109 protein-coding genes, 1 tRNA gene and 3 pseudogenes (2 of these 113 cut by a window edge) are annotated in these 114,867 nt (G+C 72.3%); 80 read left to right on the top strand and 33 right to left on the bottom strand.

Annotated elements, in window-relative coordinates:
• The 15 genes from ER308_RS06395 to secA all read left to right on the top strand — a co-directional run.
• Positions 1–300, top strand: partial view of a phosphohexomutase domain-containing protein gene (locus tag ER308_RS06395; protein ID WP_131154202.1) — the end only. The gene continues 1,056 nt to the left of window position 1, outside the view; only the last 300 of its 1,356 coding nucleotides appear in the window; the start codon falls outside the window, past its left edge; its stop codon occupies positions 298–300.
• A gap of 3 nt (positions 301–303) precedes the next feature.
• Positions 304–492 (top strand): Trm112 family protein, encoded by a 189-nt coding sequence (locus tag ER308_RS06390; RefSeq protein ID WP_131154201.1) that lies wholly within the window; start codon positions 304–306, stop codon positions 490–492.
• A 71-nt stretch (positions 493–563) separates the two neighbouring features.
• Positions 564–1,382 (top strand): purine-nucleoside phosphorylase, encoded by an 819-nt coding sequence (locus ER308_RS06385; RefSeq protein WP_131154200.1) that lies wholly within the window; start codon positions 564–566, stop codon positions 1,380–1,382.
• Positions 1,379–1,678: a phosphoribosyl-ATP diphosphatase gene (gene hisE / locus ER308_RS06380; protein WP_131154199.1), complete on the top strand. Its 300-nt coding sequence runs from the start codon at positions 1,379–1,381 to the stop codon at positions 1,676–1,678. The genes ER308_RS06385 and hisE overlap by 4 nt, the downstream gene beginning before the upstream one ends.
• A 14-nt stretch (positions 1,679–1,692) precedes the next feature.
• Positions 1,693–2,541 carry an ATP phosphoribosyltransferase gene (gene hisG / locus ER308_RS06375; RefSeq protein WP_131154198.1) on the top strand — a complete coding sequence of 283 codons (849 nt, stop codon included), beginning with the start codon at positions 1,693–1,695 and terminating at the stop codon, positions 2,539–2,541.
• Between the two features lie 292 nt (positions 2,542–2,833).
• Complete coding sequence (gene mtnA / locus ER308_RS06370; RefSeq protein ID WP_131154197.1) at positions 2,834–3,913, top strand: S-methyl-5-thioribose-1-phosphate isomerase; 1,080 nt, start codon at positions 2,834–2,836, stop codon at positions 3,911–3,913.
• A gap of 39 nt (positions 3,914–3,952) precedes the next feature.
• Entirely contained in the window at positions 3,953–4,651 is a 699-nt protein-coding gene (locus ER308_RS06365) for a ComF family protein (protein WP_131154196.1), read from the top strand.
• A 231-nt stretch (positions 4,652–4,882) separates the two neighbouring features.
• Positions 4,883–5,557 (top strand): sigma-70 family RNA polymerase sigma factor, encoded by a 675-nt coding sequence (locus ER308_RS06360; RefSeq protein WP_205745942.1) that lies wholly within the window; start codon positions 4,883–4,885, stop codon positions 5,555–5,557.
• Positions 5,554–5,817, top strand: coding sequence for an anti-sigma factor family protein (locus ER308_RS06355; RefSeq protein WP_205745941.1), 264 nt, complete (start codon positions 5,554–5,556; stop codon positions 5,815–5,817). The genes ER308_RS06360 and ER308_RS06355 overlap by 4 nt, the downstream gene beginning before the upstream one ends.
• Positions 5,814–7,025: a methyltransferase domain-containing protein gene (locus ER308_RS06350; protein WP_131154194.1), complete on the top strand. Its 1,212-nt coding sequence runs from the start codon at positions 5,814–5,816 to the stop codon at positions 7,023–7,025. Before ER308_RS06355 ends, ER308_RS06350 begins: the two co-directional genes overlap by 4 nt.
• Positions 7,026–7,134: 109 nt before the next feature.
• Entirely contained in the window at positions 7,135–7,914 is a 780-nt protein-coding gene (locus ER308_RS06345; RefSeq protein WP_272483563.1) for a methyltransferase domain-containing protein, read from the top strand.
• Between the two features lie 16 nt (positions 7,915–7,930).
• Entirely contained in the window at positions 7,931–8,293 is a 363-nt protein-coding gene (locus ER308_RS06340) for a DsrE family protein (RefSeq protein ID WP_131154192.1), read from the top strand.
• 376 nt (positions 8,294–8,669) lie between these two features.
• A complete protein-coding gene (gene hpf / locus ER308_RS06335; protein WP_131154191.1) occupies positions 8,670–9,308 on the top strand; it encodes a ribosome hibernation-promoting factor, HPF/YfiA family in 639 nt (212 codons plus the stop codon).
• A 257-nt stretch (positions 9,309–9,565) separates the two neighbouring features.
• Positions 9,566–10,267 (top strand): response regulator, encoded by a 702-nt coding sequence (locus ER308_RS06330; protein WP_131154190.1) that lies wholly within the window; start codon positions 9,566–9,568, stop codon positions 10,265–10,267.
• 206 nt (positions 10,268–10,473) lie between these two features.
• Positions 10,474–13,431, top strand: a complete 2,958-nt coding sequence (gene secA / locus ER308_RS06325) for a preprotein translocase subunit SecA (RefSeq protein ID WP_131154189.1) — start codon at positions 10,474–10,476, stop codon at positions 13,429–13,431.
• Positions 13,432–13,504: 73 nt separating this feature from the next.
• Here the strand turns inward: secA and ER308_RS06320 are convergent, their stop codons facing one another.
• From ER308_RS06320 to ER308_RS06310, 3 genes are all read right to left on the bottom strand, one after another.
• Entirely contained in the window at positions 13,505–14,485 is a 981-nt protein-coding gene (locus tag ER308_RS06320) for an NUDIX domain-containing protein (RefSeq protein ID WP_131154188.1), read from the bottom strand.
• 144 nt (positions 14,486–14,629) lie between these two features.
• Complete coding sequence (locus tag ER308_RS06315) at positions 14,630–14,989, bottom strand: Rv3235 family protein (protein ID WP_131154187.1); 360 nt, start codon at positions 14,987–14,989, stop codon at positions 14,630–14,632.
• 172 nt (positions 14,990–15,161) lie between these two features.
• Positions 15,162–16,196 (bottom strand): hypothetical protein, encoded by a 1,035-nt coding sequence (locus ER308_RS06310; RefSeq protein WP_131154186.1) that lies wholly within the window; start codon positions 16,194–16,196, stop codon positions 15,162–15,164.
• Positions 16,197–16,561: 365 nt separating this feature from the next.
• Between ER308_RS06310 and ER308_RS06305 the strand changes: the two genes are divergently transcribed.
• Both ER308_RS06305 and rsrA read left to right on the top strand, forming a co-directional pair.
• Entirely contained in the window at positions 16,562–17,218 is a 657-nt protein-coding gene (locus tag ER308_RS06305; RefSeq protein WP_420826246.1) for a sigma-70 family RNA polymerase sigma factor, read from the top strand.
• Positions 17,219–17,223: 5 nt separating this feature from the next.
• Complete coding sequence (gene rsrA, locus ER308_RS06300; RefSeq protein WP_131154184.1) at positions 17,224–17,463, top strand: mycothiol system anti-sigma-R factor; 240 nt, start codon at positions 17,224–17,226, stop codon at positions 17,461–17,463.
• Between the two features lie 99 nt (positions 17,464–17,562).
• On the opposite strand, the gene ER308_RS06295 is transcribed toward rsrA, so the two are convergent.
• Together ER308_RS06295 and ER308_RS21420 are read right to left on the bottom strand one after the other, a co-directional pair.
• Positions 17,563–18,126, bottom strand: a complete 564-nt coding sequence (locus ER308_RS06295) for a DUF5317 domain-containing protein (RefSeq protein ID WP_131154183.1) — start codon at positions 18,124–18,126, stop codon at positions 17,563–17,565.
• Between the two features lie 142 nt (positions 18,127–18,268).
• Positions 18,269–19,387, bottom strand: coding sequence for a DUF6183 family protein (locus ER308_RS21420; protein ID WP_165491861.1), 1,119 nt, complete (start codon positions 19,385–19,387; stop codon positions 18,269–18,271).
• A gap of 114 nt (positions 19,388–19,501) precedes the next feature.
• Between ER308_RS21420 and ER308_RS21415 the strand changes: the two genes are divergently transcribed.
• On the top strand, positions 19,502–19,771 hold the full coding sequence (locus ER308_RS21415) for a sigma factor-like helix-turn-helix DNA-binding protein (protein WP_165491860.1): 270 nt from the start codon (positions 19,502–19,504) through the stop codon (positions 19,769–19,771).
• A 32-nt stretch (positions 19,772–19,803) separates the two neighbouring features.
• Positions 19,804–21,270, top strand: a complete 1,467-nt coding sequence (locus tag ER308_RS06280; protein WP_131154180.1) for a sensor histidine kinase — start codon at positions 19,804–19,806, stop codon at positions 21,268–21,270.
• An 82-nt stretch (positions 21,271–21,352) separates the two neighbouring features.
• On the opposite strand, the gene ER308_RS06275 is transcribed toward ER308_RS06280, so the two are convergent.
• Positions 21,353–21,604: a WhiB family transcriptional regulator gene (locus ER308_RS06275; protein ID WP_131154179.1), complete on the bottom strand. Its 252-nt coding sequence runs from the start codon at positions 21,602–21,604 to the stop codon at positions 21,353–21,355.
• A gap of 555 nt (positions 21,605–22,159) precedes the next feature.
• Between ER308_RS06275 and ER308_RS06270 the strand changes: the two genes are divergently transcribed.
• On the top strand, positions 22,160–22,888 hold the full coding sequence (locus ER308_RS06270; RefSeq protein WP_131154178.1) for a glycerophosphodiester phosphodiesterase: 729 nt from the start codon (positions 22,160–22,162) through the stop codon (positions 22,886–22,888).
• Here ER308_RS06270 and ER308_RS06265 read toward each other — a convergent pair.
• The 4 genes from ER308_RS06265 to ER308_RS06250 all read right to left on the bottom strand — a co-directional run bounded on the left by ER308_RS06265 (position 22,885) and on the right by ER308_RS06250 (position 27,353).
• Entirely contained in the window at positions 22,885–23,799 is a 915-nt protein-coding gene (locus ER308_RS06265) for a diacylglycerol/lipid kinase family protein (RefSeq protein WP_165491859.1), read from the bottom strand. The genes ER308_RS06270 and ER308_RS06265 overlap by 4 nt on opposite strands.
• A 115-nt stretch (positions 23,800–23,914) precedes the next feature.
• Complete coding sequence (locus ER308_RS06260; protein ID WP_131154176.1) at positions 23,915–26,047, bottom strand: transglycosylase domain-containing protein; 2,133 nt, start codon at positions 26,045–26,047, stop codon at positions 23,915–23,917.
• Positions 26,048–26,098: 51 nt separating this feature from the next.
• The gene (locus tag ER308_RS06255; protein WP_131154175.1) at positions 26,099–26,866 is read right to left on the bottom strand and encodes an RNA polymerase sigma factor SigF; all 768 of its coding nucleotides are present in this window, start codon (positions 26,864–26,866) and stop codon (positions 26,099–26,101) included.
• Between the two features lie 55 nt (positions 26,867–26,921).
• On the bottom strand, positions 26,922–27,353 hold the full coding sequence (locus ER308_RS06250; RefSeq protein WP_131154174.1) for an ATP-binding protein: 432 nt from the start codon (positions 27,351–27,353) through the stop codon (positions 26,922–26,924).
• Between the two features lie 265 nt (positions 27,354–27,618).
• On the opposite strand from ER308_RS06250, the gene ER308_RS22010 reads away from it, so the two are divergent.
• Together ER308_RS22010 and ER308_RS06235 are read left to right on the top strand one after the other, a co-directional pair.
• Positions 27,619–32,763: an Lhr family helicase gene (locus ER308_RS22010; protein WP_205745940.1), complete on the top strand. Its 5,145-nt coding sequence runs from the start codon at positions 27,619–27,621 to the stop codon at positions 32,761–32,763.
• A 1,447-nt stretch (positions 32,764–34,210) separates the two neighbouring features.
• Entirely contained in the window at positions 34,211–35,110 is a 900-nt protein-coding gene (locus tag ER308_RS06235) for an Fpg/Nei family DNA glycosylase (RefSeq protein WP_131154173.1), read from the top strand.
• Positions 35,111–35,294: 184 nt separating this feature from the next.
• On the opposite strand, the gene ER308_RS06230 is transcribed toward ER308_RS06235, so the two are convergent.
• Entirely contained in the window at positions 35,295–35,501 is a 207-nt protein-coding gene (locus tag ER308_RS06230; protein ID WP_131154172.1) for a cold-shock protein, read from the bottom strand.
• A gap of 302 nt (positions 35,502–35,803) precedes the next feature.
• Between ER308_RS06230 and ER308_RS06225 the strand changes: the two genes are divergently transcribed.
• From ER308_RS06225 to ER308_RS06200, 6 genes are all read left to right on the top strand, one after another.
• The gene (locus ER308_RS06225; RefSeq protein ID WP_131154171.1) at positions 35,804–37,606 is read left to right on the top strand and encodes an N-acetylglutaminylglutamine amidotransferase; all 1,803 of its coding nucleotides are present in this window, start codon (positions 35,804–35,806) and stop codon (positions 37,604–37,606) included.
• Positions 37,607–37,786: 180 nt separating this feature from the next.
• On the top strand, positions 37,787–39,487 hold the full coding sequence (gene ngg / locus ER308_RS06220) for an N-acetylglutaminylglutamine synthetase (protein WP_420826245.1): 1,701 nt from the start codon (positions 37,787–37,789) through the stop codon (positions 39,485–39,487).
• 185 nt (positions 39,488–39,672) lie between these two features.
• Complete coding sequence (locus tag ER308_RS06215; protein ID WP_131156929.1) at positions 39,673–40,791, top strand: osmoprotectant NAGGN system M42 family peptidase; 1,119 nt, start codon at positions 39,673–39,675, stop codon at positions 40,789–40,791.
• Between the two features lie 135 nt (positions 40,792–40,926).
• Positions 40,927–41,793: a hypothetical protein gene (locus tag ER308_RS06210; RefSeq protein ID WP_205745937.1), complete on the top strand. Its 867-nt coding sequence runs from the start codon at positions 40,927–40,929 to the stop codon at positions 41,791–41,793.
• Between the two features lie 311 nt (positions 41,794–42,104).
• Complete coding sequence (locus tag ER308_RS06205; protein WP_131154168.1) at positions 42,105–43,253, top strand: sensor histidine kinase; 1,149 nt, start codon at positions 42,105–42,107, stop codon at positions 43,251–43,253.
• Between the two features lie 6 nt (positions 43,254–43,259).
• Positions 43,260–43,886 carry a response regulator gene (locus ER308_RS06200; protein WP_131154167.1) on the top strand — a complete coding sequence of 209 codons (627 nt, stop codon included), beginning with the start codon at positions 43,260–43,262 and terminating at the stop codon, positions 43,884–43,886.
• 123 nt (positions 43,887–44,009) lie between these two features.
• Here ER308_RS06200 and ER308_RS06195 read toward each other — a convergent pair whose 3' ends face one another.
• The 4 genes and pseudogenes from ER308_RS06195 to ER308_RS22005 all read right to left on the bottom strand — a co-directional run.
• Positions 44,010–45,053: a hypothetical protein gene (locus tag ER308_RS06195; RefSeq protein ID WP_131154166.1), complete on the bottom strand. Its 1,044-nt coding sequence runs from the start codon at positions 45,051–45,053 to the stop codon at positions 44,010–44,012.
• Positions 45,054–45,225: 172 nt separating this feature from the next.
• Positions 45,226–46,191: a DMT family transporter gene (locus ER308_RS06190; protein WP_205745936.1), complete on the bottom strand. Its 966-nt coding sequence runs from the start codon at positions 46,189–46,191 to the stop codon at positions 45,226–45,228.
• Positions 46,192–46,341: 150 nt separating this feature from the next.
• Positions 46,342–46,414, bottom strand: a tRNA-Arg gene (locus tag ER308_RS06185).
• Positions 46,415–46,689: 275 nt separating this feature from the next.
• Positions 46,690–46,827: pseudogene (locus ER308_RS22005) on the bottom strand (IS3 family transposase); the annotation flags it as partial.
• Here ER308_RS22005 and ER308_RS06180 point away from each other — a divergent pair.
• From ER308_RS06180 to ER308_RS23130, 6 genes and pseudogenes are all read left to right on the top strand, one after another.
• Positions 46,819–47,217 (top strand): transposase, encoded by a 399-nt coding sequence (locus tag ER308_RS06180; RefSeq protein WP_276319889.1) that lies wholly within the window; start codon positions 46,819–46,821, stop codon positions 47,215–47,217. The pseudogene ER308_RS22005 and the gene ER308_RS06180 sit on opposite strands and share 9 nt — an antisense overlap.
• 55 nt (positions 47,218–47,272) lie before the next feature.
• The gene (locus tag ER308_RS21400) at positions 47,273–47,449 is read left to right on the top strand and encodes a hypothetical protein (RefSeq protein WP_205745934.1); all 177 of its coding nucleotides are present in this window, start codon (positions 47,273–47,275) and stop codon (positions 47,447–47,449) included.
• A 234-nt stretch (positions 47,450–47,683) separates the two neighbouring features.
• Complete coding sequence (locus ER308_RS06175; protein WP_165491856.1) at positions 47,684–48,382, top strand: GAF and ANTAR domain-containing protein; 699 nt, start codon at positions 47,684–47,686, stop codon at positions 48,380–48,382.
• Between the two features lie 1,055 nt (positions 48,383–49,437).
• Complete coding sequence (locus ER308_RS06170) at positions 49,438–49,992, top strand: hemerythrin domain-containing protein (protein WP_131154162.1); 555 nt, start codon at positions 49,438–49,440, stop codon at positions 49,990–49,992.
• Positions 49,993–50,042: 50 nt separating this feature from the next.
• Positions 50,043–50,915 (top strand): annotated as a pseudogene (locus ER308_RS23135) (flavin monoamine oxidase family protein); the annotation flags it as partial.
• A 104-nt stretch (positions 50,916–51,019) separates the two neighbouring features.
• The gene (locus ER308_RS23130) at positions 51,020–51,142 is read left to right on the top strand and encodes an FAD-dependent oxidoreductase (protein WP_205745933.1); all 123 of its coding nucleotides are present in this window, start codon (positions 51,020–51,022) and stop codon (positions 51,140–51,142) included.
• Between the two features lie 47 nt (positions 51,143–51,189).
• Here the strand turns inward: ER308_RS23130 and ER308_RS06160 are convergent, their stop codons facing one another.
• Positions 51,190–51,876 carry a DUF1028 domain-containing protein gene (locus ER308_RS06160; RefSeq protein ID WP_131154161.1) on the bottom strand — a complete coding sequence of 229 codons (687 nt, stop codon included), beginning with the start codon at positions 51,874–51,876 and terminating at the stop codon, positions 51,190–51,192.
• A gap of 202 nt (positions 51,877–52,078) precedes the next feature.
• Here ER308_RS06160 and ER308_RS06155 point away from each other — a divergent pair, with 202 nt between their 5' ends.
• A complete protein-coding gene (locus ER308_RS06155) occupies positions 52,079–52,696 on the top strand; it encodes a transposase (RefSeq protein ID WP_131154160.1) in 618 nt (205 codons plus the stop codon).
• A gap of 125 nt (positions 52,697–52,821) precedes the next feature.
• Complete coding sequence (locus ER308_RS23125) at positions 52,822–53,127, top strand: hypothetical protein (RefSeq protein WP_420826212.1); 306 nt, start codon at positions 52,822–52,824, stop codon at positions 53,125–53,127.
• On the opposite strand, the gene ER308_RS06145 is transcribed toward ER308_RS23125, so the two are convergent.
• The gene (locus ER308_RS06145) at positions 53,124–53,492 is read right to left on the bottom strand and encodes an HNH endonuclease (protein WP_338029786.1); all 369 of its coding nucleotides are present in this window, start codon (positions 53,490–53,492) and stop codon (positions 53,124–53,126) included. The genes ER308_RS23125 and ER308_RS06145 overlap by 4 nt on opposite strands.
• Positions 53,493–53,809: 317 nt before the next feature.
• Positions 53,810–54,406: pseudogene (locus ER308_RS23355) on the bottom strand (nitrilase-related carbon-nitrogen hydrolase); the annotation flags it as partial.
• A gap of 189 nt (positions 54,407–54,595) precedes the next feature.
• Between ER308_RS23355 and ER308_RS06135 the strand changes: the two are divergent.
• Both ER308_RS06135 and ER308_RS06130 read left to right on the top strand, forming a co-directional pair.
• On the top strand, positions 54,596–55,015 hold the full coding sequence (locus ER308_RS06135; protein WP_131154157.1) for a YciI family protein: 420 nt from the start codon (positions 54,596–54,598) through the stop codon (positions 55,013–55,015).
• The gene (locus ER308_RS06130; RefSeq protein ID WP_205745932.1) at positions 54,988–56,295 is read left to right on the top strand and encodes an RNA polymerase sigma factor; all 1,308 of its coding nucleotides are present in this window, start codon (positions 54,988–54,990) and stop codon (positions 56,293–56,295) included. Before ER308_RS06135 ends, ER308_RS06130 begins: the two co-directional genes overlap by 28 nt.
• 10 nt (positions 56,296–56,305) lie before the next feature.
• On the opposite strand, the gene ER308_RS06125 is transcribed toward ER308_RS06130, so the two are convergent.
• The 3 genes from ER308_RS06125 to ER308_RS06115 form a co-directional block, all read right to left on the bottom strand.
• Positions 56,306–59,677 (bottom strand): cell wall-binding repeat-containing protein, encoded by a 3,372-nt coding sequence (locus tag ER308_RS06125; RefSeq protein ID WP_165491855.1) that lies wholly within the window; start codon positions 59,675–59,677, stop codon positions 56,306–56,308.
• A gap of 357 nt (positions 59,678–60,034) precedes the next feature.
• Entirely contained in the window at positions 60,035–60,745 is a 711-nt protein-coding gene (locus ER308_RS06120) for a hypothetical protein (protein WP_205745931.1), read from the bottom strand.
• A gap of 131 nt (positions 60,746–60,876) precedes the next feature.
• Entirely contained in the window at positions 60,877–61,539 is a 663-nt protein-coding gene (locus ER308_RS06115; RefSeq protein WP_131154155.1) for a helix-turn-helix transcriptional regulator, read from the bottom strand.
• A 93-nt stretch (positions 61,540–61,632) separates the two neighbouring features.
• On the opposite strand from ER308_RS06115, the gene ER308_RS06110 reads away from it, so the two are divergent.
• The 10 genes from ER308_RS06110 (at position 61,633) to ER308_RS06060 (ending at position 73,393) form a co-directional block, all read left to right on the top strand.
• The gene (locus ER308_RS06110) at positions 61,633–62,070 is read left to right on the top strand and encodes a hypothetical protein (protein ID WP_131154154.1); all 438 of its coding nucleotides are present in this window, start codon (positions 61,633–61,635) and stop codon (positions 62,068–62,070) included.
• Positions 62,071–62,190: 120 nt separating this feature from the next.
• Positions 62,191–64,233 (top strand): cell wall-binding repeat-containing protein, encoded by a 2,043-nt coding sequence (locus ER308_RS06105; RefSeq protein WP_131154153.1) that lies wholly within the window; start codon positions 62,191–62,193, stop codon positions 64,231–64,233.
• A 167-nt stretch (positions 64,234–64,400) separates the two neighbouring features.
• A complete protein-coding gene (locus tag ER308_RS06100) occupies positions 64,401–65,297 on the top strand; it encodes a MurR/RpiR family transcriptional regulator (RefSeq protein WP_131154152.1) in 897 nt (298 codons plus the stop codon).
• Positions 65,294–66,253: an N-acetylmuramic acid 6-phosphate etherase gene (locus ER308_RS06095; RefSeq protein ID WP_131154151.1), complete on the top strand. Its 960-nt coding sequence runs from the start codon at positions 65,294–65,296 to the stop codon at positions 66,251–66,253. The genes ER308_RS06100 and ER308_RS06095 overlap by 4 nt, the downstream gene beginning before the upstream one ends.
• 144 nt (positions 66,254–66,397) lie before the next feature.
• Entirely contained in the window at positions 66,398–68,074 is a 1,677-nt protein-coding gene (locus ER308_RS06085; RefSeq protein WP_205745930.1) for an ABC transporter substrate-binding protein, read from the top strand.
• A gap of 62 nt (positions 68,075–68,136) precedes the next feature.
• Positions 68,137–69,105, top strand: a complete 969-nt coding sequence (locus ER308_RS06080) for an ABC transporter permease (RefSeq protein WP_131154148.1) — start codon at positions 68,137–68,139, stop codon at positions 69,103–69,105.
• A gap of 16 nt (positions 69,106–69,121) precedes the next feature.
• Positions 69,122–70,027: an ABC transporter permease gene (locus ER308_RS06075; RefSeq protein ID WP_131154147.1), complete on the top strand. Its 906-nt coding sequence runs from the start codon at positions 69,122–69,124 to the stop codon at positions 70,025–70,027.
• Positions 70,024–71,121: an ABC transporter ATP-binding protein gene (locus ER308_RS06070; RefSeq protein ID WP_131154146.1), complete on the top strand. Its 1,098-nt coding sequence runs from the start codon at positions 70,024–70,026 to the stop codon at positions 71,119–71,121. The genes ER308_RS06075 and ER308_RS06070 overlap by 4 nt, the downstream gene beginning before the upstream one ends.
• Positions 71,121–72,119 carry an ABC transporter ATP-binding protein gene (locus ER308_RS06065; RefSeq protein ID WP_131154145.1) on the top strand — a complete coding sequence of 333 codons (999 nt, stop codon included), beginning with the start codon at positions 71,121–71,123 and terminating at the stop codon, positions 72,117–72,119. The genes ER308_RS06070 and ER308_RS06065 overlap by 1 nt, the downstream gene beginning before the upstream one ends.
• Positions 72,116–73,393: an anhydro-N-acetylmuramic acid kinase gene (locus ER308_RS06060; protein ID WP_131154144.1), complete on the top strand. Its 1,278-nt coding sequence runs from the start codon at positions 72,116–72,118 to the stop codon at positions 73,391–73,393. The genes ER308_RS06065 and ER308_RS06060 overlap by 4 nt, the downstream gene beginning before the upstream one ends.
• Before the next feature lie 31 nt (positions 73,394–73,424).
• Here ER308_RS06060 and ER308_RS06055 read toward each other — a convergent pair whose 3' ends face one another.
• The 4 genes from ER308_RS06055 to ER308_RS06040 all read right to left on the bottom strand — a co-directional run bounded on the left by ER308_RS06055 (position 73,425) and on the right by ER308_RS06040 (position 77,734).
• Complete coding sequence (locus ER308_RS06055; protein WP_131154143.1) at positions 73,425–74,594, bottom strand: serine hydrolase domain-containing protein; 1,170 nt, start codon at positions 74,592–74,594, stop codon at positions 73,425–73,427.
• Positions 74,595–74,657: 63 nt separating this feature from the next.
• Positions 74,658–75,998: a hypothetical protein gene (locus tag ER308_RS06050; RefSeq protein ID WP_131154142.1), complete on the bottom strand. Its 1,341-nt coding sequence runs from the start codon at positions 75,996–75,998 to the stop codon at positions 74,658–74,660.
• Positions 75,999–76,071: 73 nt separating this feature from the next.
• On the bottom strand, positions 76,072–76,530 hold the full coding sequence (locus ER308_RS06045; protein ID WP_131154141.1) for a hypothetical protein: 459 nt from the start codon (positions 76,528–76,530) through the stop codon (positions 76,072–76,074).
• 223 nt (positions 76,531–76,753) lie between these two features.
• On the bottom strand, positions 76,754–77,734 hold the full coding sequence (locus ER308_RS06040) for an NAD(P)/FAD-dependent oxidoreductase (protein ID WP_131154140.1): 981 nt from the start codon (positions 77,732–77,734) through the stop codon (positions 76,754–76,756).
• Between the two features lie 251 nt (positions 77,735–77,985).
• On the opposite strand from ER308_RS06040, the gene ER308_RS21995 reads away from it, so the two are divergent.
• The 7 genes from ER308_RS21995 to thrB all read left to right on the top strand — a co-directional run bounded on the left by ER308_RS21995 (position 77,986) and on the right by thrB (position 85,947).
• Entirely contained in the window at positions 77,986–78,363 is a 378-nt protein-coding gene (locus ER308_RS21995; RefSeq protein WP_205745929.1) for a response regulator transcription factor, read from the top strand.
• Entirely contained in the window at positions 78,360–79,967 is a 1,608-nt protein-coding gene (gene argS, locus ER308_RS06030) for an arginine--tRNA ligase (RefSeq protein WP_131154138.1), read from the top strand. Before ER308_RS21995 ends, argS begins: the two co-directional genes overlap by 4 nt.
• Positions 79,964–81,343 (top strand): diaminopimelate decarboxylase, encoded by a 1,380-nt coding sequence (gene lysA / locus ER308_RS06025; protein ID WP_165491854.1) that lies wholly within the window; start codon positions 79,964–79,966, stop codon positions 81,341–81,343. The genes argS and lysA overlap by 4 nt, the downstream gene beginning before the upstream one ends.
• 10 nt (positions 81,344–81,353) lie before the next feature.
• Entirely contained in the window at positions 81,354–82,637 is a 1,284-nt protein-coding gene (locus ER308_RS06020; protein WP_131154136.1) for a homoserine dehydrogenase, read from the top strand.
• 81 nt (positions 82,638–82,718) lie between these two features.
• Positions 82,719–83,762 (top strand): SIS domain-containing protein, encoded by a 1,044-nt coding sequence (locus tag ER308_RS06015; RefSeq protein ID WP_131154135.1) that lies wholly within the window; start codon positions 82,719–82,721, stop codon positions 83,760–83,762.
• A 64-nt stretch (positions 83,763–83,826) separates the two neighbouring features.
• Positions 83,827–84,990 carry a threonine synthase gene (gene thrC, locus ER308_RS06010; protein ID WP_420826244.1) on the top strand — a complete coding sequence of 388 codons (1,164 nt, stop codon included), beginning with the start codon at positions 83,827–83,829 and terminating at the stop codon, positions 84,988–84,990.
• A 51-nt stretch (positions 84,991–85,041) separates the two neighbouring features.
• The gene (gene thrB, locus ER308_RS06005) at positions 85,042–85,947 is read left to right on the top strand and encodes a homoserine kinase (protein ID WP_131154133.1); all 906 of its coding nucleotides are present in this window, start codon (positions 85,042–85,044) and stop codon (positions 85,945–85,947) included.
• Between the two features lie 125 nt (positions 85,948–86,072).
• Here the strand turns inward: thrB and ER308_RS06000 are convergent, their stop codons facing one another.
• The 3 genes from ER308_RS06000 to ER308_RS05990 all read right to left on the bottom strand — a co-directional run bounded on the left by ER308_RS06000 (position 86,073) and on the right by ER308_RS05990 (position 88,556).
• Positions 86,073–86,594, bottom strand: a complete 522-nt coding sequence (locus ER308_RS06000) for a hypothetical protein (RefSeq protein WP_131154132.1) — start codon at positions 86,592–86,594, stop codon at positions 86,073–86,075.
• A gap of 119 nt (positions 86,595–86,713) precedes the next feature.
• Positions 86,714–88,081: a hypothetical protein gene (locus tag ER308_RS05995; RefSeq protein WP_131154131.1), complete on the bottom strand. Its 1,368-nt coding sequence runs from the start codon at positions 88,079–88,081 to the stop codon at positions 86,714–86,716.
• Positions 88,071–88,556, bottom strand: a complete 486-nt coding sequence (locus tag ER308_RS05990) for a thioredoxin domain-containing protein (protein ID WP_131154130.1) — start codon at positions 88,554–88,556, stop codon at positions 88,071–88,073. The genes ER308_RS05995 and ER308_RS05990 overlap by 11 nt, the downstream gene beginning before the upstream one ends.
• 242 nt (positions 88,557–88,798) lie before the next feature.
• Between ER308_RS05990 and ER308_RS05985 the strand changes: the two genes are divergently transcribed.
• Positions 88,799–90,034 (top strand): IS110 family RNA-guided transposase, encoded by a 1,236-nt coding sequence (locus tag ER308_RS05985; RefSeq protein WP_131154129.1) that lies wholly within the window; start codon positions 88,799–88,801, stop codon positions 90,032–90,034.
• Positions 90,035–90,045: 11 nt separating this feature from the next.
• Here ER308_RS05985 and ER308_RS05980 read toward each other — a convergent pair whose 3' ends face one another.
• The 3 genes from ER308_RS05980 to ER308_RS05970 form a co-directional block, all read right to left on the bottom strand.
• Positions 90,046–90,666 (bottom strand): MauE/DoxX family redox-associated membrane protein, encoded by a 621-nt coding sequence (locus tag ER308_RS05980; RefSeq protein WP_131154128.1) that lies wholly within the window; start codon positions 90,664–90,666, stop codon positions 90,046–90,048.
• Positions 90,659–91,927 carry a cell wall-binding repeat-containing protein gene (locus tag ER308_RS05975; protein ID WP_131154127.1) on the bottom strand — a complete coding sequence of 423 codons (1,269 nt, stop codon included), beginning with the start codon at positions 91,925–91,927 and terminating at the stop codon, positions 90,659–90,661. The genes ER308_RS05980 and ER308_RS05975 overlap by 8 nt, the downstream gene beginning before the upstream one ends.
• A gap of 116 nt (positions 91,928–92,043) precedes the next feature.
• Complete coding sequence (locus tag ER308_RS05970) at positions 92,044–92,796, bottom strand: hypothetical protein (RefSeq protein WP_131154126.1); 753 nt, start codon at positions 92,794–92,796, stop codon at positions 92,044–92,046.
• Between the two features lie 408 nt (positions 92,797–93,204).
• Here ER308_RS05970 and rho point away from each other — a divergent pair, with 408 nt between their 5' ends.
• From rho to ER308_RS05855, 23 genes are all read left to right on the top strand, one after another.
• On the top strand, positions 93,205–95,091 hold the full coding sequence (gene rho, locus ER308_RS05965; RefSeq protein WP_131154125.1) for a transcription termination factor Rho: 1,887 nt from the start codon (positions 93,205–93,207) through the stop codon (positions 95,089–95,091).
• Between the two features lie 46 nt (positions 95,092–95,137).
• On the top strand, positions 95,138–95,407 hold the full coding sequence (rpmE, locus tag ER308_RS05960; protein WP_420826210.1) for a 50S ribosomal protein L31: 270 nt from the start codon (positions 95,138–95,140) through the stop codon (positions 95,405–95,407).
• A 42-nt stretch (positions 95,408–95,449) separates the two neighbouring features.
• Positions 95,450–96,637 carry a DUF1385 domain-containing protein gene (locus ER308_RS05955; RefSeq protein WP_131154124.1) on the top strand — a complete coding sequence of 396 codons (1,188 nt, stop codon included), beginning with the start codon at positions 95,450–95,452 and terminating at the stop codon, positions 96,635–96,637.
• A 43-nt stretch (positions 96,638–96,680) separates the two neighbouring features.
• Positions 96,681–97,787 carry a peptide chain release factor 1 gene (gene prfA, locus ER308_RS05950; protein ID WP_240731993.1) on the top strand — a complete coding sequence of 369 codons (1,107 nt, stop codon included), beginning with the start codon at positions 96,681–96,683 and terminating at the stop codon, positions 97,785–97,787.
• The gene (gene prmC / locus ER308_RS05945) at positions 97,784–98,659 is read left to right on the top strand and encodes a peptide chain release factor N(5)-glutamine methyltransferase (protein ID WP_131154123.1); all 876 of its coding nucleotides are present in this window, start codon (positions 97,784–97,786) and stop codon (positions 98,657–98,659) included. The genes prfA and prmC overlap by 4 nt, the downstream gene beginning before the upstream one ends.
• Entirely contained in the window at positions 98,656–99,480 is an 825-nt protein-coding gene (locus tag ER308_RS05940) for an L-threonylcarbamoyladenylate synthase (RefSeq protein ID WP_131154122.1), read from the top strand. The genes prmC and ER308_RS05940 overlap by 4 nt, the downstream gene beginning before the upstream one ends.
• Entirely contained in the window at positions 99,477–99,932 is a 456-nt protein-coding gene (rpiB, locus tag ER308_RS05935) for a ribose 5-phosphate isomerase B (protein ID WP_131154121.1), read from the top strand. The genes ER308_RS05940 and rpiB overlap by 4 nt, the downstream gene beginning before the upstream one ends.
• Positions 99,929–101,200 carry a serine hydroxymethyltransferase gene (locus ER308_RS05930; RefSeq protein ID WP_131154120.1) on the top strand — a complete coding sequence of 424 codons (1,272 nt, stop codon included), beginning with the start codon at positions 99,929–99,931 and terminating at the stop codon, positions 101,198–101,200. The genes rpiB and ER308_RS05930 overlap by 4 nt, the downstream gene beginning before the upstream one ends.
• A gap of 198 nt (positions 101,201–101,398) precedes the next feature.
• Positions 101,399–101,833, top strand: a complete 435-nt coding sequence (locus ER308_RS05925; protein WP_205745928.1) for an AtpZ/AtpI family protein — start codon at positions 101,399–101,401, stop codon at positions 101,831–101,833.
• A gap of 195 nt (positions 101,834–102,028) precedes the next feature.
• Entirely contained in the window at positions 102,029–102,559 is a 531-nt protein-coding gene (locus ER308_RS05920) for a hypothetical protein (protein ID WP_131154119.1), read from the top strand.
• Positions 102,556–103,380: a F0F1 ATP synthase subunit A gene (gene atpB / locus ER308_RS05915; protein WP_131154118.1), complete on the top strand. Its 825-nt coding sequence runs from the start codon at positions 102,556–102,558 to the stop codon at positions 103,378–103,380. Before ER308_RS05920 ends, atpB begins: the two co-directional genes overlap by 4 nt.
• 67 nt (positions 103,381–103,447) lie before the next feature.
• Positions 103,448–103,645 (top strand): ATP synthase F0 subunit C, encoded by a 198-nt coding sequence (gene atpE / locus ER308_RS05910; protein WP_131154117.1) that lies wholly within the window; start codon positions 103,448–103,450, stop codon positions 103,643–103,645.
• A gap of 36 nt (positions 103,646–103,681) precedes the next feature.
• The gene (atpF, locus tag ER308_RS05905) at positions 103,682–104,218 is read left to right on the top strand and encodes a F0F1 ATP synthase subunit B (RefSeq protein ID WP_131154116.1); all 537 of its coding nucleotides are present in this window, start codon (positions 103,682–103,684) and stop codon (positions 104,216–104,218) included.
• A 60-nt stretch (positions 104,219–104,278) separates the two neighbouring features.
• A complete protein-coding gene (gene atpH, locus ER308_RS05900) occupies positions 104,279–104,815 on the top strand; it encodes an ATP synthase F1 subunit delta (protein ID WP_131154115.1) in 537 nt (178 codons plus the stop codon).
• Between the two features lie 100 nt (positions 104,816–104,915).
• Positions 104,916–106,571 (top strand): F0F1 ATP synthase subunit alpha, encoded by a 1,656-nt coding sequence (gene atpA, locus ER308_RS05895; protein WP_131154114.1) that lies wholly within the window; start codon positions 104,916–104,918, stop codon positions 106,569–106,571.
• Positions 106,572–106,643: 72 nt separating this feature from the next.
• Positions 106,644–107,534, top strand: coding sequence for a F0F1 ATP synthase subunit gamma (locus ER308_RS05890; protein ID WP_131154113.1), 891 nt, complete (start codon positions 106,644–106,646; stop codon positions 107,532–107,534).
• A 22-nt stretch (positions 107,535–107,556) separates the two neighbouring features.
• A complete protein-coding gene (gene atpD / locus ER308_RS05885) occupies positions 107,557–109,002 on the top strand; it encodes a F0F1 ATP synthase subunit beta (protein ID WP_131154112.1) in 1,446 nt (481 codons plus the stop codon).
• Positions 109,003–109,004: 2 nt separating this feature from the next.
• Positions 109,005–109,412: an ATP synthase F1 subunit epsilon gene (gene atpC / locus ER308_RS05880; protein WP_131154111.1), complete on the top strand. Its 408-nt coding sequence runs from the start codon at positions 109,005–109,007 to the stop codon at positions 109,410–109,412.
• Between the two features lie 120 nt (positions 109,413–109,532).
• Entirely contained in the window at positions 109,533–110,819 is a 1,287-nt protein-coding gene (gene murA / locus ER308_RS05875; RefSeq protein ID WP_131154110.1) for a UDP-N-acetylglucosamine 1-carboxyvinyltransferase, read from the top strand.
• A 22-nt stretch (positions 110,820–110,841) separates the two neighbouring features.
• Positions 110,842–111,666 carry a CPBP family intramembrane glutamic endopeptidase gene (locus tag ER308_RS05870; protein WP_165491853.1) on the top strand — a complete coding sequence of 275 codons (825 nt, stop codon included), beginning with the start codon at positions 110,842–110,844 and terminating at the stop codon, positions 111,664–111,666.
• A gap of 157 nt (positions 111,667–111,823) precedes the next feature.
• Positions 111,824–112,132: a hypothetical protein gene (locus ER308_RS05865; RefSeq protein ID WP_205745927.1), complete on the top strand. Its 309-nt coding sequence runs from the start codon at positions 111,824–111,826 to the stop codon at positions 112,130–112,132.
• Between the two features lie 27 nt (positions 112,133–112,159).
• Positions 112,160–113,026, top strand: a complete 867-nt coding sequence (locus ER308_RS05860) for a peptidylprolyl isomerase (RefSeq protein ID WP_131154108.1) — start codon at positions 112,160–112,162, stop codon at positions 113,024–113,026.
• Positions 113,027–113,103: 77 nt separating this feature from the next.
• On the top strand, positions 113,104–113,688 hold the full coding sequence (locus ER308_RS05855) for a peptidylprolyl isomerase (RefSeq protein ID WP_131154107.1): 585 nt from the start codon (positions 113,104–113,106) through the stop codon (positions 113,686–113,688).
• A gap of 184 nt (positions 113,689–113,872) precedes the next feature.
• On the opposite strand, the gene ER308_RS05850 is transcribed toward ER308_RS05855, so the two are convergent.
• Complete coding sequence (locus ER308_RS05850; RefSeq protein WP_205745926.1) at positions 113,873–114,292, bottom strand: hypothetical protein; 420 nt, start codon at positions 114,290–114,292, stop codon at positions 113,873–113,875.
• On the bottom strand, positions 114,289–114,726 hold the full coding sequence (mce, locus tag ER308_RS05845; RefSeq protein WP_240731991.1) for a methylmalonyl-CoA epimerase: 438 nt from the start codon (positions 114,724–114,726) through the stop codon (positions 114,289–114,291). The genes ER308_RS05850 and mce overlap by 4 nt, the downstream gene beginning before the upstream one ends.
• Between mce and ER308_RS05840 the strand changes: the two genes are divergently transcribed.
• Positions 114,703–114,867 carry the 5' portion of a hypothetical protein gene (locus ER308_RS05840; protein WP_131154106.1) on the top strand. It continues 15 nt past the right edge of the window, so the window shows 165 of its 180 coding nt (coding positions 1–165); its start codon is at positions 114,703–114,705; the stop codon falls past the right edge of the window. The two genes, mce and ER308_RS05840, sit on opposite strands and share 24 nt — an antisense overlap.

The following is a 114,867-nucleotide window of genomic DNA, read 5'->3' as shown; positions in this document are numbered from 1 at the left end:
CCGATGTCGGTCCTCGCCGCGCCCTACGACCTTTATGCTTCCAGCGGGGAGGTGAGCGTCGCCGTCGACGACCCCGACGCGGCACTCGCGCAGGCCGCCGCGCTGCTCGGCCCCGACGGGCACGTCGACCGTACCGACGGGTTCACCGTCGATGCGGGCACCTGGTGGCTGAACCTGCGCCTCTCCAACACCGAGTCGCTGGTGCGGCTCAACGTCGAGGCGGCGGACGCCGCCCGGATGGAGGACGCGCGCGACCGGGCACTGGCCGTGCTCGCGCCGTTCGAGACCACGAGGAGGTAGGCCATGCCCGCCGTGTCGCGTGACCTCGTCGAGTTGCTCGTCTGCCCGGCCTGCCGGGGCGCGATCGAGTACAAGGAACGGCGCGACCTCATCATCTGCACGGCCTGCGACCGCCGCTATCCGGTCCGCGACGGCATCCCCGTCATGCTGGTCGAGGAAGCCACGCAGCCGTCCGGGGGCGGTACGTCCTAGGCTCGACGCGTCCGTCCCCTGCGGGCGGGCCTGCGCCCTCACGTCCCCTTCCCGGCACAGGAGATACCACCGTGACCGACCCCGCTGACCGCATCGCCGCACACCTCGACGGCCGCGAGCCGCGCGTGCTGCTGACGCTCGGCTCCGGCCTGGGCGGACTGGCCGACGAGGTCGCCGACCCCGTCGTCATGCCGTTCGCCGACGTGGGCCTGCCCGACACGACGGTGCCCGGGCACGCGGGCCGGCTCCTCGCGGGCACCCTGCGCGGAGTCCCCGTCCTGTGCCAGCAGGGGCGCGTGCACCTCTACGAGGGTCGCGACGTCGCGGAGGTCGTCGCGGTGGTCGAGGCCGCGGCCGCGCTGGGAGTTCACACGTTCGTCCCGACCAATGCGGCGGGTGGGATCGCGTCCGGCACGCCGGCCGACCCGGACCCGGGCGACCTGATGCTGATCACCGACCACTTGAATCTCACCGGCCGCAACCCGCTGATCGGGCAGACGGCGCCGCACTTCCTCGACATGAGCTCGGCCTACGACCCGGAGCTCCGCGCGGCGGCGCACGGGGCGGCCGACGAGGTCGGGGAGACGCTGCGCGAGGGGGTGTACGCGGGACTGGTCGGCCCGAGCTTCGAGACACCGGCGGAGATCGCCTACCTGCGGACCATCGGGGCGCACGCCGTCGGCATGTCCACCGTGTGCGAGGTGATCGCCGCGCGGGCGGCGGGGCTGCGCGTCGCGGGCTTCAGCCTGCTCACCAACGTGCACCAGCCCGGGGGAACCCCGACCGACCACGAGGAGGTCATCGACGTGGGTGGGCAGGCCGGCCCGCGCCTCGCCCGGATCCTCGGGGCGCTGGTGCCGCGGCTCGCCGAGAGCGAGGCACGGGCGTGAGCCTGTCGCTGGCAGAGCTCGAGGAGGTGCTCCGGGAGCGTCGGCGGGAGGCCCCACCCGGCTCGTACTCCGCGACGTTGCTCTCCGACCCGGAGCGGGTGTCGCGCAAGCTCCTCGAGGAGTCGTTCGAACTCGGCGTCGAACTGATGCGCCCGGAGGTCGACCGCGAGCGGGTCGCGAGCGAGGCCGCCGACGTCCTGTTCCATACCCTGGCCGGGCTCGTCGGCGCGGGCGTGCCGCTCGACGCCGTCCTCGAGGAGCTGGCCGAGCGTCGGGGCCGCCCCCGACCCGAGTGAGGACCAACCCGCCAATGACGACCACACCAACCCGCATCGCGCTGCCGAGCAAGGGCCGGCTGCGTGACGACGTGCTCGCCGTTCTCGAGACCGCCGGCTACGGCACCGGTGCGATCAAGGGCGGCGGTGCCATGGCCGGCGACGGCGAGCTCGAGTTCCTCGAGATGCGCCCCCGGGACGCGGGCGCCGCGCTCGCTGCCGGCCAGCTCGCCGGCGCGTTCATCTCGACCGACATCGCGATGGAGCACGGCCTCGAGGATCTGCCCACACGTCCGCTGGGGTTCAGCCGCAGCGACCTGGTGGTCGCCAGCCGCGACGACGACGGGCGTTACGATGCCGGCGACCTCGACGGGGCCGTGATCGCGACGCACCTTCCCAACGTCACCCGCACGTTTTTCGCGGGCAAGGGCCTGGACGTCACGATCGTCGAGATGGGCGGCTCGCTCGAGGGCTTCTGCGCCGCCGGCCTCGCCGACGCGATCGTGGATCTTCGCGAGACCGGTCGCAGCCTGCGGGCGAACCGGCTGCGCGTGCTCGAGCAGATCCGCCCTTGCGAGGCGGTGTTCACGCGCAGGCACGAGGCCGCCCAGCTCGCCGATCTCGAGCTGCGGATGGAGGCGGTGCTGTCCGCCCGCCAGCACCGCTACGTGATGTTGCACGTGCGCGAGGAACGCCTGGACGCGCTCCGCGAGCTCTTCCCCGGGCTCGAGAGCCCCACGGTGCTGCCGCTCGCCGCCCGCACGGACCTCGTCGCGGTGCACTTCGTCGTGGGAGCGGACGAGCTGTGGCGGCGCCTGTCCGACCTCCGGCAGCTCGGCGCCACCGGCATCGTCGCCCTGGAACCACAGGCGCTGCTGGACTGAGTCCGGGCCCGGCGGCGATCCCATCGTCGGGCTGCCGCTCGAATCGAACGCGCTTCGCCGGGCGACGCCCACGCGGCGAGCGGGTTCGTGCGGACAGTGCACGGCGAGGCGGTGCGTCGGAACGGTTGCCCGCGCCCGCGCGGGTAACCGTACGGCCCCTAAGTGCCGTCAACGCGCGCATCCTTGGCGTGGTGCGGTTACTCGCGCGGGCGCGGGCAACCGCACCACGGGAGCTCGCAAAGGGGCGGCGGTCGAGGTTGCCGGCCAGTGCTCCACGACCGATGCTGGCGCCATGACCACCCCACGTGAGCCCGGCGCCGGACACGACGGCGCGCCGGATCAGACCGACGACCTCTTCGCCGTGGCGTGGGTCGACGACCCTCCCGCCGTGCGGCTGCTCGACCAGACCCGCCTGCCGGGCGAGGTGCACGTCATCGACTGTCGGGATCTCGCGACCCTGGCCGAGGCCATCCGGTCGCTGCGGGTGCGGGGAGCGCCCGCGCTTGGCGTGGCCGGCGCCTACGGGGTCGTGCTCGGTGCGCTCACGGGCTGGTCGCCGGGGCAGGCCGCGGCCGAGTTGGCTGCCCAGCGGCCGACCGCCGTGAACCTCGGCTGGGCGGCCGAGCGCATCGCGGCCCGGGGGAACGATCCGCGCGAGCTCCTCGCCGCCGCGCGCGAGCTCGACGAGGCGAACGCCGTCGCGTGCCGCGCCATGGGGCGCCATGGCGCGGACCTGATCGGCGAGCTCGCGGCCACACCCGCCCGGGTCCTGACCCACTGCAACACCGGGATGCTCGCGTGCCAGGGCATCGGGACCGCGTTCGGGGTGGCGCGGACCCTGCACGAGGACGGTCGGCTGAGCCATCTGTGGGTCGACGAGACGCGCCCGCTGCTGCAGGGCGCCCGGCTGACCGCCTACGAGGCCGCAGCGCTCGACATGCCCCACGCCGTGCTCGCGGACGCTGCCGCGGGATCGCTCCTCGGGCGCGCCCACGTGGACGCGATCGTCGTCGGCTCGGACCGGATCGCCGCCAACGGCGACGTGGCGAACAAGATCGGCACCTACCCCCTCGCGGTCCTCGCGGCGCGGCACGGCGTCCCGTTCCTGGTGGTGGCACCCGTCTCGACCATCGATCCCGCGACGCCCGACGGGGCCGCCATCCCGATCGAGGAGCGGGCTCCCGACGAGGTGCGCCGAGTGTTGGGCCAGGTCGACCTCACACCAGCCGGGAGCGATGCCGCGAACCCGGCCTTCGACGTGACGCCCGCGGAGCTCGTGACCGCGATCGTCACCGAGCGCGGTGTGATCCGTGACCCCGACACCGACGCGGTGGCCGCGCACCTCGCCCCGTCCACAGCGGCCCGGGATTGATCGGTCCGACGGCCGCGGCGCCCGCGGCATGCTGGCGGCATGGTCCGCGCGGTCGTCGACCTGCTGCTCCCGCTCTCCTGCGCGGCGTGCGGCGCTCCCACGCGTGACGGCCTCTGTGCCGACTGCGGCGCCGAGCTCCCCGAGCTCGCCCTCGACGACGGGGCGGCGGTCGACCTCGCTCCCGGCGTGCGCGCGGTCGGCGCCTACGCCTACGCCGGTCCGGTGGCGGCGTCGATCAAGCACGTGAAGACGCCCGGCCGTCACGGAGCCGCACCCGCGCTCGGCAGGCTCCTGCGCTACGAGCTCGCGCTCCCACCCTCGCGGCGGGCTCCCTGGGCGGTCACGTGGGTGCCGTCGACCCGGCGGCGCCGCGCGGCGAGGGGTGCCGAGATCCCGCGCCTGCTCGCTGGCCCGGGCGCCCGCCGCCTCCTGCGGCGCATCCGGGACGCGCCCGACCAGACCACCCAGGATCGAGCCGGGCGGCTCTCCGGCCCTGTCGGTGCGTTCCGGGCGATCGGACCCGTGCCCCCGCGGGTCCTCCTCGTCGACGACGTCCGGACGACCGGCGCCACGGCGACCGCAGCCGCCGGGGCGCTGCGGGCAGCGGGAGCACGCCGGGTTCTCGTCGCCACCCTCGCCGTGGCCGAATCGCCCGGTGCGCGCGACGCCCCGGGCGCCGCGGACCGCACCGAGCCCGCCCCAACCGACCGGCCGAGAAACCGCCTGGGAACAGGATGAGTTCACGGGTCGAGGTGGGCACCGTGCAATGTGGCGTCGGAATCGAACGTCCTTATCCATGGCCCGGCGTGTGCGGTCCGGTTCCGCTCACCAGGCGGTGGACAGACGCGCCGCGTCGGGTGACGATGACGTCGCTGCCGCTCGACGGCACACCGGCTCACACGGGCGTCCACGACCGGCCCGCGCGGGCCGATGGTCGTCGACCACGGACGGGGGAGGTCGGGAGCGTTCGTGCTGGAGACCGAGGACCGCACGGCGTTGCAGCTCCTCGCCCGCGAGGAGCTGCCGGGCCTTTACGCGCTCGCGCGGCGACTGGCCGGGGCCGACGCGGAGGACCTCGTCCAGGAGGCGCTGCTGCGGGCTTGCCGGTCCTACGGCTCGCTGCGCGATCGTCAGGCCGCGACCAAGTGGCTGCGTGTCATCCTCACCAACGTCTGGCGCGACAGGCTCCGCAAGGGCTATCGGGATCCGGGGGAGGTGTTGGTCGACGAGGAGGAGGGCTTCTCGCTCTACCGGACACTCATCGAGGAGGATCCGGCGCCCTACTCCGACACCCTGCACATCGACTTCCTCGGTGCGTTCAGCGAGGAGGACGTGCACCTCGTACTGCAGCGCCTGCCGGCCAAGTATCGAGGCCCGCTGGTCCTGCGCTACGTCGAGGGCTTCGCCACCGCCGAGATCGCCGAGATGCTGGAGCTTCCGCTCGGGACGGTGCTCTCCCAGCTGCACCGTGGGCGCCACCGGTTCGAACGCGAGATGTGGAGCTATGCCGAGGAGTCCGGGTTGTTGAGTGAGCTGACCGCGGCCGGCTCGGGGACCGCGAGCGCCCCCGCATCCGGCAGCGGCCCCCCGCGGGGACCTGAAGGGACCAACGCGGCGGGGGGAGCGAGGGGAGTGGGCCCGTGACGACACCGATCGGCTGCCAGGACGCCGTGGCGCAGCTCTGGGACTTCCTCGACCAGGGCCTCGACGGTGTGGACCGGGAGCAGCTCGAGGCGCATCTCGCGTTCTGCCGTCGCTGCTGCGGGGAGCTCGAGTTCGCGCGCGAACTGCGCCGGCTCTTGGCCAGCAGAACCGAGAGCCACCTGCCGCCCGATGTCCACGAGCGGCTGGATGCCCTCATCGACGGGTTCGCCGAATCGCAGGGGAGGGGTACCGAGCCATGAGCGATCTCATGTTCCAGGACGAGATCCGCGACGTGGTGCGGTCGACCTATCGGGAGCTGCGGACCGGCGCCGGGCGGGCAGTGGCCGAGCGGTTCTACGCTGCCGACCAGCTCGACGCCTTGCCCGGGGCCGCGATCGAATGGGCCCTCGGGGTCGGCAACCCCGTGCGGAGCGCCGATCCCGTTGCTGGCGAGCGCGTGCTGGACGTCGGCTGTGGCGGAGGGATCGACAGCCTGCTCGCCGCTCGTCGGGTGGGACCCACCGGTCGCGTGCTGGGCGTGGACGCGCTGCCCGAGATGGTCGAGCGCGCCCACCGGCTGGCCGGCGACGCGGGGGTCGCCGATCGTTGCACGTTCCTGGTCGGCGAGATGGAGGCGCTGCCCCTGCCATCGACGTCCGTGGACGTCGTCATCTCGAACGGGGTGCTGAACCTCTCGCCACGCAAGAGCCGCGCGATCGCCGAGATCGCCCGGGTGCTCCGCCCCGGCGGACGTCTCGTGGTCGCCGACCTCATCGTCGAAGGCGAGCTCCCGCCCGAGGTCCTCGCCAGCGGGGCCGCCTGGGCCGGATGCATCGCCGGTGCCCTCTCCGAGCAGGTGCTCAGCAAGAAGCTGCGCCGTGCCGGCCTGGCGGGGGTGGCCGTGAGCGAGCACACGCCGTTCGGGATCGACGAGGTTGCCGCCTACCCGCTGTTTCCCCCCGAAGTGGTCGATCTCATGCGGCGTCTCATCCCCACCTCCGCGCAGGAGCGGGTCGCCCAGGGGGTGATCGTACGGGCCGAACGGCCCAGCGACCCGGCGGTGCCCGCTGGTCCGCAGCCCCGTGGAGCGCAGCGCGTCGACGGCGCGAGCAGCGGTGCCGCCTCACCCGCGAGCTTCGCGACGACCCGTCGGCCGCTCGACGCGATCCACCCCGACTCGGTCGAGGCTCCCGGAGTGACCGTGCGCCACCTGAAACGCGTCGAGGACGACGACGTGGAGCTCAAGGTCCTCGACGTGGCGGTGGGCGAGTCGACGCCCTTCCACACCCATCCCCAGGCGCACGAGGCGGTCATGGTCAGCGGCCAGGGCCGACTCCGCCTGAGCGACGACGAGGAGCCCCTGCAACCCGGCGACGTGTTCACCGTCGCCCCCACCGACCCGCACGCAGTCGAGAACACCGGCTCGGAGCCGCTGCGCTTCGTCTGCATGGACTGCCTCCTGCCCTGACCGACTCGGACCGGCCGGGTCGGGCCCTTCCCGCGCTCCGATGCAATGTGTCGGCCGCGGCTGTCGTCCTGACGGGTGACGCGACCACGACCAGGGAGGGGTTGGTGAGATGAGTAGCCATGTGCCGGTGGACGTCGACCGGCTACGCAGCGAGATCACCCTGAAGTACAAGGAGGTGGCCGAGGAACCCGAGGCCGAGCACCACTTCCACACCGGACGGCCGGCGATGGACCACCTCGGCTACCGAGCTGATCTCGTCGATGGCCTGCCCGTCGATGCTGTCGATGCGTTCGCAGGAGTCGCGAACGTCTTCCACTGGGGCCTGCCCGCTCGGGGGGAGCGGGTCGTCGACGTCGGCTCCGGGGCCGGCGCCGACGCTCTGATCGCCGCTCGAGCGGTGGGCGCGGAGGGCGAGGTGGTCGGGGTCGACATGAACGACGCCATGCTCGTCCGTGCTCGAAGTGCCGCCGCCGAGCAGCAACTCGACCACGTGACGTTCCACGAGGGCGTCATCGAGGACATGCCGCTGCCCGACGGCTGGGCGGACGTCGTCATCTCGAACGGCGTCATGAACCTCGTGCCGGACAAGGCCGCCGGCTACGGGGAGCTCTTCCGAGTCCTGCGTCCCGGTGGGCGCCTCCAGATCAGCGACATCTGCCTGGAACAGCCGGTCCCCGACGAAGCCAGAGCCGACGTCGACCTCTGGACCGCTTGAATCGCCGGTGCCCTGCCGTGCGCAGGGTGGCAGGCGGTCATCGAGCAGGCCGGGTTCGTCGACGTCGAGTTCGGCCCGGCCACGGACACGTTCGCTGGTGCCAGCGGCGAGGAGAAGGCGCGGGCGTTCGGCACCTTCGGGTACCCGATACGCGCCCGCAAACCCGAGCAGTGACGACAAGGAGGCCGGAATGTCGGACAAGAGCGTGATCAGCCTCACCACCGGACTCGAGGACGCCGAGACCGTCACCGTGGCGTTCCTCGTCGCGGTGGGCGCCGCCGAGTCGGGACGGCCGCCCCTGATGTTCCTGACCAAGGAGGCGGTGCGGCTCGCGCAGGAGGGGGTGGCGGTCGGCGTCGCCTGCGACGGCTGTCCGCCCTTGCCGGACCTGATGAAGCGGTACGCCGATGCGGGCGGTCAGTACTACGTGTGCCCCGTCTGCTTCAACGCTCGTCAGCTCGACAAGGGTGACCTGCTGCCCAACGCCGAGATCCAGGGAACCGTGCCGCTCTGGGAATGGATCGGCGACGGCGCCACGACCTTCAGCTACTGACACCGACACGCGGCGCGTGGACACCGCCGATCAGGGGTAGGATGCGAGCCCGTCGCCCTACCGCGAGGTGGATGTGACCGCACCACCGGATGGCTGCACCCTCCCGAGGCCTCCGGTCGACATGCGCACCGTGTGGCCGCGATCCATTCGCATCCCACTGCCCGGCCCCCGGCTGCCCCGCGAACGCGGCCACTCCTGGCCGTCGCGGACGGCCGTTGGTGCCACGCCGGCCCGATCATCGATCCCCCGCCCCCACGGGCCGACGGGATCGACGGGCACGGCGGCGAGGAGCGGGTCGACGGCGCCGGCGGTGTCGGCGCGTCGTCGAAAGGGCACCGAGTGGCACTCGATGCGCAGCCGACGATAGGGGAGCGGCATGGACGTGATCGTCAAGACGAAGGACTGCGACGTCTCCGAGCGGCTCAAGGACGATGCGGTGGCCCGGGTCCAGCACGCCACGCGGTTCTTCGATCGTCTGCTGGGCATCGAGATGCTGTTCAGCGAGGAGCAGAACCCGCGCATTCCGGAGCCGGCGGTCGTCGAGATCACGGCACGAACCAAGGGCCACCACATCCGCGCGCGAGGGGCGGGGGCCGATCACCGCGGGGCCGTCGAAGCCGCCGTCGGTCGATTCGAGCGCCAGTTGCGCAAGTACAAGGCGCGTCTCGTGGACCGGCGGCGCAAAGCGGGCAACGCAGAACCGTCCTCCACCGAGATGCTGCCTCCCCAACTCGTCGAGGCGGCGAACGGCGACGGCCCTGCGGAGGCCGGCCCCTCACCCGAGTCTGTGGCTGCCGAGGTCGAGCCGAGTCCGCGCATCGTTCGCCACAAGCAGTTCGAGATCGGACCGATGCTGCCGGAGGAGGCGGCGCTGCAGTTGGAGTTGCTCGGCCACGACTTCTTCTTCTTCACCAACTCCGCCACGGGCCGGGAGAACGTCCTCTACCGTCGGCGCGACGGCGACCTCGGGCTGATCGAGCCGGCTGAGCAGGCCGCGCCCGAAGCGCAGGCGTAGCGCACGCCCGGGGACACGGTCGGTCACCCGGTCGATGACTGAAGTCGGCGCGCGAACCTGCCGATACCTCCCACGGGGTGGCCCGAAAGGGTGATGCTCCCGTAGCCCATCGGGTCCCGGTGGTCGCGCGGCGCATCCCCTGCGGGGCTAGACTCCGTGACTGTCCGCGGTGTTGCTCGGGGAGCCCCCGGCCGAGGGACGCTGTGGACGCGTGACGTGCCGGTCACCGACGAGCAGCTCACGACGTGAGGGCAACCATGAGCGAGGCCTCTGCCAACGAATCGTCCGACGCCGAGGACGGCATGCTCGGCGTCCTGATCGCGGACGACCATTCCCTGTTCCGACGGGGTCTCGAGATGGTGCTGTCGAGCGAACCCGACATCGACGTGCTCGCCGAGGCCGGTGACGGCGACGAGGCGGTGCGGCTTGCGACCTCCCACCAGCCCGACCTTGTCCTGATGGACGTGCGCATGCCGACGGTGTCGGGCATCGAGGCGACGCGCGAGATCAAGCAGGCGATCCCGCAGGCGAAGATCCTGATGCTCACGATCAGTGACGAGGAGGAGGATCTCTACGAGGCGATCAAAGCGGGGGCGAGCGGCTACCTGCTGAAGGAGATCTCGATCGACGAGGTCGCCGACGCCGTCCGTGCGGTGCACGCCGGCCAGTCGCTGATCACGCCGTCGATGGCCTCGAAGCTCCTCGACGAGTTCGCCTCGATGGCGAAGAAGGGCGAGGAGAAGGAGCAGGTCCCCGCCCCCAAGCTCACCGAGCGGGAGATGGAGGTCCTCTCCCTCGTCGCGCAGGGGCTGGGCAACCGTGAGATCGCCCGCGAACTGTTCATCAGCGAGAACACGGTCAAGAACCACGTGCGCAACATCCTCGAGAAGCTGCACCTGCACTCGCGGATGGAGGCCGTGGTCTACGCGGTGCGTGAGAAGCTCCTCGACATCAAGTAGCCAGCCCGCGGCTCCGGTCGGGACTGCTGCGCGCTCGGAACGCGCAGCACGCCGGAGATGGGACGCGGCTGGGACCGTGGGTCCGGCTACGCACCTCGCCCGGTGCCCATCGGGGAGGCGGCCCGTCCGGGGAGGCACGCGACCGCGGGACGCAGCACCCCGCCGCCGACCTACACTGAAGGGCGGATCCCGTTTCTGGAGGCGTCGTGCTCGAGAAAATTCTGCGGTTGGGCGAAGGTCGCCGGGTCAAACAGCTCGAGGGTCGCGTCGCCGACGTGAGCGAGCTCGAGGACGCGGTGCGCGAACTCGACGACGACGAACTGCGTGCGAAGACCGACGAGTTCCGCACTCGCTACGAGGAGGGCGCGGAGCTCGACGATCTCCTGCCGGAAGCGTTCGCGGTCGTGCGCGAGGCCGCCTGGCGGGTCCTCGAGCAGCGCCCGTTCGATGTCCAGGTCCTCGGCGCCATCGCCCTGCACGAGGGCGACGTCGCCGAGATGAAGACCGGCGAGGGCAAGACCCTCACGTCGACCATGCCGGTCTACCTGAACGCGCTGTCGGGCGAGAGCGTTCACGTCGTCACGGTCAACCCCTACCTGGCCGCCCGCGACGCCGAGTGGATGGGTCGGATCTACACCTTCCTCGGCCTCGAGACCGGCCTGGTCTTCAGCGGGCAGAAGAAGGCCGACAAGCGACGTGCGTACGCCTGCGACATCACCTACGGGACGAACAACGAGTTCGGCTTCGATTTCCTGCGGGACCGCATGGTCCAGCGCCCCGAGCAGAAGGTCCAGCGTGGCCACGGGTTCGCGATCGTCGACGAGGCGGACTCGATCCTGATCGACGAGGCGCGGACCCCGCTGATCATCTCCGGTCCCGCCGACCAGCACAGCGAGTGGTACGAGGTCTTCGCCAAGCGCGTCGCCCCCAAGCTCGAACGCGACCGTCACTACGAGGTGGACGAGGCCAAGCGCACCGTCTCGATCACCGACGAGGGCGTCAGCCGGGTCGAGGAGATCCTGGGCGTCGAGAACCTGTACGAGTCGGTGAACACCCCCCTCATCCACCACCTCAACAACGCCGTGAAGGCCAAGGAGCTGTTCCGCCGCGACCAGGAGTACGTCGTCACCGACGGCGAGGTCCACATCGTCGACGAGTTCACCGGTCGCGTGCTCACCGGGCGGCGGTACTCCGAGGGCCTGCACCAGGCGATCGAGGCGAAGGAGGGCGTCGAGATCAAGGCGGAGAACCAGACGCTCGCCTCGATCACGCTGCAGAACTACTTCCGCAACTACTCGACGCTCGCGGGCATGACCGGGACCGCCAAGACCGAGGAGGGCGAGTTCGCCCACATCTACAACTGCGGCGTCGTGCAGGTCCCCACGAACGAGCCGATGATCCGCGTGGACCAGCCCGACTTCATCTACAAGACCTCGGAGGCGAAGTTCACGGCCGCGGCCGACGACATCGCCGAGCGTCACGAGCGCGGCCAGCCGGTGCTCGTCGGGACGACCTCGATCGAGAAGTCGGAGCAGATCTCGGAGCTCATGGCCCAGCGCGGGATCCCGCACGAGATCCTCAACGCGAAGAACCACTTCAAGGAAGCCGAGATCATCGCACAGGCCGGCCGCATCGGCGCGGTCACCGTGGCGACGAACATGGCCGGTCGCGGCGTAGACATCATGCTCGGCGGCAACCCCGAGTTCCTCGCCGACGAGGAGGCCCGACGCCAGCTCGGCGGGGGCCCCGAGGACGAGGAGATCGACGGCGACGACTTCCAGCGGGTGTACGAGGAGCAGCTCGAGCGCTTCGCCGCGGAGACGAAGGCCGAGGGCGAGAAGGTCAAGGAGCTCGGCGGCCTCTACGTGCTCGGTACCGAGCGTCACGAGTCGCGTCGCATCGACAACCAGTTGCGCGGTCGCTCCGGCCGGCAGGGCGATCCCGGCGAGTCGCGGTTCTACCTCTCGCTCGAGGACGACCTCATGCGGGTGTTCAACGCGAGCGCGGTCGACTCGATCATGAACCGCCTCAAGCTGCCCGACGACGTGCCCATCGAGCACAAGATGGTCAGTCGTGCCGTCCAGCGCGCGCAGACCCAGGTCGAGTCGGTGAACTTCGAGCGCCGCAAGACGGTGCTCAAGTACGACGACGTGATGAACCAGCAGCGCAAGCTCATCTACGAGCAGCGCGACGAGGTGCTGGAGGGCGCCGACGAGCGCGTCGCCGAGATCGCCTGGCAGTTCATCGAGGACGCGGTCGCCGGGCTCGTCACGGAGTACGCGCCGGAGAAGCAGTACCCCGAGGAGTGGCGTCTCGAGGAGCTGTGGAACGAGCTCGGGCGGATCTGGGACGTGCAGGTCGATCGTGGGGAGCTGGACCTCGAGAACCTCGAACAGAACCAGCTGCAGCGGATGCTCGTCGAGGACGCGCGGGCGCGGTACGCCGAGCGGGAGGAGGATCTCGGCAGCGACCTGCTGCGCAAGGTGGAGCGCCGCGTGACCCTCAGCGTCGTCGACCGGATGTGGCGCGAGCACCTCTACGAGATGGACCAGTTGCGTGACGGGATCGGCCTGCGCGCCGTCGGCCAGCGGGACCCGCTCGTGGAGTACACCCGGGAGGCCCGCGACGCGTTCAACGCGATGATGGAGCGCATCAAGCTGGAGGCCGCCGGATACTTCTTCAACCTGCCGGTCGAGAAGCCCGAGGAGCAGCAGGCCTCGCAGGCCTCGGACGCCGAGGCCGACGGGAACGCCGCCTCGAGCGCCCCGGACGCGCGCGGGGAGCCCGCCGCCGACGGTGCTGGCGACGCCGCGACGGGACGCGAGAGCGGGTCCGGCGGGCAGGGCACGCAGCGCCGGCGCGGCGAGGTCCGCCGCCCCGCGCTCGAGTCCGAGTCCGCGTCCGAGGAGGACGGCCCCGACCCGAGCCAGCTCAGCTACTCGGCACCGAACAAGGGCAGCGGCTCGTACACCGTGTCCACCAGCGGCGGTCGCGTCGGCACGGGAGCCGGCAGGCCGGGTGCCGCCGTCGCGGCGCAGGCCCGGACGCAGAACCAGCGGCAGCCCGCGCAGACGACGGTCGTCAAGGAGAACAAGATCGGGCGCAACGACCAGTGCCCGTGCGGGTCCGGTCGCAAGTACAAGAAGTGCCACGGGGCCGCATGACGGGTGCCGAATCGGCCTGAGCCGGCAGCGCATCGCGACCCGGCGCGCGCGGCCGAGGCATCAGCCGCCGTTGTCAGGCACGGGCCTGCCAGTGCGTGCCGCCGGGCTCGTCCAGGCAGCGGCGGACCTGGAACGCCACGTGAGGCGCGATCCGCGCCAGCGCCTCGTCGACGGTGACCCAGGCCGCGGCGTCGCTCTCGTAGACGTTCTGCGGCTCGGGGTCGACGGCGCCGCCCGCCGACGGCCACGCGTCGTAGACGACGATCGCCCGGTCGGGTCGCCGCGCGGCGAAGAGCCCGAGGACACGTCCCACGTCGACGCGCACGCCGGCCTCCTCCCACGCTTCCCGCGCCGCGGCGTCGCTGGGACGTTCGTCGGGTTCGACGACACCGCCGGGGATGGTCCAGGCCCCCTTGAAGACGTCGTGGACGATCAGCATCCGCCCGTTGAGTTCCCGGCAGAGCACCGCGGCCGCGAGTACGTGGCGGGGCAACGTCGCGAAGAACGTCGCCGCACGATCCTCGAAGGACGCTGGTGCCCGCGCGGCGACCAGCAGGACGGGCGCGGCATCGGCCAGCCCCGGGGCCGCGTCGGCCCGGGTATCGACCGTGGCGGGCTCGCCACGAACCCGCGCGGCGGCGCCGGGCGCGATCTGCGCTTCGACCGTGAAGCCCCGCTGCCCCAGCAAACGTGCCGCCTGCGCCCCGGTGACCGCGTGCGCGTGGGCCGCGTGGCCGTGCGCCTCGGCGTACCCGCGGTTGGTGAGCGTCGCGACGATCACGCCGGCGGGCTCGAGCGTCCGCGCGAGCAGCTCGAGCTGCGTCTCGGGGCCCCTGGGGTCGTCGGTCAGCTGCTCGTCGAGGAGCGCGACCCCGCGCACGGACCCGGCCGGGGGCAGGGCAGGACCGTCCGTTCGCGACACCGGGCGGCCGGCGGCCTCCAGGCTGGCCGCCAGCAGCTCGTCGGTCGTGGCGACGGGGGCGGCTGCCGGCAGGAGCTCGCCGAGCCAGCGCGCGGCCACCGACGACACCCCTGCAGGATCGGTGGCGGTCATGCCTCGTGCGGGCCCGACTCGGTGGGGCCGGGGCGGTCACCCGGACGGGTGGAGGCGGACAGGTGCACACTCATTCGGGCAGCGTAGCGCCGCTGTGGTCGCTGACACGCTCTCCTGGCGACGTGGGCGTCGAGGCGCAGCGCCTCACGGCACCAGGTCGAACACGTCAGGTTCGTCGACGGGGACCGGGAACGGTGGATCGGGGAGGGGGCCGTGCTCCGGCCGGCACAGCTCGTCGACCCGCCAGCCCGCCGAGGTTCGCCGGAGGCGGAACGCGAGCGCACCGACCCGGTGCCCTCGGGTCACGGTCGCGACCGCCTCGAAGGATCCCGGGGCCGTTCGGCAACCCGTGACCGTCCGCAGCTGCGGCGGCGGCGCGTGGGGGCGCACCCAGACCTCCGGCAGGCGCGCGTAGAGCACGGGGCAGAGCAGGCGCTGCAGCTGCCGGTGCGGGCGCGCGCCGCGTTCGACCTCCAGGTAGAGGTGCGCGAACGCCCGAGCCATGCGCGCCAGCCGTGCGGTGGGCGGTTGAGGCTGTGGGCGGGGCGTCGACCGGGTGAGCGGTGCGGACGGGGGCGAGCTGGCGCTTCCGGGGTGAGTCGTGGCGTCCGTCCGGGTGAGTGCGGTCTGGGACATCGTGGCTCCCTTCGGTCGTTCGCGACGGTTGCGGGTCGGTTCAGCGCTCGGTGTCGTCGGGGGGCGCGCGCTCATCCGACGGGTCCGGTGGCAGGCCCATCACGCGCGGCGGCTCGCCGGTCACGAGGACCTGGCGCGTGGACGACGGGTCGGATGCGGTCTCGGCCTCGAAGGTGACCAGCCACGCATCGGGTAGCTCCGCGGCCACGTGCGCCACCACGTCCGTGGGCTCCTCGTAGCCCGCCTCCCGGAGCGCGGCCTCGAGCCCATCGGGCGGCTGGTCCGCCTCCTCGAACGCCGGTCCGGCGTCCGGCAGGTCCGAGTCGGCGGGCACCGGCTCGGGTGCCGCGACCTCCCATGGGGGGCCCGCCGCACGCGGTTCGGACCCCGGGTCGTCGTGCAGTGCGACGGCGAAGCGGTGGATGCGGGCCTCCTCCCAGCCGTCCTCGTTTCCGGTCAGGACCAGCGCGGAGACCCGCACGACGGTGAACGGGCCCACCTCCTCCGCCCACTCCGCCCGCGCGTGGTCCACGTAGGCCGCTGCGTCACCGAGCGACGTGACGTGGGTCCGAACCCCGAGCTCGGCGGCTGCGGCAACGCGGCCCTCCACGGGAGTCGCGGCGTCCGTGGTGAGAGGTGCACCGGTCCAGCCCCCTCGTGCGCCCGCCCCGCCGTCGGGCCCGGGGGCCGCAGCGTCGCCCGTCGGGTCCTCGGGCGGCCCTTCGGGGGCGACCGTGTCGGGTGGTTCCTCGGGGGTGGCCTCGTCGTCGGGTGATTCTTCGGGGGCGTCCGTGTCGGCTGGTTCCTCGGGGCGGGCCTCGTCGGCTGGTTCCTCGGGGCCGGCCTCGTCGGCCATCCCCTGCTCGGTGGCCCCCAGCCGCGGTGCTTCCTCCTCCGGGGTGACGCCCTCGGCCGCGTTGTCCTCGCCACCGCCGCGTGCGACGAGGAGGAGCAGCGGCAGGAGCAACCAGGGCACCGCCGCCGCCAGCACGAGCCGCCGCCGGCGGCTCCGATCGGAAGTCGCGGGGGCCTCCTCGTCGGGGAGGTCGTCCAGCCAGCCCTGCTCGTCCCGCACGCGCACGCGATCCTCCGGTGCCGCCGGCACTCCGACGGCGGACGCTTCTGGATACAATGGAACATCATGAGAGATGCCTATCTTATTCTAGAGTCACTCATCTGTCCCGCCCCTCGTGGTGGCCTGTGGACTCGTCCCACCCCGTCCACCGGGCAGCCGTCACGACGCGGTGGTGGACCGGTAACCGGGTAAACTGGACGGGCGTCGAGGGCAGGTCTGCCGTCGACGCCGATCCGGTGGATGCCTTCGCCGGCGCACATCCGCGAATCGGAGGATCCTTGCCATCCAGCGAGCCCGCCGGCGCCACGCCCTCGTCGGGCGCGGAGGGAGCGGCCGACGAACCCGTGGCGCCCGGTCGCGATCCGGTGCGTCAGGAACTGAGCGACGAGCAGCGTCAAGAGCGGTTCGTCCGCGATGCGCTCCCGCACCTCGACGCGCTCTACTCGGCGGCGTTGCGCTACACCCGCAACCCCGCAGACGCCGAGGACCTCGTCCAGGAGACGTTCGCGAAGGCGTACGACAAGTTCCACCAGTACCGGCCGGGGACGAACCTCAAGGCATGGCTCTACCGGATCCTCACCAACACCTACATCTCGGGCTACCGCAAGGAGCAGCGCCGGCCGGACGAGGTCTCCGCCGACGCGGACGAGGAGTTCAGCCTCTACGACCGCATCAGCTCCACCACCCACGCGGCGGCCGAGACCGAGGTGCTCGAGCGGCTCACGGACGTCGAGGTCACCCAGGCCCTCGCCGACCTGCCCGAGCAGTTCCGGATCGCCGTCTACCTCGCGGACGTCGAGGGCTTCCGCTACGCCGAGATCGCCGAAATAATGGACACGCCCGTCGGCACGGTGATGAGCCGGCTGCATCGGGGAAGAGCAGCCCTCCAGCGCGCGTTGTACGACTTGGCCGTTCGTCGGGGGCTCGTGATCCCCGACGAGGTCGAGACCGAGGAGGCAGCCGCCGTGGAGGACACGCAACGCGGGTCCGCCGCCGCCCGATCCGCGACGGAGGAGCGTTGAGCGCGATGAAGGACCATTGCGAGCGGATACTCGCGGACCTCAGCGCCTACCTCGACGACGAGTGTCCGCAGGATGTCGCGCAGGTGCTCGCCGATCACCTCGCTGACTGTCCACCGTGCCTCGAGCGCGCGGACTTCGAGCGGCAGGTCCGAGCGCTGCTCGCCTCCAAGTGCCGCGAGGCGGCCCCGCCCGAGCTCTTCGACCGCGTGATCGGGCGGCTCGGCACGAATCCGCGGCTCGAGTGATCTCCCCCGGGCGACGTCCGCCCGGTCATCGTCCGCCCGGGTCTCCCCGCTCGGGCCAGTCCGCGCCCGTCATCCTTTCAGGGCCCGCGTGCGGCGGTGCTACCCCTGTTCGGGGGCCCCGGCGCCCTCCAGCGGCGGGGGCGCCGATCCCATCACACGCACGACGAGCCAGCCGACGCCCGCCGCGAGCACCAGATCGCCGACGCTGACGACGCTGCGCAGCGGTGGCACGGGGATGACGTCCGCCAACCACGGAAGCTGGGTCCGCGCGTCCAGCAACGCGTGGCGACCGCCGGGCAGCGCGGCGCTGGCGTCACCCACGACCTCGAGCGCTCGTGGCGAGACCGGCATGGCGCCGTTGGCGAGGATCACGAGCGTGTTGAGCGCGACGCCGACGAACGCCAACCAGATCCCCGGCAGGTGGCGGTTCGCGAGCAGGAACAGCAGGACGGCGGCGAATCCCACCGCGAGCAGTGGGGGTCCGAGGGCCTCAACGGTCCCCTCGCCGACGAAGCGTGTGGCCGCCGCCGTGAGCTGGGTGACGACGGCGACGGCGAGCAGCCAGGGTCGGCGGAGATCGAGGGTGGCGAGCGCGCGCAGCCGTCCGCCGCGGGCGTAGCCGATGAGGACGGCCGCCACCAGGACCGCCAGCACGAGAGGCATGTGTACCCCGGGTCGCGTCGAGCTCTTTCGCTCGCGGGTTCCGGCGCGCGGGCCGGACCCGACCATGACCGCGGCTGATGCGAGCGCGGTCGCGCGGATCCTCGCACATCGCCGGCCCGCCGACCGGAGCGCGTGGAGCGGGTCAGTCCGGCAACGCGCTGTCGACGCGGTCGTGGGCGTCGATCACCCACGAGAGGCCATCCAAGGGATCGGCGATCGCCAGGCGCAGGACCCATCCCTGCTCACCGCCGGGCCCGTCCGGGATCCTGGCTGTCGCGGACGTCGCGGGGTCCGTCTGCGTCGTGCCGTTCGCGGGGGTCTCGGGAGTCGCTGGCTCCTCGATCGGGCGCGGCGCGTCGGTGGCCGGAGCCCATCGCCACATGCGGAGCTCGCCCGCGACGAGCGTGAGCTCCTCGGCCAGCGCCTCCGGGTCGTCGTCCCAATCGAGGCCGGCGACTGCCGCGAGGGCCCACCACGCGGCGAAACGACCCGCGGCCCCACCGCGTCGGCGTCCACGCGCCCCTCCGCTCGCACCGGCCCACTGCATCAGTGCCAGGGCCTCGTCCCCGCTGATCTCCTCGACGCGCGCGGTCGGTGTGAGCAAGCCGACCCCCTCGGGACCGTCGCCGTGTGCCGCGACGACCCGAACGGTGCCGGTCGATTCCGTCGCCCAGGTGGCAGCGAGCTCGTGGAGCGCGCGCGCCGCGTCGTCGGTCGGCCGGGGATCCGCGTGAGGGAGTTCACGCGGGGGTCCGGTGGGGCTCGTCGCGCTCGGGGGCGCAGGGAACCGTGCGGACCGGTCCCGATAGTGCGGCAGCGGGTACGAGGGCTCGAAGGGGGCGAGCCGTAGCGGCAGCTCGGCGGCGACGTCCGCGTGGCACAGGTCTTCACCGCGGAGCACGCGCTCCTGTGCGACTGTCGAACGCGTCGCCGGGTCCACGAGGTGTGGGGCGAGCTCGCTCCACGTGTGCTGCGCGGCCACGACCTCGGTGAGCGGTCCCAGCGCGAAGCGACCGGCACCGGGTGCGACCGCCCGCGCCGCGTGGCCGGCCGGTGCCTCGCGGGCCAGCCGGTAGTCGATGTGCATCGCGACGCCCCAGAGCTGACGTCCGAGCTCGACCGCTGCACGGCACCGATGCGCCAGATCCTCGAGGGCGTCCCACTGCCGGCCCCCACACAGGCCATCGACCGCAGCGAGGAGCTCGGCGTCGTCGGCGGCATCGACGAGCCCCTGCAGGTCGTAGGTCGTGCGGTCGTCCACGGTCGCGAGGCTACCCATGGTGTGGCCGGCGCGCGCGTCCCCGATTCGACCGCTCGGCCATCCGGGCCGCGATTCGGTCCCGAACGTCGGGGCAGGCACGCTAGCCTTCGGAGCATGAGCGAGGCAGAACGCGGGGACGAGGAAGCCGCGGTCAAGGCGCTGCGGCAGAAGCTGTCGGGTGTCCTGTCGCGGCTGCCCGAGATCGAGCGCAAGGTCATCGAGCACCGCATGGGTCTGGCCGACGGCACGCCCGCGAGACCGGGCGAGGTCGCCGAGCGGCTCGGCCTGACGATCGCCGAGGTCAAGCGCATCGAGGCGCGTGCATTCGAGCGGATCCGCGAGGTCGGACCCATCAAGGGTCTCGAACGCTTCCTCGGGAAATGATCATGTCGACTGCGCGAGAGGGATAGCGACCCGTGTCCCTACCGGAGGACCTGCTCCGCGATCGGGTGGGCCTGCGCGAGGACGCCATCGCGCACCTGCAGAGTCTCCTGAGCGACTGGCAGATCCTCGCCGACCTCTCGTTCGCGGACCTGTTGCTGTGGGTGCCCGTGCCCCACGAGGGAGTTCGCGAGTCGTTCCTGTGCGTCGGGCAGATGCGGCCGTACACCGCGCAGACCATCTACGCCGAGGATCTCGTCGGCGAGGTCTACGACGTGCGCCAGCGCCCGATGCTCGGGCGAGCCGTGCACGAGCAGCGGGTCATCCGCGACGCCGATCCGGACTGGTCGCTCGGTGTGCCGGTGCGCGAGGAGGCCATCCCCGTGCGGTTCCGCGACGAAGTTGTCGCGGTGATCAGCCGGGAGGCCAACGTGTCGACCGCGCGCTCCCCCTCACAGCTGGAGCTCACCTACCTGCAGACGGCCAGCCAGTTCGCCCAGATGCTCGCGGACGGCACGTTCCCGTACCCGGAGCAGGAGCCCGAGGAGCGGGAGTACCTCCTGCGGGTCGGCGACGGGACCCTGCGGGTCGACGAGACCGCGACGGTCACGTTCGCGTCACCGAACGGGATCAGTGCCTACCGCCGTCTCGGCACGCTGGACAAGGTCACCGGCCACGCGCTGGACGCGTTCGATCCCGCACCCGAGGATCTGCGAGCGGGCCTCGAGCACGGACGGCCGGTCGACGACGAGGTCGAGCGCGAGCGCGCGGTGATCCGACGCCGCCTCCTGCCCCTCATCGAGGCCGGGAACGTGGTCGGAGGGCTGCTGCTCGTCCGCGAGGTCACCGAGTTGCGGCGACACGAGCGGGCCCTGCGGGTCAAGGACGCGACGATCCGCGAGATCCACCACCGCGTGAAGAACAATCTGCAGACGGTGGCGTCGCTCCTGCGGCTGCAGGCGCGGAGGCTGGGATCGGGGGAGGCGCGCGCCGCGCTGAACGAGTCCGTTCGGCGGATCACGTCCATCGCACTCGTTCACGAGACGCTGTCCCAGGAGTCCCGGGAGCGGCTCCCGTTCGGGGGCATCACCGAGCGCATCGTCCGGATGCTCGGCGAGGGGCTCTCCGATCCCGACGCGCCCGTGCAGTTCGCCGTCGAGGGCGACCCGGGCGAGTTGCCCGCCGAGGTCGCGACCCCGCTGGCGCTCGTGCTGACCGAGCTGCTGCAGAACTCGGTCGAGCACGCCTTTCCCTCGTCCGAGGGTCGAGGGAAGGACGGCGCGACGGGCGGCCGCATCGTCGTCGGCTTCGAACGCGGCTCGACGACCCTGCGCGTGCTGGTGAGCGACGACGGGGTCGGCATGCCGACCGACCTGGACGAATCCGCCCACCTCGGCCTGCGCATCGCACGGACCCTGGCCGAGAGCGAACTCGGGGGAACGTTCGAACCCCTCGAGCAGGAGACCGGGACGGCCATCGAGCTCGTCCTGCCCCTGCCCTGACCGCGCGGAACGACCCGCGCCCCTCTCGTCCCGCGACCCGACGCCGCTGGCTGGCTGGCGACCCGCCGACGCCGCTGGCTGGCTAGCTGGCGACCCGCCGACGCCGCTGGCGGTTGCGCCGCAGCGCTCGGCGTTCGTCCTCGCTCATGCCCCCCCAGACACCTGCGTCCTGGTTCGTGGCCAGTGCCCATTCGAGGCACTCCTCGATCACGGGGCACCGCCGGCAGACGGCCTTGGCTCGCTCCACCTGCTCCAGTGCAGGGCCGGTGCTTCCCACGGGGAAGAACAGCTCGGGATCCTCGCCGATGCATGCTGCCTGCTGACGCCAGTCCATGGGGGGTGAACTCGCTTTCGTCTCGCCGTCGTGATTATCGGTCTCGGAGCTAGCCCGGCATCGGTCGATGCCGGCATGGCGTTGTCTCTCGTCGTCGAGCGCGACCTCCGCCACCTTGTGAAGGCGCGCACAAGGGGCGCATCGCGCTGTGCTGTCGTCCTTGCTGGGTCGTTCTCCATGTGGCGCGGTCTCGCCACGGCGTGCCGTTGCCTGCGGAACCTGACGGGCCGGTTCCGCCGCGGGTACGGGTCGCTGGGCGGACGCGGTGTCCACGCCAGCTCGCCGGCCCGCGCCCTCGAACGCAGGGGCACAGGGCGGGAGCAGCGCGCGCCACCGAGGGGCTCGGCGCGCGACCGGCTCGGCTCCCTCAGGCCCGGCTCGGCTCCCTCAGGCCCGGCTCGGCTCCCTCAGGCACAGGCCGATGCTCCGGGCTTGTGCCTGACTTCACAAGAAGCTTAGCGGCACCCGGCTCCGACGTAAAGGGGGGAGTTCGTTCCCACTCCGCCGTCCGAACGGGTGAGCCGACCTTGCGCCGACCTCGTAGACTGCCCTGCGATGTTTCCCTTCTACGACGCCCCGGCGGTGGTCGGTCACCGCGGCGCCCCGCACGTCGCGCCCGAGAACACGCCAGCCGCGTTCCTCGCCGCATGGGAAGCGGGAGCGCGCTGGGTGGAGCTGGACGTGCGGCGCAGCGCCGACGACGTCCCGGTCGTGCACCACGATCCGACGACGCCCGACGGCACGCCCCTCATCGAGCAGACAGCGCACGATCTCTCGAGCCTCGGCGTCTGGGGCCTCGAGGCGGTCCTCGCGGACCTGCCCGACGGGCTCGGCGTGGATGTCGAGATCAAGAACAATCCCGGTGAGGTGGACTACCAGGAGAACGATCAACGCACCGTCGAGCTGGTCACCGAACTGCTCGAGGGTCGGATCGACGAGCGCCCCTGGATGACGAGCTCGTTCAACCCGCTCACCGTGTCGGCGATCGCGAAGGCCCTGCCGAGCGTGCCGGCCGGGCTCTTGCACCTGGGCACGCTCAGCCTCGCTCAGGCGGCGAACTTCGGGGTCGAGTACGGGGCGCAGATCATCTGTCCGCCGATCGACGCCGACGGGCTCGCGCCCGCTGAGGTGGCGGCGCTGCACGCCGAGGGACTCGCGGTGTTCGTCTGGACCGTCGACGACCTCGACGAGGTCCTGCGGCTCGTGCGGCTGGGCGTCGACGCGATCTGCACCAACCGTCCCGGCGAGGTGGTCAAGGCGCTCGCCGACCTCGCGGCCGGCTAGCTCCGCGGCGCGACGACCGACAACGCGGCGGGGACCCGTCGCAGCCACACCTCGGTCAGCTCACCGACGTAGTCGCCGTCGAGCTGCAGGGGCAACGGTCGGTCGCTCAGCAGATGCGCTTCGGTGAGGTCGCTCCAGGCGTCCACCGTCGGCAGCCGCCTCACGTCCCCCGCCGACAGCGCGACCCGGGCGAGGCGCAGCAGCCCTGGCAGTCCCAGACGCGTGAGCGCGGTCACCGCGAGCCCGCGGTCGAGCGAGCCGTCGGGGCACAGCCGCACCGGCCACGGACCCAGGTAGGTGTAGGGCTGCGCGGCGCCGCACACGACGGACCGGTACCCCTCGTGGGTCGTCCCGTCGGCGGTCACCCGGATCTCGGCCCGGCGGGGATCCGATGCGGTCAACAGGGGGCCGATGCCGGAGATCACGAAGGCGCCCTGTCGGACGACGCGCTTGACGCGCGGACGCTGCTCGACCCTGCGGACGACCTCGGCGTCGAAACCGAGGCCAGCCGCGAAGCAGAAGTAGCGTTCGTTCGCGCTCGCGAGCGGGACGCGGCGATGCTGCCCGTGACGCAGGAGGTCGACGACCTCCTGCGTCGCCGCGCGCGGATCGTTGGGCAGCCCGAGGGCGCGGGCGTACACGTTGGTGGAGCCGCCGGGCAGGACCGCGAGCAGCACGCGCGAGTGCGCGACGCCCTGGACGATCTCGTTGACCGTGCCGTCACCGCCGAGCGCGACGACCACGTCGATACCCTCATCGGCCGCCCCGGCCGCGAGGAACGAGGCGTGGTCGCGACGCTTGGTGGGCGCCACCTCGAGCTTGAGCTCGGACGCGAGCAGCTGGGCGATCGCGTCGCGCACGCGCGCGGTCGTCGTCGTCGCCGCCGGGTTGTAGAGCAGGAGAGCGCGCACGGGACTCCGGGGCGCGTCGGAGGGTCGCCGGCCCCCGGTCACCGTCTCCCGGCCGGCGGGGCCGACAGCACGGGCACGAACGAACGGGACGCTAGCACCTGCCCGTCCGGCGTCGTCATCGGTCGTCCTCCGCGGGCTCGGCGGTGTCGGTCTCGGGGTCCGGCTCGTCCTCGGTCTCGGGCTCCTCGTCCTCCGCCTCCTCCGCCTCGTCCTCCTCGTCCGCGTCGGTGGGCTCGGGGCACGCCCGCTCGGGGAGCTCCCCGGGAAGGCGGGTGCGGACCACGGGCTGCGCGTCCGCGAACCCTCTGACCGCCTCGCCCTCGTCGACGGCCTCGACCAGCTCGGCGCCGGGTGCCGCGTCGAGCACGCAACCCTGTCGGTCGTCCACGATCCGCGTCACCTCGAGGTGCTCGGGATATGGGAAGTCGCGTTCCTCGCCGTCCCCGAGTGCACCGACGACCAGGTCGCGCCAGATGCGAGCCGGCCAGGAGCCACCCTCGATCGGGGCGCCGGACGGTCCCTCGAGTCGGCGTGCCCGGTCGGGGTGCCCGATCCACACGCTCGCGGCGAGCTCGGGTGTCGCGCCCGCGAACCACGCGTCGCGGTAGCCCTGGCTCGTGCCGGTCTTGCCGAGGGCGGGGCGACCGGGATCGGCGAGCTGCCCCGTGCCGTTCAGCACGACGCCGCGGAGGGCCTCCGTCGCGTGCCACGCCACCTCCTCGTCCAGCACGACCTCCTGCTCGGGCTCGTCGTCGATCACGGTCCGGCCGTCGCTGTCCGTCACGCGGGCCACCGCTCGCGGCTCGGCGTGCACCCCACCCGCGGCCACCGTGGCGTAGGAGGCCGCCAGTTCGAGCGGGGTCACGCCCTCGCGCAAGCCACCCAGCGCGAGCGCGGGGTGCGTCCCGAGATCCGCGTCGATCCCCAGACGCTGCGCGACCTCGGCGATGCGCCCACCGCCGAGCTCGTGCCCGAGGCGGGCGTAAGCACCGTTCGACGACACCTCGAGCGCCCGGTCGAGGGGCATGGGCCCGCTCGTGTTGCTGCGGACCCTCCACGGCTCGCCGTACTCGTCGATCGTGAGGCTGACCGATCCGGAGTCGATCGTTTGGCCCGGCCGGTAACCGTCCTCCAGGGCGGCGATGAGCGCGAACGGCTTGAACGCGCTGCCCGGCTGGCGTCGTCCCTGGGTGGCGAGGTCGAACGGCCGCTCGTCGTGATCGCTGCCCCCGACCACCGCGAGCACGTGCCCGTCGCCGGGCCGGAGCACGGCTGCGGCCACCTCGGGGTCGTCGTCGCCGGTGGACAGCTGCTCGCGATGGGTGGCGACCGCCTCCTCGGCCGCCGCCTGCACCTCGGGGTCGATCGTGGTCTCGATCCTGAGCCCGCCCCCGTGCACCCGTTCGAACCTCGCGGCCGGATCGTCCCCGAGCCGCGGGTCGGCGAGCAGCTCCCGGCGCACGAGGTCGACGAAGAACGGATGCTCGGTCTCGGCGGGCTCGGGGGGATCGGCGAGGCCCAGTTCGGCGGTCGCGGCCTCGTCGGCGGCCGGACGATCGATCGCGCCGGTCTCGACCATGCGCCTGAGCACCTCGGCCCGGGCCTGTCGCGCCCGCTCGGGATCGTGATGCGGGCTCGCGCGGACCGGCTCCGGGATGATGCCGGCGAGCAGCGCGGACTGCGCGAGGTCGAGGTCGGCCACGTCGGTGTCGAAGTACGTGCGGGCGGCAGCGGCGATGCCGTACGCGCCCTCGCCGAAGTAGATCGTGTTGAGGTAGTCGGCGAGGATCGCGTCCTTCGACATGCGGTCCTCGAGCTCGAGGGCCAGGCGTGCTTCGGTGACCTTGCGGTCGAGTGTCGGTTCGGCCTCGGGGAGATAGCGGTTCTTCGCGAGCTGCTGGGTGATCGTCGACCCGCCCTGGACGACGGCTCCGGCTCGCTGATTCGCGATCGCCGCCCGGGCGATCGATCGGGCGTCGACGCCCCCGTGCTCGTAGAACCGGCGGTCCTCGGCCGCGATCACGGCCGCGACGAGCACCTCGGGGAGCTCCGCGAACCGGACCGGTTCCCGGTGATCGGTGCGAAAGATCGCGATCCGCTCGCCGCTGGCGTCGTAGACCTCGGACTGGACGGGCGCCGACTGCGGTTCGGCGTCGAGATCGGGCAGATCCAGGCGCACCGGCGAGGCGCACCCGGCGAGGCCGAGCACGAGCAATCCCAGACAGGTGGACAGCGTGGTGCGGCGCACACCGGGAATATCGGCGGCGGCCGGGGGAGAGTGAAGCGGTCGGGCCCCCGCCTACCCGATCGGTTCCTCGCCCTCCATGCCCTGGCGCAGGAACTCGAGCATGCGGGACAGCAACCGCGAGACGTGCATCTGGCTGATGCCGACGTGCTCGGCGATCTTCGACTGGGTCATCCCCTTGAAGAACCGGAGGTAGAGGATCTCCCGCTCGCGCTCGGGCAGCTGTTCGATGAGCGGCGCCAGGGACGCGAAGTACTCGAGGTTGTCGAGCGCGACGTCCTCCTCGCCCATGCGGTCGAGCCGCATGGGGGTGTCCTCCTCATCGTTGCCCGCGGGCGCGTCGAGGCTCGTGGTCGAATAGGCCTGGCCCGACTCCAGGGCCTCGAGGACCTCCTCCTCGCTGACCTCCGCCGCCCGGGCGATCTCCGCCACCGTCGGGCTGCGGCCGAGATCCTGGGTGAGCTGCGCGACCACCTTGTTGAGCCGCAGGCTGAGTTCCTGCAGCCGTCGCGGGACGCGGATCGCCCAGCCCTTGTCGCGGAAGTAGCGCTTGAGCTCCCCGACGATGGTCGGCGTGGCGTACGTCGAGAACTCGACCCCACGGTCGAGGTCGAACCGATCGATCGCCTTGAGGAGCCCGACGCTGCCCACCTGCACGAGGTCGTCGAGGGGCTCGCCACGATCCTTGAAGCGCTTCGCCAGGTACTCCACCAGCGGGAGGTGCAGGCGCGCGAGCTCTTCGCGGATCGCGGGATCCCCGGTCTCCTGCAGCTTCGCGAAGAGCATCTTCGTGTCCTCGCGGCTGTACTGCTGCGTGCTCATCAGCCGGCGCCCTTCTGATCCGGCGACGTCGGACCGTTCGCGAGGATCGGTGAGTTCACGATGCCTCCGAGTTGCCCGCGGCCCCGGCCTGCGGGCTCACCGCGGGCGCGGGGTCCCGAGCCTGGTTGCGGTGCTTGACGAGGACGATCCGGCCCGTGCCCTCGCTGTGCTCCAGTCGGAGCTCGTCCGAGAGTGCCGAGAGGATCTGCCAGGAGAACGTGCCTTCCTCGATCGGGTCGGTCGCCATCGCGGCGCGGGCCACCGAGACCTCCAGCGCCTCCTCGCCGATGACCACGTCGAGGTCGATGCGGTCGCCGCCGCCCTGGCGCAGGAGGAGCACCGCAGCCTCCTCGACGCCCATCCGCAGGTCCTCGACCTCGTCCAGCGTGCAATCGGCGCGGGCGGCGATGCCGGCGACCGTCGTTCGGAACAGCGGGACGTGCTCCGCGTCGGGCGGAATGCGCACGGTGACCGTCGGGGCTTCCACAGGCGTCTCGCGCTCCCTTCGGGCCGGTTGAGGTGGCGCCCGGCCCACATGTTCGGGCGAATCCCCCAGCTTAGCGACCGGCCGTAGGGGTACGCCGTGCCGTGCGGCGATACGGCGTTCGGACAGGTCGCCCGCGGGCGTCGAGCCGGCGACAGTGGACCCGGAACCGCAGACTCCCAGCGCACGAGGCTGTCCCACCCGCGTGGCAGCATGCCCGGAGGGACAGGGCCGGCGGTCGGCTCGAGAGCCTGGACGGAGGAGGTCGGTGACCACGACGGAGGCTGATCCGCTCGCGCGCTTCGGCGCAGCCACGCGTGCGTGGTTCGAGGCGACGTTCCCCGAGCCGACCCCGGCGCAGCGCGGCGCGTGGGCGGCCACCGGGGCGGGCGGCAGCGTGCTCGTCAGTGCGCCGACGGGTTCGGGCAAGACGCTCGCGGCCTTCCTCGCCGCGTTGGACCGGCTCGTCGAGGGGCCCTCGCGGCCGCCGGGAACGACCGTCCTTTACGTCTCGCCCCTCAAGGCGCTCGCCTACGACGTCGACCGCAACCTGCGTGCTCCGCTGGCGGGGATCTCCCGCGCGGCCGAGCGGCTCGGCGTCCCGGCAGCCACCGTCGATGTCGGCATGCGGACCGGCGACACCTCGGCCGAGGAGCGACGACGCCTCGCGCGCACGCCCCCGGACGTCCTGATCACCACGCCCGAGTCACTGTTCCTCGTGCTGACCTCCCGGGCCCGAGAGGGTCTGGCGGGGATCGAGACGGTGATCGTCGACGAGGTCCACGCCGTCGCGGGCACCAAGCGCGGCGCGCACCTCGCGCTGTCGCTCGAGCGGCTCGAGGCCTTGCGCCGGGCCGCGGACCCCGGGGCCGCGCCGCTGCAACGCGTCGGGTTGTCGGCGACCCAGCGGCCGCTGGGCGAGGTCGCGCGGTTCTTGGCAGGGGGACTGGCGGGCGGCACGGTGCGCGACGGCGAGGCCGCTCGGGCGACGGCCGATTCGGGTGGCCCGGGGGCCGGCGATGGTGGCGGGTCCGACCGGATCCGAGGGTCCGGTGGGATCGGGACCTCCGACGGGTTGGCGGCCTCCGAGGAGGACGACGGATCGTCGGCGTCCGGCGGATCCGTCGAGTCGGCGGCGCCCGAATGGTCGTGGGAGTCCCGGCCGATGACCGTGGTGGACGCGAACGAGCCCCCGCACCTCGACGTCGAGATCGTCGTGCCGGTGGAGGACATGAGCCGGCTCGTGGAGCCGGCCGCCGAGCCCGTAAGCGGCCCGGCGTCGGGGCAAGTCGTCGCCCCGCCGGAGGGCGAGACGGGTGGGACGGTCGCCGGCGGGGAACGCCGGACCTCGATTTGGCCCGCGGTGCATCCGCGCATCCTCGATCTCGTGCGCGCACACCGCTCGACGATCGTGTTCTCGAACTCGCGGAGGCTGGCCGAGCGGATCTGCGCGAGCCTCAACGAACTCGACGCGGAGCGTCGGGTCGCGGAGGCCGAGGCCGCCGGGGACGCCGTGCCCGAGGACCTGCCCCCGGTCGCTCGGGCGCATCACGGCTCCGTCGCCCGCGAGCAGCGCACCCAGATCGAGGAACAGCTCAAGGCCGGCACGCTGCCGTGCGTCGTCGCGACGAGTTCGCTGGAGCTGGGTATCGACATGGGGGCCGTCGACCTCGTCGTGCAGGTCGAGTCGCCCGGCTCGGTCGCCAGCGGCCTGCAGCGCATCGGCCGGGCCGGCCACCAGGTCGGGGAGCCGAGCGTGGGCAAGGTGTTCCCGAAGTACCGGGGCGACCTGCTCGAGGCGGCGGTCGTGACCCAGCGCATGCGCGAGGGCGAGATCGAGCACACGCGCTACCTGCGCAACGCCCTCGACGTGCTCGCCCAGCAGATCGTCGCGATGACCGCGCTCGAGCGGTGGCCCGTCGATCGGTTGCTCGAGGTCGTGCGCGGCGCCGCGGGGTACGCGGACCTCACCCGCAGCCAGCTCGACGGCGTGCTCGACATGCTCGCCGGCCGGTACCCGAGCGACGAGTTCGCCGAGCTGCGTCCCCGGATCACGTGGGACCGGGTCGGCGACGAGATCGAGGGTCGATCGGGCGCGCAGCGCCTCGCGGTCACGAACGCGGGCACGATCCCCGACCGGGGCCTCTACGGCGTGTACCTCGTGAGCGGCCAGGAGGGCGGCCCGGGCCGTGGCGGTCGTCGGGTCGGCGAGCTCGACGAGGAGATGGTCTACGAGACCCGGCCGGGCGAGACCTTCACCCTCGGCTCCACGACCTGGCGGATCGAGGACATCACCCGCGATCAGGTGCTCGTCGCGCCGGCGCCCGGAGAGCCCGGCAAGCTCCCGTTCTGGCACGGGGACGGCATCGGTCGGCCGATCGAGGTCGGGCGTGCGCTCGGGGCTTTCCTCCGTGAGCACGGCGAGGCCGAGCCCGAGCGTTCGGCCGAACGGCTCCAGTCCGGCTACGGGCTCGACGAGCGCGCGGCCGGCAACCTCGCGGCCTACCTCGACGAGCAGCGTGCCGCGACGGGGGCGGTGCCCAGCGACCGGCAGCTCGTCATCGAACGCTTTCGGGACGAGATCGGGGACTGGCGGGTGTGCGTGCTGTCGCCGTTCGGCGGGCGCGTGCACGCCCCCTGGGCACTCGCCATCTCCGCGCGGATCCGTGAGACGCTCGGCGTCGAGGTCCAGTCGATCCACGCCGACGACGGCATCGTGCTGCGGCTGCCCGACACCGCGCCGTGGGAGCCGCTCGGCTGGGGGGCCGCGGGTGACGACCCGTTCGACGCCCACAGTCCCGGACCGGCGGGTTCCGGTGCGTCGCCGGGTACCGGTGCTTCGGCGGACGAGACCAGCCGACGGCTGGCCGAGGCGGTGCTGATCGAGCCGGACGAGGTCGAGGACCTCGTCGTGGGAGAACTCGCCGATTCGGCCTTGTTCGCGTCCCGGTTTCGGGAGTGCGCCGCCCGCTCGCTGCTGTTGCCCCGTCGCGTCGGCGGCGGCGACGGGATCCGGCGCACGCCGCTGTGGCAGCAGCGTCAGCGGGCCAGTGACCTGCTCACGGTCGCCAGCAAGTACGGCCAGTTCCCGGTCTTGCTCGAGACGTATCGCGAGGTGCTGTCCGACGTGTTCGACGTCCCGGCCCTCGTGGAGCTCCTGCGGGCCATCGCGCGCCGCGAGGTCCGCGTCGCGCACGTCGAGACCGACCGGGCGAGCCCGTTCGCCTCGTCCCTGTTGTTCGACTACGTGGCCAGTTACCTGTACGAGGGCGACGCGCCGCTGGCCGAGCGGCGGGCACAGGCCCTCTCGCTGGACCGTGAGCTGCTCGCCGAGCTGCTCGGCAACGAGGAGTTGCGCGACCTGATCGACGCGGACGCCCTCGCCGCGGTGGAGGCCGCGACACAGCGCCTCGAGCCGCCCGAGGGTGAGGCCGACCGGCGTGCCCGCTCCGCCGACGAACTTCACGATCTCCTGCGCGAGATCGGTGACCTGCGCGTCGACGAGGTCGCGGCACGTGCGCGAGCCACCGAGGACGAGGTGGCCACGTGGCTCGCCCGCCTCGAACGTGAGCGTCGGGCGTACCGGCTGCGCATCGCGGGTGACGAGCGCTGGGCGGCCGCCGAGGACGCCGCCCGTTTCCGCGACGGGCTCGGGGCCCCTCCGGTCGCGGGGTTGCCGGACGCGTTCCTCGAGCCCGTGGCCGAGCCGCTCGTCGATCTCGTCGCGCGCTACGCGCGTACGCACGGGCCCTTCCGAACCTCCGACGTCGCTGACCGGCTCGGCCTCCCCCCGGACGCCGCCGCCATGGCGCTGAGCCGGCTGGAACAGGAAGGCCGGGTCGTCCAGGGAGAGTTCCGTCCCGACGGGGCGAGCCGCGAGTGGTGCGACGCACAGGTCCTGCGACGGCTGCGCCGCCGCTCCCTCGCCGTGCTGCGCCAGGAGGTGGAGGCCGTCGAGCCCGAGGCGCTCGCGCGGTTCCTGCCGGGCTGGCAGGGCGTGGGATCGCAGGCGCGGGGCGTGGACCGCGTGTTCGAGGTCGTCGAGCAGCTGCAGCGATTGCCGTTGCCCGCCAGCGTGCTCGAGCGCGACGTGCTGGCCGCCCGCGTACGCGATTACCAGCCGGGTTGGCTGGACGAGCTGTGCGCGTCCGGCGAGGTCGTGTGGGTGGGGCACGGGGCCCTCGGCCAGAGCGACGGCCTGGTCGCGCTCTACCTGCGCGACCAGGCGCCGCTGCTCGCCCCGGTCCCGGTCGATCCCCGCGCTGCCGTGCGAGGCGATCCCCCGGGCGAACCTCCCGACTGGTGGACCGACCGTCACGCGGCCTTGCTCGACCGTCTCACCGGGCGGGGGCCGGCGTTCTGGCCCGAGTTGTTCGCAGTAGCCGGCACGCGGGGCGCGGTCGGCGACGAGGAACGGGCGGTCCTCGACGCGCTCTGGGATCTCGTGTGGGCCGGCCTGGTGACCAACGACGCCGTCACTCCGCTGCGTGCGCTGGTCGGCGGCGGAACCGCGCCGCGCCGCCGTGCGAGTGGCGGGTCGCGCGCGTCTCGGCGGCGCGCACCGCGATCCCTGCAGCGGTCGGGGCCGCCGTCGGTAACGGGACGATGGGCGGCGGTGGCGGATCTGACCGTCCCCCTTCACCCGGACGCGCGCGGCGTGGTGGATCCGGATGGGTCGGGGGATCCGGGCGGTGCGGGGCATCCGGGCGGCGCGGGGCGTCCGAACCGTGCGGGGCATCCGGACGCCCCGGCAGCGGCGAACGGCTCGAGCGGTGGCGGGGACACGCGGGCTGCGGCGGGGACCGAGCGGGCGTCGGCACTGGCCGCGCAGCTGCTCGACCGCCACGGTGTCCTCACCCGCGCCTCCGTTGCGGGCGAGCAACTGCCCGGCGGGTTCAGTGCGGTCTATCCGGTCCTCACCGCCATGGAGGACGCCGGCAGGGCACGACGCGGTTACTTCATCGAAGGGCTCGGTGGCGCGCAGTTCGCCCTCCCCGGTGCCGTCGATCGGTTGCGGGCCTGCCGTGAGCCCCGCGAGGAGGATGACGGGCCCGTGGTCCTCGCCGCGACCGACCCGGCGAACCCGTACGGCGGCGCTTTCACGTGGCCGTCCCCGCGGGCGACCGGCGGTCAGACCGCCCGGCGGGTGGCGGGAGCGTACGTCGTGCTCCGCGGTGGCCGGCTCGTCGCGTACCTCGAGCGGGGCGGACGATCGCTGCTGTCGTTCTCGGACGATCCCGAGGATCTCAGGGTGGCCGCGGAGGGGGTCGCCACGATCGCCCGCTCGGGCCGGATCGACGCCGTGCGGCTGCAGCGGATCGACGGGCGGGAGCCCGACGGGCACGAGCTCGTCGACCTGCTGCGCAGTGCGGGCTTCACCGATCACCCGCGCGGACTCGTCCTGCGCGGCTGACCGTTGGCCGACCGGATCGCCAGCTCGACGGCTTGCGCCCGGTGGCGTGGCTGGGTTCGACGCGGTTTGCGCCCGCCCGACGCGGCTTGCACCCGTTCGACGACGTCAACTTGGCGCAAGATCGTGCGCCAATGTGACGTGGTCGATCGGGTGCAATGGATCGGCGCCTGAACAGCACAAACGCGTGCAAGATTCTGCGCGAGGGTGATCTCGACCATCTGGTGCAGTCGGATCCGTACGGCGACCGCACGCGAAGTCGGCTCAGGCCCGGATCCATGCGGGGACCGCACGTGAAGGCGGCTCAGTGCCCGGATCCATGCGGCGACCGGTCCGTCAACGGTGGGATCCGTGCGATCGGCGCGTTCCGCGGCTCGCTCAAGGTCCGGGCCGACCCTCGACGGCCCGCGATTCCAGCAGCGCGCGCAGCTCGCGGAGGAACCCGGCGCGGTCGTGCTCGAGCCTCCACCAGCTGACCCGGAGGACTTGCCACCCTCCGAGGACGAACGCATTGTGTCGCCGCTGATCCTTCTCCAGGTGCGCCCGTGAGGAGTGGCTGCCGAGCCCGTCGCACTCGACGCCCACCAGGTGATCGGGCCAGCCGATGTCGAGGTGCAGGGTCCGGGTGGGCAGCGGTGCCGGGACGGGCTCGGGAGCGGGCGGTGGCAGATCGGTCGCAGATCGCCGTACGCGTCCAGTGCTCCAGCACCGAGTCGCACCGCACCGGATCGAGTTCCCACAGGAGCTGCATCAGGGCCGCGCGTCCGGGCAGCCGCGGCCCGGCGGTCGCGACTGCCCGCACGTCCTCGAGGTCGAAGCAGCCACGCTGGCGGCCGTCGATCAACAGGCTGCGCAGAAGCCGTTGTTCGATGCGACCCGCGAGGTCGGCGACCACCCAGGAGGGGGAGAGGCACGGGAGCTGATCGACCTCGACGGTCGGCATGACGTCGAAGGCCCGGGATCCGCGAAGCAGGCAGCGCTCCCGTCGACGGCGGGCCGTGCGGGGGTCGGTGAGGAGCTCGGGTGTGCTCGGCGGACGGCGGGTGAAGTCGTGCGCCCACGCCGCGAGCCATCCGGATGCGGCCGCGGGGGCCGGCAGTGACCGGATCACCGCAAGGGCCCGGAGATCCGGCGTGAGCTCGACTCCCGGCATGACGAGAACGCCGTCGTACGGGCGTTGGTAGCCGCGGCGCACGACCGCGTCATACGCGGTCCGGGCCGGCACGCCCTCCGCTTCGCACTGAGGGATCGTCACGATGCCGCGTTGCGCGCGAGCAAGCTCCGCGATGCGTTGCCAACGGCTGAAATCCTCGGCCATGCGGGTGAGTGTGCGGCGGGGCGGGCGATCGGGGCGGGGATCGGGCGACCGCGGTTGTGGATCCGCGGATCGCGCAGGCGAGCCGTGCGACGCGAGGCCGCCTCGCGCGTCGGACGCGGGTATCGTCGCGGCATGGCCGAGGGCGACACGATCTACCGGACCGCCGTGACCTTGGCCGACGCGCTCGAGGGACGGGAGGTCACCGAGGTCGGCGATCGTTCCCCGGCGGTGCGCCGGCTCGACCCGCGACGCCTGGTCGGCCAGCACGTCGACACGGTCGAACCCCGAGGCAAGCACCTGCTCGTCTGGTTCGAGCCGAGCCGACTCGCGCTGCACACCCACATGCGCATGAGCGGTTCCTGGCACCTGTACCCGCCGGGGGAGCGCTGGCGCAAGCCGTCGCACCTCGCCAAGGTGTGGATCCGCACCGCGGAGTGGGTGGCGGTGTGCTTCTCCGCGCCCGTCTGCGAGCTCCTCAGCAACGAGCAGGTGGCCCGTCACCCCACCTTGGCGGCACTCGGCCCGGATCCGCTCGGCGCGGACGGCGACAACCTCGACGAGGCGCGTCGACGGCTCGATCGACGACCCGATGTCCCGATCGGGGAGGCCCTGCTCGACCAGCGGGTGCTGGCGGGCGTCGGCAACGTCTACCGGTGCGAGGTGTGCTTCATCCTCGGGATCGACCCGTGGACGCCCGTCGGGGAGCTGGATGGCGAGGTTCGCGACGCTCTCCTCCGCACGGCCATGCGGCTGCTGCAGGCCAACGTCGCGGATCGCAGTCCACAGCGAGTGACGGCCGCTGCGCGCTCGGGTGGTGCGGACCGCCACTACGTCTACGGAAGGGCGCGGCGTCCGTGCCCGCGGTGTGCGACTCCGATCGCGGTGGCTCGTCAGGGAACGAACGCACGCCTGACGTACTGGTGTCCGCACTGTCAGGGCCCGGGACCCTCACGGTCGCCCTCCGTCGCCGCGGCCACCATCCGCCCGGATCATGAAGCCGACAACCGTGCGAGCAACGCACGCGAGGCCTAGTCGACCCCCGGCCGCGCGTCGCCGCGCCCTCGACAGGCATCGCCCCGACAGGCATCGCCCCGACACGCGTCGCCCTCGACAGGCATCGCCCCGAGACGCATCGCTCCGGGCGCATCGATCCCCGACACACGTGTGCCCCCGTCGTCGTGACGGGGGCACATCGACGCTTCGTCGCGGCGGGAGCCTAGGCGACCGGCCTCACGTTCTCGGCCTGCGCGCCCTTCGAAGTCTGCGTGATCTCGAACTCGACCTGAGCGCCCTCAGTGAGCGTCTTGAAGCGGTCGTTGGACTCGATGTTCGAATAGTGCACGAAGACGTCATCGCCGTCCTCGCGCGAGATGAACCCGTAGCCCTTGTCGTCCGAAAACCACTTGACCGTGCCTACTGCCATGTTGCCCTCCGTACCTTCTATTTCGTGCGCGATCCCCGGAGTTCCCGAGAATCGGGAGGGGCTGCAACAGGCATACTGACGCAGACTCACGAACCTCGTGCCCTCGCGGGAAACCGTAGCACCTCCACGGCCGCGGTGGGAGGTCCCGGAGCGCGCGGCCAGTGGACGATGCCCGACGATCGGCGTCCCAGGGGGTGCGTGCTGCCGGTCGCCACCAGGGGAATATCCTGTCCGGTGCCGGCGCAGGCCGATCCGGTGGGCCGTAGCCCCGTTCGTGATTCGCGAAGTAAGGATCCCGACACATGTGCGGATTCAGCGGTGAGGTGCGCACCGACGGCGGCTTCGCGGACACCACGGCGGTCGCGCGCATGGCGGAGTCGATGGGGCGGCGCGGACCCGACGGGGCCGGCATCTATGCGCAGGGCAACGTGTCGCTCGGCCATCGGCGGCTCAAGATCATCGACCTCTCCGAACGCGCGGCGCAGCCGATGCTCGATCCCGAGCTCGGCCTCGCGATCGCCTTCAACGGCTGCATCTACAACTATCCCGAGCTGCGGAGCGAGCTGGAGCAGGCCGGGTACCGGTTCTGGAGCCACAGCGACACCGAGGTGATCGTCAAGGCCTACCACCGGTGGGGCGCCCGCTGTGTCGAGCGCTTCCACGGGATGTTCGCCTTCGCGCTCCATGAGCGTGACACCGGGCGCCTGGTGCTGGCTCGTGACCGCTTGGGCATCAAGCCGCTCTACCTCGCGCCCGGCCAGGGTCGTGTGCGGTTCGCCAGCACCCTTCCCGCCGTGCTCGCCGGTGGCGGCATCGACACCACCGTCGACCCGGTCGCGCTGCACCACTACCTCAGCTTCCACTCGGTCGTGCCCCCGCCCCACACCATCCTTTCGGGGGTTCGCAAGCTCCCGCCGGCGACCGTGCGCACCGTCGAACCCGACGGGCGCGAGCGCGACGAGAAGTACTGGCGACCGCGTTTCGAGCGTGATCCGGGCAAGGCCGACTGGACCGCGCGGGACTGGGAGGACGCCACGCTCGAAGCGCTGCGGGTCGCGGTCCGCCGGCGCCTGGTCGCGGACGTGCCGGTCGGTGTGCTCCTGTCCGGCGGCCTCGACTCGAGCCTCATCGTCGGCCTGCTGGCCGAGGAGGGCCAACGGGACCTCGCGACCTTCAGCGTGGGCTTCGAATCGGTCGGCGGTGAGGAGGGCGACGAGTTCAAGTACTCCGACGTCGTCGCGGAGGAGTTCGGCACGGACCACCACCAGCTGCGCATCGCCACCGAGGAGATGCTGCCGGCCCTGTCGGAAGCGATCGAGGCGATGAGCGAGCCGATGGTCAGCCACGATGCGGTCGGCTTCTACCTCCTCTCGAAGGAGGTCGCGAAGAGCCGGAAGGTCGTGCAGTCGGGACAGGGAGCCGACGAGGTGTTCGCCGGCTACCACTGGTACCCGCCGATGCTGGAGGCCGCCGGCAGCGGCGTCGAGACGTACCGCGAGGCGTTCTTCGACCGGGACCACGAGGAGATGGCGCGAGTGGTCGCCGCCCGCCACCTCGTCGACCACGACGCGAGCGGCGCCTTCGCGCAGGCACATTTCGACCGGCCGGGGGCCGAGACCCCGGCCGACCGGGCTCTGCGCATCGACAGCCTCGTCATGCTCGTCGACGATCCGGTCAAGCGGGTGGACAACATGACGATGGCGTGGGGTCTGGAGGCCCGGGTCCCGTTCCTGGACCACGAGCTCGTGGAGCTGGCAGCCCAGTGCCCGCCCGAGCTGAAGACCGCGCAGGACGGCAAGGGGGTGCTGAAGGACGCCGCCCGGCGCGTGATCCCCAGCGAGGTGATCGACCGTCCCAAGGGCTATTTCCCCGTGCCGGCGCTCAAGTATCTGCAGGGCCCGTACCTGGAGCTGGTCCGCGAGGCCCTGCACGCGCCCGCGGCGCGCGAGCGGGGCCTGTTCCGCCCCGAGTACGTGGACGAGCTGATCGCCGGGCACGAGCGTCCGGGTGGGGGCACCGACCCGCAGCATCTGACCCCGTTGCGCGGGAACAAGCTGTGGCAGCTGGGGCTGCTCGAGCTGTGGCTCCAGGCTCAGGACCTCTGAGGTCCACCCGACCGCTGAGGCCCACCCGACCGCTGAGGCCCCCGACCGCCCCGGACCGCCCCGACGAGCACAGGGAGTCGCTCCATCCCCGCCCGAGATCCCGAACCGCCCGAGCCGGCCTCCCGCCGCGGGAGCCGGTCGTCGCGCGGACACGAGTCACGCAGCGGGCGCGAGGACGCGCTGTCCACGCGCAACTGGGAACAGCCCCCCGACGATCTCGCGCAGGAGGTCGCCGCTCACGTCGCCGTGGACTGCGGGTGGGGTCGGCTGATCTTCGGTCAGACCTTCGATGATCGCGAGGCCCTGCTCGAGGTCATGCTCCAGGAGGAGGACCAGCGCCGGGACATCGCTCTGTACCTGCGGGACCCGCACGTGCTCGTCTCGTTGGCCCCCGACGAGCTGTTCATCGATCCCAGCTACACCTACCGGCTGTGGTTTCACCGCTACCGGCCCGCCCGAGAGCCGATCCGGGGTGTCGTGGTCCGCAAAATGCAGACCGAGGAGGACGCGGAGGCGACGAACCGCATCTACCACCGCAACCACATGGTCCCCGCGGACCCGGAGACGATGTGGTCGAACCAGCTCACGCCGACGTTCACCTACCTCGTCGCCGAGGACGGCGATTCGGGGGAGGTGATCGGCACGGTCACCGGCGTGGACCACCCGTTCGCGTTCAACGACCCCGAGGGCGGGTCGAGCCTCTGGTGTCTGGCGGTCGACCCGCAGGCGCAGAAGCCGGGGGTCGGGGAGGCGCTCGTGCGCACCCTGGCCGAGCGCTTCCAGGCTCGCGCGCGCTCGTACATGGACCTCTCGGTGATGCACGACAACACCGCGGCGATCCGCCTCTACGAGAAGCTCGGGTTCGAGCGTGTGCCGGTGTTCTGCGTCAAGCGCAAGAACCCGATCAATGAGCCGTTGTTCACCCCGGCACCGCCGGACGAGGAGCTCAACCCGTATGCCCAGCTCATCGTGGACGAGGCGCGACGCCGGGGGATCACCGTGCGCGTCATCGATGCCGAGGGCGGCTTCTTCGCGCTCGCCCACGGGGGTCGTGAGGTCGTGACCCGCGAGTCGCTGTCGGAGATGACGACCGCCGTGGCAATGAGCTACTGCGACGACAAGCGGGTGACCCGCAGGCTCCTGGAGCAGTCCGGCCTCACCGTGCCGCGGGGACGGCTGGCCTCCGGCGACGACGGCGACGCCAGCTTCCTTGACCGGGTCGGCGAGGTCGTCGTCAAGCCGGCGCGGGGCGAGCAGGGCCGTGGCGTCACGGTCGGGGTCCGCGACGCTGAGACGTTGCGTCACGCCGTGGCGGAGGCCTGGGGCCACTGCCCCGAGGCGCTGCTCGAGGAGTGCATCGAGGGCGAGGACCTGCGGATCGTCGTCATCGACCACGAGGTCGTCGCGGCGGCGGTGCGGCGGCCCGCCCAGGTGGTCGGCACCGGGTCCCGGCCGATCCGGGAGCTCGTCGACAAGCAGTCCCGTCGCCGCGCGGCCGCGACCGGGGGGGAGGCGCGGATCCCGCTGGACGTTCACACCGCGCAGGTCGTGGCGGACGCGGGCTACGCCCTCGACGACGTGCTCGCCGAGGGCGAGACGCTGCAGGTCAGGCGGACCGCGAACCTGCACACCGGGGGGACGATCCACGACGTCACCGCGCAGCTGCACCCCGACCTGGCGCAGGCGGCCGTCCATGCCAGCCGCACGCTCGACATCCCCGTCGTGGGCCTGGACTTCCTCGTGCCGGCAGTGGACGGACCCGAGTACGTGATCATCGAGGCGAACGAGCGGCCGGGCCTCGCCAACCACGAGCCGCAACCCACCGCGCAGCGGTTCATCGACCTCCTCTTCCCTCAGACCCGTCAGGTCGAGCGTTCGTAGCGCGCCCGGACCTCGGGGTGTGCTGCGCTCCAGCGCGGCCGGACCTCGGGGTGTGCTGCGCCCGCGCGCCCGCGCGTCCGGGCGCCCGAAGGGCATGCGTGCGCGGTCCCGGGCGGTAGGGTTCGATCAGACCGACACCGTGCCCGCCAGGAGCGTCCGTGAGCCCGAAGCTCCTTCCGATCGACATGGACTACGTGCGCGACGTGCTCGTCCGCATGCTGCGCACGCCGAGCCCGACCGGTCGCACCGACGAGGTCATGCACCTGATCGGCGAGGAGCTGCAGCAGCTCGGCGTCGACTTCTACCTCACCCGGCTCGGTTCCCTGGTGGCCGAGGTCCGGGGTGAGCAGGCCCGACCCGACCGCGCGGTGGTCGTCCACAGCGACACGATCGGCTGCATCGTCAAGCGGATCCGCGAGAACGGCCGGCTGCAGGTCACACCGGTCGGCACGTTCAGCGCGCGTTTCGCCGAGGGCGCGCGGGTGCGGGTTTTCACCGACGACCCGGACACCACCTACACGGGCACCGTGTTGCCGCTCAAGGCGAGCGGCCACACGTTCGGCGACGAGGTCGACGTCCAGCGAGTGGCCTGGGAGCAGGTGGAGGTCCGCATCGACGAGTTCGTCGAGTCGCCGGACGAGACCGAGGCTCTCGGCATCCGCGCGGGTGACTTCGTGTCCCTCGACGCCAACCCCGTGATCACGCCGGCGGGCTTCGTGAACTCGCGCCACCTCGACGACAAGGCCGGTGTCGCGGCCGCGCTCGGGGCGTTCAAGTGCGTGATCGACCACGAGCTCGCGCTGCCGGTCAACGCACACCTGCTGGTGACGATCGCCGAGGAGGTCGGCCAGGGGGCGAGCCACGGGCTCGACGCGGACGTCGCCGAGATGATCTCGGTCGACAACGCGGTCGTGGCGCCCGGGCAGTACAGCCGCGAGACCGGCGTCAACGTCGCCATGAAGGACGAGGTCGGGCCCTTCGACTACCACCTCACCCGCAAGCTGCTGCGACTCTGCCGGGAGCTCGGCATCCCCGCCCAGCGCGACGTGTTCAACTACTACCGCTCCGACATCGCGACCGCCCTCAACTCGGGGGCCGAGACCCGCGCCGCGCTGATCGGCTGCGGCGTCGACGCGAGTCACGGGCACGAGCGCACCCACCTGGACGGGATTCGCAACGTCGCCGAGCTCCTCGTGGCCTACCTCCAGACCCCGTTGATGTTCGCCTGGGACGAGGAGCGCCGGGGCGAGCTGGCGGACTTCCCCGCCCAGGACGCCGAGGCCGCGATCGGTGAGTACCGCTGAACGCGGGCGGGGATCCCTCGGGTCGGAGCGGTTGGGCTCGTGCCCGCAGCGCCCCCCGCGAGGCGGGGTTATCGTGAGGTTTCAGACATTCGGGAGCAGCGGTCGGAGGGAGTGCAGATGGCGAGGAACCGTCCCATGAAGGGCAAGGCATCGTTCGACGACGTGTACGATCAGCCTGATCCGCGAGCGTTCGCGCAGGCGCTCGCGCCGCTCGACTACCAGATCCCCGAGCACGGACGCGCGGTGTTCCGCCGTCTGGTGGAGGTGCTGCGCGAGCGGGACGAGGGGCAGCCGTTCTCGTTGGTCGACCTGTGCACCTCGTACGGGGTGAATCCCGCGCTGCTGAACCACGAGGTCGTACTCGCTGAGCTGTACGCCCGCTACCGCTCCCCGGAGCTCGCCGATCTCGCGACCGAGGATCTCCAGCTCGCGGACAAGCGCTTCTTCGCCGATCGGCGACGCGCGGATGCCGTCCACGCCATCGGTCTCGACGTGGCCGCGAACGCGATCCAGTACGCCGACCGGGTCGGCCTGCTCGACGTCGCCGCGGCCGAGAACCTCGAGGAGCGCGACCCGAGCCCGGAGCTGGCGCGAGCGCTGGCTGATGCCCGCCTGGTCACCGTCACCGGTGGGATGAGCTACGTGACGGCGGCGACGTTCGATCGTGTGCTCGGCGCTGCCCGGGTCGCGGAGCCCCCGTGGGTGGCGGCCTTCGCCCTCCGCGGGGTCGACATGCGACCCATCGAGGAAGCCCTGCAGCGCCACGGCCTCGTCACCGAGCGGTTCACCCCACGCACGTTCCCCCAGCGGCGGTTCGCGAGCGACCACGAACAGGAGCAGGTCCTCACCCATCTCCGCGACCAGGGGATCGATCCGGACGGCGTCGAGAGCGACGGGTTCCTGCACGCATGGTTGTACGTCGCCCGGCCCCGTAGCGCGGTCGATGAGCAGCCGCTTGAGGGGTTGCTCGCCGGCCTCGAGGATGAGGCCGGTCCCCGCTGACAATCGAGTCACAAAAACTTACAACTGCCTGACGCCCGGTCTGAAGGAAGACTGTCGTACTGCGATCGGCTGCCCGTTTGACCGGGCAGGTGCTAGGTCTAGGAACGCGTCCATTGGGCATCATGATGAGGAAGTACAGACGACGTGCTGAGCCCTAACCTCGACCGACGGACCCCCGGTGCTTGCTCCCGCCCTTGCGCCGGGGGTTTCGTCGTACCCTCGACCGTGCGGAACCGGCCGGCGGCTATCGTGCTGCCCGAGTACGGGGGGACGCTGCGGCGGCCCCGGTAGTCCGGACCACAGGGGTGCGCATGGCACCGTCGGCGCGCGAAGAGCCACGGGTCGCCCGCTCGATCCGGCGGGTGGCGCTCGGCTACCGCATCGTCGGGGTCGCGTGGGCCGGGCTCATCGCCATCGCCCACGTCGCCTCCGGTGACGCGCCGGCGCCGACCGCGTTCACCGTGGTCGCCCTCGCGGCGGTGTGGACGCTGGGCGTGGTGCTGGCCCGAGGAGCCGGCCGCGAGCTCGTGTCTCCATGGTTCGTCTCGGCCGACGTCGCGATCGCCGCCGCGACGATCGCGCTCCCCGCAGCCCTCGACGTGGCGGGGGTCGCCGGCGGCTACCCGTTCGCGGCGGTGCTCCACGCGGCGGCGCTCATCGGGGTGCGGGCGGGCCTGGCCGCCGCAGCGCCCCTTGGCCTCCTGTCCGCTGGCGCGCCGCTGGCGGTGGGGCAGCTCGCCGAGCCCGCGACCGTCGAGGTCGCGGTGTTCTACCTCGCGAGCGCCGCGGTGATCGGCTGGGGCGGCAAGCAGATCCGCGCCGCCGAGGAGCGCAGTCGGGCCGAGCGGGCGGCCCGTGCGATCGCCGAGGAGCGCGCGGCCACGGCCGCGCGCTTGCACGACTCGGTCCTGCAGACCCTGGCGCTCGTGCAGCGGCGCGAGGAGATCCCCGAGGAGGTTCGCGGCCTCGCCCGCCGACAGGAGCACGAGCTGCGCGGCTGGCTGTTCGGCGCCCCGTCGGGCGCTGCGACGGACCATGCGGACGAAGCCCCTCGCGAGCGGCTCGAGGCGATCGCGCGGGAGGCCGAGACCGCGCACCCGCACGCTCGCGTCGAGGTCGTCGCGGTCGGCGACCCGCCCGACGACCCGGCGGTACGGTCGCTGGTCGAGGCCGTCGGTGAGGCGATCCGGAACGCGTGCGCGCACGCTGGCGCCGAGCGAGTCGACGTCTACGTCGAGGCGCTCGGGGACGAGGTGGTCGCGCACGTGCGCGACCGCGGGGTGGGGTTCGATCCTGACGCCGTGCCCGCCGGGCACGGGGGCATCGCCGAGTCGATCCGCGGGCGCCTCGACCGCGCGGGCGGCGTGGCCCGGGTGCGAGCCGCGCCCGGGCAGGGCTGCGACTGGGAGCTGCGGGTGCCGACCGAGACGGCGGGCGCCACGCCGCCGACAGGGAGCTGAACGCCGATGCGGATCGTGATCGTCGACGACCACCAGGTGGTGCGCAGCGGCCTGCGCAGCGAGCTCGCTGGGAGCGTGCACGTCGTGGGGGAGGCCGGCAGCGTCGCCGAGGCGGTCGAGGTGATCGCCCGCACCGAGCCGGACGTCGTGCTCCTCGACGTGCATCTCCCGGACGGCAGCGGCGCGGACGTCATCGGCCGGCTCGGTGATCGCACGGACGCGCGGTTCCTGGCCTTCAGCGTGAGCGAGGACCCGGCCGACGTCATCGCCACCGTCCACGCCGGCGCGCGGGGGTACCTCACGAAGTCCTCCGAGACGGGAGAGCTCCTCGCGGCGCTCACGCGCGTGTCGGGTGGGGACGCGGTCTTCGCCCCACGGCTCGCCGGGTTCGTCCTGGATGCGTTCCAGCAGACCGACGCGGTCGCCTCGGACGCCGACCTCGCCTCGCTCACCGAGCGCGAGCTGGCGACCCTGCGGGTCATCGCGCGCGGTCTCACCTACCGGGAGGCCGCCGAGGAGCTCGTGGTCTCCCCGCGCACGGTGGAGACCCACGTGTCGAACGTGCTGCGCAAGCTGCAGCTCACCGACCGACGCCAGCTCGAGCGGTGGGCGCGCGAGCGCCGCCTCGCCTGAGCCGTCGCCCGCGCGCCGCGTACCGCTCCGGGTCGCCGTGGACGTGTCGTGTCCTGCTCCGACTCTCGCCCGCGCCCGGTCCCTTCTCCGAGTTCGGGTCCTAGCCCTCTCCGAGTTCGGGTCCTAGCCCTCCCCGCGCCCCGGTCCCGAGCCGACGCCCCGGCGGCGCCGCAAGGCCCAGAGCGCGCCCGCGACCATCGCCAAGCCGAGGCCGCCGGTCAGGAGGATCACCAGCTCGACCCCGGCGAAGATGGCCGCGAGGACCCGCAGGCCCGCGACCGTCGTGCCGATCGAGCCCAGCGTGACGAGCAGCGCGTCCTCACGCGCGATCCCGCCCACGAGCAGGCCGAGCACGATCGCGAGCGCGATCGCCGAGCCCACGGGGTTGTCGGCGCCGTTGGCGAGCAGCGCGCCCCAGGCGAGCGCGAACGAGGCGATGGCAACCCCGGTGTAGCGCAGCGCGCCGCTCGCGCGGGCGCTGACGACCGCCCATGCGGCGCCGATCGCCGCGAGGCCGAGCGCGTTGGGTAGCACCGCGGCGGTGGGGATGTCGCCGGTGAGCAGCGAGACCAGCGGCCACAGCGTCGTGGTCGCGAGGCGCTCCAACGTCCACCCCGTCGTGAAGTCGACGCTTGCCGTGGACGTCGCCGCCAGGGGGCCGAGCCCGTAGACGAGCGCGACGAACAACGTCACGTGCTGCAGCATCGCCCGGGGACGCCGCCATGCCAGCAGCGCCCCGGCGTGGGCGGCTCCGGCGGCGCCGCTCACCGCGACGACCCCACGCTCGACGATGCCGGTCGCGCCGGCCATGAGGATGCCGGTCGCGCCGGCCATGAGGTCGACCGCGGCGATCACCAGCGCGGTCGCGCCCGCCCAGGCGAGCGTGATGGTGTGGCGGGCTCGCGGATCCCGGACCCGGTCGTCGAGCCACAGCCCGGCGACGGTCAGCCCGACGCCGACGGCGAGCAGCAGGACGCCGCGCTGCAGCTGCGAGAGCCAGTCCCACGAGTGGATGACCCCGCCGATGGCAGCGAGGGCGAGCAGGAGGCTGCCGATCCCCGCCACCAGCTCGGGTATGCGCTGCGACCAGGGTGGGACCCGGGGTTCCTCCCGGGCCTCCTCGGGCGGGTGCGGTCGCGTGGTCCAATCCGTCGGTCGTGAGGTCATGACGCCCTCCTTCGCGCAGTGGCGACTCTGTCGAGGAGAGCGTGCTCGGCCGGCCGGGCGGCGGCGTCCGGGAGGGACCCTGAACCCCGGCTCCGGGAAGCCCGGAAAACGTGCTTGCTCGGGTTCGAGGGCTCGCCGGATACCCGGGGCCCGCAGGTTCTGTCGAGCGGGTCTACGAGGTCTCGACGCGGCCCGAGCGGGTGGGGACGGCCACCCCCGCGGCCTCGGGACGCCGTTGGTGTGCCACCCCCATCACGGCGATCGTGCCCGCCAGCAATGCGACGCCGACGACCTGGCTCGTGGTCAGCACCGCCCCGAAGGCCACGTAGTTGACGACCAGCGAGCTCAGCGGGAACGCCAGCTCGGCCAGGGTGGCGCTGGCGGCCGGAGTGCCGCGCAGGCCGCGGTAATAGACGACCAGCCCGAGCAGCCCCGGGATCAGCGCGAGCAGGAGCAGCGACAGCCACGCAGCGCCGTCGAGTGTGGTCGCCGCCTGCACCCCGCCCCCGATCGGCAGGAGCGCGAGCGCGGCGGGCAGGCCCACGCCGAACCGCAGCGCGGCGAGCTCGGTGAAGCTCACCTTGGCCGTGAGCCGGCGGCCCAGCACGGTGCCCATCGCCCACAGCAGCGCGGCGGACGCGGCCAGCAGCGCGGGCGCGGCCCCTGCGACACCGACCTCGGTGGGGTCGGGGAAGGCCACGAGGAACGCACCGGCCAGCGCGGCGACGAAGAACACGGGGAAGCGGCGCCGTAGTCGTTCGCCCAGCAGCAGACGTGCCCCGAGCACCGCGAACACCGGCTGCAGCTGCTGCAGGAGAAGGGGCGTGTTCGGGTCGCCGTACGCGAACGCGCTGGTGAACAGCACCGTGGCCACGGCGGAGGCGCCCACGCCCACCAGGAGCAGCGCGACGACGTCGCCGGGAGAGAAGGTGCGGCGGGCTCGCCGGGCGCCGCGGACGAGCAACGGGAACATGAGGACGACGAGGATGAGGTGCTCGGCGGCGACGACGGTGCTGCCGGGCAGCCCCTCGGCCAGGCCGAACCGGAAGAGCCCGTCGGTGCCCCAGAGGGCCGCGGCGGCGGCCACCAGCAGGAATCCGGTGCGGGTGGTCGTCGTTGGTCGCGCGAGGTCAGGCACGCGGGCGGCTCCAAACGTCGTCGGCGGGGGCGGGAAGGTGTGGGCCCCACAGAGCGACGGCATCCTGCCGCGACGCACCGACGCGCGCGAACTGCGCGCGAGTCGTGGCCATGCAACGACCCGGCCCGCGAACGGGCTGGGTCGGAAAGGCACCCGCGGCAGGATTCGAACCTGCGACCTACTGCTCCGGAGGCAGTCGCTCTATCCCCTGAGCTACGCGGGCATGGCCCCGCTGGCTTCCTCCTCTCGGGGGCTGACCAGCGGCTTCGTTGTGCGGCGGCAGTCGGGGCGCGGTCCGGCCCTCCTGGAGCCGATTGCCACGAACTGCCGCGTGTTTCCGTCCGGATCCGTCCCAGGATTGTCCCTGGCTTGTCCCGGACGAGGCCACGGTAGCAGACCGCGCTGGCGCCTGACCGGGGGTGGGCGGGGCGGGTGGGGAGTGCGCTCCCGACCTCGAGGACACGATGGAGTTGACCTGGTGTGACGGACACGGGTGGGTTATGCCGCGGCCACGATAGGTGGCTGCGGTTGTTCGTACTCCAGTGGGGTCAGGTAGTGGATGGTGGAGTGGCGTCGGCGGCGGTTGTAGAAGGTCTCGATGTAGGTGTACACGGCGGTGCGGGCGGCCTGGCGGGTGGGCCAGCGGCGCTGCGGCTGGTCACCGAGATGGGCATGACCCCAGCGCAGGCGGCGCAGGACCTGGGTTGTTCGGCGCAGGCGATCCGCGACTGGCGCCGGCAGGCCGAGATCGACGCGGGCGAGCGCGAGGGGCTGTCCAGCGACGAGCGCGAGCGGCTGCAGACCGAGAACACCGAGCTCAAGCGGCGCAACGAGCAGCTCGAGCAGGAGCGTGAGATCCTAAACGAGCGGCCGCCTACTTCGCCTCAATGTCAGGCTGAAGGGCGGCTCGGGGCGTTCGCTCGCTATTTCGCTGCCCCGCCCGGTGGGTGGTGGTTTGTCCTGGATCTGCGGCGCTTCGAGCCCGGGCGGCTGGGGTGGCTTGATGGGAGCACGACGAGGTCTTGATTGAGGCATGCCCCTCGGCCGTGACCACTGGGAGTAGGTCGACGAGAAGGGGCTGTTGATGATCATGATTGGCATCGATGCGCACAGCCGCACCGACACTGTGGTCGCCGTCGACGAGCTCGGCCGCGAGATCGATCAGATCACGGTGGCCGCGACCGGCGAGGGCCACTTGAAGTTGCTCAGGTGGCGGGGAAGGTTCACTCTAGTCTTGGGTTCGCGGTCGCGCGGCTGAACTGCCGGTGACCTCGATCTGTGACGCCGCCACGGCCCAACCTGAGAAGGTGACGGGCGCGGAGGGGGCGGCTAGCCTATTTGCCTGGCAGCGCTCCGACGCTGCCCACGTCCACCACCGACGGTGGGTGTCCGTTCGGCCTTGACCTCGCCGGCGCCTGTGGTGTCCAGAGCTCGTCGGGTGGCCGTTCTCGTCGGGAAGGCGGCGACCCCAAGAGGCATGGAGGGGCTGGCCATGGTGGATCAGGCTGAGCTGGTGCGGGTGTTCGCCGACTACGCGCGCACGCTCAGGGACGGCTACGAGGTTGGTGATGTGTTGTACCGGCTCACCGACCAGGTCGTGGCCGCGCTCGACATCGATGGCGCCGGCGTGTCGCTGGGCGAGCACGGAGAGCTGCAGTTCGTGAGCGCGTCGGACGCGCAGGTGGTGCGCATCGAGGACCACCAGACCGAAGTCGGTGACGGTCCCTGTCACGAGGCCTATGCCAGCGGGGAGGTGGTCACCAGCGCCGATCTCACCGCGGAGACGCGGTGGCCCCGCTTCACCCCGGTGGCGTTGCAGCAGGGTTGGTGCGCGGTCGCGGGGGTCCCGCTGTATGCGGCGGGACGCCCCCTCGGCGCGCTCGACCTCTACCGCCGTGGCCCACAGGAATGGCCTGCCGACCGGGTCGAGGCCGCCGGGGTGCTGGCTGACATGGCCGCGTCCTACATCCTCAACGCCCAGACCATCGTCGAGCGCGACACCGTTCGCGAGCAGCTGCAACACGCGCTCGACAGCCGCGTGGTGATCGAACAGGCCAAGGGCAAGCTCGCCGAACGCCACGGCCTCGACGCTGCCACCGCCTTCGAGCGGCTCCGCGGCGCCGCCCGCAGCCGCCGCGAACGCATCCACGACGCCGCCCGCGCCGTCGTCAACGGCCACCTCGACTGCTAGCCGGCCGGGGCGCACCCGCGCGGTTCGGGCGCGCACGCGCACGCTCATGTCGATCACGCGCCGCGCGATCGGCGCAGACCCACGGTGCAGCCATGGCGGCCACGCAGGTCCCTGCTACCAGGGGGTTTCACAACCGGGCAGGAGGTGTTCACCGTCGACCTTCGCCATGAGCACCGCTGATCCGGCTGCTAGGCCGAGGCCGCCGCTCATGGGCTGCTCGCGGTCGCTGGGATGCCGATGCTCCTAGCGGGTGAGCGAGCGGTGAACCTCTCCCGAAACCGACCCGAGCGCATGCGCGCCTACGCGCGCGGAACCCATGCCGGCGCCCTCGCTGCCGTGGCGCCGCTCCTCGCCAGCACCTTGCGAGGTCAGGCCGCCTCGCCGTGCTCACCGCAGGCATGAGGCGCAGCGGCCGGGTATTCGAAGACCCCATGCGGACTCGCGCCCCCGCGGTGGGCGTGGGTGATGCTCACACCAGCGAAACGGTGGGTGTGAACCCAAGCGTCCTCGTAAAACCGTCCCTCCGGCTCGTCGTTCGGTTCGGCTGCAGCGTGGTTGCAGGACATGGCGGCGCGCCTCCCATGGAGGGGATGCGTGATCCTCTTGCTCCCTCCGGATGCCCGCGGAGTAAGGCAAGAAACGCCCCCGAAGACAGGAGCGGTGGCCAACAGACCGAGCAGGCGACGCGACGCGACGCGTCGCGCACCGCGGCTGACCATGGCGCGCGGTCCCCGGGGCGCCGTCAACTGACGAGCTGCGGCGACAAGGAAAGCGTGCCGTTCGAAGGGCGCGCTCAGTGCGGATCGCTGCCGAGCCTGGAGTTGTGGCGACCGGGTCCTGATCACACCCCTCCGCCAGACCCAGTACGTCCCAGACGTGGCCGCACGCGTTCTTCCCCAGGGATCACGCAGCACGCGACGGAGCTGACGCATCCCCGCGACCGTCGGTGCGTGGACCCGGAGGCGGAACGACATCCCGGGATTCGGCGCGCGCAGCGCGGGTAGGCAGGGGCGGCGTCTGCACCGACGCGCCGACTCGAATACCGGAGGTTGACCATGGCTGAGGATCGCGACATCGTCGAATTGCTGCTCGAGGAGCATCGGGAGTTCCGGGAGTTGTTCGAGGAGCTCGAGGCTGCGGCACGGGACGAGCGCGAGGAGTTGTTCCGCTACACCGTCGCGCGCCTGGCCAGCCACGAGGCGGCGGAGGAAGCAGTGGTGCACCGCACCGTCCGCGACGACGTGCCCAGCGGGCAGGCTGTCGCCGAAGCGGTGCTCGCCGAGGAGGACTCGGCCGAGCATCTGTTGGCCGAAATGGCCGACATGGACCCCACGTCCGATGAGTTCATGGAGTCGCTCGGCCGTCTGCGTGACGACGTCGTCGAGCACGCTGGGCACGAGGAGCGCGACGAGTTCCCGTTGATCCGCGAGCACGTCGATGCTGAGCGACGCCGCGAGATGGGGCGCCGCTTCCAGCAGCTGCGTGACTCCGGGCCCACGCGTCCGCATCCGGGAACCCCCCAGCAGCCCGAGACGCGCGCGGCCGCAGGCCCCATCGTGGGAGCCTTCGACCGTGCCCGCGACGCTGCCCGCAACGTCTTCGCCGACTGAACCGTCAGCACTTCGTCGGGGCGCAGGATTCCCGCCCCACCGGCCCCGGCATGTCGGCGCAATCCGAAGGGGGCACGAGGATGCGCGTCTGTGACGTCGCCGTCGTGGGCGCGGGCCTCGCCGGCCTCACCGCCGCCCGTCGGCTCGCGCAGGAAGCGCGGGACGTGGTGGTGCTCGAAGCACGCGACCGGGTCGGCGGGCGAGTGCGCAACGACGTCCTCGCCGGCGGAACGGTCCTCGAAGCCGGGGGACAGTGGATCGGTCCGGGGCAGACGCGCATCGCCGCGCTGGCTGATGAGCTCGGCGTGGAGACCTTCCGCAGCTACGACTACGGCGAGCCGCTCGTGGAGACCTGCGGGCAGATCCGCCGGTTCCACCGCTCGTTGCCGCCGTTCGGCCCCGCTGTGCTCGCGGATCTCGCGCGGGCCTCACATAGGCTCGGGCGGATGGCGCGGCAGGTCCCGGTCGACGCGCCATGGCTCGCACCCGCCGCGGCTCGCTTGGACGGGGAAACGCTGGCGACCTGGTTCGACCGCACCCTGCGCACCGCGCAGGGACGGGCATTGGCCACGCTCGCGTGCCGGCTGGTGCTGTCCACGGAGCCGGCCTCGGTGTCGCTTTTGCACGCGGCCTACTACGTGGCGTTCGCGGGGTCGCCGAGGCGGCTGCTCGCAGGTTCCGGGGGGATTCACGAGCGGCGCTTCGTCGGGGGCTCACAGGTGCTCGCCGATCGCATCGCCGCCTCCTTGCCGGGCCGGGTGCAGCTGGAGTCCCCGGTCCGGCGGATCGTCGAGGACACCGACGGCGTCCGTGTGGAGGTAGACGGTGCGGAGTCCGTGCAGGCCTCACGCGTCGTCGTGGCGGTCCCCCCTCCCTTGGTCGGCCGCATCGCTTTCGAGCCGCCGCTGCCGGCGATGACGGATCAACTCGTCCAACGGCTGCCGATGGGCAGCGTGATCAAGGCCAACGCGGTTGCCCGGGAACGTGGACCCAGCACGGCCCCGCGCTGCGCCAGCCCGTTGGCCGTTTGCACTGGGCGGGCAGCGAGACCGCGACCTCCTGGTTCGGCTACATGGACGGGGCAGTCTCCTCGGGCGAGCGCGCGGCGGCGGAGGTGCTCGGAGCCCTTCCGTCGCGCGCGGGATCGTGAACCCCGCACGTATGGACCGGCCAGGAGCGCGGTCGCTACCGCCCGCCTCAGCCGATCGATTCGGTCTGCTCGCGAGCGGCCTCGCCCATGGGGTCAGCCCGGGTGGGCAGCTTTCGGACTTGGGGGAGGAGTTCCTGGTCGAACTCCTCGACCAGGCTGCGCAACGCGGCTACGGGATCCTCGGTGTGGTCGACGCGCACATCCCACAGGGGATAGTCCTCGGTGGCGAACACCGTCAGGTTGGCCGACAACGCACCTTTCGTGTCGGCCCCGGTCGCCTCGCCGGCGGCCAGCGCCTCGAGGATGCGATGCGCGAGCACTTGGCCGTCACGCTGTTGGAATGCTTCGAGCGTCGCCTCCAACGTCTCGGGGCCCACGAGCCGATTGCCTTGGACGACAACGTGGGGATGCACCAGATGGCCGGCCCACTGGGGGGTTTGCTCGCCGGTCCACGCCCACGCGCCACCGTGGCCGTCGACGAGCCCGGCCTGGCGGAAGTCGCGACCAGGATCAGCGCTGACCAGCTCCTTCAACACCGGCTGCGCGTGCCGCCCATCGGCGAGCTGCGCCAAGCCGTCGATGGCCAGGTACGGGTTGATCGTGGCCTGGGTGCACGCGGCGCCCACCCCTGCTCGCGCGTGGGTGACCAGCTTGCCCACAGCCGGCATGGCGGTGACCGCGCCCGCAGCGAACCATCCGCTGTGGGGATCGTGAGTGGCGATGGAGAACGTCATGGTGGGACCCTCTGATGGTTGCGAACCGTGCCACGGGTTCCCCTGGTACGGCGGGAGAAACCTTCGGGCATCGGTCTCGAACAGCGAACGTCTCGCGGGCCGCCCATGGGCGAGAAGCCTTGACTGAAGGAAGTGTCGTTAAAGGGTGTAGCGGAGCTGACCTGGCAGGCTGAGCTATCCGCTCGGCCGGAAGGGACAGCTGATGACCGATGCCACTGGACATGATGCCGAGCGGGAGCGCTCGGACGAGGACCGCGAAGTCGCCGAACGCCTCGTGGAGCAGGCTCGCGAAGAAGGCCTGGACCTGGTCGGCCCCGACGGGGTGCTGACGGGGTTGACCAAGCACCTGCTCGAGACGGGCCCGGAGGCCGAGTTGTCGGAGCATCTGGGCTATGACAAGCACGCCGTCGAAGGCCGCGACGGCAGCAACTCGTGCAACGGCATCCGCTCGAAGACGGTGCTGACCGAGATTGGCCCGGTTCCGCTGGAGGTGCCGCGGGATCGGGAGGGTTCGTTCGAGCCCAAGCTGGTCAAGAAGCGCCAGCGGCGCCTGTCGGGCGTGGATGAGATGGTGCTGTCGCTATCGGCCAAGGGCCTGACGCCCGGCGAGGTGCAAGCCCATCTGGCGGAGGTGTACGGCGCCGAGGTGTCGCGTGAGACGGTGTCGAAGATCACCGACCGGATCAAGAGAGGAGGTGGGCGACTGGCTGAACCGGCCGCTCGAGCGCGTGTATGCCGCGGTGTTCATCGCGCGCGTCGTGGCCCGAGGTCCGCGACGGGCAGGTGGCCAACCGGCCCGCGGACACCGCCATCGGCATGACCGCCGAGGGCACCGGAGACATCCGCAGGCATCTGGATCGGCCAGGGCGGCGATGGGCGCTGTAGTTCTGGCTGCAGGGGCTCACCGAGACCCGAGAACCGCGCACCGAGGACGTCTGCATCGTCGTGTGCGACGGCCTCAAAGGGCTGCCCGAAGCGATCGAGGCGACCTGGCCGCTGGCGGTCATCCAGACGTGTGTGCCGCCACCTGCATCGGCTACACCTTCCGGCTGGCGTCACGAGCCGACTGGGACAAGATGGCCCGCGATCTGCGGCCGGTGTACACCGCGCCCAGCGGGCAGGCCGCTACCGAGCGCCTCGCCGACTTCAACGAGCTCTGGGCGAGAAGTGCCCCGCGGTCACCAAGCTGTGGGAGAACGCCTGGCCGCGTGGCCACTCGGTGGCCGATCACCGCGAGTTGCCACGACTTAGGGGGGCGAGTCGGCCTCGGCCGCCGCGGCCAGCTGGCGGGGTGGCTCGCGGAAGACCTCGCGGGCGTGCCAGCCGCGGTGGATCTCGCTGAGCGTCGGCGCGCCGGGCTGCGGCAGCGCCAGTGGGTGGCCGGCCAGCGATGCCACCAGTGCCTGGGCGCGCTGGCCGCCGTGGAAGGCGCGCGAGACCTGGATGCGGTGCTCCTCGCTGATGCCGAGCACGCCGAGGTCGAGGGCCTTGTGGTGAAGGGCGCACAGCGCGAGCCCGTGGTCCAGGGTGTCGGGACCGCCCGCGGCCCACCAGCGCACGTGTGCGGCGTCCAATCCCACCGGCGTGGTGTCCACCTTCCCGTCGTAGCCGCACACGGCGCAGCAGTAGGCGTAGGCGCGCAGGACCTCGACACGGAACGCGGGATCATGTCGACGATCGCCTGGCGGCTCGACGAGCTCGAGCTCTACGCGGGGCAGGACGTCCTCATGAAGTGAGGCGGGGGAGGTGCGCGGCCAGCAGTCGTTCGGCGACCTCGTGGACGAGCGAGGAGTCCCCGGTGAGCTGCTCGTGGATCTCCTCGGGGAACCCGGCCTGCATGGGGCGCAGGCGTGAGAGCGGGGGGTCGCGCCGGTCTACTGCTCCGCAGGGGCTCGGCGTCGGCGACCTCCCAGATCCCGTCGTTGCGCAAGTGCCAGAACGGGAACTCGGGATGGTGGTGTCGGCGCGGCGGGCCGAAGTCGGCCAGCCGCGCGCAACTCGTCCTCGATGTCGCTGAAGGCAACGAAGCGTTGGCCGCGCTGGACACGCCCCAGCATGAGCAGCACCAGCAGGGGCTTGTGTGGGCACGCTGATCCCCGTGCCGCCACACGCGCAGCTGGTCGACCGCGGTGGGAATCGCGTGCGCGCCTGCTGCCCTGTTGCGCTTCGCGCCACCGTCGAAGCGGACCGCTTCCTCCTCGCCGAGCCAGCGCTTGCGGTACGCCACCTGCGCGCCGTGAGCCTCGACGCGGAGCATCGCGATCGACGCGCGGCCGCCCTCGGTCACCGGTGCGCCGACGAGCGCGGTCGCGCCGGACCGGCCACCAGCCTCGATGACGGGTCGCAGGCTCGTGTCGCCCGGCTGGACCGGTGCGGCCTCCAGGTCGTAGCCGGTGAGGGACAGCTCGGGGAAGACCACCAGACGAGCGCGCGCACGCGCGATCGCCGCGGCGTGCGCTCGCGCGTTGGACTCGGGGTCCTCGGGCCTCGTCGGCGGCTGCGCGGCCGCGACGGCCAGCTGTTCGCTCACGGGTTCCTCCCGCCGGATACCTTCCCAGACGGCTTCAGTCTGCCCGCGGGGCGGCAAGGCCGCCGCGGCCGCTGACCCGCACGGTCCTGACGAGAAATCTCCCCGCGACGGTGTCGATTCGGACGTCCCACCATTCGACCTAGGGGTGCGAGGGTCCCGAGCGGGACCCCGAGACAGAAGGAGCGAACCGTGAAGTACATGCTGATCATGCGCGCGACCGACGAGACCTTCGCGGCCTACGAGCACGTCGACTTCGAGGAGATCATCGAGGCGATGGGCCGGTTCAACCAGGAGATGATCTCGGCCGGGGTCCTCGTCGCGGCCGAGGGGCTCGATGATGCGTCGGAGGGCGTGGTCGTCGACTACTCGTCGCAGCCGCCGGTGGTGACCGACGGGCCGTACGGGGAAACCAAAGAGCTGTTCACCGGCTTCTGGATCGTCGACGTCGCCTCCAAGGACGAGGCGATCGAGTGGGCCAAGCGGGCGCCGTTGACCGGCCCGGGAAGCAAGCTCGAGATCCGGCGGGTCAACAGCGTCGAGGAGTTCCCGCAGGACAACGAGTGGACCCGGAAGGAGCGGGCGTGGCGGGAGGCCACGGGCCAGCTGTGAGGGACGCGCGGCACGTCGTCGGCGCGGTGTGGCGGATTGAGTCGGCCCGGATCGTCGGGGCGCTGGCCCGCTACACCGGGGACGTCGCGCTGGCCGAGGACGTCGCCCAGGAGGCCCTGGCGGAGGCGCTGGTGGCCTGGCCCCGCGACGGTGTGCCGCACAACCCGGCCGGGTGGCTGACGACCGTGGGCCGGCGCCGGGCGATCGACACGTTCCGGCGTCGCGCCGCACTCGACGAGCGGTACGCCGCCCTCGCCCACCAGTTGGGCGAGGGCGGCGCCGCCTCGGGCGGGTCGCCGGCGTCCTCGGGCGCGGCGTCCGAGGGCGCGTTGCTGTTCGATCCGGACCGGGTCGACGACGACGTGCTGGCATTGGCGTTCACCGCCTGTCACCCGGCGCTGTCGCCGGAGGCGCAGGTCGCGCTCACGTTGCGGGTCATCGGCGGCCTGACCAGCGACGAGATCGCCCGCGCGTTCCTCGTGCCCACCGCGACGGTGCAGGCGCGGATCACCCGAGCCAAGAAGACCCTGTCGGCCGCCCGGGTCCCGTTCGAGGTGCCACCGCCCGAGGAGCGCCGGGAGCGGCTGGGCTCGGTACTGAGTGTCGTCTACCTGGTCTTCACGGAGGGATCGACGGCCACGTCCGGCGACGACCTGATTCGCCCCGACCTCGCCCATGAGGCGCTGCGGATGGCGCGGGTCCTCGCGCGCCTGGCCCCCGACGAGCCCGAGGTTCACGGCCTGCTCGCGCTGCTCGAGCTGACCGCCGCCCGGTTCCCGGCCCGCACCGGCCCCGAGGGCGACCCGGTGCTGCTCGAGGACCAGGACCGGCGACGGTGGGACCGGGCCGCGATCGGGCGTGGTCGCGCCGCGCTTGCCCGCGCCGCGGGGGCGGGCCGGGGCCTTGGCGCGTACGGCCTGCAGGCTGCGATTGCCGAGTGCCACGCGGTCGCCCCCTCGGTCGACGACACGGACTGGGAGCGGATCGTGGTGCTGTACGAGGCGCTCGAACGTTTGGCGCCCTCCCCGGTGGTCGAGCTGAACCGCGCCGTGGCGCTCTCGATGGCGCTGGGGCCCGCCGTCGCGCTGCCCGTCGTCGACGACCTGGCCGGCAGCGAGCGGCTCGCTGGCTCCCACCTTCTGCCGAGCGTGCGCGGCGAGCTGTTGACCCGCCTCGGACGGACCGAGGAGGCCCGGTCGGAGCTCAGCCGAGCCGTCGACCTCTGCGCGAACTACCGCGAACGTGCCGTGCTCGAGCGCAAGCTCGGCGACCTCAGCTGAAGGTCGGGGCTCAGGGGGCCACCAACTCCTCCAGCGTGGTGCTGACGGTCTCGCCGATCGCGGCCGTGCCGCCCATCACCGTGATCGCCCTGGGGCCGAAGGCGGTGATCGCGACCCTGGTGTCCTCGGGTAGCGTGTCGGCCGTTGCCAGCATGACCGGGGCGCCGGCAGCGCCAGCCACCGCGCCGGCCGTCAACGCGTCGGCGAACTCCGCGCCGGTCGCCACGAACACTTCGCTGGGATCCTCGAACTCGTCGGCGACGAGTGCGGCTGTGGCAAACCGTTGCGAGCCGGCCAGGCGGTCCACTTCTGCCTCCGCGGCGAGGGCAGACTCGACGCCGGGGCCGATCGCCCCGGTGCCCCCGAGCAGGACGATCCGCTCGGGGTCCAGGCGGGCGACCTCGTCGGCGGTGGCGTCCGGGACGGCGTCGGCGGTGACCAGCAGCAGCGGTCCACCGGCAGCTACGGCCGCCGGCGCCCCTGCCAACCCGTCGGGGAAGTCCGACCCGGTGGCCACATACACCGTGTCGGCCTCGGCGAAGGTGGCGTGCGAGATCGCCGCGGCGGTCGAGAATCGCTCCGGGCCGGACAGGCGCTGCACATCGCCGTCGGTGAACGTCCCCAGTTCGGAGACCACGTCGGCGCTGATCGCGGCTGACCCGCCCAGCGCGACGATCCGCTCGGGGCTGAGCCGAGCCAGCTCCTCGGCGATGACCCCGGGGACCGCATCGGCGGTGACCAAGAGCACCGGTGCCTCGTCGATACCGGCGGCAACGCTACCGGTCAGCGCGTCAGCGAAGCCCGTGCCGGAAGCCACGTAGGCGACGTTCACACCGGGCGCGAAGCGGTCGGCCGACAGCTGCGCGGCGGTCGCGAAGCGGTCAGCACCCGCCATGCGCTTCACCCCGCGCGCCTCGATGGCCCTGGTGCGCTGATACAGGTTGCCCACCAGGTAGAGGCTGTCGCCGCTACGGGCGGCCGAGGCCATAGCACCTTCCCGTGGCGGGTGGTCCGTAGCGGCCCATTCGTCAGTCGCAGGGTCGTAGCGCTCGCTGCCGTTCACGTGGGTCCACAAGGCGGTGTCCGGGTCGGGTGTGGTGCCGCGCAACGCGAGCACGTGCCCGTCGGAGTCAACGCCCACGGCGTGGCCAAGTCGGCCTTCTTCCATGGCTGCCAGCGTTTCCCATTCGCCGACGTCCGGGTCGAAGCGCTCCACGGCGGCAACCGAGTCCTCGGTGTCATAGTCGTAGCCGCCCACGGCGTAGATGCGCCCATCGGCATCGGTGGTGGTGGTGAGCTGCTCGCGGGAGGTCTCTAGCGAGGCGACTTCCGTCCATTCGTCGGTGGAGGGGTCGTAGCGCTCCACGAGACTGGAGGTGGCGCCGTCGGCCCTGTCGAAGCCACCGACGGCATAGATGCGACCCTCGTGGTCGCTGGCCGCGGCAAGCAGGATGCGCTCGGAGGGCAGCTCGGCGATCGAGCCCCACTCGTCGTCGTCGGGGTCGAACCGAGCCACGCCGTCGGGGGACAGCGCGTACACGCGCCCCTGGTCGTCGCTGGCCATCGCGACGTCGTCGGTGGGTCCGAACGGCAACGGCAAGATCAGGTCCCACTGGTCGGTGGCGGGGTCGTAGCGGTCGACGCGGGGAGACGGTCCCACGTCGTTCGGTGTGCCCGTGCCGGTGACGCGCCCACCGGCGACGTACAGGCGACCGCTCGCATCGGTCGTGATGTCGGCGGGGGGTATGCCCGCTCCGGCCACGCGCTGCGCCGGAACCGACCCACGTTCCTGCCACGGCGTGACGTGGACCGTCAGCTGCGCCTCAGCGACAGCGTCGCCGCTTGCCGCCTGCCATCCCACCCCGACCGCGCCCTGCTCGGTGTCGGGCGGAACCTCCAGATGCACCTGCGAGTCGTCCATCGAGGCAGCCACGCCACCGTCTGTGGTCACGTCGTAGGTGAGCCCGGCGGGATCCTCACCCATGACGAGGTCAGCGAGGTCGACGGTCAGCTGCTCGCCGGGTGTGGCGCGCACCGTGGTGGTGGTCGCCGCCAACTCCCGTTCGCCGAGCGCGACCAGGGCGGCGGGCACGTCGAGGCGTGGCAGGCCGCCGAGGGTGCCACCGGAGCGGTCGTCGTCGATGGTCACTGGTGAGGCCAGCAAGGCGGCGGAGAGGTCGTCGGCGTCGAGATCGTCGGTGGCCTGGGCGAGCAGCGCGGTGGCGCCGGTGGTCAATGGCGCTGCCATGGAGGTGCCCGAGTGGAGGCGATAGCTATCATCGAGTCCAGCGGAGAGGATCTCGACGCCGGGAGCGAGCAGGTCGGTGTGGGCGCTCGCGTTGCTGAACTCGGCGATGTTGTCGAAGCGGTCGCTGGCGCCCACCGAGAGGATGCTGTCCACACATGCCGGCGCACCCATGAACTCGCGGCTGCTGTTGTTGCCGGCTGCCGAGATCACCAACGCACCGACGCTGCGTAACTGTTCGACGGCCGGCGCGAACAGAGCGGCGTAGCTGGACTCGCACTCCGCGGACAGCTCCAGCCCGCCGCTGATACTCATGTTGGCTGCGGACACCGAGTAGCCGCCCTGCGTATGGCCGTACACCCACTCGAGCGCGGAGACCAGGTCGGCGAACGACGTGTTGCCGTTAGTGCCGAACACGTTGACCCCGAGGATGTCGGCCTCGGGGGCCATGCCGCGGGCCGGCCCGTCCCCGTCCGGGTTGGACCCGGCGGCGATGCCCGTCACGTGCAAACCGTGGTCGGCGCCCGGCTGCGGTGCGGCTGCGCCCTGGCCGACTTGTTCATCGCTGCCATCGGGGCAGGTGCTGGGGCTTCCGAGCAGGAAGCACGCTTCTTCCGTCACGCGGCTGTCGCCGACGGCATCCGCGAAGAACTCGTGGTCGAACTGCACGCCGTCGTCAATGATCGCCACGGTCTGGCCGGCGCCGGTCAGACCGGCGTCGACAACACCAACGTCGGTGGCCCCGGTGATCGGCACGTTGTCGTCCAGGTGGCGTTCGAAGCGCCAGTTGGGGGCGACTTCCGCGACTCCGTCGAGTGCGGCGATGTCGTCGTGACGGTGCGCGGGTGCCGACACCGCTAGTAGCGCCAGCGTCTCATAGCGGCGCAACACCTCGCCGCCGAGCTGGTCTATCTCGTCGGCGACACTGGCTTGCATGCGGCTGATGCGGTGACGCTGGCGGCCACGTTGGGTCACGGTGAGCTCGCCCTCGGGGCGCACCGGCGCTGCCAGGCCCACCATGATCTCGTCGTCGGGAGCGTCCAGCGCGCCGACAGGGGGTGAGATCTCCGGGTCGCTCGGCGCCTCGCGAGCGACTGCGGTGGACGCGCTCAGGCTGACCACGAGTGCGATGAGCACCACCAACGTGGATGTGGCCCGCCGACTGGTGCGGCGGCTTCCTCGTGACGATGGTTGCTCAGTGCCAACATTCATCGTGTCTCCCGATCGCAACGGCTTGGCCCGGTCAAGCCGATCGCGCCGGGGGAGATGTCGGGTACTCAACTCCGTGCGTCGTGAGGGGCTCTGGCCCTCACGACGGCCGCTTCGTGCCCCGATGAAGGACTCCACCGAACGAAGTGAATATATTGAGGCTAATGTGACTTCGTCCTGACGTGGTGTTTCCAGGCCGCGCCCTCGTCCCAGGATGGCTCAGCGTCCCGGGGTGTGGTGTCGGAGCGTGGGAATCGGCCAGTGACCGCGCGGGCGCCCGCGCGGTCACTGATCGGGGGCGGGGGCGGGCCGTCGCTCGAGGAAGAACGCGCCGAGCATGCCGGCGAGCGCCGCGAACACCACGACCGAGTACACGGCGAGGACGAGCTCGAGAACTCGCGCGACGGCGCCGTCCGCCGTCAGCGGCTGTCCGCTGATGGCTGACAAGGCCGTGTCGTGCAGGGCGAGCAGGTACGCGTCGTAGGTCGCGAACTCGTAGAGCAACTGGCTCGCGGCGAGCACGACGATCACCGTGGTCGCCGCGAGCCACGCCGTTCGACCGGTGAGGTTGCGCCCGGCGGTGCGCGTGCCCCGCACCGCTGAGGACAGCACGCGCCCCCCGCGCACGAGCGCCCGGACGCGAATCCGCGCGAGCACTCGGAGGAACCGCAGGAACGGGAGGACCAGGAAGACGAGCTGCCACCAGTTCCGTCGCAGGAAGCGCCACCGCGAGGGGGCGACGGTCAGGCGTAGGAGGAACTCCCCGACGAACGCCGACCAGATGACCCAGCCGGCTACGGCGAAAGCGGGCCCGGCCGGCTGGATCACCGTCTCGGCGAGGACCAGCAGCAGGAAGACGATGCCCAAGGCGGTCATCGGCGCGTCGAGTCGGTCCGCGATCCGCTCGGCGAGCGCCTCCCGCTCTCCGCTCGACCGATCTCGCAGGCCCCGGGGCCTGTCTCCGTGCTCCACCTCGGATTCCCCCTCCCCGGTCATGCACAAGCCCCAGGGCTGCCTTCCGTCACGAGCCCGTTCGTCCTCGGCTCGCCTCCGCGCCCACGCGCCGGCTCCTGCCCGCCACCGCGGTGGTCGCGAGGTCGGAGGATCGCCTGAATGACGAGGCAGGCTCAGGTCTCCAGCGTCACGCAGCAGCGGTCCGGGCCCGGATCGAGCCGGGGGTTGACCTCGGTGTTCAGGGCCTCGGTCATGCCCGTGAGCAGTGCGAGGTTCATGCCGCACACCAACGCTGTGTGCTCGCGGGCGAGCTGGTGGAACGGGCAGTTGCGCAGCCAAACGGTGTCCCCGTCGTCGTACGGCGCGAAGCCTTGTTGACGGAGCTGGTCGTGCAGATCGGCGCCATCGGCGGCAAGTTCCCTGCCCATCCGGGTCGCAGCCTGTTCGAGGGCTCCCCGAACGGTGCCCGTGGCGTCCGCTGCGGCCGCGCGCGCGAACAGTTCCGCAGCCAGCCGGTAGTCGCGCGGCGGCAGACTGACGGCGAACTCCCGGTCGGCTCGGGCGTAATGCTTGGCGGGGCGCCCTGCCCCGGGGCCGCCGCGGCCTTCGGGGCGGGCGAACGAGGGCACCAGGAGCCCCTCGTTCGCCAGCTTGTCCAGGTGGTAGGCGGCGAGTGACCGGTCGATGTCGAGTGCTGCGGCGGCCTGGTCGCGGGTCACGGGCTCTCCGGCCTCGGCGACGTAGGTGTACAGGCGCAGCCGCGTGGAGTCCTCCAGGCTGCACAGGGCCCCGAGTTGACCCTGGTCGAGGGGCGTGTCGTTTCCGGTTCCCTCCACCTCATGCCCCTTCTATAGAAAATGGGTCTTGCTTTTAGAGATGTCGGCTTCTAAAGTAAGCCTACGTTCCTTTTATCTTGGAGGTGGGTCGACATGACCGAGACCGCCCAGGCCGGCAGTGCCCCGGCAACGCTGTCCTCCCCGGTATTCCAGGCTTTCGCTCTCCTGCGCGTGGGGTTCACTGTCGCCCCGATCCTCTTCGGGCTCGACAAGTTCTTCAACGTGATGGTGGACTGGTCCACGTACCTGTGGCCCGGGGTCGCCGAGCTCCTGCCGCTCAGCGCCGATGGCGTCATGCTCGTCGTGGGCCCCGTCGAGATCCTCGCGGGGCTCCTCGTCGCTGCCTGGCCGCGCATCGGGGGGTACGTCGTCGCGGCGTGGCTGGCCGCGATCATCGTCAACCTGCTCCTGCTGGGCGACGCCTACGACGCCGCGCTGCGCGACGTCGGTCTCCTGGTCGGCGCGCTGGCGCTGGCGCGACTGGCCGCCGCGTTCCCCCGTGCGGGATTCCTCGGGGACGGCGAACGGTGAACGATCACGACACCGGCCCCGTATCACCGGGGGAGTCGACCGGTCGCGCGCCCGCCGAGAGGCGGCCGTCGCGGCCGGCTTCTCGTCGTCCCGCGGCTCCCTCAGGAAAGGACGCCACCCATGTCGACGGCAACGTTCCCCCGGTTCGGAGCGGTGGTGCTCGCGTTCGGCGCGGTGCTGGCCCTGCTGCTGGTCGCAGCCGGGTTGTCCACCGCCGCTGCTGACGAGCACTTCGCGCCCGAGGAGATCCGCAGCGAGGGCGCCGACCGGTACGAAACGGCCGCGCAGACGGCGCTCGGCGCGTTCGAGGGCGAGGCGGCGGACGTGGACGACGTCCTCCTGGCCAGCGGCGAGGACTTCCCCGATGCGCTCGCGGCCTCCGCGCTCGCTGGGACCGTCGAGGGGCCCATCCTCCTGACGCGCCAGGCGAGCCTGCCCGATGCGACCGCCGATGCCATCGAGGTGCTCGATCCCGACACCGTGCACGTGCTCGGCGGCACCGCGGCAGTCGGCGAGGAGGTCGAGGATGCGGTGTCGGCACTCGACGTGGTCACCAACCGGATCGCGGGCGCCGACCGCTTCGGCACCGCCGCCGACATCGCCTCCGCCATCGTGAGCGACGAGCTCGGCGGCACCGTCGGCGAGGTGGGCGGCAGTGCGACCGCTCTGCTTGCCGACGGCCGGAACTTCCCCGACGCGCTCGCCGGCGGGCCGGGCGCGTACGCCGGCATCCACCCGATCCTGCTCACCGAGACCGACGAGCTGCCCGACGACACCGTCGACGCGCTCGAGGGCCTGGAGGTGGAGCAGGTCGCGATCCTGGGCGGCTCGGCGGCGATCGGTGACGAGGTCGAGGCGGCGCTGGCGGAGGAGTACGACGTCGTCCGGCTCGCCGGCGCGGACCGCGACGAGACGGCAGCGGCCGTGTCGGGCTTCTTCGTCGACGAGCTCGGCTTCGACCCCGCGAACACCGGTCTCGCGACCGGGGTCGACGACCTCGGCGGTGCGGACGCGCTCGCGAGCGCGCCCTACCTCGGCGAGGCGCTCGCTCCGCTGACGCTCACCGGATCGTTGCCACGAGCCACGGCGGACTTCCTCGCCGAGCACGCCGCGGAGGTGAGCACCCTGCACGTCTTCGGCGGCACCGCCGCGGTGAGTGCGGAGACCGTGGAGGCGGCGCGCACCGCGGTGTCCAACCCGACCTACCGCATCGAGCTGTCGTGGATCAACGAGCCCGACCCCGAGGCGCCCGAGGGCGAGACGCCCGACCTCTTCGCGGGCCTTCCGGACGGCGAGGGGGAGGCCGCGCTCACGATGAACCGCGCGGAGGGCTCGATCGACTTCGACATCACCAGCAACGTGGATGAGTTCGACGACTTCGACGAGGGTCCCGGGGTGCACCTGCACGCCGGCGATCTGGAGACCAGCGGCCCGATCATGGTGGGCTTCGCCGACGGCGATGGTCTGCAGACCGGCGGGGGTGCGGTCTCGGGCACCGTCACCGAGGACGACTTCTCCGACGACGCCGGCGACCTCACCGTGGACGGGATCGTTGCGGATCTCGACGAGTACTACGTCGACCTGCACAGCAACGGCTTCCCGGCCGGTGCGGTGCGCGGCCAGCTCCCGTTCGGCGGCCAGGACGATATCGCGAGCCGGGACGCCACATTCGAGGTCGAGCTGTCGGCCGACCACGAGGTCGTCGAGGACGACGACGGGGTGAGCTTCGGCGTCGACAGCGACGCCGAGGGCGAGGCCACGGTCACGTTCCGGCCCGGCGACGGCGAGGTGGACTTCGACATCGCCGTCGGCCTGCCCGACGACGACGCGTTCGCGGAGGCCCCCGGCGCACACCTGCACGAGGGGCGCATCGCCGAGAACGGCCCGATCGCGTTCTTCTTCGCCACCGGCGAGGAACTCGAGGCCGGCGACGGCGAGGTCTCGGGCACCGTGGCCGAGGACGAGTTCCAGGACGACTTCGCCGACCTCACGGTTGCCGACATCCTGCGCGACCCGAGCCGCTTCTACGTGAACGTCCACAGCGAGGCGTTTCCGCCCGGCGTGGCCCGCGGACAGCTGCCCGACGGTGGCGCCGATCGCATCGCTGAACTGACCGCCAGCGGCGATGACGACGGCGGCGAGGACGACAACGGCGACTACTGATCCTCGGGGCAGGACCCGATCCGGCCCGTCCCCGCGGCCCCACCGGTCGCGGGGACCGGCCGGGGCCGGGCGGCCGGGGTCGGCGGTCAGGGGGAACCCGTTTGGGTCGTGGGAGCGGTAGGTAGTAACTTTCTTCGTGATCGACGTTCGAAGAAAGAAAGTACCGAGTGCCGACCGACGTGCCGCCGCGCGCCCCAGATCCGGGGGAGTTGATCGCGCGCATCCGCGGGCTGCGCGGTGACCTCTCGACGGTCGAGCAGCGGGTCGCCGATCAGCTGCTCGCGGACCCGGCCGCCGCGTCGCAGCGCAGCATTACCGATCTGGCCGGGGAGTGCGGCGCCTCCGAGACCACCATCGTGCGCTTCTGTCGCCGGGTCGGGTTCGACGGCTACCGCCGCTTCCGGCTCGCGCTGGCGGCGGCCGCGGCGCAGGGCACACACCCGACCGACCGGGACCTCGGCAGCGACATCGGCCGGGACGACCCGCTGCGCACGGTCGTGAAGAAGGTCGGTGCGTCCGAGGTCCGTGCGGTCGAGGACACCGTCGCCCAACTCGACACCGGGACGCTCGAGGCCGTGGTCGCCGCGCTCGTGGCCGCCCCGCGTCTCGAGGTGTTCGGGGTCGGTGCCTCCGGTCTGGTCGCCGAGGATCTGCAGCAGAAGCTGCACCGCATCGGCCGCGCCGCCTTCGTGTCGCGTGACCCCCACGCCGCGCTCACCTCGGCGGCGCTCCTCGAGCCGGGTGACGCGGCGATCGGCATCTCGCACACGGGCAAGACCCGCGACACGATCGACCCGCTGCGCGTGGCGGCCCAACACGGCGCGACGACCATCGCGATCACGAACGCCTCGCGTGCACCGCTGGCGCGGGCCGCAGCGCACGTGCTCACGACCGCGGCGGTCGAGACGACGTTCCGGTCGGGGGCCATGTCGAGCCGGATCGCGCAGCTCGTGGTCGTCGACTCCCTCTTCGTCGGGGTCGCCCAGCACACGTACGAGGACACGCTGGCCGCGCTGTCGGTGACCTTCGAGGCCGTGCGCGATCGACGTGAGGGGGGAACGTGACCGAGGACTCCGACGGGATCGCGCTCACCGGATTGCCGACCGAGGCCCGCAACCCGCGCACCACCGACCTCGACCTGCTCACGACCCGCGAGCTCCTCGCGCGCATCAACCAGGAGGACGCGAGGGTGCCCGACGCCGTGGCCGCGGCCTTGCCGGTCCTGGCCGAGGTGGTCGAGGAGGGCGTCGCCTGCCTGGGCCGAGGCGCGCGGATCCACTACTTCGGTGCGGGCACGTCGGGCCGGATCGCGGCGCTCGACGCCGCGGAGCTGCCCCCGACGTTCTCCCTCGAACCCGACCGGGTCGTCGCCCACCAGGCGGGTGGCGCGACGGCGCTGACCAGCGCGATCGAGGGCGCCGAGGACCGAGTCGAGGACGGGGAGGCGGCGGCAGCCGTTCTCCGGCCCGGGGACTTGGCGTTGGGACTGGCCGCGAGTGGGCGTACGCCCTACGTGTCCGGCGTGCTGCAGGCGGCGCGCCGGAACGGGGCGGCCACGGCCCTCATCAGCGCGAACCCCACCGCTCCGCTGGCGCCGCTGGCCGACTGGCACGTCGCCGCCGACACGGGACCCGAGGCGGTGGCCGGCTCGACCCGCCTGAAGGCCGGGACCGCGCAGAAGCTCCTGCTCAACACGTTCTCCACCGCGGTGATGGTGCGGCTCGGCAAGACCTACTCGAACCTGATGGTCGACCTGTCGGCGAGCAACGAGAAGCTGCGACGCCGCACCCTGACCATCCTGGGGGAGGCCTCCGGCGCGGACGAGGCGACGTGCCGGGCCACCCTCGAGGCCGCCGGCGGATCGCTCAAGGTCGCCCTCGTCATGTTGCTCGCCGGGGTCGCCTCCGCCCCCGCCACCAGAGCCCTCGAAGAGGCGTCGGGCAAGGTCCGCGGGGCGTTGGACGCGCTCGGGGTGGGTCGCGCGACGTCCGCCGGCGGGCAGGACGGGGGTCGGGGATGAGCGTCCGTGGTCGCAGCCGCGCGCGCCCTGCGGATCGCCGCCCACGTGCGCGAGCTGTCTCCGTTGCCCGGTCCCGGACTCACGGCACGCGATGCCGCGGTGTCCGTCCGTCCCGAAGCCCGGTAGCTGGAAGGAGCCGAATCGATGCGAGCGACGACACCGAGAGCCTGGTTGGTGCTGGCCATCGTGGGCCTGATGGCGGTGCTCCTCGCCGCCTGTGAGGCGGACGAGGCGGAGGATCCCGAGGATCCCGACGATGGCCCCGAGGAGGCCGACGACCCCGAGGAGGCCGACGACCCCGAGGAGGCCGACGACCCCGACGACCCCGACGAGGCCGACGATCCCGACGACGACCCCGACGAGGAGCCGGACGAGGCTCCCGCCGAGGGCGGCACGCTCGAGGTGGCCCGCTCGGCGGACGTCGACAACCTGGACCCGCACCTGGCGACCGCGTTCCAGAGCCGCGAGGCGCTGGAGCTGATCTACGAGACCCTCGTCGAGTTCGATCAGGATCTGAACGTCGTCGAAGGCTTGGCCGAGGACTGGGAGTACACCGACGACGAAACGCTGGTGTTCCACCTGCGCGACGGAGTCGAGTTCCACGACGGCGGCGCGCTCACCGCCGACGACGTGGTGGCGACCGTCGAGCGGCTGACCGACCCCGACAGCGGCGCGGTGGCGGGGATCAACTTCGGCACGATCGAATCGGCCGAGGCCACCGACGACCACACGGTGGAGCTCTCCTTGTCGGCGGCCGACCAGACCCTGCCCGCGGCCTTCGCGGACGCGAACGCCGCGATCGTGCCCGAGGAGGCGATCGAGGCGGAGACCTTCGACGACGACCCGAACGGCACGGGCGCGTTCGAGTTCGACGAGTGGGACCCGGGCTCGGTGTTCCGGCTGTCCGCGAACGACGGCTACTGGCGTGACGGTCCCTTCGTCGACGCCGTCAACATCCGGGTCGTGCCCGAGCAGTCGTCGATCGCCGCGGGCCTGCAGGCCGGCGAGTTCGACATCGGCGTCCTCGAGGACCCGAGCATCGTTCTCACCCTGCCCGAGGAGGAGGTCGACATCCACCGCCCGGACGCGCTCGCCTACCGCACCCTGATGATGAACCAGGAGCGCGAGCCCTTCGACCAGGAGGAGGTGCGTGAGGCCATCACGTGCGCGATCGACCGTGAGGAGGTCCTCGAGTCCGCTGCACTCGGTGAAGGACGCGTGACCGGGCCGTTCACCGCGCCGGAGTGGCAGTTCGATCCCTACGGGGGGCTCGACTGCGACCCGCCCGACCCCGACCATGCGATGGACCTGCTCGCCGAGGCCGGCCACGAGGACGGCTTCGAGGCGTCGGCGATCATCAACTCCGACGGGTACGCCACCGCGGTCGACGAGGGACAGGTGCTGCAGGCCCAGCTCGCCGAGGTCGGCATCGACCTCGAGCTCGAGGTGCTCGAGTCCGGCGTCTACGTCGACCGGTGGATCGAGCCCGACTTCGACGTCGCCGTCGCCCTGAACGGCGGCCGCCCGGATCCGCACAACATGTACGCCCGGTACTTCGGTCTGGATGGCGACCTCAACGACGTGGCCACTCACGAGAGCGAGGAGATCGACTCGTTGATCGCCGATGGGCTCGCGGAGGACGACGTCGAGGCGCGCCAGGACATCTACCGGGAGATCTCCGAGCAGTTGAACGCGGATGCGCCGTGGGCGTGGCTCTACACCGGTTTCGAGTACCGGATCACCCAGCCCGACGTGGACGGCTTCGTCCCGTTCTCCGACGGCTCCATGCGGTCCCTGCGCGACGTGTCGATCGGGCAGTAGGCCGCCCGAGCCGGCGGGTCGGCGCCCGCGCGTCGACCCGCCCTCCCCGACGAGAGGTCGTGATGCGAGCGACGCACTGGAGGTTCCTCGTGCGGCGCCTGGTCGGCGCCGTGCTCACGCTCCTCGGCGTGTCGGTCGTCGTGTTCGTCGTGCTGCGCGTCATCCCCGGCGACGAGATCACCGTGATGCTGGGCACCGAGGCCGCGGGCCTGACGGACGCGCAGCGGGCGTCGCTCGAGGCCTACTACGGCCTCGGGGACCCGCTCGTCGTGCAGTACTTCGGCTGGCTGGGCAACGTGCTGACCGGCAACCTCGGGGTTTCCCTGCGCAGCGGCCAGCCCGTCGGCGGGTTGATCGCCAACGCCCTGCCGATCACCGTCCAGCTCGCGGTGATGGCCACGATCATCGGCGTCGCGCTCGGGCTCGCGTTCGGCATGCTCGCCGCCTCGCGCCCCGGGGGGTTGCGTGACGCGACCGCCCAGGGGTTCGGACTGCTCGGGCTCGGCACCCCGAACTTCGTGGTCGGCGCGGTGCTCATCGCGGTGCTCTCGACCCAGTTCGGCTACTTCCCGAGCGCCGGCGACTACGTCGGCTTCTTCGAGTCGCCGGCGGCGAACGTCGGCCAGCAGATCTTCCCCGCGATCACGCTCGGGACCGCGCTCGCGGCGATCGTGATGCGCACCACCCGGGGGTCCTACCTGGACATGTGGCAGCAGGACTTCGCCCGCACGGCGGTGGGCAAGGGTGTACACCCGCAGCGCGTGCGCTGGCGTCACGTGCTGCACAACGCCCTGATCCCGATCGTGACGATCACCGGAATCCAGTTCGGTTACCTGCTCGGCGGCACCGTCGTCGTCGAGGAGATCTTCTCGCTGCCGGGCCTCGGCCGCCTGGTCCTCACCGGTATCGTGCAGCGCGATTTCGCCGTCGTGCAGAGCACCGTGCTCGTGATCGCTGCGCTGTTCGTGCTCGTCAACTTCCTCGTCGACCTGTTGTACGCGCTCATCGACCCGCGCGTGAAGCTCTCGTGAGGAGGGGAGGGGACCCATGAGCGACACACGGTCCGCCGCGGTCGCCTCGCCCGCCGAGGGCGGCGACGCGCCTGCGGCGACCGGCGGCGGCCCCGCCCGCATCCGCCGGTTGTGGCAGAGCGCTTCGGGGCTCGTCGGCGTGCTGCTGACCGTCACGATGGTCGTGACGGGCGGCCTCGCGGCGCTCGGGCTGACCATGTACGACCCGACCGCCCAGGACTCGCTGGTGCGCCTGGAAGGACCGTCGGCGGCGCACCTGCTCGGCACCGATCAGTTCGGTCGCGACATCGCCTCGCGGGTCATGTTCGGGATCTGGTCCTCCCTGCAGGTCGCGACGCTCTCGGTCGCGCTCGCCGCGAGCCTCGGGACGTTCGTGGGGTTGCTGGCGGGCTACCTCGGGTCGTGGGTGGATCGCACGATCATGCGGGTCAACGACGTGTTCTTCGCGTTCCCGGCGATCCTGCTGGCGCTGGCGATCGTGTCCGCGCTGGGGCCCGGGGCCCGGAACACGGCGCTGGCGATCGGGATCGTCTTCACCCCGCTGTTCGTCCGCGTCGCGCGCGGACCGGTCCTCGCGCTGCGCGACGTCGAGTTCGTCCAGGCGACCCGTGTGCTGGGGTTCTCGCGCACGCGGATCCTGCTGCGCCACTTGCTGCCGAACGTGGCCTCGCCGGTCCTCGTGCAGATCGCGCTCGCGTTCAGCTGGGCGATCATCACCGAGTCGAGCCTGTCGTTCCTGGGTCTCGGGACGCAGCCCCCGATGCCGTCGCTCGGCTCGATGGTGAGCGAGGGCAGAAGCCTCGCGTCGCAGGCGCCGTGGATGCTGATCGCCCCATCGGTGGCCGTGGTGCTCGCGGTCGTGGGCCTCAACCTGCTCGGCGACGCGTTGCGTGACGCGCTCGACCCCCGGAGCGGTCGATGAGCGAGCACGCGACGAACGCCGACCGGGGACAGCGCGCCGAGGCGGGACAGCGCGCCGAGCGGGGACAGCGCGCCGAGCGGGGACAGCGCGCCGAGGACGCGGTGGGCGCGCCGCTGTTGTCGGTGCGCGACCTGCGGGTGGCCCTGCCCGGCGGCGCGCACGCGGTCCGCGGCGTGTCGTTCGACCTGCACGCGGGCGAGACGCTCGGGGTGGTGGGCGAGAGCGGGTGCGGCAAGAGCCTCACGATGCTGTCGGTGATGCGGCTGCTGCCGCCGGGCGCGGAGATCGCCGGGGGCGAGGTGCGCCTCGATGGCCGGACCGAGCTGGCCGGTGCGCCCGAGACCGCGTTGCGGCGCATCCGCGGGGATCGTCTCGCCATGATCTACCAGGACCCGATGACGTCGCTGAATCCGCTCATGCGCATCGGCGAGCAGATCGCCGAGGGTCTGCGAGCGCACGGCTGGTCCCGCCGTGCGGCGCGCGAGCGGGCGGTCGAGGGCCTCGGGGAGGTCGGGATCCCCGAGCCAGGACGTGCGGCGCGGGCCTATCCCCACGAGTTCTCGGGTGGGATGCGCCAACGGGCGGTCATCGCCGCGGCCCTGGTTCTCGACCCCGACGTCCTCATCGCCGACGAGCCCACGACCGCGCTCGACCCGACGATCCAGCAGCAGGTCGTCAACCTCGTGCGGCGTCTACAGCGTGACCGCGGCATGGCGGTCGTCTGGGTGACCCACGACCTCGGGATCGTCGCCCGCGTCGCCGAACGCACGCTCGTGATGTACGCGGGCGGCGTGGTCGAGGGCGGCCCCACACGGGAGCTGTTCCGCCAGCCCCACCACCCGTACACCCACGGCCTGCTCGGCGCGTTGCCCCGCCCCACCGGGGACCGCGAACGGGGCCCGCTCGCCCAGGTGGCGGGTGCACCCCCACAGCCCGGGGCCCTCCCGGTCGGCTGCCTGTTCCACCCGCGCTGCCCGCAGGCGATCGATCGTTGCCGACACGACCCCCCGGAACTCACCGATCGAGGCCACGCGGTCCGCGCCGCCTGTTGGGTGCCGCCCGACCAGTGGGCCTTCCGGGAGGGAGCTCCGTGATGCTGCGCGTCGAGAACCTGCACAAGACGTACCGGCTGCGGGAGACCGGTGCGGATCTACGGGCCGTCGACGGGATCTCGTTCGAGGTCGAGCGCGGCGGGATCCTGGGCATCGTCGGCGAGAGCGGCTGCGGGAAGTCGACCACCGCGAGGCTGCTCGTGCGGCTCGAGGAGCCCACCTCGGGCCGGATCGAGCTCGACGGCCGGGACATCACGGCGGCGCGGGGTAGCCAGCTGGAGCAGGTGCACCGCACCGTGCAGCTCGTGTTCCAGGACCCCTACGCGTCGCTGAACCCGCGGTTGCGGGTGGGCTCCGCACTGGCGGAGGTGCTGCGGGTGCACGGTCGCACCGCACGCGGGCAACCGACCCGCGCGCGGGTCGCCGAGCTGCTCGAGATGGTCGGACTCGCCGGGGAGTTCGCGCGCCGCTACCCGCACGAGCTCTCGGGAGGCCAACGGCAGCGGGTCGGGATCGCCCGCGCCCTGGCCGTCGAGCCCGAGGTGCTCGTGCTCGACGAGCCCCTGTCGGCGCTCGACGTCTCGGTGCAAGCCGGCATCGTCAACCTCCTCGGGCGCCTGCGCGCCGAGCTCGGCCTGACCTACGTGTTCATCTCGCACGACCTCGGCATGGTGCGCCACCTGAGCGACCGGATCGCGGTGATGTACCTCGGGCGGATCGTGGAGCAGGGACCCTGGCGCGCGGTCTCCGACGCGCCCCTGCACCCCTACACGCAAGCGTTGCAGGCGGCCGTGCCGGTCGCCGATCCCGAGCGGGAGCAGACGCAGGAGCTCGACGCCGTCCCCGGCGAGCTCCCGGATCCCGCGAATCCGCCCGCGGGGTGCCGCTTCCACACCCGGTGCCCGCTCGCGGAGCCCGGGTGTCGGACCCTCGACCCTGCGCTCGAGAGGCTCGCCCCCGCGCACGACGTCGCGTGCCACGTGGTCTCCCGTGAGCGTGGTGGCGTGGCGGCCACACCAGGAAGCGGGGGTGTCGAGTGATCGTCCTGGGCCTCATCTCGGGCACGTCGGCCGACGGGATCGACGTGGCAGCGGCCGACCTCGAGTTGCGCGACGACGAGTTGGTGCTGCGGCCGCTCGGGTGCCTGGAGGTCGCCTACCCGCCGGAGGTGCAAGGCGAGGTCGACGCCTTGCTGCCCCCGACGGACGCGGGTCCCGACGCGGTGTGCCGCGTGGATGCCGCGCTCGGGGACGCGTTCGGCGCGGCCGCCGACGAGGCGAACGCGGCACTGGCCGGCGGGCAGGCCGCGCTCGTCGCCAGCCACGGTCAGACGGTGTTCCACTGGGTCGAGGACGGGCAGGCACGCGGCACCCTGCAGCTGGGCCAGCCCGCCCGCATCGCCCACGCCACCGGCCTGCCGACCATCGCGGACCTGCGCAATCGCGACATCGCCGCAGGAGGGCACGGGGCGCCGCTGGCCGCGTACCCCGACGTGCTGCTGCTCGCGGGCCTGGCCGAGGACGACGCGGCGGCGGGGGGCGACGAGGGCGAGCCGGCATCGCCGACGGCGTCCTCGCAGGCGCTGCTGAACATCGGCGGCATCGCGAACCTCACGTTGCGCCGCGCCGACGGGTCGGCGCTCGCGTTCGACAGCGGCCCCGGGAACGCGCTCATCGACGCGAGCGTCGCCGAGCTCACCGGGGGTCGCGAGCGGTTCGATGCCGGCGGGCGTCGTGGCCGGCGCGGACAGGTGCATCCGCGCCTTCTGGACGTGCTGCTCGACGACCCCTACTACGCGGCCCCGCCGCCGAAGTCGACCGGGAAGGAGCACTTCCACCAGGACTACCTCGCCGACCGCCTCGCGGTGGCAGACCTCGAGGCCCCGACCCCGTCCAGGGCAGGTGACACGCGGGGCTCGATCGAGGGTGACGACCTCGTCGCGACGCTGACGGCGCTCACGGCGGAGACGATCGCCCGGGCGGCCCGGGCGCACGGGGTGGGCGAGCTGATCGCGAGCGGTGGCGGGACCCGCAACCCCACGCTGATGGAGGAGCTGGCCGCGAGGGCACCGGGGGTCGCGGTCCGGACGATCGACCGGCTCGGGATCCCCAGCGACGGCAAGGAGGCGTACTGGTTCGCGGTGCTGGGGTTCCTGAGCCTGCACAACCTCCCGGGGGCGCTGCCCTCGTGCACCGGCGCGACCCACGCGTCGGTGCTGGGCCACCTGAGCCCCGGGGCGAACGGGTTCCCGCGTATCCGACCCGTCGAGCGGACGCCCCGGAGGCTGCGCGTCGAGGCCGCGCCGTCCCGGTGAGCCCCGGGCTTCGACGCCGCTCGCCTCAGGGTCAAACGGTGACGAGCGCGGTCAGCTCCCGCCACAGCGGCGTGATGTCCGGCGCCGGGGGGCCGAGTTGTTGGCGGTTGGCGAGCAGGACCAGGACGGTCTCGCGATCGGGGACGATGCCGAACCGCGCGCCGGTGAAGCCGCTGTGACCGATCAGCCGCCCGCCGGTCGCGGCGCCGGCCGGATCGACCCACCAGCCCAGTGCCTGGCGGGGCCAGCCGGTCGGTTGCAGGAACCTGCGCACGGTCGGGGGTGAGGCCAGCGGGTTGTCGCGACCCTGGACCCCGTCGAGCACGGCGGAGGCGAACCGCGCCAGATCCGCGGCGGTGGTGAACACGCCGGCGTGACCGGCGACGCCGCCGAAGGCGTGGAACGCGTTGCCGTCGGCCACCTCGCCGCAGAGCGTGTGGGTGCGCCATCCCCCGAAGGCGCCCGGGTCGGCGTCGACCGGGTAGGGGTCCCCTGTCTCGATCATCCGCCGTTCGTGCAGGTCGCCGGGAGCGGTCGCGGCGATGTCGGGAGCCGGGTCCGGCCGGCGCGGGTCGTCGGGGGTGGCGGGGCGGAACCCCGTCGCCGTGAGGCCGAGCGGCTCGTGGATCGTCCGCTCGGTGAGGCGGTCGAGCCGCTGGCGCGACCACCGCTCCAGCGCGCCGCCGAGCAGCATGAAGCCGAGGTCGGAGTAGCTGTGACGCTGACCGGGGGGTGCGATGAGACCGCGGCGGGCCACCCACGCGAGGGCGGCGTCGCGCTCGGTCGCGTGCACGTAGACGGGCTCCCAGGGCGCGAGCCCGGCCTCGTGCGCGAGCAGGGCGGCGAGCGTGACCTCCTCCTTGCCCGGGCCGCCGAACTCCGGAAGCAGGTCGCCCAGTGGCGTCCCGAACGGCAGGTCGCCGGTGTCGTGGAGGTGCATCAGCAGTGCCGTGGTGGCCATGACCTTGGTGATCGAGGCGACGTCGTAGCGGGTGGCGGGCGTGACCGCGCGAGCCGACGCGTCGTCGGAACCCCTGGTGAGGCCCGCTGCATGGGCCGCCGCCGTCGCGCCGTCGCGCACGACGAGGACCACGGCACCCGGGGAGAGCGCGCCGTCGTGGTGGCCGACGTGTCGCTCCAGGAGCCCGCGTATCCCGTGCGCGAGCTCGGTGTTCGGCTGGTCGGCGCGGGGCGCGTGCATGGGCGGCAGCCTACGTGCGCTGCTCGAGGGGCGCGGCGCACGGTGGGGTGACCGCCGTGGGCGTCACGTGGCCCGCTGCGGCGCCGTGGTCGCCGCGAGCCGCCCCCGGACGATCGCGGTGACCGCCACGAGCAGCGTGACGGCGAGCGCGCCGCCGAGCAGCGCCCACCCGGCCGGGGCGAGCCACCCGGCACCCAGCGCGGTGCCGCGCAGCGCGACGGCGGCGGTGAGCGCGGCCACGCCGGCGTTGAACGCCGCGACGCGGGAACGGGCCCAGGTATCGAGCGTGGCGCGCTGGGCACTGCGTGCGCCGGGCCCGGGACCGGTGACCATCGGCAGCAGGTAGGTGACCGTCGCGACGATCGCCTGTCCCAGGACGCCGGCCAGTAGGAGCAGGCCGATCGCGTCGATCACGGGCGCGTGCCCCACGGCGACCGCCGCGGTGCCGAGGACCACCGCGATCGGGAACCATGTGCAGGCCGCGGCGATCATGGCCGCCTGGGGGGAGCGCACCGCTCGGCGAGCGACCTGCAGGACCGGCCCGCAGACGGCGACCGTGGCCGCCGCGTAGCCGGCGAGCCCCAGCACCGCCACGCCGCGCCCGATCCCGCCGACGATGCCCGGGGCACCGAGGAGGACGAGCCCCACCACGCTCACCGTCAGGGCGGTCGCGCCGTGGCGCAGCGCCGGGACGGCGAGCCGTTCGGCGTGAGGAGCGATCCGGGTGCGCATCAGCGTGGGGCCGAAGAACACGACGGTGGCGAGCAGCACGAGCCCGGCCCAGCCAAGGACGTTCGCCGCGAGGTGCGCGAGCCGCACGCCCCCGTACCAGTCTCCGGGCAGCACGCCGATCCCGAGCAGCGCGCCCAGGATCGCGCCGTGCAAGAAGGCACCGCACGCGCGTTCGTAGGCGCGAACGACGTAGCCGAACCGGGGACCCAGCGCGCGGCGCCGCATCCGTCGCAGTGCGACGTACAGCCACATAACCGCGACGGTCGCGACGGTGGCACCGAGCGCGAACGCGATCGTCCAGCCGTTCGGGAGACCGAGAACGACCAGCAGCACGCCGACGTTGAGCGTGAGCACCCGCCAGCCACGGCGCTCGTCGCCCGGCACGCGGGTGATGGTGCGGCTGAAGTGGTCGGTCATGACCACGATCAGGTTGGTGATCGTGCCGAGGGTGAACAGGTGCACCGCGAGCCACCGGCCGCCGGGCAGCGGATCGCCGACGATCGCCCACAGCAGCGCGGCGAGGGCGTACGCGGCCGCGACCCCCACGACCGGTTGCAGGTGGCGGAACGGCGGGCGCCCGCTGCCCTGCTGCGCCTCCGTCGGGCCGTCGCCGTCTTCCCGGGCGCCCTCGCGGACGCGTGCGGCGCGTCGGCGGGGCGAGGGTGCGCTCACAGCATGCGCTCCTCGTCTCGGGGAGTGCGTCCCATGGTTCGCCAGCCCGAGCGCCGGATCGGCCCCGGCCCGTCTACGCCACCGATGTGGGGACCTGGAGGCGCTCGGCGACGCTGGCCACGAGCGTGTGGATGGTGGCGTCGGCGACGCGGTGCAGCGCGAGCGTGTCGATGGCGCTGCCCACGGTGCCGCCGGGTGGGGCGTAGTGGCCCTGCACGACCAGGGTGCCGGTGTCGGCGGCGCGGAGTCCGATCTCGCCGGTGAAGGCGGGCAGGAATCGGTGCAGGGTGGCGTCCTCGGGGGGTTGCCAGCGGATCGTGCGCCAGGTGACCTCGCCGAGGTCGAAGGGCGCACCGACGGTGGCGTGGACCGATTGGGTGGCGGGTCCGGCGGTCAGCCGGATGGTCCAGGTGTCGTGGTCGACGGCGTCGGCGGGTGCGGGCAGCCAGGTGCCCGGGTCGCTGGTGAACGCGTGCTGCACCTGGGTGGTGTCGCCCAGCACGGGACAGGTCTGGAACACGTGTCGGCCCATTGCTTCCTCCGCATCTCGCCGGTCGCGTGGTGCCGGCGAGGCCTCTTGTCGTGGATGGTCCGGCCCGGGTGATCGGACCGTTCTGCGACGGTCCCGACGAGGGATCGCTCGCAGGGTTCCACCTTGCGGGCGCGCACGGGTCCCTGCGCGGGCCAAGGGTCGGTGCGCGGTGGGGACCTTCGTCCCGGAGGCGCGGCGGGTGGGTCGTCCGGGCGTGAGCCGGCTACATCTCCGAGGAGTGGCCGGGGAAGAGCTTCGCGTTCGGGTTCATTCGCACGACGGCGTTGTTGACCGCGGTCGCTGCCTCCCCGAAACCCACCGAGATCAGCTCGACCTTGCCCGGGTAGCTGGTGATGTCGCCGGCGGCGAAGACGCGGTCGCGGTTCGTCTGCATGCGGGTGTCCACGAGGACCTTGCGGCGGTCGAGCTCGAGGTCCCAGGTCGAGATGGGGCCGAGGCTGGCCGTGAACCCCAGTGCGGCGATCACCTGTTGCACCTTGAGCTGGTCGCGTTCGCCGGACTGCGTGTGCTCGACCTCGACCTCCTCGACCCAGTCGTCGCCGCGAATCTCGGTGACCTCGGTGAACGTGCGGACATCCACCGACGAGGCGAACACGTCGCGCACGGTCCGTTCGTGCGCGCGGAATCGATCGCGGCGGTGGATCAGCGTCACCGAGCTGCTGACCGATTCGAGGTTGTGCGCCCAGTCGAACGCCGAATCGCCACCGCCGACGATGAGCACGTCCCGGTCGGCATAGGGTGTGAAGTCACGCACGAAGTACTCGAGGCCGCGGGCCTCGTAGTCGTCGGCTCCCGGCAGCTTGCGCGGGGTGAACGTCCCGATCCCACCGGTGATGACGAGCGCACCGGCCCGGATCAGGGTGCCTTCGTGGGTGGCGACCTCGAGGCCCTCCCCGGTGTCGGTCAGGGTCTCGGCGCGGTGGCCCAGGAGGTACGTCGGGCTGTACTGCGCCGCTTGCTCGACCAGCGCATCGACGAGCGTCTGGCCCTTGACCGCGGGAAAGCCGGCGACGTCGTAGATCTGCTTGACGGGGTAGAGCGCGGCGATCTGCCCGCCGGGCTCGGTGAGCGAGTCGACGAGTGTCACGTGCAGGTCGCGAAAGCCCGCGTAGTACGCGCCGTACAGACCCGCCGGGCCGGCGCCGGCGATGAGCAGGTCGGTCTCGACGACCGTCGGTTCCATGCTGACCTCTGGGTCCGCAGCGGTCGGGGTCCGCGGGGCCGAGCCCGATGTCTCGGGCGGCTCCGCACGCGAGGGATCCGCCGCGCAGGGTAGCGCGCTCGCGAACCCGGGTGGCGAGCGCCCGACGTCCGGACGGCTCGACGCTCGCGGTCCGACGATTTCGGCCTTCCGGGCGGCGGGACGGACCTGAGCGGGACTCCACGGGGCACTACGATGCGTGCTGTTCCCACGCGAGCGGTCAGGAGCCAGTGGTGGCGCGAGTCCTCGTTGTCGATGACGATCAGGTGATCCGTGGCCTCCTCGAGGTCAACCTCGAGATGGAGGGCCACGACGCCGTGCTCGCCGCCGACGGCCGGGCCGGCCTCGAGTCCGCTCGCGCCGAGCCGCCCGACCTCGTGCTCCTCGACGTGATGATGCCGGAGCTGTCGGGGTGGCAGGTGGCCGAGGAGCTTCTCGGCGACCCCGCGACGAGCTCGATCCCGATCGTGTTCCTGACCGCTCGGGCGATGGAGGCCGACGTCCGCCGCGGGCATGAACTGGGGGTCGAGCACTACGTCACCAAGCCCTTCGACCCGATCGATCTGATGAACCTCGTCAACGAATTGCTCAGCCGCCAGGAGCCAGCGTGAGCGCCGCACAGGAGACCGCCCACCTCGCCGACGCGATCAGGGCCGCGCTCGCCAGTGCCGGGCTGCCCGACCGCGAGCCCGAGCTCGAGCGCCCTCGGCAGCGTGAGCACGGGGACTGGGCGACGAACGTCGCCATGACGCTCGCCCGGGAGGTCGACGCGTCGCCGCGGGAGATCGCGCAGCGGATCGTGGAGGCGCTCGGCACGCCGACCGGTGTCGCGGCCGTCGAGATCGCCGGTCCGGGCTTCATCAACTTCCGGTTGGCCGCCGACGCGTTCGCCGAGACGGTGCGCGCCGCGGTGCACGCGGGCGAGGCCTTCGGTCGTGGCGACGAGCTGGACGGTCAGCACGTCAACGTGGAGTTCGTGTCCGCCAATCCCACGGGGCCGCTGCACCTCGGTGCCGGGCGGTGGGCGGCGGTCGGCGACGGGATCGCGAGCGTGCTCGAGGCGCGCGGGGCCGACGTGACCCGCGAGTACTACTTCAACGACGCGGGCGAGCAGATGCGCAAGTTCGGGGCCTCGGTGGAGGCCGCGCTCGCGGGGCAGGAGCCGCCCGAGGACGGCTATCAGGGTGAGTACATCACCGAGCTCGCCGCGGAGATCCGCGACGGCGGGGAGACTCAGGACGTCGCCGAGGCCGCCTACCAGCGCATGCTCTCGCGCATCACCGCGACGCTCGAGCGGTTCGGCGTGACCTTCGACGTGTTCTTCGGCGAGCGGGCCCTGCACGGTCCCGACGGGATCGCGGCGGTCGTCGCGCAGGTGCGGGAAACCGGCCACGCCTACGAGGCCGAGGGCGCCACGTGGCTGCGCACCACCGCCTTCGGCGACGACAAGGACCGGGTGCTCGTCAAGGCCGACGGGGTGCCCACGTACTTCGCCGCCGACTGCGCCTACCTCGCCGACAAGCTCGCGCGCGGCTTCGATCGCTGCATCTACCTGCTCGGCGCGGACCACCACGGGTACGTCAAGCGGCTCGAGGCCGCCGAGCAGGCGCTCTCGGGAACGAACCGGGCCGTCGAGGTCATCATCGGCCAACTCGTCACGTTCCTGCGGCACGGCGACCCGGTGCGCATGAGCAAGCGCGCGGGCGACATGGTCTGGTTCGACGACCTGCTCGACGAGGTCGGTGTCGACGCCGCGCGCTACACGCTGCTGCGCACCTCGATCGACCAGCCGCTCGAGTTCGACCTCGCCGAGGTCGTGAAGGCCGAGCGCGAGAACCCCGTGTACTACGTGCAGTACTCGTCGGCGCGGATCGCCGGGATCCTGCGCACGGCGGCCGAGCGGGGCGTGGAGCCGGGCACGGTCGACGAGGCGCCGCTCGACCTGCTCACCCACTCGAGCGAGCGTGAGCTCGTGCGCCAGATCGGTCGGTACCCCGAGGTCCTGGCGACCGCGGCCGAGGAGCGCGCCCCCTACAAGGTCGCCCGCCACGCCGAGACGACCGCCGAGGCGTTCCACAAGTTCTACACCGAGTGCCAGGTCGTCTCGGACGACCCGGACCTCACGCGTGCCCGTTACTGGCTCGTCGTCGCGGCGCGGCAGGCGCTCACCAACGCCCTCGGGCTCCTCGGCGTGACCGCACCGGAGCGCATGTGACCCGCGGTCGTGCGGAGGTGGCCGAGCCGTTCCCCGACACCGCGGAGATCCAGGACGGGCGTTTGCGGACGCTCGGCGGGATCGCGGTGGAGGAGCTGGCGGAGCGCTTCGGCACCCCCCTGTGGCTCGTGGATCGGGCGACGCTCGAGGGCAGGATGCGCGCGTACCGCGAGGCGTTCGCGGCGCAGGAGGCCGTGCTCGGGGCGACCACGACGGTGGTCTATGCCGCGAAGGCCCTCTGTGTCCGCGGGGTGCTCGAGCTCGCGGACGACTGCGGCTTGTGGGTCGACTGCGCCAGCGGGGGCGAGCTCGCGACGGCCAGGGCGGCCGGCATCGACCCTCGTCGGATCGTGCTGCACGGCAACAACAAGTCGGTGGCGGAGCTGCGCGACGCGGTCGACGCGGGGGTGGGGCGCATCGTGATCGACTCCCTGTCCGAGCTCGCGCGGCTGGAGGGGATCGCCGAGGCGGCGGGGCGCGTGGTGCCGTGCCACCTGCGTGTGACACCGGGAGTGGACGCGCACACCCACGAGTTCGTTGCCACCGGCCACGACGACACGAAGTTCGGGCTCACGCTCTCCCTGGGCCTGGCGCACGAGGGGGCCGCCCGGCTCGTCGCGAGCCGCTGGCTCGATCTCGTGGGCGTCCACTGCCACGTCGGGAGCGACATCCTGCGCCTCGACCCCTACCACGCCGCCGCCGACGTGATGGTTCGCTTCCTGGCCGAGGTGCGAGCGACCCACGGGGCCGAGGTCGGTGAGTTGAACCTCGGGGGCGGCCTGGGTATCAGCGCGGTGCCCGGGGACGTGCCCCCCGAGCTTCCGACGTACGCCGCCGACCTGACCGCCGCGGTCGCGGAGGCGGCTGACGCGCACGGCCTGACGGCGCGTCCTCACCTGTTCGTCGAGCCGGGACGCTCGATCGCCGGTCCGGCCGGGGTGACGCTCTACCGGGTCGGCACGATCAAGGAGCTGCCCGGCCTGTCGACGTACGTGGCCGTGGACGGGGGCATGAGCGACAACCCCCGCTACCCCCTGTACCAGGCTCCGCACACGTTCGCGCCGGCGGGAGCGGTCGCGCGCGACGGGACGCCGCGTCCGGTCACGGTCGTCGGCAAGCACTGCGAGACCGGCGATGTGCTCGGCGAGGGCGTGTCGCTGCCCAGCGACCTCGCCGAGGGCGACCTGCTCGCGGTGGCCGCCACTGGCGCGTACAACCACGCGATGGCCTCGAACTACAACCGCCTGCCGAGGCCCGCGATGGTCCTCGTCGGCGAGGGGTGGGCCGTCGAGCTCGTCCGCCGCGAGACCGTGGAGGACCTGCTCGCACGCGAACCGTCGCTCCGCGATGCGCGGCCCCCCGTCCCACGGCCCTAGACTTGCGCTCATGAATGAACGTCCCATCACTGTTGGCCTGCTCGGCTGCGGCGTCGTCGGCTCCGGCGTCGTCCAGCTGTTGACCGAGCACGCCGAGGCCATCGCCACCCGCGTCGGCGCCCCGGTGCGCCTGGGCCCGGTAGCCGTCCGCGACCCCCAGCGCGCCCGCGACGTCGATCTGGAACAGCTGACCGACGACCCCTTCGCGGTCATCGCCGACCCCGAGGTCGACGTCGTGGTCGAGGTGATCGGCGGCATCGAGCCGGCCCGCACCCTCGTCCATCGTGCGATCGACAGCGGACGGTCCGTGGTCACGGCGAACAAGGAGCTGATCGCGAACCACGGGCCCGAGCTGAAGGCGCTCGCGGGCGAGAAGGGCGCGCGCCTGGAGTACGAGGCCGCCGTGGCGGGCGGCATCCCGATCATCAAGCCGCTCCGGGAGTCGCTCGCCGGCGACCGGATCCGACGGGTGCTCGGGATCCTCAACGGGACGACGAACTTCATCCTCACCCGCATGGCCGAGGAGCAGATGTCGTTCCAGGACGCGCTGGCCGAGGCCCAGGGCCTCGGCTACGCGGAGGCGGACCCGTCCGCGGATGTCGACGGCCACGACGCGGCCAGCAAGGCGGCGATCCTCGCCTCGCTCGCGTTCGACGCGGAGGTGCTCGCCGAGCACGTCCACCGCGAGGGCATCCGTGCCGTCACGTCGACCGACATCGACCACGCTGCCCGGATGGGGTACGCGGTGAAACTGCTGGGCATCGCCGAGGAGGTCGACGGCTCGATCAACGCGCGCGTGCATCCCGCCCTCGTGCCGCGGACGCACCCGCTCGCGAGCGTGCGCGAGTCGTTCAACGCGGTGTTCACCGAGGGCGACGCGTCCGGCGAGCTGATGTTCTACGGGCGGGGTGCCGGCAGCCTGCCGACGGCGAGCGCCATGCTCGGCGACATCGTGACGGCCGCCCGCGCCCTGCGGGCCGGTGAGCGCCCCAACGGGCAGACCGTGACGACGAAGCCGATTCGCCCCTTCGAGGAGGTGGACGTCCAGTCCTACGTGCTCCTCGACGTCGCCGACGCCCCGGGCGTGCTCGCCGAGGTGGCCTCGACGTTCGGGGCCCACGGCGTCTCCATCAAGTCCGTGTGGCAGGAGGGTCGCGCCGACCACGCGCAGCTGTTGCTCATCACCCACCGCGCGCGGGAGGCCGCGCTGCAGGCCACGCTCACCGACCTGCGCGGTCTCGGTTCCGTGCGCGACATCGCGAGCGTGATGCGGGTCGAGGGCGAGGAGCTCTAGGCTCCTCGCCGAACGTCGTGACGGCTCTCCGCCGTCTCGTCGGGACGTGGCGGGGAGGGCGGGCCTGGCGACGGGGGGACCATGGATCTCGACGAGGCGGGGGCGCGCGCACGCATCGACCCGTGCGGCACGCTCACCGATGTCGCGGACCCCGCGAGCCGGTGGCGCGAGGCCATCGCCGAGGCCCCGGTCCGTCCCGAGCTCGCGGGGGTCGACGCCATCGTCGTTGCGGGGATGGGCGGGTCGGGCTTCGTGGCCGAGGTGGCGGTCGCCCTCGCGCGGGCCACCCTCGCCGTGCCGGTCTTGGCGCTCAAGGGCTACGAGCTGCCCGCCTTCGCCCGCTCCCGGACCCTCGTGGTCGGCGTGTCGCACTCGGGCAGCACCGAGGAGACGCGCGCCGTCCTCGAGGCCGCGGGCGCTCGCGGGTGCGCCCGCCTGGCGGTCGCCGGCCCGGGGCGGCTCGGGGTGGGCGACGACGTCCCCCTCGTCCCGGTGACCCAGTCAGGCCCGCCCCGGCACGCGATCGCTGCGCTGCTCGTCCCGGTCCTCCGCGCGCTCGGCCTGGACCAGGGGGAGGGGGAGGCGATCGAGGTGCTGGAGGACATCGCCGACCGCTACGGGCCCGCCGTGCCGTGGGCGGAGAACCCCGTGAAGCAGCTCGCGAGCCGCGTCGCTACCACCGACGTGAGCGTCGCGATCGGCAGCGAGGGGCTGGCATCGGCCGTGGCCCTGCGCTACGTCAACCAGCTGGCCGAGAACGCGAAGCTGATGGCCATCCACGCCACGGTGCCCGAGGCGCACCACAACCTCGTCGTGTCGCTGGAGCGCTCCCCGCTCTCGGGTGGCCTGGTCGAGTTGCGCGACCCGCGGGGGGAGCCCGACGTGCTGCACCGCCGCTACCACGCCGCCGCGGAGGCCGACGTCGTGCCGGAGGGGTGGTGGCGGGCCGAGTTCCGCGCCTCGGGCCGGAGTCCCCTCGCGCGGGTGGCCTCCCTGGTCGCGACCGTCGATCTCGCCAGCGTCTACGCGGCGCTGGCCCTCGGCCGGGACCCGACGTCGACCGGACCCCTCGACCGGATCAAGGGCGCCCTCGGCGCCGCGTCCCCGAATGCGGAACACGTCTAGTCGCCGAGGCGCGCCTCCGTCACCGATCCGGGCGCACGGGCCCTACACTGCCCCCGTGACCGACATCTCCGCGCCATCCGGCACCGGGGCGGCCGACGACGAGTCCCCCGACGTCCCGCATGCCGCGCCGCCGTCCGCGGCGGGGCCGGCCGCGGGCACGCGTCAATGGCTCGGGGTGATCGAGGAGTACCGGGACCGACTGCCGGTCGGGGACTCGACGCCCGTGGTGACGCTGCGCGAGGGCGGCACGCCGCTCGTGCACTCGACCCGTCTGTCGGAGCGCACCGGCTGCGAGGTCTGGCTCAAGCTCGAGGGGAGCAACCCCACGGGGTCGTTCAAGGACCGGGGGATGACGGTCGCGATCTCGAAGGCGCTGGAGACGCGCGCGGAAGCCGTCCTGTGCGCCTCGACGGGCAACACCTCCGCCTCGGCGGCCGCGTACGCCGCGAAGGCCGGGCTGACCTGCGGGGTCGTCGTGCCCCGCGGCAAGATCGCCCTGGGCAAGCTGGCGCAGGCGCTCGTGCACGGTGCCACGGTCCTGCAGATCGATGGCTCGTTCGACGCGGCGCTCGAGGTGTGCCAGGAGCTCGCTCGCCGGTACCGGGTGGAGCTCGTGAACTCCACCAACCCACACCGCATCGAAGGACAGAAGACCGGGGCGTTCGAGGTCGTGGACTTCCTCGGCCGCGCCCCCGACGTCCATGTCATGCCCGTGGGCAACGCCGGGAACATCACGGCGTGGTGGCAGGGCTACCGTGAGGAGGCCGAGGTCGGCCGCGTCGACGGGCTGCCGGTCCTGCGTGGCTACCAGGCTGCCGGGGCTTCGCCGATCGTGCGGGGCGAGCGGGTGATGGAGCCCACGACGATCGCGACCGCCATCCGCATCGGCAACCCGGCCTCGTGGTCGCGGGCGGTCGCCGCCGCCGACGAGTCGCAGGGCTCCATCCGCTCGGTCACCGACCGCGCGATCCTGCAGGCCTACCGGCTGCTGGCGGGCGAGGGCGTCTTCGCCGAGATGGCCTCCGCCGCGAGCGTCGCCGGGTTGCTGGACCTCGCCGACCGCGCGGAGCTCTCCGCTGGAGGCACCGTCGTGTGCGTCCTCACGGGCAACGGTCTGAAGGATCCGGACTGGGCGATCGCGGGTGCCGCGCCCCCGCGCATGCTGCCGCCGAGCGTCGACGCCGCGGCTGCCCACCTGGGACTCGAGCGCACGGCGTTCGATCAGTGACCCCGATGCAAGATCGGGACGCCATGGCCGCGACGGCTTGCAGAGGTGTCGATGGAACCGGATGACGTCGTCCGCGTCGAAGTGCCCGGGACGAGCGCGAACCTCGGTCCGGGGTTCGATGTGCTCGCGGCCGCGCTCGACCTGCACCTGGTCGCCGCGACCGCCGCGCCCGGCCCGAGGCGGGTGACCGTCGAGGGACAGGGGGCCGACGAGCTCCCCGGCGACGACGGCAACCTCGTGTGGCGCGCGTTCGTCGGGTACTGCGAGCGGTTCGGCGCGGAGGTCCCCGACGTGGGCTTGCGGGTGCGCAGCGACATCCCGCTCGAGCGCGGGCTCGGCTCGTCGGCGGCGGCCGCGGTCGCGGGGGTCGCGCTGGGGCGGGCCGTCACGCGCGCCGGTGGCAGCGACCAGGATCTGATCGACCTCGCGGCCGCCATCGAGGGACACGCCGACAACGCGGCCGCCGCGGTGCTCGGCGGCATCGTCGTGGCGGTCGACGGCGTCGCGCGGCGGTTCGACCCCGCTCCGGGGCTGCGGCCGCTGGTCTGCATCCCCTCGGAGCGCCAGGCCACGCAGGCGGCACGGGCGATCCTGCCGGCCCGGGTGCCGCTCGCGACGGCGGCCGCGAACGGGGGTCGGACGGCCCTCGCGCTCGCCGGTTTGACGGGTCTGGCGGCGCTCGACCCGCGCACGTTCACCGACGAGCTTCACGAGCCGGCGCGGCTCGAGGCGATGGGCCCCACCGGCGCGCTGGTGCGGCGGCTGCGGGACACCGGGATCGCGGCGTGCCTCTCCGGGGCGGGACCGACCGTGCTCGCCATCGTCGGCGCGAGAGACGAGAGTGCTCCGGCGAGCGTGGCCGAGCTGGCCGGCCCGGAGTGGGAGGTTCGTGTCAGCGGGTGGGATCGGTCGGGGGCGGCGGCCTGCCCACCGACGGTGCTGCCCGCGGAGGCCTGACCCCTGGCCTGCCCGTCGACGGTGCTGCCCGCGGGGGCCTGACGCCTGCTGGGGCCGTGTTGCGCGGGGCGTGGCCCTCTCCTGGGACCGGGTCGGTGTCCCTCGCGGCGCTGGGGGGACGCCGTTCACGTCACCAGGGGCCAGCCCGCCACGAGCGCGGAGGTCGCCACGAGGACGAGGCCGGCGACTGGGCCGGCCCGGCGGACCCGGGCCATGCGCGGGGGTGCGTCGGCGCGGATCGCCTCGGCGGTGACCACGACGGTGACGGCGCGAGCGAGGGCGAACGCGCCCGCGGCCCCGGCGGCCACCCACGGGCCCGTGGCGACGCCGATCAGGATCGCCGCCCACCACAGCCACGACGAGAGGATCGTCAGCGGGCCGATCCCGAGTCGGGCGCCGTAGAGCACCGCCACGGCCTCGCGTGAGAAGACCTGCGACCACGCGGTCGGGACCTGGCGGTTCACCGACAGGGGACGGGCGACCCGCCACCGCCGGGCGGCGACATCACCGGCGACGGCCGCGAGCACCAGGGCGGCGGCCGCCGGCGGGCCGATCGGCCCCACCGGCAGGAGCGACCACGCGAAGCCGAGCGCGAAGCCGGCGACGGCTGCAGCGGCGACACCCGACCCGACGAGGAGGGCGATCACCCTGACCTTCTGCCACCCCCGGACCGGGGGCGTCACCGTCTCGGTGACCGACAGGCCTCAGGGCGACCAGAGCGCGTGGACGCCCGCGAGGGCGGCCAGCGCGAGGGCTGCGGGCTCCATCACCGTCGTGCCTCCCCGATCGGGCGCTCGTCCGGTGGCTGCGGGATCACCGGCAGCCCCTCGCCGGCGCTGCCGGTGAGCTGGTGCACCTCGAACTCGTTGACGAGGCCCTGCAGCTCCCACTGGCCCTGGTCGCTCAGCGTCCCGTCGCCTCCGACCACCGTCACGCGGTTCATCAGCGAGCGGGCGCTGAGCAGCCAGTCGAACGTGGCCCCGTCGATCGTGCTCGACTGGTGGAGCAGCAACGGGGCCGCGTAGGCCGCGCCCGCCATGGCGGTCCAGGCCTCGGCCTCCGGCGCGAGGACGACCTCCCCGAGCGGCACGCCCTCGGTGTCGGCCGCGTCGCCGACCGCCGCTGCCGCCTCCGCCGCGTCGCCCCCCGAGAGCGCCCGCATCCCCGGGAAGTCGCGGTCGGCAGCGCCCGGTCCGACCACCCAGGTCTCGCGGATCGGACGGATGTCCTCCAGCGCGTCGCGGGTGGTGCCGTTGTCGCCGAGCAGCAGCGGAACCCGCACCGCGTGCGCGAACGCGGCGGCCGACGCGAGCACGGTGGAGGGAGCGTCGTCCAGCACGATCACGGCGCGGCGCTGGCCGGTGCGCTCCCGGTGCCACCTCGCGACCTGCGTGGCGCCCGTGGAGTTGTCGGTCGAGGTGCCCACTTGGTCGACGTGCAGGCCGCGTCCCTCGAGATCCGACGCGACCTCACCCATGTCCCTGCCAACGACCACGGCGGCCTCCGCGCCGAGCCGCTCGATCTCCTCGGCGACCGCGGCGTCGAGGCCCTCCTGCGTCAAGAGCACCGGACCCGCGACGACGCCGCCGAGGCTCATCGCCTGCGCGGCGCGCAGCAAACGGCCCCCGTCGCCCACCACCACCGCATCCGCGCGGTCGAACCGGTGCCGGCTGGCAGCGACCGAGATCGCGCTCGGGGCGGCCTCGGTGAGCCGGCGGTGCTCGACGGTTTGCAGGCGCGGGTCGGCGCCGCAGGACTCGACGATGCAGTAGACGCGGGTGCCCGAGGGGCAGTAACCGACCGGATGCGGCGTGTTGGGCGCGCAGCAGTCGCAGATCTTCTTGAGCGCACCGTCCGCGCAGCATCCCGACGCGTACCAGCACCAACCCCACTCTCGATCGCAGTCGAACGTGGGACACTTCGGGGCGACCCCGGACTGACCGCAGACGCGGGCTCCGGCCGGCCCGGCGAGGTACGGGACGAGCGCCGATCCCCCCGCGATCACCATGGCGGTCCGGCTCGCCCGTCCCAGGAACGAACGTCGGCTGATGCGGTCGCGCGTGGCTCGGCTGGTGCGCTCGACGAGCCGGTCGACGGTCCCGGCGCGGTCGACGGCGTCGTGGTCAGGCTGCATCCCGCTGCTCTCCTTGGATGCTGTCGATCAACGTCTCGACCTGTTCGAGGCTGTTCGCGATCCCCCCGCCCCGGACGATGCCATCCCGGTCGACGGCCACCACGTAGGGCGTTTGACTCACGTTCCACGCGGCGAAGACTCCCACCTCGTCACGCCCGTGGTCGACGAGTTGCAGCTGTACCGTGCGATCGACGCGGGCGAGCCGCTCGAGCGAGGGCACGAGCTCGGCGCACAGGGGGCACCCCGGTGCGGTGAAGGTGACCAGCGTGAGTTCGGCGCCCGCGTAATCGAACCACCCGGCGGCGGGGGCCGGATCGCCGACGGTCGGGCCCTCGTTCCCGTGGTGGACGCCCTGGGGCCCGAGGCGCGCGTGCAGCACCCCGATGTGTCGCAGCAGGACCACGACCGCCAACCCGAGCACGAGCACGGCGATCCAGAGGAGGACGTACGACGCGATCCAGGCGGTGCCGCTCACTGGTGCACCATCCTCGTGTCGGTGGTCATGGGACTGCCGATGCACCCCGGGTGCCTGCCGGACCACCGCCTGGGTCGCTGGCCCTTCGAGGGCCACGATGAGTTTCGCGGGGTCCGGCGGCCCGGGACGTGCCAAGCGGCTACAGGGCTGAGCGCCGCAGAGCGCCGATCAGTGAGCGACCGACGAGCACGTCCCAGCACCGCCGGGTGCCTACCAGCTGGGCGAACAGCCAGGAGGCACACATGCAGCATGACATGACCGCGTCCACCGGAGGAGTCGACTGGGCGACCGACACCAACGAGCAGTGCGTCATCGCCGCTGACGGCGCGGTGCTGCTGCGCGCGAACACCACCCATGACGCTGCCGGGATCCGCCGGCTGGTCAGCGCCTTCCTCGAGCACGGGGTCGACCGGGTCGCGATCGAACGGCCCGACGGGCCGGTCGTCGACGCGCTGATCGCCGCCGGAGTCGAGGTTGTCGTCGTGACGCCGCGGCAGGTGAAGAACTTGCGGGACCGCTACGGCGCCGCGGGCAACAAGGACGACCGCTTCGACGCCTACGTCCTCGCCGATGTGCTGCGCACCGACAGCCACCGGCTCGTCTGCCTGACCCCCGACAGCGCGCAGACCCTCGCGCTGCGCTCGGCCGTGCGCGCCCGCACCGACCTGGTCGAAGCGCGGGTGGCGATCTGCAACCAGCTGCGCGCTCACCTGCGCACGGTGTTCCCCGCCGCCGTCGGCCTGTTCGCTGACCTCGACTCGGCCGTGAGCCTGGCGTTTTTGTCCCGCTTCCCCAACGTCGACAAGGCCGCGTGGTTGTCTCACAAGCGGCTGGGCTCGTGGCTGGCCAAGCACGGCTACAGCGGGCGCACCCCCACCCAGACGCTGCTCGACCGGCTCGACGCCGGCCCCGAAGGGCTCACCGGCCAGGTGGCCGCTGCCGCAGCCCACACCACCCTCGCCTACGTCAAAACCCTGCAGGCGCTGCGCACACAGATCAGCGCGCTCGAGACCCAGATCCGCGAGCAGCTCGCCGGCCACCCCGACGCGGCGATCTTCACGAGCCTGCCCCGCTCGGGGCAGGTCCGCGCCGCCAAGCTGCTGGTCGAGATCGGCGACGCCCGCGGCCGCTTCCCCACCGACGCGTCGCTGGCCGCGCTCGCCGGCGCCGCACCCTCCACCCGACAGTCCGGACGCCACCACGTCGTGTCGTTCCGCTGGGCCTGCGACCACAAGCTCCGCGACGCCGTCACCGACTTCGCCGCCGACAGCCGCCACGCCAGCCCCTGGGCCGCCGCCATCTACGACCGCCACCGCGCCGCCGGCAAGACCCACCAACACGCCACCCGCATCCTCGCCCGCGCCTGGCTGCGCATCATCTGGCGCTGCTGGCAAGACCACACCGCCTACGACCCCACCCGACACGGCGGCAACCAACCGTTCCTGCCCCCCAGCCAAGAACTTCCAGCGGTAGCTTGACACAGGGCATCTCATCGCCGTTGCTCCGGGGTCTCTCCTGTTGGTGTCGCGCCGGGATGGCCCGCGGACACGAGCGGCAGTGTGGCCCCGAGCGGTTCGTCCGCGCTTCCCGGGGGCGCGGGGGGCAGGGGGCCCAGGGAGAGCAGGTGCCCCGTGCGGGCACGCAGTTCGGCCAGGGCCAACAGCGTGGCGCCGACGAGCCCGGCGGCGGTGACGGCGACGAGCCCGGCGATCCCGGGTACCGCGGGCTCGGGGGCGGCCAGCGCAGCTGCGGCGAAGAGCGCGAGGAGGCCGTTCCGCGCGACGGCCCGCCACGACAGGGGTTGCCGCGCGTCGCCGCCGAGGCAGGCGCAGGGGGAGGTGATGCCGCGGCGCAGCAGCAGGGCGAGGACCGCGGAGAAGCCGCCGAGCGCCAGGAGCGCGGCCGCGGCCCCGATCGCGGGCGTGGCCAGGAGCAGGAGCGCGAGCAGGGCCTCGCCGGCGACGAGCGCGGGAGCGAGCAGTCGGGGGGCGGGTAGGCGCAGCCCGCGGAGTGCCTCGACGGTCGCGGGCAGGGTGCGGCCCTTGGCCGCTGCGCTCCAGAGGAAGACCGCCGCCAGGCCCCAGGCGGCGGCCAGTCCGAGCTCACTCATCGGCCTGCTCCTCCGCTCCCGGCTCGCGTTCCCCGGTGTCCCCGGTGTCCCCGGTGTTCCCGCTCTCCTCGTCGCCCTCCTCGTGCTCGGCGTTCCCGGTGTCCTCGGTGTTCCCGCTCTCCTCGTCGCCCTCGGCGTCGCCGTCGGTCTGGCCGTTCGCATCCGTCTCGTCGTGCCGGGCCTCGGCCGCGGCCCCGTCGCCGGCCGCCTCCTCGAGCGCCCCGAGGGCCTGCTCGGGCACGGCGCTCGGCCCGCCGACGACGACGAGCCTCTCGATGGCGGCGGCGTGCTCGCGCACGAACTCCACCGCGGCCCCTCCGGGGTCGGCCGCGGGCTCGACCAGGAGGAGCGGGGCGTCGGCGGACGCGGCCAGTGCCCCGGCCGAGAGCGCATCGGGGAACGAGCGTCCGCTGGCGACCACCACTTCGCTGGGGTCCGTGCCCTCGTCGAGCCGCTCTCGCGCGGCCGCCACGGACGTCGCGACCCGGTCGTCGCCCGCGACCCGTCTGGCATCCGGCAACTGGTCCATGACGCCGTCGGCGACCGCCGCGGTGCCACCCACCACGACGGTGCCGTCCGGCCCGAGCCGGTCGATCGCAGCGGCCGTGTCGTCGGGCAACGCGTCGCGGCGCGTGAGCAACAGCGGTGTCTGGTCGGCGGCGGCGATGGCGGACCCGGTCACCGCATCGGCGAAGTCCTCGCCGGACGCGATCACGACCTGCGCCCCACCCTCGCCCGCCGTGGCGTCCTCGGTCGCGAGACGAGCCGCGGTGTCGTAACGGGTCACTCCCGCGACGCGAGTGAGCTCGACGTCCGCGCGGGCGAGATCGACCTCGGTGATGTAGGGGACCGGGGTGACGCCGCCGGCGACGACCGCGCGCTCGATCCCCAGCCCGTCGAGGGCGTCGCGGTCGTCGTCGCGGAGGCGGTCCGGGAGCAGCAGCAGCGGTGCGTCGAGGCTCGCCGACCGCACCGTCGCCACCAGCGCGTCGGCGAAGTCCCGACCCGTCGCCATCACGGCCTGCTCCGAGCCGTCGGGGTGGGCGCGCTCCGCGGCCAGGATGGCGGTGGCGAAGCGGTCGTCGCCTCCGAGTCGCTCGATCTCGAGGGTCTCGCCGACCTCCGGCGCCGGTGTCTCGTCCTCGTCGTGCTCGTCGGCGCGCACGTTCGCGACGTCGAGCAGCACGAGTGCCAGCGCGAGGAGTGCGATGGCCGTGAGGGGGCCGGCCGGGGCGATCCTGCGGGGCGGGGTGGGGTCCAAGGCTCGCCGTGCCTCCGTGGGGGAGAGGGTGCCGGGCCGACCATCCGGGCCGGCGTCGATTACGGGTGCAGCCTAGAGCGTTGCGCTGCGTGGCACGACATCGCGGTGCCCCCTGGCTACTCGTCCAATGGGGCGAACTCCGGGTCCGTATCGTGTGGATTGCCCGGAATGCGTGCGCCCCACGCGCCGTCGAGTTGCGTCGTGGCGGCCCAGCCGACGTCACCGGTGAGCTCGGGCAGCTCCTCCTCGGGCACCCGCAACTCGAGCGTCGGGCCGTCGATGGTGACCGCATCGTCCGGCAGCGGCTCCTGTTCGCCCGTCGACCAGTCCAGCACCCCCGTGACGAAGCCCTCGCCCTCCTGTTGCACGGACACGAGGGCCTGTGGCTCCCCGTCGACCGCGAGCTCGACCGACCAGAGCAGCAGCCCTTCGGTGTCGTCGGGTGGCGGACCACCGAGATCGAGCCGCGCGAGCACGCCGTCGTCGCCACGGGTCACCTCGGCGCGTTCCAGCTCGGCGGCCGCGGCGCGGTCGGGCTCGTGTTCGTCACCGGGTCCCTCGCCCTCGGGGGTGACCGGCGAGGGGCCCTCGCTCTCGATCGGGCCCGGCTCCTCGGGCGGTGGGCGCACGACATCCTCGCCATCGAGGGTGTCCCCCTCGGTGGAGTCCTCGTCACCGGGTGGCGCCTCCTCCTCGGCTTCGGGCGGGGCGTCGGATTCGGCGAGCTCGCGCGGGCCATCGTCCTCGCCGGCCTCGTCGGCACCGGTCCCGGACCCGGGGCCAGCAAGGGCGACGACCGCGGCGATACCGGCACCGAGGGCGAAGGTGCCGATGCCCGAGGCGATCACGATGCGGCGGCGTGGATCCACGTCCTCGACCTCGTGACGGGTGCGCTCGGTCGGGCGCGCTGGACTCCCGAGTGTAGGGTGACGGTGCGGTTCCGGCCGGGTTCGTTGCCCTCCCCGTGTACGTGGGCTATCCTTGCTGATGTCGGGCCGGGGTGAACTGTTGCGGCGCTTCCGGCCGAGACACCTCTTGGAATTCCTCCGTTCGCCGCTCTTGCGGTTTCGCGTGGCGTGTCGAGTCCTCGCCCGGCCGGAGGTTCCGCGTAAAGCCTCACGTTCGGAGTTCTGGCCGACGGGAGAGCATCAGCTGAAGCCGGTGAACACCCTCTTGAGCGCCGCCCGGAGTCGGGCCCCGCCCGTGTCCTCGGCGCACGAGCCAACGAGGTCGGTCACCGGCGCACCGGGAGCGTTCTGAACAGGAGTGCAGCCTCAATGGACCCCAGTGTCCTCGCTCGCAAGCCCCTCACAGAGCTGAAGGGGATCGCCGCGGAACTCAACATGCGCGGTTATCAGCGCCTGCGGAAGGCGGACCTCATCGACGCGATCGTGAAGACGGCCAACGAGCAGGGGGAACCCGCCGGCTGGTCGTCCGGGTCCGGGGAGGCGGGCGAAGGTGCCGCCACGTCGAGCAGGGCCGCGACGCGTGACGATGAGCAGCAGCCCGCGCGCCGCGAGGGCGACGGCGACGCCGACCGCTCCGGAGCGAACGGCCAGAGCCGCGAGGGAGCGGCCCGGACCCGGGTACGCACCCGCAGCCGCAGCGTCCCCGCCGACGACGAAGGTCAGCAGGACGGCGGCGGACGGGACGACGATCCTTCTGGCGCGTCGGCCGACCGCCCCGGCCAAGGGAAACAGGAGTCGGACGACCGCGGCGGTGCGGGCGGCGAGCAGGAGCAGGACGCCGGCTCCCCCGGCCGTGAGGAGCGGTCACGCGATGGAGGCCAGGCTCGCGAGGACGGCCGGGGCGGTCAGGACGGCCAGGCCGGCCAGGACAGCCAGGCCGGTCAGGACAACCAGGGCGGCCAGGGGCGCCAGGACAGCCAGGGCGGCGACGGGCGGTCCCGCGAGGGCGACGACGAGGAGGGCGGGAGCAACCGGCGCCGCCGGCGCAACCGCCAGAAGCGCCGCAACAAGGGGCAGGGCGGGGACCAGCCCGGTGGCGGTCCCCAGGGCCAGCCGCAACAGCAGGAGCTCGGCGAGGTGCGCGGCGGGGTGCTCGACATCCTGCCCGAGGGGTACGGGTTCCTGCGTGCGGAGGGACTCCTGCCCGGCGACAAGGACGCCTACGTCAGCCAGGGCATGATCAAGAAGGCGGGCCTGCGCCGCGGTGACGTCGTGAGCGGCCCGACGCGGCCGCAGAAGAACCAGGAGAAGGTTCCGGCGATCGCCCACATCGAGGACGTCAACGGCCAGCCCCTCGACGACCAGGGCCGGGTCGGACACCGTCCCGACTTCAAGGACATGACGCCGCTGTTCCCGACCGAGCGTCTCCCGCTCGAGACGCCCGACGGGCCGATCTCGATGCGGATCGTCGACCTCATGAGCCCGATCGGCAAGGGCCAGCGCGGCCTCATCGTGAGTCCCCCGAAGGCGGGCAAGACGACGATACTCAAGGAGCTCGGGCAGGCGATCAGCTACAACAACCCCGAGTGCCACGTCATGGTCGTCCTGGTCGACGAGCGTCCCGAGGAGGTCACCGACATGCGCCGGTCGGTGCCGGGCGAGATCATCGCCTCGACGTTCGACCGGCCGGCCGACGACCACACCCAGATCGCCGAGCTGTCGATGGAACGGGCCAAGCGGCTCGTCGAGGCCGGCCAGGACGTCGTCGTGCTGCTCGACTCGATCACCCGGCTGGCCCGCGCCTACAACCTGGCCGCGCCGGCCAGCGGGCGGATCATGTCCGGTGGTGTCGACTCGACCGCCCTCTACCCACCGAAGCGCTTCTTCGGGGCGGCCCGCAACATCGAGGGCGGCGGCAGCCTCACGATCATCGCGAGCGCGCTGATCGAGACCGGCTCCAAGATGGACGAGGTCATCTTCGAGGAGTTCAAGGGCACCGGGAACATGGAGCTGCGCCTCGACCGTCGGCTCGAGCAGAAGCGGATCTTCCCCGCCATCGACATCGAGGGGTCGGGCACCCGCAAGGAGGAGTTGCTGCTCGACCGCGAGGAGCTCGAGATCATCTGGAAGCTCCGCCGCGTGCTGCACGCCCTCGAGGGGCCGAGCGCGCTCGAGCTGCTCATCGACAAGATGAAGCAGACGCGGTCGAACAACCAGTTCCTCGTGCAGATCCAGAAGTCGAACCTGCAGACCTGACCCGGCGGGCCGCATCGGCCCCGGTCGCGTTACCCTTTCCATCCGCGTGCGGGCCGGGATCCGCACGCGTCGACCGACGAGCGAGGCGTTCGAGATGAAGTCCGAGATCCACCCCGAGTACGTGACCGCGTCCGTGCGGTGCTCGTGCGGCAACGAGTTCACGACGCGCAGCACGCAGTCCGAGATCCGCGTCGAGCTGTGCAACGAGTGCCACCCCTTCTACACGGGCCGGCAGAAGCTGGTCGACAGCGGCGGGCGAGTCGAGCGCTTCCGTCAGCGCTACGGCGACCGCCCGCGGCGCGGCGGCAAGGGCTAGGCGCCCCATCGAGCAAGCGAGCCCTCCGACGACCGAGGCGGCGTGAGTAGCGACGAGAGCAGCGGGAAGCGGCCCCACTACTACGGTGGGCAGGCGCTCATCGAAGGCGTGATGATGCGCGGGCAGTCGGTGTGGGCCTGCGCGGTGCGCCGTCCGCGGGGTGATATCCATGTCGAACGACATCCCGTGGGCGACTTCCCCGAGCGCCATCCCCTGTTCAAGCGGCCGTTCATTCGCGGGACCTACGCGCTCGTCGACGCGCTCAAGATCGGGACCCGGGCGCTGACGATCAGCGCGAACCAGTCGGTCGAGGAGGAGGAGCAGCTCTCCGGCAAGGAGCTCGGCGGCAGCCTGTTCGTCGCGCTGGCGCTGGTGATCGGGGTCTTCGTCGTCCTGCCGAACGTCGGCCTGGCGTTCGCGACCGACTGGCTCGGTGGCGGGACCCTGTACCACTTCGTCGAGGGGCTCGTTCGGATCGCCCTGTTCCTCGCCTACCTCGTCGGGATCAGCTTCCTGCCCGACATTCGACGCGTGTTCGCCTACCACGGGGCCGAGCACAAGACGATCGCGGCGTGGGAACACGGCGAGCCGCTCGAGCCCGATCGAGTGGATCACTACTCGACGGTGCACGTGCGCTGCGGCACGAACTTCCTCGTCATGGTCTTCCTGCTCGCCATCCTCGTCTACTCGGTGGCCGGCGCGATCGTGCCGGCCCCCGAGGCGGGCCTCCTGGCGACGATGACGTATCACATCGTGCTGCGGATCGTCCTCCTGCCCGTCATCGCCGGACTGGCCTACGAGGGCCTGCGGCTCGGCGCCGGGCACCGCAACGTGTTCGTGCGCGCGCTCATGGCGCCCGGCCAGTGGCTGCAGAAGATCACGACGAAGCCGCCGGAGCGCGACATGATCGAGGTCGCGATCCGCTCTTTCGAGGCCGTCGTGCCCCGCAGCGAGTACGAGCGCCAGCCCCCGCGAGCCGAAGCGCTGCCCTCGACGCTGTCCTGGGGCCCGGACGAGGCCGATCCCGAGACGGTCTACGCGCTGGCGCCCGACCACAAGCCTGACCGCGGGGGCCCGCCCGATGAGGCCCACGAGGTCTCCCCGGGGGAGGAGGCCACGGGCCTGCCCGCCACGGACTCCTCCGGGACGACCACGACGGCAGCCGACGGCTCCGACGGTCTCGACGACGCGACGGACCCGGCTGGGCGGGAGCCGCGCTCCGGTCGCTAGCGGGTGGCAGCCCGACGGCCCGCCACCCGCCAGACCGGAGAGCATGATGGAGGATCTGCGACCACGCCTCGAGGAGCTCGTGCGCACCCACGCCGAGCTGGAGGCCGCGCTCGCCGACCCCGAGGTCCTCGGGGACCACAAGCGCTACCGCGAGACCGCGAAGCGTCACGCGGACCTGACCGAGGTGGTGCGCGTGTACGACTCGTACACGCAGGCGGTCGAGGACGCCGCGGCCGCTCGGGAGCTCGCGAAGGAGAGCGAGGGCGAGGACCGCGACGCGTTCCGCGCCGAGGCGGAGCAGAACGAGGCGCGGGCGGAGGAGCTCGGTCAGCGCCTGCGGGTGCTGCTGTTGCCGAAGGACCCGAACGACGACAAGGACGTGATCGTCGAGATCCGCGCCGGCGCCGGGGGCGACGAGGCCGCCCTGTTCGCCGGTGAGCTGCACCGGATGTACACCCGTTTCGCCGAGCGCCAGGGCTGGCGCGTCGAGGACCTGTCGGCCTCCGAGGGCAGCGTGGGGGGCGTCAAGGAGGTCGTGTTCCAGGTGTCCGGCGACGGGGTGTGGCCGCGGCTCAAGCACGAGTCGGGGGTGCACCGCGTGCAGCGGGTCCCGCAGACGGAGTCCCAGGGGCGCATCCACACCTCGACCGCCTCGGTGGCGGTCATGCCCGAGGCGGAGGACGTGGACGTCCAGGTCGCGGAGCACGAGTTGAAGGTCGACACCTATCGGGCGTCCGGGCCGGGGGGCCAGTCCGTCAACACGACGGACTCGGCGGTGCGGATCACCCACTTGCCGACCGGCGTCGTCGTGTCGATGCAGGACGAGAAGTCCCAGTTGCAGAACCGCGAGAAGGCGATGCGGGTGCTGCGTGCGCGGCTGTTGCAGGCCGAGCAGGAGCGTCAGGCCCAGGAGCGCGCCGACCAGCGCGCCGCGCAGATCGGTTCCGGCGACCGGTCGGAGAAGATCCGCACCTACAACTTCCCGCAGACGCGGATCACCGACCACCGCATCGGAGTGACCGTCCACAACTTGGAGGACGTCCTGGGCGGGCAGCTCGACGAGATCGTCGAGGCGTTGTCACAGGAGGAGCAGCGGCGCCGCCTGGAGGCCCTGTCCGACGGCGAGGAACCGGCGGCGGCAGGATCATGAGCCCGACCGTGCGCGACGTGCGTGCGCGTACGGCGGCGACGCTCGCCGCGGCCGGGGTGCCGAGCCCCACCGTCGACGCGGATGCGCTGCTCTGCGCCGTCCTGGACTGGCGGGGGTCCGAGCTCGCCACGCGCGCCGATGCGGCGCTGCCCGCGCCCGCCACCGAACGCCTGGGCGAGCTCGTCGATCGCCGCGCCGCCCGCGAGCCGCTGCAGCTGGTGCTGGGCACGACCGGATTTCGCCACGTCGACCTCATGGTCGGCCCCGGCGTCTTCGTCCCCCGGCCCGAGACCGAGATCCTCGCCGGTGAGGCCATCGCGCGCACACCCGAGGGCGGCGTGGTCGTCGAGCCCTGCACGGGCACCGGCGCTGTGGCGATCGCGGTCGCCACCGAGGCCCGGCCCGGCGAGGTGCACGCGACCGACCGGGAGGCCGCCGCGGTGGATCTGGCCCGCCACAACGCCCGTCGCTGCGGTGCGGCCGTGTCGGTGGCGCGCGGCGACCTGCTCGATCCGTTGCCGCTCCGGCTCTGTGGCTCGGTCGACGTCCTCGTGGCGAACCCTCCCTACGTCGCGGAGGGCGAGACCGGGCAGCTCCCGCCCGAGGTCGCCGGCTGGGACCCGCGCTCCGCGCTCGTGGCGGGTCCGACCGGCCACGAGGTGAGCGACCGCCTCCTCGCCCTCGCGGGGGAGTGGCTCACGCCCGGTGGTTGGGTGCTGCTGGAGGTCGCGGAGCACCGCGCCGCGCAGACCGCGGCGCGGGCGGAGCGAATCGGGTTGGTCGAGGCGGACGTGGTCCGCGACCTCGCCGGGCGTGACCGCGTGGTGCTGGCTCGGCGGTCGGGACCGGCACGCGTAGCATCGGGCGCGTGAGCGATGTGCTGCCGGCGGACGATCCCGCGACCACCGAACGGCTGACCGCCGAGCTGCGGGCCGGCCTGCTCGTCGTGGCGCCCGCGGAGCACACGTACGCGGTCATCGCGGACGGGTTTACCCCGACCGCGACGCGTCGTCTGCTGCGGGCCCGCGGGGCCGGCCGCAACCGTCCCGTGCCGGTCGCCATCCGGACGCCCTACCAGATCACGGCGGTCGCACAGGACGTGGGTGACGCGGCCCGGGCGCTGATGGACGCGTTCTGGCCGGGCCCGCTGACCCTGGTCCTGCGGGCGGTCCCGGGGCTGGGCGTCGACCTCGGCAACGCCCGCGGCACGATCCAGGTCCGCATGCCGTCTGAGCCCCTGCTCGACGAGCTCATCGCTGAGCTCGGGCCACTGGCGCTCACCGGCGCGCACCGCAGGGGTCGTGCCCGGCCGAGCACCGTGGAGGAAGCCCGCGAGGAGCTCGGTGACAGCGCCGCCGTCTATGCTGACGGCGGTCCGCGCGAGGGTCCGCTGTCCACGATCGTCGATGCGCGCGGTGACCGGGTCGCGGTCCTGCGCGAGGGTGAGCTCGACACCGATGCCGTGCGCGACGTTGTGGGCGCCGACCGACTCGTGGCGCCCGCCAGGGCGCCAGCCACCGGCGAGCAGGGCGCCGCGGACCTACCGGCGCCCGACGACCCACCGGCGCGCGATGGCGCCACCGAGCGCACGGCGGACCCAGCGGCGCCCGATGGCGCCACCGAGCGCACGCCGAGTGCCTCCGAGGACCCGGTGGCAGACGAGGCGTCGAACGCCGAGGAAGATGAGCGATGACCGCACGGATTGCGATCGGCAGCGACCACGCGGGCGTGGAGCTGAAGGATCACCTCGTGGCCTGGCTGCGCGAGGCCGGCTACGAGCCGATCGATCACGGTACCCACGGCTCCGAGTCCGTCGATTACCCACCGGTCATGGCGGGTGTTGCCCGTTCGGTTGTGGCCGGCGAGGCGGATCGTGGCATCGTGATCGGAGGCAGCGGCCAAGGAGAGCAGTTGGCCGCGAACAAGGTTCGCGGCGTCCGGGCCGCGCTCTGCAACGACCTGTACACCGCCCGCTTGGCGCGGGCGCACAATGACGCGAACGTGCTCGCCGTCGGCGCGCGTGTGGTCGGCACGGGGCTCGCCGAGGAGATCGTCGAGCGCTGGCTCACCACCCCGTTCGAGGGTGGACGTCACACGCGACGCGTCGAGCAGATCCACGACATCGAAGCCGAGGAGACGAGATGACCACCTGGGGACCCGACTACGACGCGCTCGAGCGGACCGACCCCGAGCTCGCGGCCGCGATCGGTGACGAACTGCACCGGCAGCGGACGTACCTGCAGCTGATCGCGAGCGAGAACTTCACCACGCCGGAGGTGCTCGCGGCGCAGGGCAGCGTGCTCACGAACAAGTACGCCGAGGGGTATCCGGGGCGCCGCTACTACGGCGGCTGCGAACACGTCGACGTGGCCGAGGAGCTCGCCCGGGACCGGCTGACCGCGCTCTTCGGGGCCGAGCACGCCAACGTGCAGCCGCACTCGGGGGCGCAGGCGAACATGGCCGCGTTCACGGCGCTCGGCCTGGAGCACGGCGACACCCTCATGGCGATGTCGCTCGACCACGGTGGCCACCTGACCCACGGCGCGAAGGTCAACTTCAGCGGCAAGTGGTACGAGATCGCGGCGTACGGCGTCGATCCCGCCTCCGAGCAGATCGACTACGACGAGGTCCGCCGGCTCGCCCGCGAGCACCGACCCAAGGTGATCCTCACCGGCTACACCGCCTACCCCCGGGCGATCGACTTCGCGGCGTTCCGTGAGATCGCCGACGAGGTCGGCGCGAAGCTCCACGTCGACGCTGCGCACTTCTGCGGGCTGGTCGCCGGCGGGGCGCACCCGGACCCGGTGCCGTACGCCGACATGGTCACGTTCACGACCCACAAGACGATGCGCGGGCCCCGCGGCGGCGCGATCCTCTGCGGGCAGGAGTACGCCAAGGCGGTGGACAAGGCGGTCTTCCCGTTCCTGCAGGGAGGGCCCCAGATGCACTCGATCGCCGCGAAGGCGGTCGCCTTCAAGCAGGCCGCCCAGCCGGAGTTCCGGGACTACGCGCACCAGGTCGTGACGAACGCCCGCGCGCTGGCCGAGGCCCTCGAGGGCCACGGCGTGCGGATCGTCGCCGGCGGCACCGACATCCACTACCTCCTCGCCGACGTGAGCGCGGTCGGCGAGGACGACAACGGGGTGGAGATCACCGGGAAGGTCGCCGAGCAGCGGCTCGACCAGGCCGGTATCACCCTCAACAAGAACGCGATCCCGTTCGATCCCAAGCCCCCGATGGTCGCCAGCGGCGTCCGGGTCGGTGTGCCGAGCGTCACCACCCAGGGGATGCAGACCGCCGAGATGCGGGAGATCGCCACGCTGATCGCGCGGGTCCTGCAAGACGAGGGCGAGGTCGGTGCGGTCCGCGAGGAGGTCACCAAGCTCACGGGCCGGTTCCCGGTCTACGTCTGAGGCGCCCGGCCCGGGCAACGGGGTGACGCCCGGGCACGAGCAACGGAGCGACGCTCCGGGCGCGAGCAACGGGGCGACGCTCCGGGTCCGGGCAACGGGGTGACGCTGCGGGCGTGAGCATCGGGCAGTGTGCTCACGGCGGACGCACCCCGTTGCGGGAATGGCGCCGGTACGGCGCGGCCCGTAGCCTTTCGACCGATGTCCCATTCCACCGAAGCCGGCTCTGCCGGGTCCGCCGGGACGGTCGTCCCCGCCGGTGACGCCGGCGGGGACGGGCACGCCCGCGACGACACCAGCCGGGGGGCCGACTGGCGCGGTGTCGACCAGGGCTCCGTGATGTCCGGCGAGCTGCTGTCCGGCCTGCTCATCTGGGGCGGGGTCGGCTGGCTGCTGGACTCGTGGCTCGGCACGGGCCCGTGGCTCTTCGTGATCGGTGCCCTGGTCGGAAACGGCACGGGGCTGTGGCTGATGTGGTGGCGCAGCACGCACACGCCCGCGGCCGCGGGTACCGGTCGCGACGGCGGTGAAGGACGAACGGGGGCGCCGACGATCCCGCCAGGAGCGGACGCTGCGGCGGGGCGCTCTCCCCTGCGACGGGCCCTGACCCGCGTGTGCTGGGGTCGGCGAGCGTGAGCAGGGCGGCGCGGGCGGCCCGGTTGGCGTGCGACACGAGATCGTGAAACAATTCACATCGGCGGTTCCGGGGTCCACGCCCCCGGGCACTGCCGAGCCGACATCAGCGTGGGAACGCACCCGTGGGACGCCCCAGCGAGCGCGTGCTCGCTCGCTGCGTCCCCGACGGGTGGACGATCGACGAACAGGAGCGACGTGGCCGGCAGCACCGCGCAACGGAGCGTGGGCGTGACCCCCGAGGTCCGCCTCGCGTTGATCACCTTGGTCGCCGGGGTGGTCGTCGTGGCGCTGGTGGCCCTGGGTGCGGGCCTCCTGCGCGGCTCGGCGGGGCTCGTCGCCGGCGCGATCGGGGCCGGCATGGTCGCTGCGACCTTCGGCCTCGCGGCGCTCGGGCTGGTCTGGGTGGCCGTCCGCGCGCCCCACCGAGCCGCCGCGGTCCTCGGCGGAGGTGCTGTTGCGCGGCTCATCGTCTATGCTCTGGCGCTGGCCGCCCTCTCAGGGGTGGAGGGGATCGATCGGCCTGCGCTGGCGATCTCCACACTGGTCGCGTTCGCGGTGCTCCTCGCCATCGAGTTGCGGGTGCTCTCGACGAACCCGAAGCTGTTCGGGGTCAAGGCGTCGAGCGAGCCCGGCACGACCCCTGCGCGGAATCCGAACCCCGACGAGGCCTCGCACGAAGCGGCCTCGAGCCCGAGCCACGCAAGCGAGAAGGAGCAGACCAGGTGACGTTCACGTCCCTGCCGGTCCTGGCGGCTGCCGAGTGGGGCGGGGAGTTCGAGGGCGCGCTCGACGACATCAACGCGCTCTTCGACTTCCCGCCGGTCATCGAGCTCTCGATCGCGGGCCTCGACCTGTCGATCAACCGCACGATCCTGATCGCGTGGTTCATGACGCTCGTGGTCGCGGTGCTGTTCGGACTGGCGTTCCGCAAGCCCGAGATCGTTCCCGGCAAGCTTCAGGCCGCCTGCGAAGCGATCGTGGACTTCGTCCGCAACGGGATCGCGCTGGAGATCATCGGCCAGCGGGGGCTCAAGTTCGTGCCCTTGCTGACCACGATGCTCGTCACGATCTTCCTGCTGAACCTGGCGAAGATCACGCCGTTCATCATGATGCCGCCCACCTCCCGGATGGCCTGGCCCTTCTTCTTCGCGTTGCTGGCCTGGGTCATCTACCTGGTGGTGGGGTTCCGCGAGCACGGCGTGCTGGGTTATCTCAAGCAGAACGCCTTCCCCGAGGGCGTACCGAAGGTCGCGTACGTGCTCATCACGCCGATCGAGCTGCTGACGGTCATCGTCCTGCGCCCGTTCACCCTGGCGATCCGACTCTTTGCGAACATGGTGGCCGGCCACATCCTGGTCGTGCTGACCCTGGTGGCCATCCACGTCTTCCTGCACCCGGCGCAGGGCTTCGGGATCGGCATCGGCGTGTTCGCGCTCGCCGCCTCCCCGGTGGTGTTCGCCTTCGAGCTCTTGATCATCAGCCTGCAGGCCTACATTTTCACCCTGCTGACAGCGGTGTACATCGACAGTTCCTTGGAAGCGCACTGACCCCGGGTCACGTGCCCCCAGTCCGACCGTGAATGATGCGACGCACTGACGTCGCAAGGAGGAATGCATGGAGAACCCAGGGCTCATCTACGGCCTGGCCGCGATTGGCCCGGGCGTCGGCCTCGGTATCCTCATCGGGAAGGCCATCGAGGCGATGGCGCGCCAGCCGGAGGCGATCGGCATCGTCCGGACCAACATGTTCATCGGCATCGCGGTGATCGAGGCGCTGGCGCTGCTCGGCTTCGTCCTCGTGTTCGCGGTCTAGCGACCGACGACCCACGTTGCCCGAGAGGAGCCGCTGATGTTCGCGATCCACGCAATGCCCGTGCTGGCCCAGGACGAGGGCCTCGTCCTGCTCCCGGACACCGCAGAGCTGATCTGGGGCGTCGTCGCCTTCGCCATCCTGATGGCGTTCATGTCGTGGTTCGTCTTCCCGCGCCTCAACCAGGGGCTCGAGACGCGGCAGCAGGCCGTGCAGTCGAGCCTCGAGGACGCCGAGCGGGCCAAGCACGAGGCCGAGGAGGCCCGGCGCGAGTACCAGGCACGCATCGACGAGGCGCGCCAGGAGGCCGACCGCATTCTGCAGGAAGCCCGCGAGCAGGCTGAAGAGGTCCGCCGTGAGGCCGCGAGCCGCGGCGAGGAGGAGGCGCGTCAGATCGTCGAGCGTGCCCGCGAGGACATCGAGGCCGAGCGCAGCCGCCTTGTGAGTGAACTGCGCGGGCAGGTCGCCACGCTGGCCGTCGACCTGGCGGGCAGGATCGTGGAGAAGGAGATCGACGCCGACCGCCACACCGAGCTCGTGGACCGCTACATCGACGAGCTCGTGGGGTCCAACTAGCTACTGTGCACTGCCGGTTGCCGGTCGACCGGTCCCGCACCACCGAGGGAGACAATACCGATGGCCGCACGTGACACCGTGTCGGGCTACGCCCGGGCCCTGGTTGCCGCCGCGCAGGCCGAGGGCGAGCTCGAGCGCGTCGCGGACGAACTGTTCCGGTTCGCTCGCACCGTCCAGCAGTCCCCGGAACTCGCTGACGCGCTCATGAACCCCGGCGTGGGCGTCGGCGAGCGTCTGGCGAGCGTCGAACGCCTGCTCGAAGGCCGCGCGCACCCCGTGACGGTCGGATGCGTGCTGTTGGTGGTCCAATCGGGTCACGCGCGCGAGCTGGCCGCCGTCAGCGAGGAAGCCGCGCGGCTCGCGGCCGAGGAGAGCAACCGCGAGCTCGCCGAGGTGCGCACCGCGACCGAGCTATCGGCCGACCAGCGCGAGCGGCTCACCAACGCGCTGGAGCGTGCAACGGGGAAGACTGTCGATCTGAAGGTCATCGTCGATCCCGAGGTCGTGGGCGGACTCGTCGCGCGCGTCGGCGACACCGTGATCGATGGCACCGTGGCCAAGCGCCTCGCCGATGTCCGTACCCGTGTGACCGGCTGAGCTGCCCGCACCCGCAGACCGTGATATCCGTCCCACAGAACCACATCGGGTCAGCAAGCCCACCCCTGACCGGGGCGCACCCGTTGGAGAGGGAGCCCACATGACCGAGTTGCGCATCTCACCAGAGGACATCGTCCAGTCCCTGTCCGAGCAGGTCGCCGGCTACGAACCGCAGGTCGCCCGCGAGCAGGTCGGGCGCGTCATCGAGTCGGGCGACGGGATCGCGCGGATCTCGGGCCTGCCCGGCGTGATGGCGAACGAGCTGCTCGACTTCGGGACCGACCACGAGGGCAACGAGCTGTTCGGCCTCGCGCTGAACCTCGACACCGACTCCGTCGGCGCGGTGATCTTCGGCGAGTCGAGCTCGATCGAGGAGGGCGACGAGGTCACGCCCACCGGCCACGTCCTCTCGGTGCCGGTCGGTGACGCCTACCTGGGCCGCGTGGTGGATCCCCTCGGCCGGCCGCTCGACGGGAAGGGGCCGCTGGACCCATCCAAGGTGGACGGGCGCCGCGGTCTCGAGGTCCAGGCCCCCTCGGTGATCGAGCGCAAGCCCGTGGAGGAGCCGCTGCAGACCGGCATCAAGGCGATCGACGCGATGACGCCGATCGGCCGCGGGCAGCGCCAGCTGATCATCGGCGACCGTCAGGTCGGCAAGACCGCGATCGGCCTCGACACCATCCTCAACCAGCGCACCGAGTGGGAGACCCGCGACCCCGCCCAGCAGGTCAAGTGCATCTACGTCGCGGTGGGACAGAAGGGCTCGACCGTCGCCGACGTCGTCGACAAGCTCGAGCGGTACGGGGGGATGGAGTACACCACGGTGGTCTCCGCGCCGGCGTCGGCGCCGGCCCCCTTCCAGTACATCGCACCCTACGCGGGCGCCGCGATCGGCGCGCACTGGATGCGTCAGGGCCAGCACGCCCTGGTCGTCTACGACGACCTCACCAAGCAGGCCGACGCCTACCGCCAGTTGTCGCTGCTCCTTCGACGTCCCCCGGGGCGCGAGGCCTACCCCGGCGACGTCTTCTACCTGCACTCCCGGTTGCTGGAGCGCGCCGCCAAGCTGAACGACGAGGAGGGCGGCGGGAGCCTCACCGCGCTGCCGATCATCGAGACCAAGGGCGGTGACGTCAGCGCGTTCATCCCGACGAACGTCATCTCGATCACCGACGGGCAGATCTACCTCGAGAGCGACCTCTTCTTCCAAGGGGTGCGCCCGGCGATCAACGTGGGGATCAGCGTCTCCCGCGTCGGGGGCTCGGCCCAGGTCAAGGCGATGAAGAAGGTCGCGGGGTCGATGCGCCTCGACCTGGCGCAGTACCGCGAGCTCGAGGCGTTCGCGCAGTTCGGCTCGGAGCTCGACCGCGCCAGCCAGCGCCAGCTCGACCGCGGGGCCCGCACGGTCGAGAGCCTCAAGCAGCCCCAGTACCAGCCGCTGCCCGTCGAGGAGCAGATCGCCTCGATCTGGTCGGTCGGCAACGGCAAGCTGGACGACGTCCCGCTGCCCGACGTACAGCGGTTCGAGCGCGAGCTGCGCGCGTACCTGCGGGAGCGCCACGCCCTGCTGATGCGCGGGCTCGCCGAGGACGGCCAGCTCACCGACGACCGCGTCGAGGAGCTCGACAAGGCCGTCGACGCGTTCCGCGAGACCTTCCAGCGGTCCACGCCCGGGACCGAGGAGGAGCCCCAGGAGATGGAGGGCCTCGAAACGCTGGGCTCCGCCGGTGGAGCCGAGGACGACGACGAGGCCTAGCCGCCGGTACGGGCCTGGCTGCGCGGCCCGGGCGGCCGCCAGCACCACGACGAGCGAGGGACGAGGCGCGATATGGCAGGGGCAGGCGATCTGCGGATCCTCCGGCGACGCATCCGGAGCGTGCAGTCGACCCAGAAGATCACCCGCGCGATGGAGTTGATCGCCGCGAGCCGCATCACCCGTGCCCGGCAGGCCGTGGAACTCGCTCGCCCCTACGCACAGGGCATGCTCCGCGTCATCCGCGACCTCGCCGGTGAGCAGGAGGCGCTCGCCACGCACCCGATGATGAAGCCCCGTCAGGAGATCCGCCGGGTCGCCGTCCTGGTGATCTGCTCCGACCGGGGCCTGGCGGGGGCGTACAACGCGAACATCCTCCGCCGCGCGGACCGTCTCATCGCCGAGGAGCGGAACGCCGGCCGCGAGGTGGACCTCTACCTCGTCGGTCGCCGCGCCGAGACCCACTACCGGTACCGGGGAGAGCGGCCGACGCAGATCTGGACGGGCGTGAGCGACCGGCCCACCTACGACGACGCCGAGCGGATCATCGAGCCGTTGGTCGAGGCCTACGTCGCGGGGCAGATCGACCGGTTGTGGTTGGCGTACACGGACTTCCGCTCCGCGCTCACGCAGGTCACCACCACCGCGACCGTGCTGCCCATCGACCCCGAGCAGTTCGGCGGGGGCGAGGGCTTCCCCCCCGCCTTCGCGTTCGAGCCCGACCCCGAGACGCTGCTCGACCGGTTGATCCCGCGCTTCGCCGAGCACCAGCTCTACGCCGCGCTGCTGGAGTCGTCGGCGTCGGAGCACGCGAGCCGCCAGCGCGCGATGAAGGCCGCGACCGACAACGCCGGCGAGATGATCGAGAACCTGACCCGCGAAGCCAACGCGGCCCGCCAGGCCGCCATCACGACCGAGATCAGCGAGATCGTCGGCGGCGCCGAGGCGCTCGCCGCAGCCGAGTGAGGCAGCGAGGAGCGAGACAGACATGACCGAGACCGCAACGCCTCCCGCGGAGCAGCAGCTCGAGGACGGCCGGATCGCCGCCGTGATCGGGCCGGTGATCGACGTGCAGTTCCCGAGCGGGTCACTGCCCGAGATCCACTACGCCCTGCACTTCGACGCCGGCAGCGGGGACGAGCAGCGCACCCTCACGGCCGAGGTGGCGCAGCACATCGGCCACGACACCGTTCGCGCCGTCGTGATGCAGCCCACCGACGGGGTGGTGCGCGGCGCTCCGGTGCGCAACACCGGCGCGCCGATCAGCGTCCCGGTCGGGCCGGGGATCCTCGGTCACGTCTACAACGTCCTCGGTGAGACGCTCGACGTGGACCAGTCGGAGATCGAGCCCGACGCCTGGTGGCCGATCCATCGCGAGGCGCCGCCCTTCGAGGAGCTCGAGCCGCAGTCGAAGATCTTCGAGACCGGTCTCAAGGTCATCGACCTGGTCGAGCCCTACATCGAGGGCGGCAAGGTCGGCATGTTCGGCGGCGCGGGCGTCGGCAAGACCGTGATCATCCAGGAGATGATCAAGCGGGTCGCCGACGAGCACGGTGGCGTGAGCCTGTTCGCCGGCGTGGGCGAGCGCACCCGCGAGGGCAACGACCTCATCCTCGAGATGGAGGACGCCGGCGTCCTGCCGAAGACCGCGCTCGTGTTCGGGCAGATGGACGAGCCGCCGGGCGTGCGCCTGCGCGTCGCCCTGTCGGCCCTGACGATGGCGGAGTACTTCCGCGACGTCTCGCGTCAGGACGTCCTGCTCTTCATCGACAACATCTTCCGGTTCGTGCAGGCCGGGATGGAGGTGTCAACGCTGCTCGGCCGCATGCCGAGCGCCGTGGGCTACCAGCCGACGCTGGCCAACGAGATGGGGCAGCTCCAGGAGCGGATCACCTCGACCAAGGGTCGCTCGGTGACGAGCCTGCAGGCCGTGTACGTGCCCGCGGACGACATCACCGACCCGGCGCCTCACGCCACGTTCGCCCACCTCGACGCGCAGACCGTGCTGTCGCGCCAGATCTCCGAGTTGGGCATCTACCCGGCGGTCGATCCCCTCGACTCGACCTCCCGGGCGCTGGAGCCGCAGATCGTCGGGCAGCGGCACTACGACGTGGCGGTGCGCACCCAGGAGATCCTGCAGCGCTACAAGGATCTCCAGGACATCATCGCCATCCTCGGTATGGACGAGCTCACCGAGGAGGACAAGGTCACCGTCCAGCGGGCGCGGAAGATCCAGCGCTTCTTCAGCCAGCCGATGTACGTTGCGGAGCAGTTCACCGGGCAGGCCGGTGTGACGGTGCCGCGCGAGGAGACCGTCGAGGCCTTCGGTGCCATCTGCGACGGTGAGTTCGACGACGTACCCGAGCAGGCCTTCTACATGGTCGGGGGCGTCGAGGACGTCCAGGCCAGGGCCAAGCAGCTGCGCGAGGAGTAGGCGTGTTCGACGTCGACGTCGTCAGCGCGGAGCGGCGCCTCTTCCAGGGGCACGCCAGCGAGGTCTACGCCCGGTCGGTGGCCGGCGAGATCGGTCTGCTGAAGGGCCACGAGCCGGTTCTGCTCGCCCTCGACATCTCGCCGTTGCGGCTGCGGTTCCCCGACGAGGACGACCTCGTCGTGGCGGTGCACGGGGGTGTGCTGGAGCTCCGCGACGACCGGCTGACCGTGCTCGCCGAGGTCGCCGAGCTGGCGGACGAGATCGACCTGCCGCGGGCCGAGGCCGCGCTCGAGCGCGCCCAGCAACGGCTCCGCGAGGAACCTGACTCCGCGCACGTGCGCCAACTCATCGCTCGGGCCGAGACGCGGCTGCGCTGCGTCCGCGGCCAGGTTGGTGGCGCGGCCGCGTGATCGGCCTCACCACCCACGCGGTCGCGCACTCTCCCGCGTCTCGCGTCGGGTGTCCCGAATGTCCCGATAGCTCCTCGCGGCCCGACAGGCAGGTCGCCTTGCGATGGATAGCATGCGCTCATGACTTCTGACGCCTTTCTCGTCCGCGACAGTGGGCCGCTCCACGGGGAGGTGGTGACCGGGGGCGCCAAGAACTCCGCGCTCAAGCTCGTGGCGGCCGCGCTGCTCGCGGAGGGCCGCTCCGTGATCGAGAACGTCCCGGAGATCGACGACATCGCGGCCATGGCGGACGTGGCCGTCGCCCTGGGCGCGGAGGTCAGCCGCCCGGAGCCGCACACGATCGTTCTGGACGTGCCGCCCCGCCTCGAGGTCGTGACGCACCCGAACCTGGTCGGCCGGCTGCGCGCCTCGATCGTGGTGCTCGGACCGCTCTTGGCGCGGGAGGGACGCGCACGCCTGGCGATGCCGGGTGGCTGCAACCTCGGCAACCGCTCGATCGACCTGCACCTCGCGGGGCTCGCGAAGCTCGGCGCCGAGATCTCCTACGGCGCCGACGCCATCGAGGCGCGGGTCGACGGGCGACTGCGCGGGGCGGACATCGAGCTGCCGTTCGCGAGCGTGGGCGCCACGGAGAACCTGCTGCAGGCAGCGGTGACCGCGCGCGGCGTCACGCGGATCTCGAACGCGGCGAGGGAGCCCGAGATCAGCGATCTCGCCGCCTTCCTGCGCGCGATGGGTGGTGACATCCAGGGGGACGGCACCAGCGAGATCGTGGTACGCGGGGTCGATGCACTGGCGCCGGCCCACCACCGGGTCATCGGCGACCGGATCGAGGCCGGGACCTTCGCCGTCGGCGCCGCGTTGACCGGCGGGGACGTGCACATCACCGACGTCGATCCCAGCCACCTGCATCTCCCCCTCGAGAAGCTCAGTCAGATGGGCGCCGACGTGTTCGCCACCGACCGGGGCTTCCGGGTCCGGGGCACGGGCGGCCTGCGCGCGCTCGACATCGTGACGCTGCCGTACCCCGGCTTCCCGACCGACCTGCAACCGCAGTTCCTCGCGCTGCTGAGTCAGGCGCAGGGCACCGCGATCGTCACCGAGAACGTCTTCGACGGGCGATTCTCGATCGTGTCCGAACTCGAGCGCCTGGGTGCCGAGATCGAGCTCCAAGCCCACCACGCCGTCGTCCGGGGGCCGAGGGCCCTCTCGGGGGCGATCGTCGCGGCGACCGACCTGCGCGCCGGAGCGGCGCTCGTCCTCGCCGGTCTGGCCGCCGAGGGCACCACGGTCGTGCAGGAGGCCCGCCACGTCGACCGCGGTTACGCGGACCTCGCGGCACGCCTGACCGCGCTCGGGGCCGATGTCGAGCGGCGCGTGGACGACCGGGTCGCTGTGTCGTCGTGACCCCCTCGTACGCTGTCCAGCAGTGAGCGACCCCGCCGATCCCACCGGGCCGACCGACCCGACCGGGTCGACGGGATCCGCCGGCTCGACCGGATCCCGGCCGGGATCCAAGGGCCGCTCGCGGTTCGCCGATGTGCCGTGGACCCTGCCTGACTCGATCGCGGTGCTGGTTCTCGGGACCGTCCTCGGGACGATCCTGGGATTCGCGCTGCTGCCCGACGGTGCGGACCTCGCAGGTGACGACGCAGGCGAGTTCGCGCCCGTCCTCCTCGCCCAGCCGATCGCCTACATCGTCGCGGTGTTCGGCGTGGTCGGCCTCCGCCATCCCCAAGCCTTCGGACGGCTGATGGGCAGCCGCCGTCCGGGACTGCGGCACGTGGCCGGCGGCATCGGTCTCGGCGTCGGGGGTTTCCTCCTCTCGAACCTCGTCGTCGGCGGGTTGATCACGGCGATCTTCACGCTGCTCGAACAGGAGCCGCCCGCGGTGCAGCAGGAGTTCCAGGCCGCGGCGGGTGATCCGACGGCGGTGCCCTTCCTCGTGCTCGGGGCTGCCGTCCTCGCCCCGATCGGCGAGGAACTCGCGTTCCGGGGCATGCTCTATCCCGCGCTGGCCCGAAGGCTGCCGCGGGGCGCCGCCATCTGGGTCTCGGCGATCGTGTTCGCGCTGGCACATCCCGCCGCAGATCTGCTCGGCTACACGATCCTCGCGGCGACGCTCCTGCCCTTCGGCGCGTTGCTCGCATGGGCCTACGAGCGGTCGGGCACCCTCCTCGTCCCCTTCCTCGGCCACCTCGTCTTCAACGCGATCGGCGTGACCGCGATGCTGGGCGTTGCGGGCATGTGGTGACCGAGCGCGGGCGCCTGCGCCGCGCAGCGGTTCCCTGCTGCCACCCGTCTGCGATGACGTAGGCTGGCGCACTGCGGGCTCGCCGGAACGCGCCGTTGCCGCGGCCGGGCCGAGGTCGCTCGCGGGTGTCGATCAACTCCGGGACGGGAGCGAGGAAGTGAGCAAGGGCAGCCGCCGCAAGCGCGCCACCCGGCCGTGGCAGGACCCGCAGGCCCTGCGCGACCTGAGGGGCCTCGATGGCCTGCCGGCACGCCTCGACGACGACCTCGAGCTCGACGGCTACGAGGTGCGCCGCATCGACGGGTCCCGCACGACCAAGGAGTACGTCTGTCCGGACTGCGGCAACGCCGTCGAGCGGGGCGAGAGCCACGTCGTGGTGTGGCCCGAGCACGACAACGACCTGCGGCGCCACTGGCACCAACACTGCTGGCGCCTCGAGGTGCGCCGCTCCCGCGGCGCGAGCTAGTCCGCGACCGACGAGCGCGAGGGGACCGTGGGAACGCGGAAGCAACAGGCCAAGCAAACCAGACGTGAGCGTCGTGCGGCCAAGGAGGCCGCGCGCGAAGAGGCGCGCCGCGCGGAGCGGCGTCAGCAGCGCATCACGCTCGCGGTCATCGCGGGGATCCTGCTCCTCGGGGGCGCGCTGATCGGCTTCACGATCTACGAACAGCGCCAGGAGGAAGCCGAGGCCCGGGCGGAGCAGGAGGAGCTCCTCGCCGAGATCGAGGAGCAGGAGGAGGCCGTCGCGGACCGCCCGGTCGCGTGCGGCGCCGAGGCACCCGCAGGCGCGGGCGACGAACGCGAACCCTACGACGAGGCGCCACCCGACGTTCTCGACGAGGGCGCGGACTACCGCGCGACGATCGAGACCAGCTGTGGCGAGCTCGTCATCGATCTCGACGCCGAGGCCGCACCGGAGACCGTGAACGCCTTCGTGTTCCTCGCCGAGGACGGGTTCTACGACGGTCGGGAGGTGTTCCGTCACGACGAGAGCCTCGAGGTGTTGCAAGCAGGCTCACCGAACGACGCGCTCGACGGCGATGTCGGCTTCGAGCTCCCGAGCGAGACCGCGCGGGCCGAGGAGGAGGGCTATCCGTCGGGCAGCGTCGCCCTCGCGAGCTTCGGGGGTCCCGACAGCGGGGGGAGCCAGTTCTTCCTCGTCTACGGGGAGGCCTTCGAGGAACTCGCCGGACAGCAGGACGAGCTGATGTTCACGAACTTCGGCGAGGTCGTCGACGGCCGCGAGGTGCTCGACGAGATCGTCGACTTGGGCGCCATCGGCGAGCTCCTGGCGCCCGACGGGCCGGCCCCGGCTGAGCGGGTCTACATCGAATCGGTCTCGGTGGAAGGGGCCGACTAGCGTTATCCGGCCGGGACTGGCAGGCTGTCGCGTGGTCCGAGCGTGCGGGAGGCTCATCGAGGACGCGGACCGAACCGATGCAGGGGGACCTGTGGGAGGGTGTGATGGATGTGGCGTGCGGCGGCAGCGTGCCGCCCGAAGCCGGGCAACCGAAGGACCGCTATGACGGTCCCGCGCAGGTCCTGGGTGGTGGGTCCCGCTACCGCGGGAGCCTGCGGACCTCCTGTGGGGAGATCTCCTTCGAGTTGCTCGCCGACGAGGCACCCGTGACCGCGAACAACTTCGCCTTCCTCACCCGCGAGGGCTTCTACGACGCGACCGAGGTGCACCGGGTCGTGCCGGGCTTCGTCGTGCAGATGGGTGATCCCACCGCCACCGGTACCGGTGGCCCCGGCTACGCGTTCGCTGACGAGTTGGACGCGGCGCGGACCCGCGGGTACCCGCGCGGCACCCTCGCGATGGCCAACGCCGGGCCCGACACCAACGGCAGCCAGTTCTTCATCACCCTCGAGGACGTCGGACTGCCGCCCGACTACGCGGTCTTCGGGCTCGTGACCTCGGGAATGGACGCGGTCGACCGGATCGCCGCGGTGCCGCTGAACGGCGAGCAGCCGCAACAACACGTCTTCCTGGAAGCGGCAACCGTCGAAATCGACAGCTGACGGGCCCGACGAGACCCACCCCGACCGACGCGCCCCTTCGTTTCCCCCGGCGAAGGGGCGCCGTCGTGTGGGCCCCGGTGGGCTTACCCTCGGTGAGTCGGGCCTACCGCTCGGCGGGTCGGGCCTACCGCTCGGCGGGTCGGGCCTACCGCTCGGCGGGAGGGGCCTACCTCGGTGGTCGGGCCTACCGCTCGGCGGGAGGCGGGTCGGCCCCGTCGTCCCGTCCCGCCTCGGCCTCGTCGGTGGTCTCGAGCGGTGGCAGGTCGTCGAGGGCGATCGGGTCCCGACGGACTCCGCGGTCGTAGTCGCGCATGCGCTGTGGATAGCCGACGATGCGCGCGTCGTAGATCGGGATGCCGGCGTCGTCCGCGATCTGGTGGGCCTGCTTCGCGTGCTTTACGGGCCGCCGGATGTACTCGCCGTCGCCGGCGACGAGTACCAAGGTCATCGCGTAGACCGCGGTGGGTGGCTCCACGTAGGCCTCGACGCCCCTGCGGCTGCCGAGGAACTCCTTCAGGTCGCTCACCGCTTGGGCCGAAGGGCCGGCGGTCTGGGGACCCTCGCTGCCGCGCTGGCGGCGCCGGAACCGGTCGAAGAAGCTCACGAGTCGAGTGTAGCGAGCCCGTCGCGGCGTGGGTCCTCGACGAGCTCGATGAGCACGCCCATCGCGCCCTTGGGATGGAGGAACGCCACGGTGCAGCCACGCGATCCGGTGCGGGGGTGCTCGTCGACGACGCGTACGCCGTGCTCCTTCAGGTCCGCGAGGGTCGACGCGACGTCTTCGACCCCGTAACCGACGTGGTGGACACCCGGCCCTCCGTTGCGGGCCATCCAGCGTGCGACGGGGGAGTCCTCGCGGGTCGGCTCGAGGAGCTGGATGAAGCTCTCGCCCACCGCGAGGAGCGCCTCCCGCACCCCGTCGTCAGGCAGCTCCTCCCGGTGGCTCACCTCGGCGCCGTAGAGGTCGGCGTGATAGCGGATGGCCTCCTCCAGGTCGGGTACCGCGTAGCCGACGTGGTCGAGGCGTTTCAGGATCACGGCAAGCTCCTTCCCGTGCGACCATCGCACTGGGCCGATTGCGCCGGAACGACGTCGTCATTCTCGCGCGGAATCCTGCGCGAGAACGACGACGTCAATCTGCTGCAGGGCGGAGGCGTCGAGACCTCCGCATCCACGCGC

The organism is Egibacter rhizosphaerae (genome assembly GCF_004322855.1).
Taxonomy (GTDB): Bacteria; Actinomycetota; Nitriliruptoria; order Euzebyales; family Egibacteraceae; genus Egibacter; species Egibacter rhizosphaerae.
This window is presented reverse-complemented; position numbering and strand designations above follow the sequence as displayed.

Coding starts and splice junctions, on each gene's coding strand:
- ER308_RS06390 (WP_131154201.1), top strand. CDS start 304: ATGCCCGCCGTGTCGCGTGACCTCGTCGAGTTGCTCGTCTGCCCGGCC.
- hisG (WP_131154198.1), top strand. CDS start 1,693: ATGACGACCACACCAACCCGCATCGCGCTGCCGAGCAAGGGCCGGCTG.
- mtnA (WP_131154197.1), top strand. CDS start 2,834: ATGACCACCCCACGTGAGCCCGGCGCCGGACACGACGGCGCGCCGGAT.
- ER308_RS06365 (WP_131154196.1), top strand. CDS start 3,953: ATGGTCCGCGCGGTCGTCGACCTGCTGCTCCCGCTCTCCTGCGCGGCG.
- ER308_RS06350 (WP_131154194.1), top strand. CDS start 5,814: ATGAGCGATCTCATGTTCCAGGACGAGATCCGCGACGTGGTGCGGTCG.
- ER308_RS06340 (WP_131154192.1), top strand. CDS start 7,931: ATGTCGGACAAGAGCGTGATCAGCCTCACCACCGGACTCGAGGACGCC.
- hpf (WP_131154191.1), top strand. CDS start 8,670: ATGGACGTGATCGTCAAGACGAAGGACTGCGACGTCTCCGAGCGGCTC.
- ER308_RS06330 (WP_131154190.1), top strand. CDS start 9,566: ATGAGCGAGGCCTCTGCCAACGAATCGTCCGACGCCGAGGACGGCATG.
- ER308_RS06320 (WP_131154188.1), bottom strand. CDS start 14,485: ATGACCGCCACCGATCCTGCAGGGGTGTCGTCGGTGGCCGCGCGCTGG.
- ER308_RS06315 (WP_131154187.1), bottom strand. CDS start 14,989: ATGGCTCGGGCGTTCGCGCACCTCTACCTGGAGGTCGAACGCGGCGCG.
- rsrA (WP_131154184.1), top strand. CDS start 17,224: ATGAAGGACCATTGCGAGCGGATACTCGCGGACCTCAGCGCCTACCTC.
- ER308_RS06295 (WP_131154183.1), bottom strand. CDS start 18,126: ATGCCTCTCGTGCTGGCGGTCCTGGTGGCGGCCGTCCTCATCGGCTAC.
- ER308_RS21415 (WP_165491860.1), top strand. CDS start 19,502: ATGAGCGAGGCAGAACGCGGGGACGAGGAAGCCGCGGTCAAGGCGCTG.
- ER308_RS06275 (WP_131154179.1), bottom strand. CDS start 21,604: ATGGACTGGCGTCAGCAGGCAGCATGCATCGGCGAGGATCCCGAGCTG.
- ER308_RS06270 (WP_131154178.1), top strand. CDS start 22,160: ATGTTTCCCTTCTACGACGCCCCGGCGGTGGTCGGTCACCGCGGCGCC.
- ER308_RS06255 (WP_131154175.1), bottom strand. CDS start 26,866: ATGAGCACGCAGCAGTACAGCCGCGAGGACACGAAGATGCTCTTCGCG.
- ER308_RS06235 (WP_131154173.1), top strand. CDS start 34,211: ATGGCCGAGGGCGACACGATCTACCGGACCGCCGTGACCTTGGCCGAC.
- ER308_RS06230 (WP_131154172.1), bottom strand. CDS start 35,501: ATGGCAGTAGGCACGGTCAAGTGGTTTTCGGACGACAAGGGCTACGGG.
- ER308_RS06225 (WP_131154171.1), top strand. CDS start 35,804: ATGTGCGGATTCAGCGGTGAGGTGCGCACCGACGGCGGCTTCGCGGAC.
- ER308_RS06215 (WP_131156929.1), top strand. CDS start 39,673: ATGGACTACGTGCGCGACGTGCTCGTCCGCATGCTGCGCACGCCGAGC.
- ER308_RS06210 (WP_205745937.1), top strand. CDS start 40,927: ATGAAGGGCAAGGCATCGTTCGACGACGTGTACGATCAGCCTGATCCG.
- ER308_RS06205 (WP_131154168.1), top strand. CDS start 42,105: ATGGCACCGTCGGCGCGCGAAGAGCCACGGGTCGCCCGCTCGATCCGG.
- ER308_RS06200 (WP_131154167.1), top strand. CDS start 43,260: ATGCGGATCGTGATCGTCGACGACCACCAGGTGGTGCGCAGCGGCCTG.
- ER308_RS06195 (WP_131154166.1), bottom strand. CDS start 45,053: ATGACCTCACGACCGACGGATTGGACCACGCGACCGCACCCGCCCGAG.
- ER308_RS06175 (WP_165491856.1), top strand. CDS start 47,684: ATGGTGGATCAGGCTGAGCTGGTGCGGGTGTTCGCCGACTACGCGCGC.
- ER308_RS06170 (WP_131154162.1), top strand. CDS start 49,438: ATGGCTGAGGATCGCGACATCGTCGAATTGCTGCTCGAGGAGCATCGG.
- ER308_RS06160 (WP_131154161.1), bottom strand. CDS start 51,876: ATGACGTTCTCCATCGCCACTCACGATCCCCACAGCGGATGGTTCGCT.
- ER308_RS06155 (WP_131154160.1), top strand. CDS start 52,079: ATGACCGATGCCACTGGACATGATGCCGAGCGGGAGCGCTCGGACGAG.
- ER308_RS06120 (WP_205745931.1), bottom strand. CDS start 60,745: ATGACCGGGGAGGGGGAATCCGAGGTGGAGCACGGAGACAGGCCCCGG.
- ER308_RS06110 (WP_131154154.1), top strand. CDS start 61,633: ATGACCGAGACCGCCCAGGCCGGCAGTGCCCCGGCAACGCTGTCCTCC.
- ER308_RS06105 (WP_131154153.1), top strand. CDS start 62,191: ATGTCGACGGCAACGTTCCCCCGGTTCGGAGCGGTGGTGCTCGCGTTC.
- ER308_RS06085 (WP_205745930.1), top strand. CDS start 66,398: ATGCGAGCGACGACACCGAGAGCCTGGTTGGTGCTGGCCATCGTGGGC.
- ER308_RS06080 (WP_131154148.1), top strand. CDS start 68,137: ATGCGAGCGACGCACTGGAGGTTCCTCGTGCGGCGCCTGGTCGGCGCC.
- ER308_RS06075 (WP_131154147.1), top strand. CDS start 69,122: ATGAGCGACACACGGTCCGCCGCGGTCGCCTCGCCCGCCGAGGGCGGC.
- ER308_RS06070 (WP_131154146.1), top strand. CDS start 70,024: ATGAGCGAGCACGCGACGAACGCCGACCGGGGACAGCGCGCCGAGGCG.
- ER308_RS06065 (WP_131154145.1), top strand. CDS start 71,121: ATGCTGCGCGTCGAGAACCTGCACAAGACGTACCGGCTGCGGGAGACC.
- ER308_RS06055 (WP_131154143.1), bottom strand. CDS start 74,594: ATGCACGCGCCCCGCGCCGACCAGCCGAACACCGAGCTCGCGCACGGG.
- ER308_RS06045 (WP_131154141.1), bottom strand. CDS start 76,530: ATGGGCCGACACGTGTTCCAGACCTGTCCCGTGCTGGGCGACACCACC.
- ER308_RS06040 (WP_131154140.1), bottom strand. CDS start 77,734: ATGGAACCGACGGTCGTCGAGACCGACCTGCTCATCGCCGGCGCCGGC.
- ER308_RS06020 (WP_131154136.1), top strand. CDS start 81,354: ATGAATGAACGTCCCATCACTGTTGGCCTGCTCGGCTGCGGCGTCGTC.
- ER308_RS06015 (WP_131154135.1), top strand. CDS start 82,719: ATGGATCTCGACGAGGCGGGGGCGCGCGCACGCATCGACCCGTGCGGC.
- thrB (WP_131154133.1), top strand. CDS start 85,042: ATGGAACCGGATGACGTCGTCCGCGTCGAAGTGCCCGGGACGAGCGCG.
- ER308_RS05995 (WP_131154131.1), bottom strand. CDS start 88,081: ATGCAGCCTGACCACGACGCCGTCGACCGCGCCGGGACCGTCGACCGG.
- ER308_RS05985 (WP_131154129.1), top strand. CDS start 88,799: ATGCAGCATGACATGACCGCGTCCACCGGAGGAGTCGACTGGGCGACC.
- ER308_RS05980 (WP_131154128.1), bottom strand. CDS start 90,666: ATGAGTGAGCTCGGACTGGCCGCCGCCTGGGGCCTGGCGGCGGTCTTC.
- rho (WP_131154125.1), top strand. CDS start 93,205: ATGGACCCCAGTGTCCTCGCTCGCAAGCCCCTCACAGAGCTGAAGGGG.
- prfA (WP_240731993.1), top strand. CDS start 96,681: ATGATGGAGGATCTGCGACCACGCCTCGAGGAGCTCGTGCGCACCCAC.
- prmC (WP_131154123.1), top strand. CDS start 97,784: ATGAGCCCGACCGTGCGCGACGTGCGTGCGCGTACGGCGGCGACGCTC.
- rpiB (WP_131154121.1), top strand. CDS start 99,477: ATGACCGCACGGATTGCGATCGGCAGCGACCACGCGGGCGTGGAGCTG.
- ER308_RS05930 (WP_131154120.1), top strand. CDS start 99,929: ATGACCACCTGGGGACCCGACTACGACGCGCTCGAGCGGACCGACCCC.
- ER308_RS05925 (WP_205745928.1), top strand. CDS start 101,399: ATGTCCCATTCCACCGAAGCCGGCTCTGCCGGGTCCGCCGGGACGGTC.
- atpE (WP_131154117.1), top strand. CDS start 103,448: ATGGAGAACCCAGGGCTCATCTACGGCCTGGCCGCGATTGGCCCGGGC.
- atpF (WP_131154116.1), top strand. CDS start 103,682: ATGTTCGCGATCCACGCAATGCCCGTGCTGGCCCAGGACGAGGGCCTC.
- atpH (WP_131154115.1), top strand. CDS start 104,279: ATGGCCGCACGTGACACCGTGTCGGGCTACGCCCGGGCCCTGGTTGCC.
- atpA (WP_131154114.1), top strand. CDS start 104,916: ATGACCGAGTTGCGCATCTCACCAGAGGACATCGTCCAGTCCCTGTCC.
- ER308_RS05890 (WP_131154113.1), top strand. CDS start 106,644: ATGGCAGGGGCAGGCGATCTGCGGATCCTCCGGCGACGCATCCGGAGC.
- atpD (WP_131154112.1), top strand. CDS start 107,557: ATGACCGAGACCGCAACGCCTCCCGCGGAGCAGCAGCTCGAGGACGGC.
- murA (WP_131154110.1), top strand. CDS start 109,533: ATGACTTCTGACGCCTTTCTCGTCCGCGACAGTGGGCCGCTCCACGGG.
- ER308_RS05855 (WP_131154107.1), top strand. CDS start 113,104: ATGCAGGGGGACCTGTGGGAGGGTGTGATGGATGTGGCGTGCGGCGGC.